The 81,781-nt window shown below is 67.1% G+C and carries 77 protein-coding genes, 2 tRNA genes, 1 other RNA gene and 2 pseudogenes; 38 read left to right on the top strand and 44 right to left on the bottom strand.

The window, feature by feature from the left end; all coding sequences use genetic code 11:
* The 3 genes from A5678_RS02220 to ffs form a co-directional block, all read right to left on the bottom strand.
* Positions 1-1,302 (bottom strand): DNA polymerase III subunits gamma/tau (locus tag A5678_RS02220; protein WP_082945347.1); only part of this gene is annotated, 1,302 nt, incomplete at its 3' end.
* 55 nt (positions 1,303-1,357) lie between these two features.
* Positions 1,358-2,650, bottom strand: a complete 1,293-nt coding sequence (locus A5678_RS02215) for an aminotransferase class I/II-fold pyridoxal phosphate-dependent enzyme (protein ID WP_156746726.1) — start codon at positions 2,648-2,650, stop codon at positions 1,358-1,360.
* Between the two features lie 88 nt (positions 2,651-2,738).
* Positions 2,739-2,833: signal recognition particle sRNA small type (gene ffs, locus A5678_RS02210), an RNA gene on the bottom strand.
* Between the two features lie 74 nt (positions 2,834-2,907).
* Between ffs and A5678_RS02205 the strand changes: the two genes are divergently transcribed.
* Positions 2,908-2,993 (top strand) — tRNA-Ser (locus A5678_RS02205).
* 91 nt (positions 2,994-3,084) lie between these two features.
* A complete protein-coding gene (locus A5678_RS02200) occupies positions 3,085-3,882 on the top strand; it encodes a hypothetical protein (protein ID WP_068037743.1) in 798 nt (265 codons plus the stop codon).
* Here the strand turns inward: A5678_RS02200 and A5678_RS02195 are convergent, their stop codons facing one another.
* Positions 3,883-4,626 carry an enoyl-CoA hydratase/isomerase family protein gene (locus tag A5678_RS02195; protein ID WP_156746725.1) on the bottom strand — a complete coding sequence of 248 codons (744 nt, stop codon included), beginning with the start codon at positions 4,624-4,626 and terminating at the stop codon, positions 3,883-3,885.
* 14 nt (positions 4,627-4,640) lie between these two features.
* Positions 4,641-5,021, bottom strand: a complete 381-nt coding sequence (locus A5678_RS02190; protein ID WP_068037736.1) for a hypothetical protein — start codon at positions 5,019-5,021, stop codon at positions 4,641-4,643.
* Between the two features lie 167 nt (positions 5,022-5,188).
* Here A5678_RS02190 and A5678_RS02185 point away from each other — a divergent pair, with 167 nt between their 5' ends.
* The 3 genes from A5678_RS02185 to A5678_RS02175 all read left to right on the top strand — a co-directional run bounded on the left by A5678_RS02185 (position 5,189) and on the right by A5678_RS02175 (position 8,783).
* Positions 5,189-5,644: a lipoprotein LpqH gene (locus tag A5678_RS02185; RefSeq protein ID WP_197502012.1), complete on the top strand. Its 456-nt coding sequence runs from the start codon at positions 5,189-5,191 to the stop codon at positions 5,642-5,644.
* Positions 5,645-5,739: 95 nt separating this feature from the next.
* On the top strand, positions 5,740-7,431 hold the full coding sequence (locus A5678_RS02180) for a hypothetical protein (protein WP_068037732.1): 1,692 nt from the start codon (positions 5,740-5,742) through the stop codon (positions 7,429-7,431).
* A complete protein-coding gene (locus tag A5678_RS02175; RefSeq protein WP_068037777.1) occupies positions 7,428-8,783 on the top strand; it encodes a CHAT domain-containing protein in 1,356 nt (451 codons plus the stop codon). The genes A5678_RS02180 and A5678_RS02175 overlap by 4 nt, the downstream gene beginning before the upstream one ends.
* 4 nt (positions 8,784-8,787) lie before the next feature.
* Here the strand turns inward: A5678_RS02175 and A5678_RS02170 are convergent, their stop codons facing one another.
* The gene (locus A5678_RS02170) at positions 8,788-9,126 is read right to left on the bottom strand and encodes a hypothetical protein (protein WP_068037730.1); all 339 of its coding nucleotides are present in this window, start codon (positions 9,124-9,126) and stop codon (positions 8,788-8,790) included.
* A gap of 44 nt (positions 9,127-9,170) precedes the next feature.
* On the opposite strand from A5678_RS02170, the gene A5678_RS02165 reads away from it, so the two are divergent.
* From A5678_RS02165 to A5678_RS02150, 4 genes are read left to right on the top strand one after another with little or no spacing between them, the layout of a single operon-like run.
* Positions 9,171-10,484 (top strand): hypothetical protein, encoded by a 1,314-nt coding sequence (locus A5678_RS02165; protein ID WP_068037774.1) that lies wholly within the window; start codon positions 9,171-9,173, stop codon positions 10,482-10,484.
* Positions 10,481-11,611: a hypothetical protein gene (locus A5678_RS02160; RefSeq protein ID WP_068037727.1), complete on the top strand. Its 1,131-nt coding sequence runs from the start codon at positions 10,481-10,483 to the stop codon at positions 11,609-11,611. Before A5678_RS02165 ends, A5678_RS02160 begins: the two co-directional genes overlap by 4 nt.
* 29 nt (positions 11,612-11,640) lie before the next feature.
* A complete protein-coding gene (locus A5678_RS02155) occupies positions 11,641-12,708 on the top strand; it encodes a dihydrodipicolinate reductase (protein ID WP_068037724.1) in 1,068 nt (355 codons plus the stop codon).
* A gap of 47 nt (positions 12,709-12,755) precedes the next feature.
* Positions 12,756-13,343 carry a cutinase family protein gene (locus A5678_RS02150; RefSeq protein ID WP_082945348.1) on the top strand — a complete coding sequence of 196 codons (588 nt, stop codon included), beginning with the start codon at positions 12,756-12,758 and terminating at the stop codon, positions 13,341-13,343.
* On the opposite strand, the gene A5678_RS02145 is transcribed toward A5678_RS02150, so the two are convergent.
* Positions 13,338-14,612 (bottom strand): serine hydrolase domain-containing protein, encoded by a 1,275-nt coding sequence (locus A5678_RS02145; protein WP_068037769.1) that lies wholly within the window; start codon positions 14,610-14,612, stop codon positions 13,338-13,340. The genes A5678_RS02150 and A5678_RS02145 overlap by 6 nt on opposite strands.
* A 69-nt stretch (positions 14,613-14,681) precedes the next feature.
* Complete coding sequence (locus A5678_RS27420; protein ID WP_197502013.1) at positions 14,682-14,834, bottom strand: hypothetical protein; 153 nt, start codon at positions 14,832-14,834, stop codon at positions 14,682-14,684.
* A gap of 61 nt (positions 14,835-14,895) precedes the next feature.
* On the opposite strand from A5678_RS27420, the gene A5678_RS02140 reads away from it, so the two are divergent.
* The 5 genes from A5678_RS02140 (at position 14,896) to A5678_RS02120 (ending at position 19,508) form a co-directional block, all read left to right on the top strand.
* A complete protein-coding gene (locus A5678_RS02140) occupies positions 14,896-15,069 on the top strand; it encodes a CsbD family protein (RefSeq protein WP_066954818.1) in 174 nt (57 codons plus the stop codon).
* Positions 15,070-15,110: 41 nt separating this feature from the next.
* On the top strand, positions 15,111-15,773 hold the full coding sequence (locus tag A5678_RS02135) for a cutinase family protein (protein WP_068037766.1): 663 nt from the start codon (positions 15,111-15,113) through the stop codon (positions 15,771-15,773).
* Between the two features lie 27 nt (positions 15,774-15,800).
* On the top strand, positions 15,801-16,787 hold the full coding sequence (locus A5678_RS02130) for an NAD-dependent epimerase/dehydratase family protein (protein ID WP_068037721.1): 987 nt from the start codon (positions 15,801-15,803) through the stop codon (positions 16,785-16,787).
* A gap of 141 nt (positions 16,788-16,928) precedes the next feature.
* On the top strand, positions 16,929-18,332 hold the full coding sequence (locus tag A5678_RS02125) for a wax ester/triacylglycerol synthase family O-acyltransferase (RefSeq protein WP_068037718.1): 1,404 nt from the start codon (positions 16,929-16,931) through the stop codon (positions 18,330-18,332).
* Positions 18,333-18,344: 12 nt separating this feature from the next.
* The gene (locus A5678_RS02120; protein ID WP_068037715.1) at positions 18,345-19,508 is read left to right on the top strand and encodes a zinc-binding dehydrogenase; all 1,164 of its coding nucleotides are present in this window, start codon (positions 18,345-18,347) and stop codon (positions 19,506-19,508) included.
* Here A5678_RS02120 and A5678_RS02115 read toward each other — a convergent pair.
* On the bottom strand, positions 19,492-19,878 hold the full coding sequence (locus A5678_RS02115; RefSeq protein WP_068037711.1) for a PPOX class F420-dependent oxidoreductase: 387 nt from the start codon (positions 19,876-19,878) through the stop codon (positions 19,492-19,494). The two genes, A5678_RS02120 and A5678_RS02115, sit on opposite strands and share 17 nt — an antisense overlap.
* 132 nt (positions 19,879-20,010) lie before the next feature.
* Here A5678_RS02115 and A5678_RS02110 point away from each other — a divergent pair, with 132 nt between their 5' ends.
* Complete coding sequence (locus A5678_RS02110) at positions 20,011-20,574, top strand: TetR/AcrR family transcriptional regulator (RefSeq protein ID WP_231983552.1); 564 nt, start codon at positions 20,011-20,013, stop codon at positions 20,572-20,574.
* Positions 20,575-20,580: 6 nt separating this feature from the next.
* On the opposite strand, the gene A5678_RS02105 is transcribed toward A5678_RS02110, so the two are convergent.
* Both A5678_RS02105 and A5678_RS02100 read right to left on the bottom strand, forming a co-directional pair.
* Positions 20,581-21,789: a cytochrome P450 gene (locus A5678_RS02105; protein ID WP_068037762.1), complete on the bottom strand. Its 1,209-nt coding sequence runs from the start codon at positions 21,787-21,789 to the stop codon at positions 20,581-20,583.
* An 81-nt stretch (positions 21,790-21,870) separates the two neighbouring features.
* Complete coding sequence (locus tag A5678_RS02100) at positions 21,871-25,122, bottom strand: LuxR C-terminal-related transcriptional regulator (protein ID WP_068037759.1); 3,252 nt, start codon at positions 25,120-25,122, stop codon at positions 21,871-21,873.
* A gap of 137 nt (positions 25,123-25,259) precedes the next feature.
* Between A5678_RS02100 and A5678_RS02095 the strand changes: the two genes are divergently transcribed.
* Genes A5678_RS02095 through A5678_RS02085 form a run of 3 tightly spaced genes read left to right on the top strand, consistent with a single transcriptional unit; the run spans position 25,260 to position 28,026 of the window.
* Positions 25,260-25,967, top strand: coding sequence for a cysteine hydrolase family protein (locus A5678_RS02095; protein ID WP_197502010.1), 708 nt, complete (start codon positions 25,260-25,262; stop codon positions 25,965-25,967).
* On the top strand, positions 25,964-27,268 hold the full coding sequence (locus A5678_RS02090) for a diaminopimelate decarboxylase (protein ID WP_068037707.1): 1,305 nt from the start codon (positions 25,964-25,966) through the stop codon (positions 27,266-27,268). Before A5678_RS02095 ends, A5678_RS02090 begins: the two co-directional genes overlap by 4 nt.
* Positions 27,265-28,026, top strand: a complete 762-nt coding sequence (locus tag A5678_RS02085) for a rhomboid-like protein (protein ID WP_068037705.1) — start codon at positions 27,265-27,267, stop codon at positions 28,024-28,026. The genes A5678_RS02090 and A5678_RS02085 overlap by 4 nt, the downstream gene beginning before the upstream one ends.
* 4 nt (positions 28,027-28,030) lie before the next feature.
* Here A5678_RS02085 and A5678_RS02080 read toward each other — a convergent pair whose 3' ends face one another.
* Both A5678_RS02080 and ligD read right to left on the bottom strand, forming a co-directional pair.
* On the bottom strand, positions 28,031-30,061 hold the full coding sequence (locus tag A5678_RS02080; protein WP_082945342.1) for a glycoside hydrolase family 172 protein: 2,031 nt from the start codon (positions 30,059-30,061) through the stop codon (positions 28,031-28,033).
* A 1,514-nt stretch (positions 30,062-31,575) separates the two neighbouring features.
* Positions 31,576-32,622 (bottom strand): non-homologous end-joining DNA ligase, encoded by a 1,047-nt coding sequence (ligD, locus tag A5678_RS02075; RefSeq protein ID WP_068037701.1) that lies wholly within the window; start codon positions 32,620-32,622, stop codon positions 31,576-31,578.
* Positions 32,623-32,648: 26 nt separating this feature from the next.
* Here ligD and A5678_RS02070 point away from each other — a divergent pair, with 26 nt between their 5' ends.
* Complete coding sequence (locus A5678_RS02070; RefSeq protein WP_068037698.1) at positions 32,649-33,728, top strand: ATP-dependent DNA ligase; 1,080 nt, start codon at positions 32,649-32,651, stop codon at positions 33,726-33,728.
* Here the strand turns inward: A5678_RS02070 and A5678_RS02065 are convergent.
* Positions 33,725-35,260 carry an HNH endonuclease signature motif containing protein gene (locus A5678_RS02065; protein WP_068037696.1) on the bottom strand — a complete coding sequence of 512 codons (1,536 nt, stop codon included), beginning with the start codon at positions 35,258-35,260 and terminating at the stop codon, positions 33,725-33,727. The two genes, A5678_RS02070 and A5678_RS02065, sit on opposite strands and share 4 nt — an antisense overlap.
* Positions 35,261-35,388: 128 nt before the next feature.
* Here A5678_RS02065 and A5678_RS02060 point away from each other — a divergent pair, with 128 nt between their 5' ends.
* Positions 35,389-35,757: a hypothetical protein gene (locus tag A5678_RS02060; RefSeq protein WP_068037694.1), complete on the top strand. Its 369-nt coding sequence runs from the start codon at positions 35,389-35,391 to the stop codon at positions 35,755-35,757.
* Positions 35,758-35,770: 13 nt separating this feature from the next.
* Here A5678_RS02060 and A5678_RS02055 read toward each other — a convergent pair whose 3' ends face one another.
* From A5678_RS02055 to A5678_RS02030, 6 genes are all read right to left on the bottom strand, one after another.
* Positions 35,771-36,826: a hypothetical protein gene (locus tag A5678_RS02055; RefSeq protein WP_068037692.1), complete on the bottom strand. Its 1,056-nt coding sequence runs from the start codon at positions 36,824-36,826 to the stop codon at positions 35,771-35,773.
* A gap of 152 nt (positions 36,827-36,978) precedes the next feature.
* Entirely contained in the window at positions 36,979-38,205 is a 1,227-nt protein-coding gene (locus A5678_RS02050) for a cytochrome P450 (RefSeq protein ID WP_068037689.1), read from the bottom strand.
* A 29-nt stretch (positions 38,206-38,234) separates the two neighbouring features.
* Positions 38,235-39,140, bottom strand: coding sequence for a haloalkane dehalogenase (locus A5678_RS02045; protein WP_068037687.1), 906 nt, complete (start codon positions 39,138-39,140; stop codon positions 38,235-38,237).
* Position 39,141: 1 nt separating this feature from the next.
* Positions 39,142-39,627 (bottom strand): NUDIX domain-containing protein, encoded by a 486-nt coding sequence (locus tag A5678_RS02040; protein WP_068037684.1) that lies wholly within the window; start codon positions 39,625-39,627, stop codon positions 39,142-39,144.
* Positions 39,628-39,631: 4 nt separating this feature from the next.
* Complete coding sequence (locus A5678_RS02035) at positions 39,632-40,987, bottom strand: wax ester/triacylglycerol synthase family O-acyltransferase (protein WP_068037682.1); 1,356 nt, start codon at positions 40,985-40,987, stop codon at positions 39,632-39,634.
* A gap of 41 nt (positions 40,988-41,028) precedes the next feature.
* Entirely contained in the window at positions 41,029-42,105 is a 1,077-nt protein-coding gene (locus A5678_RS02030) for an SDR family oxidoreductase (RefSeq protein ID WP_068037679.1), read from the bottom strand.
* Positions 42,106-42,461: 356 nt separating this feature from the next.
* On the opposite strand from A5678_RS02030, the gene A5678_RS02025 reads away from it, so the two are divergent.
* Positions 42,462-43,268, top strand: coding sequence for a 1-acyl-sn-glycerol-3-phosphate acyltransferase (locus A5678_RS02025; RefSeq protein ID WP_068037674.1), 807 nt, complete (start codon positions 42,462-42,464; stop codon positions 43,266-43,268).
* 87 nt (positions 43,269-43,355) lie between these two features.
* On the top strand, positions 43,356-43,853 hold the full coding sequence (locus A5678_RS02020) for an adenosine-specific kinase (RefSeq protein ID WP_068037671.1): 498 nt from the start codon (positions 43,356-43,358) through the stop codon (positions 43,851-43,853).
* A 1-nt stretch (position 43,854) separates the two neighbouring features.
* On the opposite strand, the gene A5678_RS02015 is transcribed toward A5678_RS02020, so the two are convergent.
* Complete coding sequence (locus tag A5678_RS02015) at positions 43,855-44,241, bottom strand: DUF1330 domain-containing protein (protein ID WP_068037664.1); 387 nt, start codon at positions 44,239-44,241, stop codon at positions 43,855-43,857.
* 8 nt (positions 44,242-44,249) lie between these two features.
* Positions 44,250-45,107 (bottom strand): SDR family NAD(P)-dependent oxidoreductase, encoded by an 858-nt coding sequence (locus tag A5678_RS02010; protein WP_068037661.1) that lies wholly within the window; start codon positions 45,105-45,107, stop codon positions 44,250-44,252.
* Positions 45,108-45,213: 106 nt separating this feature from the next.
* Here A5678_RS02010 and A5678_RS02005 point away from each other — a divergent pair, with 106 nt between their 5' ends.
* The 3 genes from A5678_RS02005 to A5678_RS01995 are packed head-to-tail and all read left to right on the top strand — an operon-like array spanning position 45,214 to position 47,718.
* Complete coding sequence (locus tag A5678_RS02005; protein WP_068037757.1) at positions 45,214-46,293, top strand: dihydrodipicolinate reductase; 1,080 nt, start codon at positions 45,214-45,216, stop codon at positions 46,291-46,293.
* A 40-nt stretch (positions 46,294-46,333) separates the two neighbouring features.
* Entirely contained in the window at positions 46,334-47,107 is a 774-nt protein-coding gene (locus A5678_RS02000; RefSeq protein ID WP_068037658.1) for an SDR family NAD(P)-dependent oxidoreductase, read from the top strand.
* Positions 47,104-47,718 (top strand): TetR/AcrR family transcriptional regulator, encoded by a 615-nt coding sequence (locus tag A5678_RS01995; protein WP_068037655.1) that lies wholly within the window; start codon positions 47,104-47,106, stop codon positions 47,716-47,718. Before A5678_RS02000 ends, A5678_RS01995 begins: the two co-directional genes overlap by 4 nt.
* Here the strand turns inward: A5678_RS01995 and A5678_RS01990 are convergent, their stop codons facing one another.
* Positions 47,719-48,717, bottom strand: coding sequence for a D-2-hydroxyacid dehydrogenase family protein (locus A5678_RS01990; protein ID WP_068037652.1), 999 nt, complete (start codon positions 48,715-48,717; stop codon positions 47,719-47,721).
* Between the two features lie 170 nt (positions 48,718-48,887).
* Here A5678_RS01990 and A5678_RS01985 point away from each other — a divergent pair, with 170 nt between their 5' ends.
* Positions 48,888-49,772 carry a ribokinase gene (locus A5678_RS01985; RefSeq protein WP_068037650.1) on the top strand — a complete coding sequence of 295 codons (885 nt, stop codon included), beginning with the start codon at positions 48,888-48,890 and terminating at the stop codon, positions 49,770-49,772.
* Positions 49,773-50,101: 329 nt separating this feature from the next.
* On the opposite strand, the gene A5678_RS01980 is transcribed toward A5678_RS01985, so the two are convergent.
* The 6 genes and pseudogenes from A5678_RS01980 to A5678_RS01955 form a co-directional block, all read right to left on the bottom strand.
* Positions 50,102-51,073 carry an LLM class flavin-dependent oxidoreductase gene (locus tag A5678_RS01980; RefSeq protein WP_068037649.1) on the bottom strand — a complete coding sequence of 324 codons (972 nt, stop codon included), beginning with the start codon at positions 51,071-51,073 and terminating at the stop codon, positions 50,102-50,104.
* A gap of 1 nt (position 51,074) precedes the next feature.
* The gene (locus tag A5678_RS01975; RefSeq protein WP_068037647.1) at positions 51,075-51,554 is read right to left on the bottom strand and encodes a VOC family protein; all 480 of its coding nucleotides are present in this window, start codon (positions 51,552-51,554) and stop codon (positions 51,075-51,077) included.
* A 16-nt stretch (positions 51,555-51,570) separates the two neighbouring features.
* A complete protein-coding gene (locus tag A5678_RS01970) occupies positions 51,571-52,320 on the bottom strand; it encodes an SDR family NAD(P)-dependent oxidoreductase (RefSeq protein ID WP_068037644.1) in 750 nt (249 codons plus the stop codon).
* Entirely contained in the window at positions 52,317-53,558 is a 1,242-nt protein-coding gene (locus A5678_RS01965) for an MBL fold metallo-hydrolase (RefSeq protein ID WP_068037642.1), read from the bottom strand. Before A5678_RS01965 ends, A5678_RS01970 begins: the two co-directional genes overlap by 4 nt.
* A gap of 19 nt (positions 53,559-53,577) precedes the next feature.
* Positions 53,578-54,839: pseudogene (locus A5678_RS01960) on the bottom strand (sulfotransferase).
* A 69-nt stretch (positions 54,840-54,908) separates the two neighbouring features.
* A complete protein-coding gene (locus A5678_RS01955) occupies positions 54,909-55,295 on the bottom strand; it encodes a DUF2237 family protein (RefSeq protein ID WP_068037638.1) in 387 nt (128 codons plus the stop codon).
* Positions 55,296-55,517: 222 nt separating this feature from the next.
* On the opposite strand from A5678_RS01955, the gene A5678_RS01950 reads away from it, so the two are divergent.
* A complete protein-coding gene (locus A5678_RS01950) occupies positions 55,518-56,651 on the top strand; it encodes a 1,4-beta-xylanase (protein WP_068037635.1) in 1,134 nt (377 codons plus the stop codon).
* A gap of 63 nt (positions 56,652-56,714) precedes the next feature.
* On the opposite strand, the gene A5678_RS01945 is transcribed toward A5678_RS01950, so the two are convergent.
* The 4 genes from A5678_RS01945 to A5678_RS01930 form a co-directional block, all read right to left on the bottom strand.
* Positions 56,715-57,191, bottom strand: a complete 477-nt coding sequence (locus A5678_RS01945; protein ID WP_197502009.1) for a CAP domain-containing protein — start codon at positions 57,189-57,191, stop codon at positions 56,715-56,717.
* A gap of 631 nt (positions 57,192-57,822) precedes the next feature.
* Positions 57,823-57,912 (bottom strand) — tRNA-Ser (locus A5678_RS01940).
* 29 nt (positions 57,913-57,941) lie between these two features.
* Complete coding sequence (locus A5678_RS01935; protein WP_068037752.1) at positions 57,942-58,400, bottom strand: nucleoside deaminase; 459 nt, start codon at positions 58,398-58,400, stop codon at positions 57,942-57,944.
* 106 nt (positions 58,401-58,506) lie between these two features.
* A complete protein-coding gene (locus A5678_RS01930; protein WP_068037633.1) occupies positions 58,507-59,028 on the bottom strand; it encodes a tRNA adenosine deaminase-associated protein in 522 nt (173 codons plus the stop codon).
* A gap of 131 nt (positions 59,029-59,159) precedes the next feature.
* On the opposite strand from A5678_RS01930, the gene A5678_RS01925 reads away from it, so the two are divergent.
* Positions 59,160-60,104, top strand: coding sequence for a prephenate dehydrogenase (locus tag A5678_RS01925; RefSeq protein WP_082945339.1), 945 nt, complete (start codon positions 59,160-59,162; stop codon positions 60,102-60,104).
* On the opposite strand, the gene A5678_RS01920 is transcribed toward A5678_RS01925, so the two are convergent.
* The 5 genes and pseudogenes from A5678_RS01920 to A5678_RS01900 all read right to left on the bottom strand — a co-directional run bounded on the left by A5678_RS01920 (position 60,067) and on the right by A5678_RS01900 (position 64,102).
* Positions 60,067-60,621 carry a putative glycolipid-binding domain-containing protein gene (locus tag A5678_RS01920; protein WP_068037749.1) on the bottom strand — a complete coding sequence of 185 codons (555 nt, stop codon included), beginning with the start codon at positions 60,619-60,621 and terminating at the stop codon, positions 60,067-60,069. The genes A5678_RS01925 and A5678_RS01920 overlap by 38 nt on opposite strands.
* Positions 60,622-60,670: 49 nt before the next feature.
* Positions 60,671-61,380, bottom strand: a pseudogene (locus tag A5678_RS01915) (ABC transporter permease).
* Complete coding sequence (locus A5678_RS01910; RefSeq protein WP_068037625.1) at positions 61,377-62,063, bottom strand: ABC transporter permease; 687 nt, start codon at positions 62,061-62,063, stop codon at positions 61,377-61,379. The pseudogene A5678_RS01915 and the gene A5678_RS01910 overlap by 4 nt, the downstream one beginning before the upstream one ends.
* A gap of 3 nt (positions 62,064-62,066) precedes the next feature.
* On the bottom strand, positions 62,067-63,158 hold the full coding sequence (locus tag A5678_RS01905; RefSeq protein WP_068037622.1) for an ABC transporter ATP-binding protein: 1,092 nt from the start codon (positions 63,156-63,158) through the stop codon (positions 62,067-62,069).
* Complete coding sequence (locus A5678_RS01900) at positions 63,155-64,102, bottom strand: ABC transporter substrate-binding protein (protein ID WP_068037620.1); 948 nt, start codon at positions 64,100-64,102, stop codon at positions 63,155-63,157. The genes A5678_RS01905 and A5678_RS01900 overlap by 4 nt, the downstream gene beginning before the upstream one ends.
* Positions 64,103-64,202: 100 nt before the next feature.
* Between A5678_RS01900 and A5678_RS01895 the strand changes: the two genes are divergently transcribed.
* Complete coding sequence (locus tag A5678_RS01895; protein WP_068037618.1) at positions 64,203-64,550, top strand: lipopolysaccharide assembly LapA domain-containing protein; 348 nt, start codon at positions 64,203-64,205, stop codon at positions 64,548-64,550.
* A 3-nt stretch (positions 64,551-64,553) separates the two neighbouring features.
* Here A5678_RS01895 and A5678_RS01890 read toward each other — a convergent pair whose 3' ends face one another.
* Both A5678_RS01890 and A5678_RS01885 read right to left on the bottom strand, forming a co-directional pair.
* Positions 64,554-65,600: a phosphotransferase family protein gene (locus A5678_RS01890; protein WP_068037616.1), complete on the bottom strand. Its 1,047-nt coding sequence runs from the start codon at positions 65,598-65,600 to the stop codon at positions 64,554-64,556.
* Positions 65,601-65,609: 9 nt separating this feature from the next.
* Positions 65,610-66,218 (bottom strand): histidine phosphatase family protein, encoded by a 609-nt coding sequence (locus A5678_RS01885; RefSeq protein ID WP_068037614.1) that lies wholly within the window; start codon positions 66,216-66,218, stop codon positions 65,610-65,612.
* A 104-nt stretch (positions 66,219-66,322) separates the two neighbouring features.
* Between A5678_RS01885 and A5678_RS01880 the strand changes: the two genes are divergently transcribed.
* From A5678_RS01880 to A5678_RS01855, 6 genes are all read left to right on the top strand, one after another.
* Positions 66,323-66,979, top strand: a complete 657-nt coding sequence (locus A5678_RS01880) for a class I SAM-dependent methyltransferase (RefSeq protein ID WP_068037611.1) — start codon at positions 66,323-66,325, stop codon at positions 66,977-66,979.
* A gap of 62 nt (positions 66,980-67,041) precedes the next feature.
* Entirely contained in the window at positions 67,042-68,085 is a 1,044-nt protein-coding gene (locus A5678_RS01875; protein ID WP_068037607.1) for a phosphotransferase family protein, read from the top strand.
* A 1-nt stretch (position 68,086) separates the two neighbouring features.
* Positions 68,087-68,851: an SDR family NAD(P)-dependent oxidoreductase gene (locus tag A5678_RS01870; protein WP_068037596.1), complete on the top strand. Its 765-nt coding sequence runs from the start codon at positions 68,087-68,089 to the stop codon at positions 68,849-68,851.
* 27 nt (positions 68,852-68,878) lie between these two features.
* Positions 68,879-70,186, top strand: a complete 1,308-nt coding sequence (locus tag A5678_RS01865) for an acyl-CoA dehydrogenase family protein (protein ID WP_068037594.1) — start codon at positions 68,879-68,881, stop codon at positions 70,184-70,186.
* Entirely contained in the window at positions 70,183-70,794 is a 612-nt protein-coding gene (locus A5678_RS01860) for a TetR/AcrR family transcriptional regulator (protein ID WP_068037591.1), read from the top strand. The genes A5678_RS01865 and A5678_RS01860 overlap by 4 nt, the downstream gene beginning before the upstream one ends.
* Positions 70,794-71,771 carry an NADPH:quinone oxidoreductase family protein gene (locus A5678_RS01855; protein ID WP_068037588.1) on the top strand — a complete coding sequence of 326 codons (978 nt, stop codon included), beginning with the start codon at positions 70,794-70,796 and terminating at the stop codon, positions 71,769-71,771. Before A5678_RS01860 ends, A5678_RS01855 begins: the two co-directional genes overlap by 1 nt.
* 96 nt (positions 71,772-71,867) lie before the next feature.
* Here A5678_RS01855 and A5678_RS01850 read toward each other — a convergent pair whose 3' ends face one another.
* Entirely contained in the window at positions 71,868-74,564 is a 2,697-nt protein-coding gene (locus A5678_RS01850; protein ID WP_068037585.1) for a hypothetical protein, read from the bottom strand.
* 435 nt (positions 74,565-74,999) lie between these two features.
* On the opposite strand from A5678_RS01850, the gene A5678_RS01845 reads away from it, so the two are divergent.
* Together A5678_RS01845 and A5678_RS01840 are read left to right on the top strand one after the other, a co-directional pair.
* Positions 75,000-75,932, top strand: coding sequence for a hypothetical protein (locus A5678_RS01845; RefSeq protein WP_068037582.1), 933 nt, complete (start codon positions 75,000-75,002; stop codon positions 75,930-75,932).
* A gap of 22 nt (positions 75,933-75,954) precedes the next feature.
* Positions 75,955-76,740 (top strand): PIG-L deacetylase family protein, encoded by a 786-nt coding sequence (locus A5678_RS01840; RefSeq protein WP_197502008.1) that lies wholly within the window; start codon positions 75,955-75,957, stop codon positions 76,738-76,740.
* 35 nt (positions 76,741-76,775) lie between these two features.
* Here the strand turns inward: A5678_RS01840 and A5678_RS01835 are convergent, their stop codons facing one another.
* Positions 76,776-78,656, bottom strand: a complete 1,881-nt coding sequence (locus A5678_RS01835; protein ID WP_197502011.1) for an alkyl/aryl-sulfatase — start codon at positions 78,654-78,656, stop codon at positions 76,776-76,778.
* Positions 78,657-78,827: 171 nt separating this feature from the next.
* On the opposite strand from A5678_RS01835, the gene A5678_RS01830 reads away from it, so the two are divergent.
* Entirely contained in the window at positions 78,828-79,304 is a 477-nt protein-coding gene (locus A5678_RS01830; protein WP_068037573.1) for a lipoprotein LpqH, read from the top strand.
* Here A5678_RS01830 and A5678_RS01825 read toward each other — a convergent pair.
* Together A5678_RS01825 and A5678_RS01820 are read right to left on the bottom strand one after the other, a co-directional pair.
* Positions 79,297-80,799 (bottom strand): cell wall metabolism sensor histidine kinase WalK, encoded by a 1,503-nt coding sequence (locus A5678_RS01825; RefSeq protein WP_068037746.1) that lies wholly within the window; start codon positions 80,797-80,799, stop codon positions 79,297-79,299. The genes A5678_RS01830 and A5678_RS01825 overlap by 8 nt on opposite strands.
* A 154-nt stretch (positions 80,800-80,953) precedes the next feature.
* Positions 80,954-81,658, bottom strand: a complete 705-nt coding sequence (locus tag A5678_RS01820; protein WP_066954966.1) for a response regulator transcription factor — start codon at positions 81,656-81,658, stop codon at positions 80,954-80,956.
* Positions 81,659-81,781 lie beyond the last annotated feature (123 nt).

The raw sequence follows: 81,781 nt of genomic DNA, 5'->3' as shown, positions 1-81,781 counted from the left end.
GCCCCACCCACCACTACCCGTTCCGGCTGCTGCCGCCGAAGACCATGCGGGCTCCTGGGGCGGGGCCTTGCGGGTCCGCGCGGGCGCGGCCGCCGCCGGCGGGTGCGCGGCGGCCGTCTCGGAGGCGGGAATGGACAGGTCCAGCCGCGTCTCGATCCGCTCGACGCGCTGCAGCAGCGCCGACTCCGTGTCGCTGGCCGAGGGCAGCAGCAGCCGCGCGCAAACCACCTCGAGCAGCAGGCGCGGCGCCGTCGCGCCGCGCATCTCGCCCAGCCCCGCCTGCACGACCTCGGCGTAGCGGGTCAGGGTGGCCGACCCGAGGCGGACGGCCTGGTCGCGCATGCGGTCGAGCACGTCCTCCGGGGCGTCCACCACGCCGCGGCTGACCGCGTCCGGAACCGCCTGCAGCACGATGAGGTCGCGGAACCGCTCCAGCAGGTCGGTGGCGAAGCGCCGCGGGTCGTGGCCCGCATCGATCACCGACTCCACCGCGCCGAACAACGCCTCGGCGTCCGACGCGGCGAGGGCGTCCACCGCGTCGTCGATCAGCGCGACGTCGGTGGCGCCCAACAGCCCGAGGGCCCGCGGATAGGTGACATGGGGCCCCTCGGGACCGGTCTCAGAACCCGCCAGCAGCTGGTCGAGCACCGACAGCGTGTCGCGGGGTGAGCCGCCGCCCGCGCGGATCACCAACGGGACAACCGCGTCGTCGACGACGACGCCCTCCTGCTCGCAGATCCGCCCGATCAACGCCCGCATGGTCTTCGGCGGCAGCAGCCGGAACGGGTAGTGGTGGGTGCGCGACCGGATCGTCGGCAGCACCTTCTCCGGTTCGGTGGTGGCGAAGATGAAGATCAGGTGCTCGGGCGGCTCCTCCACGATCTTGAGCAGCGCGTTGAACCCCGCGGTGGTCACCATGTGCGCCTCGTCGATGATGAACACCCGGTAGCGGGACTGCGCCGGCGCGTAGAACGCGCGGTCCCGCAGCTCGCGGGTGTCGTCCACGCCGCCGTGGCTGGCAGCATCCAGTTCCACCACGTCGATGCTGCCCGGGGCGTTCGGAGCCAGCGCCGTGCACGACTCGCACACCCCGCACGGATTGGCCGTCGGCCCCTGCACGCAGTTCAGCGAGCGCGCCAGGATGCGCGCCGACGAGGTTTTCCCGCAGCCGCGCGGCCCCGAGAACAGATAGGCGTGGTTGATCCGGCCCGCTTCCAAAGCGATCGACAGCGGCTCGGTGACGTGCTCCTGCCCCACCACCTCGGCGAAGGTTGCCGGTCGGTACTTGCGGTAGAGGGCCACGGTCAGCAGGCTACCGGCGTCGTCCGACTAGAGCGCGGCTGGCGTGTGCTCGCCGTCAGCTCACACTTGACGCGGCGGAGACGAGCAGCGACTCCGAGGCCGCCAGCAGCGCACAAGTGGCCAGCCCGTCGACCGCATCGCGCAGGTCCGGCAGCGACGGGAACGTGGGTGCGATCCGGATGTTCTTGTCGTCCGGGTCTTTTCGGTACGGGAACGACGCGCCCGCATCGGTCACAGCGATGCCCGCGTCCTTGGCCAGCGCCACGGTCCGGCGCGCCGTACCAGGCAACACGTCGAGGCTGATGAAGTAACCGCCCTGGGGTTCGGTCCACGAGGCGATCTTGGAGTCGCTCAGCCGCTTGTCCAGAATTTCCAGCGCCAACTCGAATTTCGGCGCCAGGATCCGCTGGTGGCGCAGCATGTGCAGGCGGACCCCGTCGGCGTCGCGGAAGAAGCGCAGGTGCCGCAGCTGGTTGACCTTGTCCGGGCCGATCGACTTCTTCGCCGCGTACTGCAGGTACCACGCGATATTGCCCAGCGATCCGCCCAGGAAGCTCACGCCCGCGCCGGCGAAGGTGATCTTCGAGGTGGACGCGAAGACGTAGGGCCGGTTCGGGTTGCCGGCCGCGGCGGCCAGCCCCAGCACGTCGATCTGGTGAGCGAAGTCATGCGTCAACGTGTGCACGGCGTACGCGTTGTCCCAGAACAGGCGGAAATCGGGCGCCGCCGTCCGCATCTGAACCAGCCGGCGCACCGCCTCCCATGAGTAGGTGATTCCGGTGGGGTTACCGAACACCGGCACCGTCCACATGCCCTTGATCGCCGGGTCGACCGCGACCAGCTCCTCGATCAGGTCGACGTCGGGACCGTCGGCCAGCATCGGGACGGGGATCATCTCGATGCCCATCGTCTCGGTGATGTTGAAGTGCCGGTCGTAGCCGGGAACGGGGCACAGGAATTTGACGCTCGCCTCGTCCTTCCAGGGGCGCTGGGAGTCGACGCCGCCATACAGCATCGAGAAGGCGACGAGGTCGTGCATCAGTTCAAGGCTGGAGTTGTTGCCGGCGATCAGGTTGGGCACTGCGATGCCGAGCAGTTCCCCGAAGATGGCCCGCAGCTCGGGCAGGCCGTGCAGGCCGCCGTAGTTGCGGGTGTCGGTGCCCTCGCCGTCGCGGTAGTCGTCACCGGGCAGGCTCAGCAACTGGTTGGACAGGTCGAGCTGCTCGGGCGCCGGTTTGCCGCGGGTCAGATCGAGGGACAGCTTCTTGGCCTGCAGATCCGCGTAATCCTGCTGGTTGCGCGCATGCAGAGCCGCTAACTCTTCAGGGCTGAGGGAATCGAAAGACACCATGGGCCCTTTCGCCTTGAACGCTGGAATCATCAGTGGCGATCGCAAGCGCGGCGGAGCCGGGCGAAGCGGGTCGCCACTCATCGGACATAGGGGACCCCGCGCACCCGACAGAGCCCATTGACCCTTGCTGCCTTCCGGCCCTGGGGGAGTTCACAGGATAGACGCCGCGCGGGGTCCACGGCGAGTCTAATACCTCGGATGAAGTAGCCGACGTGCGACTCCAGGGCCGTGGGGGCCTCGGTTACCATGGCCACGGAGGATTCGCCTAGTGGCCTATGGCGCTCGCCTGGAACGCGGGTTGGGTTAACAGCCCTCGCGGGTTCAAATCCCGCATCCTCCGCAATTGGTCCGCCATGCGGACAGCACGAATTGGTCTGGAATTGGGTCGGCCGCCTTTAGGCTGGCGTGGACTCACCAGCACGAGGAGGGGTATGGGGCGCAAGATCGCCGTGCCGTGGCACCTGCTGTTCTCCATCGCCGCCGGCGTCCTCTACTTCTTTTTCGTGTTGCCCCGTTGGCCGGAGCTGATGGGTGACACGACGCATTCGTTGGGGACGGGGCTTCGGATCGCGACGGGCGCGCTGGTCGCTCTGGCCGCGCTGCCGGTGGTGTTCAACCTGTTGCGGGTGCGCAAGCCGGAGTTGGGGACGCCGCAGCTGGCCCTCACTCTCAGGGTCGCCTCGATCGTGGCCCATGTGCTGGCCGGCGTGCTCATCATCGGCACGGCGATCAGCGAAATCTGGCTGAGCCTGGACGCCGCCGGGCGGTATCTGTTCGCGATCTACGGCGCCGCCGCCGCGATCGGATTGCTCGGGTTCTTCGCGTTCTACCTGTCGTTCCTCGCCGAGTTGCCGCCGCCCCCGCCGAAACCGATCAAGGCGAAGAAACCCAAGAAGCGTCGGTTGCGCCGCAAGGCGGGCGAGGAGGCCGACGGCGAGGAAGACGGCGAACCCACCGACGAGGCTGAGGCCGAGGAGACAGAGGCCGAAGAGGCCGAGGCCGACGAGTCGGAGGAAACCGAGGCGGTCACGGCCGAGCGCTCCGAAGAGACGGCCGAGGTGGCCGCGGCTTCCGAGCCGACAGAAGAGCCCGCCGAGGCGGAAGAGCCCACCGAGGCCAGCGAGGCCAAGTTGCGCAACCGCCGCCCGACCGGCAAGGGGTCGCATCGGATGCGGCGCCGGCGCACCAGGGGCGGCGTCGCCGTCGAAGAAGCCCTCGACGAGGAATAGTCAGTCGCGCCGCCGCAGGCGCTCCACGTAGGCGGCGATGCGTTGCAGGGTCCCGTCCGAGCCCCACATCTGGCGGACCTCGTCGTCGACACTCCGGCCGTCGTGGATGCGCGCCATCGTCGGGGCCCGCAGCTGGGTCTTGGTCTGCCGATAGGCGTCGGCCGGGACGCCACCGAGGTCGGATGCCTCCGCCACGGCCGCCTCGAGGAGATCGTCTTCGACCACCCGGTGGGCGAGCCCGCGGGCCACGGCTTCCGCACCGCGATAGGTGCGCCCGCCCAGCAGCACCTCCTCGGCGCGATCGCCGCAGGCGTAGCGCATGACCTCCAGCGCGGCGACCGGGAACGGCACCCCGACGCGCACCTCCGCCGCCCCGATCTGCGCTTCGGGGCCGATGAGCCGGCGGTCGCAGGCGCACGCGAGCACACATCCGCCCGCGATGGCCGCGCCGTTGATGGCGGCGACGGTCGGGCCCGGATAGGCGAACATCGCCTCGAACGCCGCCGACAGCGCCGGGACCAGCCGGTCGGTGTAGCCGGCGCCGCCCTGCACCACGCGGTTCAGGTCGACCCCGGCGCTGAACGCCCGGCCGGCCCCGGTGACGACCAGCGCGCCGGCGTCCGAGCGACCCAGATCGTGGACGGCCAGGGTCAGCTCGTCGAGCAGCTCGACGTCCTGGGCGTTGACCGGACCCGCCGACAGGGTCAGCACCTGCACGGTTCCCACGGTCTTGATGTCGATCATCGTCACGTCCCCGGTCAGCGGTTCACGGCCGCGATGACGACCGGAATGTCGGTGTTCTCGTCGGTGTGATAGCTCGCGCACACGCGGTGGTAGCCGTCGGCGATCTGTAACGGCACACCGGTCGGGAAGTCGCCGCGGACCAGCAGGATGGGCGACAGCGGTTGGCCCTTCTCGATCTTGGTCAGGTCCGCGGCGACGTGCGGATTGTCGACCGGCAACAGGCCCAGCCGCGCCGCCCGCAGGATGTCCTTGGCCTTGCGGTGTGTGACCGTGCCGGCCTTCAGCTTCTTGATCACCTTTTTGACGGTCGCCGAGTCCGCGACCATCGTCAGGTAGTCCGCCGCCGCCGGAAAGTCATGGGCCTCAGGCTTTTCCAGCCACTTCACGCTCAGCATTGAGTGCCTCCTTCGCCCGCGCCGACCTCGACGCAGCCTACCGGTTCGACGCCACGAAATTTGGGATCGGTAGCGAATCGGGCGATCTGTACTTGCGGCATGGCGACGCCAGCGGGGCGGCGCACGGAGGAAGGGAACCGCAAGTGAAACGTCTTCTCGCGGCTGCGATTGGGACACTGGGCGCCGCATCGGTGCTGGTGGGGTGCTCCAGCGGCGGCCACTCGGCCAGCCCGGCATCGAGCACGGCACCCAGCGTCGCCAATGGCGGCGGGGCGCAGGTCAAGGTTGGCGGCACCGACCTGGCGGGCCTGGACCCGGCCTCGGTGACCTGCGTCAGGACCGGCGGCAAGATCGACATCGGCAGCGGCTCCAGCGGCGGACGGCAGGCGCTCGCCGTCGTGATGACCGACGAGTCCACGCCGAAGGTCGAGTCGCTGGCGATGGTGGTCGACGGCAACGCCCTGTCGGTCAGCAACAACATGGGCGCGAAGGTCGGTTCGGCCAACGTGGCGGTGGACGGCAAGACCTACACCATCACGGGGCAGGCGCAGGGTGCCGACCTGAAGAACCCGATGGCCGGCATGATCAGCAAGGACTTCAACATCAAGGTGACCTGCGGCTGATCGGTTGCGACCGAGCGGCGGATGTGCCTGGATCGCGCGTCCGCCGCTCGCCGCTTTCCCTGCCCGGGCGACACCCGCGGACTTATGATGCAGCCGTGTCGATCCCCGGCGAGTTGGACAACGCGCGCCGCCTGGCGTTCGCGGCCGACGAAGCCGGGGCGCGTGATCTGCTGCTTTCCCTGATACCGCGCATCGAGCGGGAAGACCGGGACGATCTGATGCTGGAAGTCCTCGCCCAGCTCGGCGAGATCTACCTCGAGCGCGGCGCGAATGACGGCGTGCGCGAATCCATCCGGCGCATCCAGGACTGCGTGGCGATCTACGCGAGCATGCCCGCCGACGCAGGCATCACACACATGATCCACCGGTACTCGCGGCGGGCTCAGTTTCTGCAAACCGGCCTGGCCGGGGCCAGCGGCGATCACGAGGGAGCGGCGGCGGCGCTGGCCGCGTTGGACGACGACGCGGATGTTCCCGGCCTGGCCGACGAACATGCTCGCCTGCGCATTCACGCGCTCGTATTGTGCGCGACCGCGCTGTGCGACGACGACCTGCACGCCCGGTCGGCCCCGTTGTGGGAGAAGGTGGTTCGCGGCCTGGTCGACTACCGCGAGAGCGGCGAGGCCGCCGACCACCTCCGGGTCGTCGCCGGCATCGGGTACGGCAGGTTCTGCGTCCAAACGGGCCGGCTCCCCGAAGCCGATCCGTGGCTGCGTCGCGCGGAAGCCCGGGCGCAGGCCAACGGCTGGGAATTGGCCACGGCGCAAGCACGATTGGAGCGGGCGGCGGCGCGCTGGGCGGCCAACGACCACGCCGGCACCGAACAGCTGGTGTCGGAGGCCTACCCCGTCATCGCCCGCCATGCCCGGGCACACGACGTCGCCCGGTGCTGGCTGTATATGGGGCTCACCCGGCTGGGGGCCGGCGCCCTGGAAGCCGCCGACGAGTGCTGGGAACACGCCGAGCGGCACTGGCGCGAACTGGGTAAGCCGCTGCATCTGCACCGTATCCTGTTGCAGCGCAGCTGGATAGCGATCTTCTGGAGCCGCTTCGCCGAGGCGGTCGAGCTGATCGCCCAGGCGCGCGAACTGCTCGACTCGTCGCCACGCAGCAGCTGGCTGCAGTACGCACTCCTCGACAATCATCTCGGCACGGTGTGGCGCGCGGACGCATTGGCGGACCTCGGTTTCGACAGCTCGGGCGATCCCGACGAGACGCTGCAGGAAACCGAGGCGCGGCAGGCGGAGGGGCTCGGCATCCTCCACGGGGAAGTCGGCACCGACGAATACCGGCGCGGCATGACGAAGCTTCAGCAGGCCGCCGAGCTGAAGGTGCCGGCAGCCCTGGCGGTCGACTCGGTGCGGTATTCGATGGCCGACACCGACGCGCGATCGCGCTGGGCCACCAGCATTTCGGCCCCCGTCCTGGCCGGTGCTTTCGCCGTCGCCTGGGAATGGGAGAACACCGAACTGATCAGTGAGCTGGTCGAATATCACAGCGCGCGAGGGACTTTCGGTACGGGCCCGCAGCGGCCGCCAACCGGCGAATGGGCGTCGACGGCCACCGCCCCGGTTGCCCTGGACGCCGACCTGGAGCCGGCCCCCGCGCTGGCCGCGGCCGGCTCGCCGGCCCCCGGTGGCGCATCGCTGACCCGGCTGGGACCGTTGCCGCCGTTGCGGATGCAGCCGGACACCGAGCCGATCCTGAGTCGCTATCGGACGTTGGCTTTCCAGCGCTACGGCCGCGACGTCACCGCGACCGAGCCCGCGTGGTCGACCTGGCCATGACCGACGCCGGCCGGGCCACCCTGATCCTGCGGTACGCCGACGTCGGGATCGCCACCTACGCCAGCTTGCGGGTCGTCGGCGAGCCGTCGCGCACCGTCAACTGGGTCATCGAAGAGCCGCTGCTGCTGGCGGCGCTGGAAGAACTGGCGAACGCCCTGCCCGAGCCGCACGGCGCCGAGAGCAGGCGGGACGCCATCAAACGCGCGCTCACCACCGGGCCGTTCGCGACGACGGAGAGCGAGTTGACGCTCGCCTACATCCTCGGGGTGCTGCTGATCGGCTCCGCCGGCTGGCAACTGCTGGCCGAGTCCGTGGCCACGCCGCGCGCCGTCCTGTTCGTCTCGCCCAGCGCGCGGCTGGCGCGCGTCCCGTGGGGGCTGCTGGCGGTGCCGAAATCGGGTCCAAACAAGGAAGAACTGGTGCGCGCCCGCCAGGAGGCCATCACCGCCAGCGGCCGGGCAGCGGCGCGAATCCCCTGGCAGCTCGCCGACATCGGGAAGCACACGGACGGCCACCGGCTGATGGAACTGGTCGACGTCCTGATGGCGGTGCCGCCGAACATCGTCCACTCACCGCGGGCGCCGGCCGGATGGGACGCCAGGAAGGACGGTCCGCCGCTGCTGGTCCTCGACCCCAGGGTGCCGGGGCAGCGCCCGGACTCCGCGCTGGGGTCGGTGCTGGGCAGGCCCGCGCCGGAAACACCGCTGGCGCGGCACTTCTCCGACGTGCTGGAGCACCGGCCGGTCCTGCCGGGCATTGAATCTCCGGCCACCGCGGTCGAACTGTTCCGTCGGCAGGACGCCGATCGCACATGGCTGGCCAAGCTGCTGGCTCAGGCCCCGAGCAGGCTGCTCTACGTCGGCCACGCGAGTTCGGCGGACGGCCAGGCCGATCGGGCCGCGCTGCACCTGGCCGATACCGCCGAGGTGCCCGGCGACGCCGACGCGATCGGTGATCACCGCCCGCTGACCGCGTCGGACCTGATAGCCCTGCAACTGCCGATGCCGCCCCGGGTGGCCCTGCTCGCGTGCGGGTCGGGCGGCGACTATCAATTCGACGAGGCGACCGGACTGGTGGCGGCGATGATCCTGGGCGGCGCACAGTTGGTGACGGCTACCCTGTGGTCGCTGCCCACCACGGCGGCGTATCGGCAGTTCGCCACGGCGGCCGCCGATCCGATGGCCGACGTCGTGGCCGCCGTGGATCGCGCGCATGGCGCGGAAGGAGACGCCGGGTGCGCGGTGAACCGTTGGCAGCGTGAGCAGATGCGGCGCTGGCGCGACGGCGAGGTGACGGCCTGCCCGTTGTATTGGGCCGCGGTTGCCACGTTCGCGGTGGACGGCGCACGGTAGCGACTCACGGCGAGGCGACGAAGGCCGCCTGCACCGCCAGCACGTCGTCCGGCAGCGAAAGTTCGTCGCGCGCAGCGGGATCAAACGCCACCAGAACGACCAGGCCGGGTCGCAGCATCGACAGGTCGACGTCGCCGCCGCAGCGCGCCAACTTTCCGATGAAGGTTTCCCCGGAGACGGCGACCACCTCGATGAAAACCTGCCGCTCGACGGTGCGCACGGTGCCAACCCCGACGGCGCGCTCCCCGCGGCCGCGACGGCGGGCGTGCCTGATCCGGTCAACCAGCACCCACAGCTTGTTCATGCGACCAGGGTGAGGCCACCGACCGGCTACCGAACCCAAGTTTTCGGCTGCCGCGTTTCGCGCGGTGGCCCTATTCTGTGCTGATGAGCCCGGATTCGCAGCTGGCCGTCGCGGTCGGCCACCCACGCCGGTCGGTGATCGACGGAGCATGGCGGGCGATCGGTCCCGGCGTGGAGGTGCTCAGCAGCGACGACGGCGGCCCATTGAGCCGCACCGTCAAACGCATCATCGACCCGTTGGTGCTCCGGTTGCGGTCGAACCCGCAATATTCGGCTCCCGTCGTCGCCCCCGAGACGGCCGCGGCGATGTACGACCTGATCGTCGGCAACGGCGCCGAATTGCGCTCGGCCGCAGCGTGGTTCGAGGTCCTCAAATTGGAGCGCCGCCGGCAGCGCATCCGCACCGGAAACGCGCAGGAACTGTACTTCCCGGTGTGCTACGAGCTCGCGGTGACGAAAGGCCCACCGGCACCGCAGGATCGCGAGACGGCCGCCACCGTGCTGGGCGACATCCACCAGGGCCGTGACCGCACCGCGATCGAGGTGCTGCACCAATACCTGGCCGATCCCGAAGCGGTCGCCAAGCTGGCCGACCAGCTCGACCGCAGCTGGCGCGACGTGCGGGCCGGCAACACCGTCACCGCCCCCTTCCTGGCCGAGCTCACCACCGTGCTCGGACCGGCCAACAGCCACCGCAGCGCGACGGCCCGGCAGCGCGTCTGGTCGGCGATGATCGCCGACGCGACGCCGTACAACCTGGGGGCGTTGGCGCGCGTCGATGGGGCGGAACTACCGTGGTCGATCGTCGAACTCGGCCTGAGTTCGGTTGCCCCGCAACGACCTCCACAAGTTGCCGGCGAATCCGACAGCGACCGGCCGCTGGACCGCAGCGTGGTCGACCGGGTGCGCGCGACACTGCGCCGCGCCCTGGACCGCGACGCGCTGCCCGACATCCCCCTGCTCTGCGAGGAGGAGGTCGACCGGGCCTGCGCGCCCTGGGGGCTGATGGCCGAGGACAAACAGGCCACGCTCGTCGCTGGGGTCGAGGTCGCGGTGGAGCTGGCCCCGCTGGACCCATCGGTCGCCAGCCGCTACGCCCTGGCGGCACAGATTCAGGCGCGGCTGCGCAAGGAGGCCTACGTGCTGCACGCCAGGCGCTACCTCGCCGAGGGCGGCCCAATCCATCCCCGCCAGCGGCAGGTGGTCGACGACCTCGCCGCGTACCCGCAGCCCTACCTGAGCCGGCTGTGGGCGCGGCTGCACGGCCGCGACGTGTGGCAGGAGCCGTGCGACGACGTGGACGACGTGCGGTCGCTGCTCGAGGGCGTCGCGCGGTCGGTGAGCCTGGACCACCGGCAGCGGATCAAGGCGATGCTGGAATTGCAGGTGGCCGGATGAGATTGGTTGCCGATTCCGGCCTGTGGAGCACCGGCCCCGCCAGCGAGGCGACACCGCTGGCGGCGGTGCTGGAGGTCAGCGGCGCGGTGCTGTCGTGGACCCTGGACGACCACGACGACGCGGCGGCCCACATCACGTTCACCGATCGCGGCCGCGCCGACTGGCTTTGGCGGATCCTCGGCGAATCCGGACACGTCGCCCTGGCTTCGGCGGTGGGGTCGGCGAACGACCCACACGGCATCGACCTCGCCGGCGTGGACATCCTGCCGGGCTCGGTCGCCCCGCTCCGCAGGCTGGCCGTGGGCCACTGGTTGCGGCGCTGGTGGCCCGCCAGCCGGCGCGACGGCATCGCCGGGCTCGACCGCGCGCTGCTGGACCTCGAAGTCGCGTTGCTGACCGCGGGCGCGCAGGGCTTCTTCGCCGACGACACCTTCGATTCCGATGTCGCGGGATTGCTGGCGCCGCACGGCGTCGCGCTGGCCGCGCACGTCGCAGACGGTGATCCGCGCGCGCTCGATCTGGTGCGGGCCGGCGTCGACCTGGCCGACGAACTGGGGGCGGACGGCCCAGGCTGGGCCGAACTCTATGCCGCCCTAGATGATTCGGACATATCCTTGAGCGTGCCGAGCGGCCGCCGCGACGACTACGCGCTGGCCGCCGGCGCGGGCGCGGGCCCGCGCACCGCGGCCCCGATCGCCCGCGGTGTCGCGTCGGTCAACTGGGGTGGAGTTCCGCCCGGCATCTTCGACGCGGGTGAGAACACCGTCGACTGGACGATCGAGGCGGCCGGGACGGCCATCGTGGCCCTGGTGCGGGCAGCGGTCATCGGACCGGACGCGCCCACCGGCGTCGAGGTGCGACTGCGCTCCGGCGTGATTTCCGGCGCCGGCGCCCTCGATGCCGCCGGCCGCGCGACCGTCCCGCTGGTCGACGGCGCGCACCGTGGGCTCACGGAATCGGCGGCGTGGGACCACGATTGGTCGGCGACGTCGGTGCAAGTCGGCGCCGACACCACGGAGTCGCCCGAAACCCGGCAACGCGTGCGACGGTGGGCACGGGCGCGGCTGGACCGGCCGGCCGACGACGCGTTCCTCGCCGAGATTCTGGCGGCCGAATCCGCCTACTAACACCGGCGCCCATTCCCTATGCTGAGCGAGTGCCAAACAACTATCGAGTGGTTCAGTGGAACACCGGCAATGTCGGCAAGAGCTCGCTGAAGTCGATCGTGGCCAACCCCACCTATGAACTGGTGGGCTGCTACGCCTGGTCGGCGGAAAAGGTCGGCCGCGACGCCGGGGAACTCGTCGGCATCCCGCCGCTGGGCGTGGCGGCCACCAACGACGTCGACGCGCTGCTCGCGCTGAAGCCGGACTGTGTGGTCTACAACCCGATGTGGATCGACGTCGACGAGCTGGTCCGCATTTTGTCCGCGGGCGTCAACGTGGTGACCACGGCGTCGTTCATCACCGGGGGGAACCTAGGGAACGGCCGCGAGAAGTTGGCGGAGGCCTGCGAGAAGGGCGGTGCCACGATCTTCGGGTCGGGGGTGAGCCCCGGTTTCGCCGAGCTGCTGGCCATCGTGTCGGCGATGGTGTGCAACCGGATCGACAAGGTCACGGTGAACGAGGCCGCCGACACCACGTTCTACGACTCACCGGAGACCGAGAAGCCGGTAGGCTTCGGCCAGCCGATCGACCACCCGGAGCTGCCGGCGATGGCGGCGAAGGGGACGGCCATCTTCGGCGAGGCCGTCCGGCTTGTGGGCGACGCGCTCGGCGTCGAGCTCGACGAGGTGAAGTGCGTGGCCGAGTTCGCCCAGACCACGGCGGATCTCGAAATGGCGTCCTGGACCATCCCCGCCGGGTGCGTGGCGGGCGTGTACATCAGCTGGCAGGGCATCGTCGGCGGCGCCACCCTGATCGACCTGAATGTGCGGTGGCGCAAGGGGCAGACGCTCGAACCCGACTGGAAAATCGAACAGGACGGCTGGGTCATCCAGATCGACGGGCAACCAACCGTGACCACCAAGGTCGGCTTCCTGCCGCCGCCGTACTTCGAGGCCACCACCATCGAGGAGTTCATGGACCTCGGGCACATCATGACCGCGATGCCGGCGATCAACGCGATCCCCGCCGTCGTCGCGGCGGCGCCGGGCATCGTCAGCTACACCGATCTTCCGCTGACACTGCCGCGTGGGAACGCCCATGTCAGCATGAAGCGGTGACCGCGAAGCGCATCGTCGTTGCCGTTGCGGCCGTGGCGAGTTGGGCGATGCTGAGCGGGCCGCTCGACTCCCCCGCCGCTCATGCCGACCCGTGCCCGGCCGTCGAGGTGGCGTTCGCCCGCGGAACCGGCCAGCCCGCGGGTGTCGGCAGCGTGGGCCAGGCGTTCATCGACTCGCTCGGCGCCCAAATTTCCGGGCGGTCAATGGGCGTCTACCCGGTCAACTACCCCGCGACCGAGGCCTTCGCGGCGAGCGCGCAGAGCGGTGCCGACGACTTGGTCGCCCACGTGCAGGACATGATGGGTCGCTGCCCCATCACCCGGTTGGTGCTCGGCGGATTCTCGCAGGGCGCGGGGGTGATCGACTTGGCCACGCCGGCCATGCCGCCCCAGGCGCCCGAGCACGTCGCGGCGATCGCCGTCTTCGGCAATCCGACGAGCGCACTCGCGAATCGGGTGTCGGGCACCGTGTTTCCCCCGATCGGCCCGCCGTACGCCGCAAAGACCATCGACATGTGCGCCGCCGGCGACCCGGCGTGCTCCGACGACTCCACCATCAACGTCTATGCGCACGCCTCGTATGTGCGGTCCGGGATGACGGCGCAGGCCGCCAGCTTGGTCGCCGCCCGGTTATAGGGTCGCCTTGCGCCGCCCGGACTTGGCGTAGGTGGCGCCGAGCTGCGGCACCCGCAGCGGGCCCTGATCGCGGGCCGCCAGGACGGCGTTGCGTAGCGGGCGGGCCAGGCCCGCAAAGGATCCCATGTCGAACAGCAACGGCGTCAGCAACCGGTTGTGGACGAAACCGAACGAACTGCCGGCCTCCGGGTCGGCCCAACCGAGCGTTCCGCCGAGACCGACGTGGCCGAAACCGCGGAGCAATCCGGGCACCGGTGATTCGTGGTAACCGAGGTGAAATGGCATGGGCACCACCATGTTCGCGTCCGGCCACTTCCGGCGCGCCTGGCCCGCCAGGCCGCGCGCCAGCTCCTCGGAGAGGTACTTCTTGCCGTCGATGCGGCCGTCGTTGGCCAGCACGGCATACATCTTCGCCAGCCCGCGGCCGGTCACCACCCCGTTGGCGGCGGGGACCTCCCCGTCGAGGAAGGGGGTGTCCCCCTTGATCAGGGAGACGACGCCGGGGAAGTACATCGCGCCCAGCGCGCCGGAGAACGGCAGGCCGGCCATCTTGGGTGCGAGGAAGTTGAACACCGGGGCGCGCAACCTGCCCTGCGGTATCAGGATCTCCGCCGGCTTGGTTGGCGAGCCTGCCGGAGGGCGGCCGAGGTGCAGGCCGTCGGTGTTGAGGGGACGCGCGACCTCCTGGCGAATCAGTTCCCGCATGCCCTTGCCCGTCACCGCCCTGGCCAGACCGGACAGCAGCCATCCGTAGGTCAGCGCGTGATAGGCCTGCACGCCACGCAAGTGGTCGACCGGCGCGGCGGCGAGGCGCTCCTCCATCAGGACGTGGTCCATCAGCTGCGCCTTGGTCACTCCGCGCAGGTGCGACAACCCGGAGCGGTGCCGCAAGACGTCACGGACCGTGATTTCGGCCTTGCCGTTGGCCGCGAACTCCGGCCAGTATTCGGCGACGGGCTCGTCGTAGGACAGCAGGCCGCGGTCGGCCAGCCGATGGATCACCGTCGATGCGACACCCTTCGTCGCGGAGAAGACCATCGCGCCGGTGTCGGCGGTCCAGAGCTGGGTGCCGGCCCGGTCCGACCACCCCGTCCACACGTCGACCACGGGCACGCCGTCGATGTAGACGGCCAACGCTCCGCCGCCGAACCGGCGCCCGGGAAACAGCTGCGCGAACAGCTTGACGACATTGCCGAAATGGGGGTCGGCCGCACCGGAGACTCCACGTGGCAGACCATCGTCGGCGACCAGAAGAGCCGACGGTTTCACGGTGCCCCGATGCCCCGCTACCACGAGGAAGAAGCTATCAGTCGGCCCGGCCGAATTCGCTCGATTCGGCTAGGTGGGCGGCTCCGGGGGCTCCGGCGTGGGGGGTGGCCCGGCCGGCGAGTCCCTCAAATACCTGCGCAGCCGAAGCAGCTGGTTGACCACCATGCCGATGCCGAGCAGCATCAACCCCACCACTATTGCGACCACGATTGCGGCGCTCACGACCTCCATGATGGCAGGGCGGGGGTTTCAACATCTCCCATTGCGGGGTAGCCACACCGGCATGAGTAACGAGGACAAGCTGAAGAACAAGATCGAGGACCTGGGCGGCCGTGCCAAGGAGGCCGTCGGCAAGGCGACCGGGGACCACGACACCAGGGACGAGGGCCGGGCGGATCAGGCGAAGTCCAGCCTCAAGGATGCGGGCGAAAAGGTGAAAGACGCGTTCAAGAAGTGAGCGGGCTCGCGGCGCTTCGCCGGCTTCCGGGGTTCGTCGGACTGGCGGCGCTGATCGCCGGTGTGCTGGTATCCAGTGCGCCGAGCCCGTCGGCGTCGGCGGAGCCATGTCCCGATGTCGAGGTGGTGTTCGCCCGCGGGTCGGGCGAGCCGCCCGGCGTCGGCGGCATCGGCGGGTCGTTCGTCGACGCGCTGCGCTCGCAGATCGGCTCCAGGTCCCTCGGGGTGTATGCCGTCAATTACCCAGCCAGCACGGACTTTTCGAGCCCCGACTTCCCACAGACCGTTGTCGACGGCATTCGTGACGCCAGCGCGCACGTCGAAGCCACGGCCAAGAACTGCCCCAACACCCGCGAGGTGCTCGGCGGGTACTCGCAGGGCGCGGCGCTCGCAGGGTACGTCACCTCGGCGGCCGTTCCCCCGGGCGTGCCCGCGTCCGCGGTGCCACCGCCCATGCCACCGGAAATAGCGAACCACGTCGCCGCGGTCACCTTGTTCGGGACGCCGTCGGGCGACTTCCTGCAGAAGTACCACGCACCGCCGCTCACCATCGGTCCGCTGTATCAGCCTAAGACCATCGAGTTGTGCGCCCAGGGCGATCCGGTGTGCGGCACCGGCAACGGTAACGATTTCGCCGCGCACGTCTCCTACGGGGCGAACGGCATGACGAACCAGGCCGCCAACTTCGCCTCCAGTCACCTGTAGGTCGGACGGCCCTGCAAGGATCGCAGCATGCGCGTTCTGATCACAGGCGGTACGGGATTCGTCGGCGGCTGGACGGCCAAGGCCATCGCCGACGCGGGGCACTCCATCCGATTTCTGGTGCGCAATCCCGGCAAGCTGGAGACTTCGGTGGCCAAGCTGGGCGTCGATGTCTCCGACTTCGCCGTCGCCGACATCACCGATCGCATGGCGGTGCGCCGGGCGCTGGACGGATGCGAAGCCGTGGTGCACAGCGCCGCCCTGGTCGCCACCGATCCGCGCCAGACGACGGAAATGCTCATGACCAACATGCAGGGCGCGCAGAACGTCCTCGGCCAGTCGGTCGAGCTGGGCTTGGACCCGATCATTCACGTATCCAGCTTCACCGCGCTCTTCCATCCGAGCCTGGAGACGTTGTCCGCGGACCTGCCGGTCGTCGGCGGCGCCGACGGATACGGCACGTCCAAGGCGCAGGTCGAGATCTATGCCCGCGGTCTGCAGGATGCCGGCGCGCCGGTGAACATCACCTACCCCGGCATGGTGCTCGGGCCGCCGGTCGGCGACCAGTTCGGCGAGGCCGGCGAGGGCGTCAGGGCGGCGGTGCAGATGCACGCGATTCCGGGGCGGAGCGCGGCGTGGTTGATCGTCGACGTCCGCGATCTGGCGACCTTGCATGCGACGCTGCTGGAGCCCGGACGCGGGCCGCGGCGCTACACCGCGGGCGGCCACCGGGTGCCGGCGGCCGAGCTCGCGGCCATGCTCGGCGAGGTCGCCGGGACGCCCATGGTCTCCGTCCCGATCCCCGACACCGCGTTGCGCGTGGCGGGGGCGGTGCTGGATCGGGCCGGTCGCTTCCTGCCTTTCGAAACACCGTTCACGTGGGCCGGAATGCAGTACTACACGCAGATGCCGGCATCCGACGATTCGCCCAGCGAACGCGAGCTCGGCATCAAGTACCGGGATCCGCAGGAAACGGTGGCCGACACACTGGCGGCGTACCGCAGCGCCGGCAGCTGAACCCTGCACCGAGGGACCAACGACTGCCGTAACGGGGCCCTAATGCCCTCGTTGGCCGTGGTCGGCGGAGAGAACATCGCCGTAACGTTCGGCTCCTGTGCACCCGGCTCGGGTGGCAGGAGTTCGCCTAGGAGATCCGCCATGACCAAACCGATTCCGCCCCTGGACCTTTCATGGCTGCTGATCGAGTCGCCGGCCGGCACGACGCACGTCGGCGCCATGCTGTTGTTCAAGAAGCCGGCCGGCCGCGCGCCCATCGTGCGCGAGATCGTGGAGGCGTATCGGGCGTGCGCGCCGGCGCCGCCCTTCAACTACGTTCCGGAGCTGCTCGGCCGGGGAGCGCCCCACTTCCGCGAGGTGACGCAGTGGGACCCCCACTACCACGTCGGGCACCTGGCCCTCCCCGCTCGGTCCTCCTACGAGGACCTGCTGCGGCTCGTCGCGGATCTGCACGAGCCACAACTCGACCGCGATCGGCCGCTTTTTCGGTGCTGGGTGATCGACGGGGTGCCGGACGGTATGTTCGCGATCTACACGAAGACCCATCATTCGATCATCGACGGTGAATCCGGCCTCAAGCTTCTCTACGCCGGGTTGAGCACGACCGCGGAGCGCACCATCCCGACACCCGCCTTCGCGCTGGGCGCGCCGGAACCCACGCCGCATCCGCCGACGCCCCTAACGTCGCGGATCGCCGACTCGATTCGCGGGACCATCACTCAGGTCCAGGCGCTCAACCAGATTTCGATCGGCACGCTGCGCAAGATGCTCGCGAGTATCGCCCGATCGCATCTGGAGGGCAGCCTGCCGTTTGGGGCGCAACACGCCCCGACCAACGCTCCGCTGCAGATCGGGCGAAGCTTCGCAACGCTTTCCTTGCCGCTCGAAGAGATGCATGAGGTCGGGCGGCGCCTCGGGGCGACCCTGAACGACGTGGCCGTCACCGTCGTCGACGCCGGGCTGCACGCCTACCTACGCGAGACGGGCCGGGCGTTCGCGCACCCTTTCATTGCGATGTGTCCGGTCTCGCTGCGCGCCGGCGGGGACACGACGATCGGCACGCGGGTGTCGGCGGTGTTCCCGCGACTCGGAGAGCCCGGAGCGAGCGTGGCAGAACGGATCCACCAGGTGGTGGACTCGGTCGCCGCCTGCAAGAAGGAGCTCAGCCGCATGTCCAGCGAGGCGGCACTCACCTATGCGGCCGGGCTCGTGGCGCTCGCCGGCCTGGGTTCTTCTACGCACCTGGACCGCGTCGCGCACCCGGCTTGCAACCTCGTCATTTCGAACGTGGCGGGCGCGGCGGAGGTCAAATACCTCAACGGTGCCCGCCTCCTCGGCATCTACCCGGTTTCCGCCCTCGCTGCCTCGATCGGACTGAACGCCACCTTCGCGTCCTACCACGACAGCATGGACTTCGGCTTCATCGCCAACGCCGCGGCGCTCGGTGACCTGACGCGCCTGGCCCGGTGCACCCGTCGCGCCTACGCAGAGCTGAGAGAGGCGGCGGGACTGCAACCGGAGGGTTCCGAGTCGGCCACCGTGTAGGAGGATCGACGGATGAAGAGCGTAACTTGCACCAACGCGAAGCTCGAAGTGGTCGACCTGCCCACGCCGGCGCCGGCCAAAGGCCAGTTGCTACTCGACGTCCTCCGGTGTGGCATCTGCGGATCGGATCTGCACGCGCGCCGGCACTGCGACGAACTCGCCGGCGTGATGGCCGAGTCGGGATACGACGCGTTCATGCGATCGGACCAGCAGGTGGTGTTCGGGCACGAATTCTGCGGCGAGGTGGTCGATTACGGTCCCGGCACGCGCAAGGCCCCGCGGTCCGGCACGCGCGTCGTCGCCCTGCCGCTGCTGCGGCGGGGCAAGAAGGTGCACGGGATCGGGCTGTCCACCATGGCGCCGGGCGCCTACGCCGAGCGGCTCCTGGTCGAGCAGTCGCTGACCTTCGCCGTTCCGAATGGGCTGGCCCCCGACGTCGCCGCGCTGACCGAGCCGATGGCCGTCGGGTGGCACGCGGTTCGGCGCGGCGAGGTGGGCAAGGGTGACGTCGCCATCGTCATCGGCTGCGGGCCAATCGGTCTCGCGGTGATTTGCATGCTCAAGTCGCACGGGGTGCGCACCGTCGTCGCGAGCGACTTCTCGGCGGGCCGCCGGGCGCTCGCGACGGCGTGCGGGGCCGATATCGTCGTCGACCCAGCGCAGGACTCCCCGTACGCGACCGAGGCGGGACACAAGCATCTGCAAGGCATCCTCGAGGCGTTCGACCTCGCCGTCGGGACGATTGAGAAGCTGCAGCGGCTGCGGCTGCCGTGGTGGCACGTGTGGCGCGCCGCCGAGGCCGCCGGCGCGGCAAAGCCCAAGCATCCCGTCATCTTCGAATGCGTCGGCGTCCCGGGCATCATCGACGGCATCATCGCCAGCGCGCCACTGTTCTCGCGCGTCGTCGTCGTCGGCGTCTGCATGGGCGCCGATCACATTCGACCGGCCATGGCGATCAACAAAGAAATCGACCTGCGGTTCGTGCTCGGCTACACGCCGCTCGAGTTCCGCGACACCCTGCGCATGCTCGCGGACGGCAAGGTCGACGTGACACCGCTGATGACGGGGACCGTCGGATTGTCCGGCGTCGAAGCCGCGTTCGATGCACTCGGTGACCCCGAGGCGCACGCGAAGATCCTGATCGACCCCAAGAGCGACGCTACGCTGCCGGTTTGATCTCCAAACCCACGTGCACCTTGTCGACCCCCCCGCGCACGATCGAGTGCGCATAGAACCACCACGCGTGATACCAGTACCGCTTGAGCACGGCGTTGTACACGCGCCGCGTCTCCGACTTCGGCAGCACGCGCGCGACCCCTTCGACCGGCTCGCTCTTCGGCTTGCCCAGGGATCCGCTCCTCGCGATCGTCACCCGCGGCGTGTTGTTGATCCGCTTCACCTTCCACGACCCGTCGTCGGTGATGACCAGGAGCTTGTCGCCGTCGGGCACGCCCCAGATCGCCGTCGGTTTCGGGCGGCCGTCCTTGGTGAATGTGGTCAGCAGCAGGTACTTGGACGCAATGACGTCTTTGAAGCTTGGAGCCACGGTTTTTCCTTCACTTTCTGAACTGTCCGGATGACAATTCCCCGGTCGCCGATTCCCTAATCATCGAGCTGGCCTGCGCCTGACCCAGCGGCCGTGTTGATATTTAGCGATCGCCCAAATTAGGGTCCGTTGATGGCCAGGGATCCGAGCACTCGCGACATGCTGATCGACGCGACGATCCAGATCATGGTCGACGAGGGCTACGCCGCGGCGACGTCGCGCCGGGTGGCGGCCGAAGCCGGCGTGAAACCCGCCTTGGTGCACTATTACTTCCCCACCATGGACGAGCTCTACCTGAACGTCTTCCGGCGCGGCGCGGCCGCCTACCTGGAGCGTCAACAGCGGGCGTTGACATCCGACCGCCCGCTGCATGCCTTCTGGGACACGCTCGTCGAGCCGAAGGACACCCGCCTGCTGCTGGAGTTCATGGGGCTGGCCAACCACCGCAAGGAGATCAGGGCGGAGATCGCGGCCTGGTCCGAGCGGTGGCGCGACATGCAGATCACTGCGCTCAATTCCATCGTGCGCGAACACGATTTGGACACAGGTGATTTCCCGCCTGCCGGCATCGCGGTCATCATCGCCGCGGTCGGTCGCATGCTGATCCTGGAGCAGGCACTGGGCGCGACGACCGGCCATTCGGAGGCCGTCGCGCTGGTTAGCCGGATCATCGACCGATTCGAGATGCCCAGTTAACCCGTTTCAGGGCAACACGACTCGCAACCGCTCCCAGCCACGCACGGTCGATGTCGAGGCCAATTGGGCCGTGTCGTAGTCGATGCCCCATTCGGGCCAGCGGTTGAGGATCTCGTCCAGCGCGACCCGGCCCTCGAGGCGGGCCAGGTTGGCGCCGAGGCAGTAGTGCACACCCTTGCCGAACGTGATGTGCGAGATGTTGTCGCGGCGGACGTTGTAGGTGTCGGGATCTGCATAGCGACGGTGGTCGCGGTTTGCGGCGCCGAACAACAGCAGCATGGCGCTGCCGGCCGGAACCGTCGTGCCGTAACACTCGAAATCCCTTGCCATCCAACGGGCGACGTGTGGCCCCGTCGGTTCGAATCGCAGCGTCTCGTCGACAGTACGGGTCAACAGTGACCGGTCCTCATAAACGGCGCGCCGCTGGTCGGGATGCTCGGCGAGCACCTTGGCCAGCCACCCGATCAGCCGGCCGGTCGTCTCGTTGCCGGCCCCGGCGACCACCTGCGTGTAGTGCAGCACCTCCTTGCGGGTCAGCTTCCGGTGCACCCCGTGCTCGTCGTCGAACTCGACGTTGAGCAGCGTCGTCATCAGGTCGTCGGAGGGATTCTTGGACCGCCATTCCACGTAGTCGGCGTAGATCCGGCCGTCGGCGATGGAGTCGGCGTCCACCACCTTCATCGGTGTGCCCGGCTTGGTGCGCAGGTTGGCGTCGTTGGCGTCACGGACCGAGACTTGTTCGGACTCCGGGATTCCCAGCAGCATCCCGATCACCCGCATCGGCATCATCGAGGCCAGCTCCGCGATGATGTCGAAGCTCCCGGAGCCGACCAGCGGGTCCAGGCACCGCACGCAGTAGCGCCGGATCTGGTCCTCGAGCTCGGCCATCCGGCGCGGCGTGAACACGCGCGACATCAGGCCGCGCAGCCTCGTGTGCTCCGGCGGATCCTGGAACATCATCACGCCGCCGGGCATCTCGAATTTCGACTGGATGAGCTCGAGGATGTCGCTGCGCTTGTTGGAGAACGTCTCCCAACTGGCCAGCGCCCGTTCGACGTCGGAATGCCTTGAGAGCGCCCAGAAGTCGTAACGCTCGTTGTAGTAGATCGGGGCCTCTTCGCGCAGCCGCGCGTAGGTCGGGTATGGATCGGCGATGATGCCGGTGTCGTAAGGGTCGTAGTAGACCGAAGTCTCGCTCCTGACAGTCTGGCCCATCGCCACCTCCACGTCCCGCCGTTTTGGGCGATCGCCCAAATACCCGGCGTACCCATGTCTAGCAAGGTGGCGATGCGCCCGTCAAGAGGCGCCGTGGCGAGCGGCCTCCTTAAGGAGCTGCACGCGGGAGGCCAGCCCCAACTTCGTGTAGACGTGGGTGAGATGCGATTGCACCGTGCGCGGCGAGACGAAAAGCCGGGTCGCGATGTCGTTGTTGCCTAGGCCTTCGGTGACCAGCCTCACGACATCAAGTTCGGTCGGTGTGAGCGAGCCCCATCCGCTGCTCGGGCGTTTGCGTTGGCCGCGGCCGCGTTGGGCGTAGGCGATCGCCTCCTCGGTGGACAATGCCGCTCCTTCGGCCCAAGCGGAGTCGAAGTCCTTCTCGCACATCGCCTCTCGTAGCGCCGTCACTGAAACCTGGTAGTCAGCGTCGAAGATCTTGAATCGGACCGTGCCGGTGCGTAGCCTCACGATCTCCGCCGCGCCCAAGAGGCGGGCGGCTTCACCGTGACTGCCAGCACCGCCGGCCAGAATGGCGAGGCACTCGAAGATGTCCGGAATGAACAGCCGAGACTCGAGTCGCGCGCTGAGCGCGAGCGCGTCGTGCGCGTCGCGGTCGGCCTGGTCAAAGTCGGTTTGCGCAATCGCCACACGCGCGCGCGCTGCCAACGCCGCGGCCAGATACCAGCCGGTGGTAGTCGAGACTGCTTGGTCGGCAAGGTGGCGCGCCGCGACAAGATCCTCATCCCCAAACGCGGCAAGCGCACTGAAAGTGCGCTGTGCCGCCGCAATGGCCAAGAAACCACCCATTAGCGGCGCGGCCGCCTCGCACGCGGTCCGAGCCGCGGGGGCGTTGCCGGCGGCCAACGCCGCGGCCGCCAACGCAGAGTACGCGAGACCGGCGGGGGTGCCCCCCAAGTCGGCGGCGACCTCGAGGGCCGCATCGGCGGCGGCTTGGGCTGCAACGACCTCACCACGCCACGCCAGCGCGCTGCCTCGCATCGCGAGGCTGTTCGCCTCAATCACTGCGTCATGGGCAACTTTCGCCTCGGCCACCAGCTCGGCGAATCGGGTGGTGGCACCTTCCAGGTCACCCTGATGTAGGTGCGCCACCCCGAGAGACCAGCGGCACACGCGCGAGACGAATCGGTCGCCGATGGCCTCGGCCAGCTCGCGCCCCTCTTCGGCGGCCGCACGCACGGCGAGCGGATCAACCGGGAGAGACGCAGCGGCCTGCCAGGCGAGGATTTGGCTCAGCCTCCAGCGATCGCCGATAGCACGAGCGAGCTCGGTCGCCTCGGTGAAACATGCCCGCGCCAGCTCGATGCCAGAGCTGTAGCCGGCGATCGAGCCGCAGGCGGTCAGTGCCCTCGCGAGCAGTCTCGGCTCGTCAACCTTTCGCGCGATCGCCAGGGCCTGCTGAGCCTGCTCGAGGCTCTCGGCAGAGCCCACCCGGATTGCGAGGCTGGCTTCATCGGCCAGCGCACGCGCCAGCACCGCGGGCGCCACCTCACTCTCGCCGGTCAGGGCGGTGTCGAACCAGGCCAAGCCTTCCCGGACGCGGCCTCGCGCGAGCCACAACGGCTGTAATGACGACGCCAGCGTCAACGCCAGCTCGATGTCCGAGTTTTCGCAACTCCACGCGAACGCGGCGCGCAAATTGTCGATCTCGGTCTCCGCCTGCTCGAGACGCTGCTCATAGTCGCGGCCTGCCGGCGCGTCGAGCAGGGTCGCAAGCGCTGTGTAGTACTCGCGGTGATGTGAGCGCACGGCATCTGCCTCGCCGGACTCCGCGAGCTTTTCGAGCGCGTACTGCCGCACCGTTTCCAGCAGGCGGTACCGTGTTCGCCCCCGGCTCTCGTCGGCGATGACCAGGGACTTGTCGACCAACAGGGTCAGCTGATCGATGACTTGATAGCGCTCCATCCCAGCAGAACCTGCGACCGCCTGTGCAGCTCCGAGGTCGAAGCCACCCAGGAAGGCAGCCAGCCGCCGGAACAACACCCGCTCGGGCTCCGTCAGCAGGTTATGAGACCAATCCACCGAAGCCCGCAGAGTCTGCTGGCGGCGCACCGCCGTGCGCGAACCGCCGGTCAACAAGCGGAACTGATCATGCAGGCTGTCGAGGATTTCGGCCAGCGACAATGCCCGGACCCGGGCCGCGGCCAGTTCGATGGCCAGCGGTATCCCGTCCAGACGCCGGCAGATCTCGACCACCGCAGCGGCATTGGCGTCGGTTACCACGAACCCGTTGTGCATTAAGTGCGCCCTGTCAGCGAACAATTCGACGGCTTCATCGTCAGGAGACAACGAGGGCACCCGGCACGTCGCCTCGCCCGGCACGCCGATCGGCTCACGGCTGGTCGTCAGCAGCGTTAGCCCCGGTGCCACACCCAGAACAGCGAGTGCCAGCTCCGCGCACGCGGTGAGCAGGTGCTCACAGTTGTCCAAGACCACAAGCAGTTGACGGTCACGAACAAACCGCAGCAGCGTGTCCGTCGTCGACCGCGCGGGGTGGTCGGGCAGTCCCATCGCCCGGGCCACGACCACGGGCAAGACATCGCTGTCGGTGATCGGTGCCAGGTCCACGTACCAGACACCCTCGGCGTATTCACTTGCCAGCTGGTTGGCGACTTCCACAGCCAGGCGCGTCTTACCTACCCCGCCAGCACCGGTCAGAGTCACAATTCGATTGTGGGTTAGGAGCTTCCGCACCTCCAAGAGTTGTGGCGCACGGCCGACAAGAGTGGTCAGCTGCGACGGAAGATTATGTACACCAACGTCTTTAGCGGTGCGCAAGGGGGGGAATTCGTTGCGCAGATCCGGGTGGCACAGCTGCACTACCCGTTCGGGACGAGGCACGCCACGCAACGCGTGACTGCCCAAATCCGTCAGCCATGCATCAACCGGCAGCGCGTCGACCACTAAGGACTCGGTCACCCCCGACAGCACTGTCTGCCCGCCATGCGCCAAATCACGCAACCGCGCCGCCCGATTGATGGTCGGGCCGATGTAGTTACCCTCGTCGCGCAGCTGTACCTCGCCGGTGTGCACCCCGATCCGCAAGCTGATCGGGGCCAACGGCGCCAGCTGCAGCCCGAGTGCACATGCGACCGCGTCGCTGGCCCGCGCGAACGCCAGGACGAAGCTGTCGCCCTCGCCCTGCTCCACCGGGCGCACGCCGCCGTGAGCGCCAACCAAATCCGAGAGTTCTCGATCCAGCCGCTCGAAAGCCGCGGTCATTTGCGCGGCCTGGGTCTCCCACAGCCCCGTTGAACCCTCGACGTCTGCCAACAGCAGCGTCACCGTGCCTGTTGGCAACAGCCCGCTCACGCCAAGATCGCTCCAGTCCACCCCCGGTAGGTCAGCACGTGGATCAATTTCGCTCATGCTAGCGAGCATGCGACGCATACGCGGAGCAAAACATCGGCGAAAACGCGGAGATTGCCGGTCTGGTAGACGATGGCCGCGTGACGTATAGCAAGGACACGACCGGGCTGGTGTTGATCGATCCATACAACGACTTCATCTCCCCCGGCGGCAAGGTGTGGGATCGCCTCAAAGACGTCATCGAGAGCAGCGACTGCGTCACCCACTTGAAACAGGTGCTCGACGCCGCACGGGTCGCCGATATCCGCGTGTTCTACGCGCTGCATCGTCGATACCGCCCCGGCGATTACGAGACATGGAAATACATTGCCCCCGTTCAAAAGGCGGCGTGGTCGCGCAGAACCTTCGAGTTGGGCACTTGTTGCGGGGAGCTTCGCGACGGGTTCGAACCGCAGCACGGCGATGTCGTCGCCCATGAGCATTGGTGTTCAAGTGGTTTCGCCAACACCGACTTGGACCTGCAACTCAAACGGCACGGCATTCATCGGCTCATCGTCATGGGACTGATCGCCCACACCTGCCTCGAGGCCACGGTTCGCTACGGCGCGGAGCTTGGTTACGAGGTCACCGTGGTGCGCGACGCAACGGCGGACTACTCGGATGTGGAAATGCGCGCCGCGCTGGAGGTGAACATCCCGAACTACGCCACCGCGTTCGTGCCGCCGGACGAGCTGGATCGCCTCGATCGCGGCCGGCGTTCCGAATCTGTGAAGATTTACCGCCCGGGTGTGAAGGCTTCGTTAAGAAGGCGGCACGCCCGCGGCCGGACCGGCACCGTGGAGGCATGACGCTCTTCGAGCTGCTTCCCTCGCTGAGGCACGGGTTGAACCCGCACCTCGATCGCGCGGTCTGGCCGCTGAGCGCCTACGTCGACGACCTCGGCCGATTGTGCGTCGGGGACGTCGCCGCCAGCGATATCGCCGCCGAGTACGGCACCCCCACCTACGTGGTGGACGAGCAGGATTTCCGCGCCCGGATCCGCTGCTATCGCGCGACGCTCCCCGATGCCGAGCTGATTTACGGCGGCAAGGCGCTGTTGAGCGTCGACGTGGCCCGCTGGGCCGCGGACGAAGGGGCCGGCCTGAAGGTCTGCTCGGCCGGCGAACTGGCCACCGCGCTGGCCGCCGACGTCGCGCCCTCGACGATCATCCTGGACGGCGCGAAAACCGCGACTGAGGTCGGTGACGCAATCGCGGCCGGCGTCCGGCGGATCGTGATCGACTCACCCAGCGAGATCTCGCTGCTCGCCTGCCGGGTGCGCCACCGTCAGCGCGTCCTGGTGCGAGTCATTCCCGACGTCGGGACTCCCGAACGAAAATTCGGCTTCGCGTTGTCCGGAGGCCGGGCGGCACTCAGGCGTGTCTTGGACCAGCCGACGCTCGACCCGGTCGGGCTGCACTGCCAGCTCGGGTCGCACCTAACCGACACCTCACGCTACGGTGCCGCGATCCGGCAGATGATCGGCGTCATGGCCGAGGTCCGCGACCACCATCAGGTCGTGCTCACCGAGCTCAATCTCGGCGGGGGACACGCGGTCCCATACCGATCGGGGGACCCGGAACTCAACCTGCGCTCGCTCGGGGCCACTGTGGATGCCGCGCTGGAATCCGCTTGTGCCGAGCACGGATTCCCGCGACCGAAGGTCGTAATCGAACCGGGCCGGGCGATCGCCGCACGCGCCGGGGTGACCCTGTGCCGGGTCACCGCTGTCAAGCGCCAGCCGGGCGGGCATACCTTCGTCGCGGTGGACGGCGCCCCGGGCGACGATCCGGCGAGCCCGGGCGCGAAATACACGGTGGCACTGGCGAACCGCCACCGGCCGACCGCGAGCACACCCGTCACCGTGGTGGGACGGAATGGAAACGGTGATGAGATCGCCCGGGACGTCGAGCTGCCCTCGGACATCCACCCGGGCGATCTGCTGGCGGTGGCCTGCACCGGCGCCTATCAGCACTCGACCGTGTCGAGCCTGGGCCTGGGGGGCCGACCGCCGCTGGTCGCGGTCTCCGGCGGGGAGCACCGAGAATTGGTGCGCCGGGAGACGGTGGCCGACCTGCTGGCCCGCGACTGCGGTTGGAATGGCCAATGACGGCTTCCGGCACGAACGTTCGCGCGCGCGCCGACCGTTTGCGCGTCACGGTGGCGTACGGGGGCCTGCTGCTCGCGGTCTCCGTCACCCTGACGGTGATGGGTGCGCGCACCCGCGCCTCGGTCGTCAGCGAAATGAGCACCAACCTGCACAACCTGGCTCACGGTCACCTCGGCACCTTGATCGGTAGCGCGTTCGTCAGCGACGGGGGCGACGTCTATCTCTGGTTGCCCGGGCTGGTGTGCCTGCTGGCGCTGGGCGAACTCATCTGGCGGGGCTGGGGTTTGCTGATCACCTTTGCCGTCGGCCACATCGGGGCCACCTTGATCCTCGCGGTGGGGCTGGTCGCCGCGGTGGAGACGGGATGGCTGCCCTTCTCGGTTGCGCGCGCCACCGACGTCGGGATCAGCTACGGCGCGATGTGCGTGCTGGGCGCCCTGACCGCGTCGATTCCGTTGCGCTGGCGTCCGGCCTGGATCGGCTGGTGGCTCGGCATCGCTTTGGTGGCAACGTTTGACGCGGACTTCACCGCGTTCGGTCACGTTCTGGCGCTACTGCTGGGCATGGGCTTGTCGTTTCGGTTGCCGTCGATCGTGCAGTGGACCCCCGTGCACGCGGCGTTGCTCACCGTCGGTGCCGCCTTCGGCTTTTTCGTGCTGTCGGGATGGTCGTCGCTGGCGGCACCCGCCGGTGGGTTCACGGGCGTGGTGGTCGCGGCCCTCCTCGCCAGTCGGGTGATGCGCTATTCCGCTGTCTGAGCGGTTAACCCGTCAGCGTTTCGATCTGGTAGCGGCTCGCCGTCCAGGGTGGGGAGTCGCGCGCAGGCGTGAGGGTGATTGTCAGCTGCGCCTTCCCCGCGGTTACCGATTGCGGCAAGAGATAGGAGTCATCGAGCCAGCGGTGAAAAACGTTGCTGCGCGGCTGCAACCAGTTCCCCACGGGGACGCCGTCGATGGTGACGTCGGCCGATTGGAAGCCGTCCGCTTGATCCGATGTGCGGCGCAGCAGGATGCCGCGGTTGCCCGGGTCGATTTCGAGGTGGAAAGTGATCGCGGCGTTGGTGGCGCGGACCGACCCGATTACCGGATGCATGTCGTCGGCGCCTTCATACTCGCTGACCAGCAGCTGATCCGAGGCATCGGCGTCGCCGTAGCCGTGCAGGAGTCGGCTGACCGGATCGCCGGGGCGGACGTCGTCACCCGGCGTGAGGATGTCGTCGGGTTGCGTGTAGAGGAAAGCGGTTGAGCTGTAGTCCGGCTGAACCATATTCCGTTTACCGTGCTCGATGCCGAATCGAATCGCCGAGTGGTAATCGATTGCGTCGGCGAGCATGAGCCGATAGACGGCGACGCAATAGTCGGAGCAGCCGCCGGTGGCCGTGCGCCGGTCCGGCTGTCCGGTGAGCGGGTCGCTGAAGCGGGTGCCGTCCTTGAAATACCAGCCGCCCTCGTACAAATCCTCGGTCCCGGTGCCATACCACTGGGGCGACGCGGCGCCGTCCGTGTACACGCGCTCGGCTCCTTCGAGAAAGTAAGGGGCGCCGTCACTGAACGCGGTTTTGATGCGAGAACCGCGGATGGTGTGGCTGACACCGACGAACTTCCCGTTGCCCTGTTCGTCGGCGAACAGCCAGTCCTGGCCCGGGATTGTCGGCCCGGCATGCGAGCGAGCCGTGAAGTAGCCGGCGCGACCGCTGGCCAGCGCGGGCGCCCAGTGGGCGTCGGGGGCGATCATCACGTCGCTCTCGATTCCCGGGACGGGGTCGTCGGTGGTGTTCACGAGCGTGATGCGAGCTTCGTGGGCGAAAGGCATGGGCCACCATGCGGACAACGTCAACGGTCCCCCGGGCTGAGGGATCGCGGCGAACATCAGGGATCGCACGGTGCTTGTGCCAAGCCCGGCGCCGAAGAACTCCCCGAGTGGGGAGTCGACCATGGTTCGGCCGTCGAAGTCCATCCGCAGCCGCAAGCCGCTCAGAAGTTCGTCCGTTGGGTCGGGCAGCTGCAGTCGCAACGCCGAGATGCTGCCCGGGCCGGTCGATTCCGCGATGGCGATCCCGGTGCCGGCCGGGACGTCGACAACCCGGCTGTCGTGAACCGCCCCAGGCGCCGGCGGTTTGGGGTCGGCGGTGCCGGCGCCACGCAGCGTGGCGAGCACGTCGAGCGCCGGGTCGGAGGGCGAGAAAGTGGTGACGCCCATGCCACTCGAGAATTGGCGATAGTCGACGTGGTAATACTCGAGATTCGAAGCGACGCTGATCCGCATCGACTCGCGGTAGGGCATCGGCACTTTGATGTACACCCCGCCGGGTGACTGCGCCGCATTGGCCACGAGCGGCCATTCGAACGGCGCACCCAACGCACCATCGACCACCGATTGCAAGGGCGCGTCTAGCACCGTTTGACCGTCCAATTCGACGCGGATGTTCCCGATCCGAATCACCTTGCCACCGTCGCGGGTGAACCAGATCGAATCCACCTCGCCGGCACCGTGATCCTCCGCGATGACGCAGCCGGCACCCCCCGAGATCAAACATCCCCCGGTGCCGTTGCGATTTCCGGTCGAGAGGTCGAAATCACCGCCGCTGCGATCGAAGCTGGAGAGCTGCAGGGCCTGGGTGTCGTTCCGCAGATACGGCAGCAGGTCCAGTCGCCGATAGGTGTCCCAGCCGACCAGCCTGTCGCCGGCGTTGCCGATCGGCTCCGCGAGCGCAGTGGTCGCGGCGGTAATACCGGCCGCCACCGCGAGCGCTAAGGCTAATGTTGCGCACCACGCACGAATAGCCATCGGCATAACCACAAAGCCTACTTTTCCCGATCGGGTTGACCGGATTTGGAATCTAACGACGGTCCGGCCCCGCAGGACGCAAACGAGCCGCGTGCATGAAATGCATTCATAGTGCTGACAGTTCAGGAACGAGTGGACCGGATTCTGGCACGAGGAGATACGCCGGCGCGGTCAGTGTGGTCGTGCAGACAGCCTACCCAGTTCAACGGCAGGATTGCAATGGGCACGACAACGCCCGGTGGAGCCGCCGGTAGCCGTATCTCGCTTCCCCCGAACACGTTTGACATCGCCCTGCATTGTTGCAATGTAGGTCGGATCGTGCGCTGTGCATCATATTATTCCGCCATCCGCCGTCGTGGAAGATTTTGGGAAATGAATGCAAATCGGGCTCCGGGTGCCCACCAGGGCCGGATTAACCGCGACATGGGTCGGTCCAGCGGGGGGTTGCGCCAGGCTTTCAATCAGTTGAGAAAGGTCGCCGCAAATTTGGTGATTTCCATAGCATTCCGCATTGCACTCACGTAACATAACTCCCCTCGGGCGTACATCTCTCCTCTAAAGGATGGAGTGGTCCATGTCTCGTATGAAGTACAAGATTGTTCTCGGCCTGATACTTGCCGCCACCGCGTTGACCTCTTCAGGGTGCACGGTGCCGCTAGTCATCGACTGCAGCACTGCGGCCACGGGAATAACCTGCACGCCATAGGGTCCCCTTCAGCCCTCGAGGGGTTGCGCTGCTGGCACGCCTCGCTTGGTAAGACTCGCTTTTGGGTCTACCTAGCGCACCGCTGGGTTACCTGGGCGTGCCAGCCAGCGCACCGGGCTTCTTTTCGCGCGGGTTACGGAAGTGCTTGCTCATCAGGCAACTTCGGGCGTCAGGCGCTTCGCGCTGATTCGCGCTGTCTTAGATTACAACAGGGTGCCGCCCAACGCTCCGGCGCTGCATGGGCGCGCGTGTGCTGAAAACCGTTGACACGGAATAGCACAAGTTCGGTGCGGAAATCTCTGTGGTCCTGCCGCGCCCAATCTTGCTGACCCAGCTGTCCTGGTGGATCTCTCAACCCATGTGGCACAACGGAATGCGTCCGGACCGGCAATACCCCTTTTTCGATCATCGGCATAGAACATCTCAAATACGTTTAATCCCTTGGCATTCCGGATTGTACTCACGTAACATAACTCGCCTCGGGCTTAACATTTCTCCTCGGATGGATGGAGTGGTTCATGTCTCGTATGAAGTACAAGGTTGTTCTCGGCCTGGTCCTGGGCTTCACCGCATTGACAAGCTCCGGGTGCACCTTGCCAGCTATCTCGTGCACCAGTGGGGCCACCGGAATCACCTGCACGCCATAGGGCGGCTTCGGGTTGCGCTGCTGGCGCGCTCTACTTCGTAGGCGTGGGCGCGCCGGTTAGCGTACCGACTCCTTGTTGCTCAGTTACCTGAAAGCGCTTGTTTATCAAGTGCTCTGGTGCAGGGGCGCACGGGCCAACCCGAAAGCCCGTGAGGGGTCGAGGCTTTGTCACTTCGTCTTGCTGCTCTTCTTCAAGGCCGTATCCCGACTGGGCTGAACGCGTTTCGGTTCTCCGGGCATCTTTGGGTAGTTCGGCGGATAGGGCATGTCGCCGAGGCCACGCTCTTCGTCGGCTTCGGCGATCGCCAGTAGGGGCGCGATCGACTGCGACACGTCATTCATTGCGGCCCAGGGATCTTGGCGCCCCTTCACCAGGTCGGGGACGGTCTCGATGGTGTAGTCGTCAGGTTCCGCGCTGGCCAGCTGGTCCCATGTCAGCGGCGTCGACACCGTCGCGATCGGGGTGGGGCGCACCGAGTACGCCGACGCCATGGTGCGGTCCCGGGCGTTCTGATTGAAGTCGATGAAGATGCGCTTGCCGCGTTGCTCTTTCCACCACGCAGTGGTGACGGCCTCGGGTGCGCGTCGCTCTACCTCGCGGGCCAGGGCGATGCCGGCGCGGCGTACCTCGATGAAGTCCCAATCGCTGGCGATCCGCAGGAAGACGTGGATCCCGCGCCCGCCGGAGGTTTTGGGGTATCCCACCAGACCGAGCTCGTCGAGCAATGGTCGCAACACGTCGACCGCGACCTCGCGCGCCTGCTCGAAGCCGACACCGGGCTGCGGATCCAGGTCGATGCGCAACTCGTCGGGATGGTCGGTATCCGGGCAGCGCACCTGCCACGGGTGCAAGGTGATGGTGCCCATCTGCGCCGCCCACACGATGGCGGAGGGGTGCGTCACCTTCAGCGCGTCGGCGGTGCGGCCGGACGGGAACGTCACCCGGCAGGTCTGCAGATAGTCGGGGTGGTGCTGCGGAACCCGCTTCTGGTAGATCTCCTCACCGTCGATGCCATCCGGGAACCGCTGCAGATGGGTGGGCCGATCGCGGAGCGCGTCGAGCAACGGGCTTCCGGCTTCAACGGCCACGGTTCGGTAGTACTCGACGAGCCGCCGCTTTGTGCCCTTCGCACCCAGCTTGGGGAAATAGACCTTGTCCGGACTGGTCAGGCGCACCGCAATACCGTCGACGTCGAGCTCTTCTGCAGCAGCCATACCAAAGATTCCAGCACAATCGGCTTATGGACTTACCCGTCATGCCCCCGGTGTCGCCGATGCTTGCCAAATCGGTGCCGTCGATCCCGCCCGAAGCGTCATACGAACCGAAATGGGACGGATTCAGGTCCATCTGTTTCCGTGACCGCGACGAAGTGGAGCTGGGCAGCCGCAACGAACGGCCCATGACGCGCTATTTCCCCGAGTTGGTGGCGGCGGTCCAAGCAGAGCTGCCCGCGCGTTGCGTGATCGACGGGGAGATCGTCATCGCCACCGACCACGGCCTGGATTTCGAGGCGCTACAACAGCGCATCCACCCGGCCGATTCGCGGGTGCGGATGCTCGCCGAGGCGACGCCGGCGTCCTTCATCGCATTCGACTTGCTCGCCCTGGGCGACGACGACTACATGGGGCGACCATTCAGCGAGCGGCGCGCCGCCCTCGTCGATGCCCTGGCGGACTCGGGACCGTCGATCCATGTCACGCCGGCCACCACCGACATCGATATTGCTCGGCGTTGGTTCGACGAGTTCGAGGGAGCCGGCCTCGACGGTGTCATCGCCAAGCCGCTGACCGTCACCTATCAGCCCGACAAGCGAGCCATGTTCAAGATCAAGCACGAGCGGACCGCCGACTGCGTGGTCGCCGGCTATCGCGTGCACAAGTCCGGCGGCCCAGAAGTTCAAGCCATAGGCTCGCTCCTGCTCGGGCTCTATCAGGACGATGGCCAGCTGGCGTCCGTCGGCGTGATCGGCGCCTTTCCCATGGCCGAGCGGCGACGCCTGTTCGCCGAGCTGCAGCCGCTCGTCACCGACTTCGAGGACCACCCATGGAATTGGGCCGCCCACGAGGCAGGCGAACGAACGCCGCGCAAGAACGAATTCTCGCGCTGGAATGCCGGAAAGGATCTTTCGTTCGTGCCGCTGCGTCCGGAGCGCGTCGTTGAGGTTCGCTACGACCACATGGAGGGCCGGCGCTTCCGTCATACCGCGCAGTTCAACCGGTGGCGTCCGGACCGCGAGCCCCGCTCGTGCACCTACGAACAGCTCGAACAGCCGGTGACATTCAGCCTCGGTGACATCGTGCCCGGCCTGGGATCGGCCTAGAAGGGTGGCGGCTCATTGCGTTCGGCGATGTGCGCGGCATTGAGTGCGCGTTCGGCGTTGATGCGGCGGGCCCGGTCCTGCTGTCGGGTCCGGCGGCGTTTGGGCATCATGACTCCGCGATCGCCGGGAGGTCGATTTTGACTTGAGGCGAATCGTAATTCGCCCGTCGTCACGCACAGCGCGGGAAACAACAGTCGGCTGCCCGGACGGGTGGTGTAGGTCTGCCCGGTCGGCGACGTCCACACCACGGTGCCGTCCGGCCGTTGCTCGTCACGCCAACCCGTCCAGAACGTTTTCAAAAGATGGTGTTTTCTGCATAGGCATTTGAGGTTGGACGCGTGGGTGGGGCCGAGCGGGTAGGGCACCGTGTGGTCGATGTCGGCGAACTCGGCCGGTCGATCGCAACCGGGGAACCGGCATGTCATGTCGCGGCACCGGATAAAACGCTCCAGCTCGGCCGAGGGGCGATACCCCGGTTCGGGCTTCGCGTCGGCGGGGTGACTCAGCGGCCGGACCTTGGCGCCGCCGCGGATCAGCTCGGCGACTACGCCAGGCGATAGCACCCCGCCGCCGGTGATCAGCGCGGGCGGCCGGGTTTGCGGCACATCGGGCTCGGGATCGGGCGCCAGCGCCTCGGCGAGTGTCGTCTGGTCCGTAACGGGCCTGCGCGCCGGCTGGCCTGCCATGTGCGGGTCGGGATCGGCGTTCAGCGCCGACGCGTCGGCGACAACGTTAATAACCACGCTGGCCGCTCGCTCGTCCTTAGCGCCGCCGGCCAGACAGGCCGCGTCGCCGCAACTGCACGCGAGCCGGTCCGCGCCGGCGGCCAGCGCGCCCAACGCGTCGGCGCGGCGCTGGGCAACGGTGCGCGGGTCGTCATCACACACACCGTGAGCCATCTGCAGCAGGCGCCGCTCCAGCACGGCCGCATCATGCGCATAGAGTCGGCCCCATATAGCCGCGGTGCCCGACTCGTCGTCGGATTGATCGATGACGACGTCGCGGCTGCGGGCCGCGGCGCGAGTGCGGCGCAGGGCGCCCGGATCGTATTGGTCCACCACCGCGTCGATTGCTTGCGCGGTCTTGCTTGCGGACATCGGCCCGAACCGTGCCGCGTCGTCGGCCAACGTCGTGTCGATCAATTCCAATGTCTCACGGTCTTTTACGAGGTCGGTATGCCAGACAATGGTCGCCGCCAGCCGGGCGCTGATCGTGCCCTCGGCGAACAGCGTCCCCACTCGCGGAAGCCGGTTGCGCAGCGCCGCGGCCAGATACATCTGGCCAGAGGCCATGGCGTGGCTGATGTTCTGTGCGGCAGCGACTTCGGCCGCCATGGCATCCCAGTTGTCGCATGACCAGTGGGCGGAAATCGTCGGACCGTCGGCGTGGCGGTGCACGAGCTCCGCGACCGCCGCCAGCTTGCGCGCCGCCGCCTTCGCCTCAATCCGTGCGCACTCCGCGATCGCGGCCGACACCTCCGCGTCATCGGCGCGCGCCAGCGCCTCAATGGTCGGCAACACATCATCGAACATACGTCCGAATATATCGCCTGCGCCGCAGCGCGAACACCGCCCAAAATCCAGGCTGTGGATGAACTTGTAGCTGTGGATAACTCCGAAGAAAGCGTTTAATCTCCGCCAGGGCGGGCAAGTGAACTCACATGTCTGTGACAGCGTTTCAGGATTTGCCGTTGGCCGATCGCGATCGCAAGTGGGACGGAGACGCCGCCGAAAAGCGGGTCCGCAACTGGGCCGGGGCGAAAGACGCGCCCAATCAGAAGTACCGCGACGCCCACGTCTGGTACGACAACGCGAAGAAGGACAACTTCACGGCGTACAAACTCTTGATCGCCGATGTCATCGGTGGCGACCTCAAGGCCGTTCCCCGCGGGGTGATGGCGGCCGGCGCGATCATGGACGGCGCGCGCGGCGGCATCGACCTCCCGAAGACCGACGTCGACCGGGTCAAGAGCCACCTGGCCAAGTACTACAAGAAGATGGGCGAGAGCCCACCGTGGGAGCGCGGGTGATCTAGACGGCGAGTCACAGGAATGGCAGCAACCGATCGGCCGCACCTGGCTTCGTCACATCGGCCAGCCCGGACTTGAATCCGTCCAGCCCACCCTTTGTCCTCGCATCGGCGATCCGCCGCTGGGCATCGTCAGGAAGGTGCTCCATTCGGTCAGGCTTGTCCCACAGCTCGATGGTCTGCACCACCCAATATATGGCGAACTCGATGATCAGCAGCGCCTCGACCAGCAAGACCCACAACTCCCAGCCGCGGTGCACGAGATGTGCTGTGACAATAGCGATTAACGTCACCAGCATCACCACGGCCATTGCCCGGTAGAACCGTCGATACGCGCGGGGATGAGATGATTTCGACTCATCCTCTCGCTTGACGAGGTATCCGGTGCAAAACACGGTGGCGATGAATGTCGAGAGGAGCAGGAACCCGGCTGCGCCGTGTGCCTGCGCTAAGAAGAACTTGTGATCGAAGATGAAGGTAAGCAGGCCGACCGCCATGATCAGCCAGAACAAACCCAGCGCCAGTATGCCGCCCGGGCTTCTTGTCTGCTCGGTCCGGTTGTGCGGGGATTGCCACAAAACAATGCCCCAACCCAAAAGCAGTCCGATGACCACCGCCCAGACGTTGGGCCGAGTGACTGCGTCGACGTTGTATTCGGGCGGCAGATCAGCTCGTCCGCACAGTGGCGACGGCCGACCCTGCGGCACGATCGCGGCTATCAACGCGGATACCCCGGCCAAACTCAACAGAGCATCTTCGGTGTCGCTGCTGCCCTTGTACATGATGAATAGAGCGCCGAGCGCCAGAAGCGCGGCGATGACGATGCTATGGGCGGAGGTGTAATAGTAAGCGCTGATGGCCAATTGCCAGCACGTTGCCGAAAGCCTTTCGATGAGCACGGCCGCGGCGAGCATCACCATGATGACCACCATGCCGACGCGCAAATCACGGTAGACGGCGAGCGTGATCGGAACCTGACGAGGACCCGGTGTCGCCGGTCCGTTTGATCTCTTCCCGCCCCCGGCTCCGGGATCGGGAGTGCCGTCGCTTTTTTCGTTGTCTTCGGTCATGTCCGGTACCTACTTATGGACTGCGTCGTGATACGGCTGACCAAGGGATTTTAGGACTATCGGTGTACCGCCGTGCCGATAATCGGCTTTTGGTCTAGGTGCCGCGGCGATGATCTGCCCGAAGCCCGAAGCTCGGCCCCGCGACGCGCCGGTCAGACCGCGATCATGAGCTGCGACAAACCACGCAGCGTGACGTTGGCCTTGTATTGCGGCTCACCGTCCAGCCGCGTGGCCGGAAAGCGTGCGGTCACCGCCGACAGCGCGACGCCGGCTTCCAGCCGGGCCAGCGGCGCGCCCAGGCAGTAGTGGGCTCCCCGGCCGAATCCCAGGTGACGCAACGCCTTCCGATCCGGGTCGAAGAGATCGGGCCGGTCGAATTCCGCAGGGTCACGGTGGGCCGCGGCCAGTAACAACATCATGACATCACCCGCAGGCACCTCGACTCCACCAATCATCATGTCGGCGAGAGCGATTCGCCCGACCAGTTGCACAGGCGGGTCGTACCGCAGGGTCTCTTCCACAATCGCCGGTGCGCGACCGGGGTCGGCACCCAGGGCGGTCCACTGCTCGGGATTGCGCAGCATCGCCAAGATGGCGTTCCCGATCAGGTTCACCGTGGTCTCATGTCCGGCGATCAAGAGGAGATTGCAGGTAGAGACAATCTCCTCTTCGGTCAGTTGATCTCCGGACTCCTCCACCGCGATCAGCCCCGACAGCAGGTCGTCACCGGGTTTCGAACGGCGGCGGTCGATCAGACCGTGGAAGTACGCCCGCAGCCACGTCGCGGCCTGTTGGCGTTGTTTCGCAACTTCCGGCGGCACGCCGGTGATCGTCGAAAACGGGTCCAGCGCCTGAGCGAGCAACGCCGACGCGTGGCTGAATTGGGGCTCGTCATCCAGGGGAACGCCGAGCAGCCGGCAGATCACCGCGACCGGCAGCGGATAGGCGAAATCTTCGACGACGTTGAAGTGGCCCTTTTCGGCGACCCGATCGAGCATTCCGTCGACCAGCGAGCGAATATCGGGTTTCAGCGCGTTCACCACCTTGGGCGCAAATGCCTTGCTGACCAGCTTGCGCAACCGGGTGTGATCGGGTGGGTCGAGAAAGAGGAAGCCCGGTGGGCCCTGCCTGCGCGGCGCCGTGCCGGCCTCGGCCTGCCGCTTGGCGACCGTCGAATTGACGTTGTCGCTGCTTGACATTGGATGCCGCAATACCTCGTCACAATCTCGGTAGCTCGAGAAGACGGTCAGGTTCGCGCCGGGTAGCTGCAGCGCTCCGCCGTCACGAAACTGCGCACAGAGTCGGTACGGGTCGGGCCGGTTGGCCGGGTCCAGCAGTTGCAGCAGCAACCCCTCGGAATCGGTCCGCGCGGTCGTCATGCGGTCATTCTGCCCGGAGCGGCGCAGTCTCAGCGACGGAGGAACTCGACGATGTGGCCCGCGAGCTCCTCGCCCGCGTCCTCTTGCAAGAAGTGTCCGGCGCCGCGGATCAAGGGGTGATCGATTCCCTGCGCGCCGCGCATCTCGCGTCGGAAGATCGCGCCCATCGGGCCGGTGATCGGGTCGCTGTCGCTGAAGGCAACCAGCATGGGAGTGGGGCTCGCGGAGAGTTTCGCCCACGCCGCTTTGTTGGCCGCCGCCGCGGGATCGTCCGGCGAGGTCGGCACCAGGCCCGGCATGGCGCGCGGGCCCGCGCAGTACTCGTCGCTGGGGAACGGCGCGTCATAGCTTGCTCGCACGTCGTCGCTCATCGGTTGGCGACAGCCGCCCTGCACGAACGCGCCGACGTTTAGCTCCGGCGCGGTGGTGATCGCCTCGCGGAAGCGCCACCAGACGTCGGGCATCGGCTGCTCGCCCGTCGGCAGGCCGGTGTTGGCGACGACCAGCTTGGCGAATCGATCGGGGTGTTCGGCGGCGAGGCGCAAACCGATCAGCCCGCCCCAGTCCTGGCCGACCAGGGTCACGTTTCGAAGATCGAGGACGTCGAAGGCCACCGCGCGCATCCACTCGACGTGGCGCGCGTAGCTGTGATCCTCGCGGCGGGTCGGCTTGTCCGAGCGACCGAACCCGACCAGGTCGGGGCAGATGACCCGGTGCCCGGCGCCGACAAGTGCCGGAATCATCTTGCGGTACAGGAAGGACCACGACGGTTCGCCGTGCAGCATGAGGATCGGGTCGGCTCGTTCGGGGCCGTCTTGCACCCACGCGACCCGCAGCGTGTCGCCTTCGCCGTCGGATATTTCGCAGTACCTGGGCGCGTACGGAAAGTCGGGTACGCGGTCGAACGACTCGTCGGGTGTGCGCAACGTCTGCATGTCAGGTCCCTTCGGGTAACCCCGCCAGCTCAGGATGTGCCATCAACCGGTCCAGAAAGCCGAGCTGGCCCTTCAGCAGCTTGACTCGCGCCTGCGCCACCGAAAACCAGCCCACCCGATCGACTTCCGGAAACTCGCGCAGTTTGCCGGAGCCCTTCGGCCATTCCAATTCGAAGGTGTTGCTGCGCGCTTCGGTCACGTCGAGGTCGCCGCAGACAGCGAAGGCGGTGACCACCTTGCCGCCGGACTGCTTCAGTTGACCGAGGTCCAGCCGGGTCCCGGCCGGGGCCGAAAGCCCAAGCTCTTCGAAGAACTCGCGTTGGGCGGCGGTCCACGGGTCGTCACCCTCGGCGTACTCGCCTTTGGGAATCGACCAGGCGCCGTTGTCCTTTCGCGCCCAGAACGGGCCACCCGGGTGCGCGATCAGGACTTCTACGGCGCCGTCGCGGGTCCGGTAGAGCAGCACACCCGCACTGAGCTTCGGCATTCGCTCAGGACCCGACCGACCGTTCCAGGTCCTTGAGCGAGGACTCCAGGTGCGCGAGCAGACGCTGCAGATGCGGCACGCTGCGCCGGCAACCCACCAGACCGAAGTCCAGGTTTCCGGCGTTGTTGGCCAGCGTGATGTTCAGCGCCTGTCCGTCCAGCGCGATGGACAGCGGATAGTTGCCGTCGAGCCGAGCGCCCCCGTAGTAGATCGGCTGGGTGGGCCCCGGCACGTTCGAGATGATGATGTTGAACGGCGGCGACGTCGACGCCACCCAGCCCGGGACCGCCGCCAGCGCCAGCGCTGACGTATTGGCGGCGGACAGCGCCAGCGCCTGGAATCGGGGCAACTGCGAGAACACCTTCTTGTTGCTGCGCATCGAATCGCTGATGGTCTGCAATCGCTGTGCGGGATCGTCGGTATCGGTGGCGAGGTTGCACAGGATGGCGCCTACGAGGTTTCCCCCGGCATCGGCCTCGTCTTCGGTGCGCAGGCTCACCGGGACCATCGCGATGAGCGGTGTGTCCGGCAGCGCGTTCTGCTCGAGCAGGTAGGAGCGCAGGGCGCCGGAACACATCGCCAGGACAACATCGTTGACGGTCACGCCGGCGGCCTTCTTGACGCTCTTGATGCGGTCCAACGACCAGGACTGCGCGGCGCAGCGGCGGGCGCCGCCGATCTTGACGTTCAGCATTGTGCGCGGGGCCCCGAAAGGAAGCGTCAGCTGCTGCTCGAACAGCGCCGACCGGGCCAGCGAAAGTGTCGACGGAGCAAGTGACGCGAGGGATCCCGCCGCATGCAGTGCCGACGTCAGCGGGCTCACCGGGTTGCGCTTGCGCTTGCTTTTGGGCAGGCTCCACGGTGCGCGGATCTCGGGATCGTCGGGGTCGGTGGACAACGCGCGCTGCATCAGTTTCTGCGCGGAGACACCGTCGATCAGTGCGTGGTGGATCTTCGTGTAGACGGCGAACCGGCCATCCTTGAGCCCCTCGATGATGTGCGTTTCCCACAGCGGACGATGACGGTCCAGCAGGCTGCTGTGCCACCGCGAGGTCAGCTCGAGCAGTTCACGGATCCGCCCGGGCGACGGCACTGCCGAGCGTCGGACGTGGTAGTCGATGTCGACGTCTTTGTCGTACGACCAGCCCAGGTTGGCGATTCCGCCGACGAACGTCGCGGGATGCTTGCGGAACGTGGGCTGAAAATCATCCTGCGCGACCAATCGGTCGTAGAGCTCACGTACGAAGCCGCGGCCGGCGCCCTTGGGCACCTCGAACAACTGCAAACCGCCGACATGCATGGGATGTTCCCGCGACTCTCCCAGCAGAAATATCGCGTCGGTGGGCATCATCAGTTCCATGCACCAATTAGACCTCGACTGACGCCGGGGCGAAGGCCCTCTTAGAACATCGCCGCCGAGCCGGTGTCGGGATGGCTGCGCATGTAGGCCACGAGCCTATCGACGTAGCTGCGGAAGGCGGGCGGCTCGATGCCACTGCCGGCGAGATCGGCTCGACAATGATCGGTCAAGTAGAAGGTGGGTTGGGCGAAGTAATCGACCGCTTCCGGAGGGATCCGCATGAAGCGGTAGAGCCCCGGAACGTGTGCTAGTGATGCTTTCGTCAATTTCAGGGGCAGCGCGACCTTGAGGAGTTTGCGCCCCGTCGCCTCGGCGAGCGTATCCGACATCTCATCGACCGTGAGCGGACGCGGATCGGCCAGCTGATAGGTGCGTCCCTCGGAAACGGAGAGGCCGCTCAGATATCCGACCGCGTCAACGACGAAGTCGCGTGGGACCACGTTGACGCGCGTCATATCGGGGTCACCCACCATCGGGAGGATCGCGTACCGGGGCTGTCGCAGTAGCCACTGCATCACGAAGTAGGGCCCGTCGAATTTTTGCGTCTGCCCAGTGCGGCTGTCGCCGACGACGATCGAGGGGCGATAGATCGTCACGGGCATGCCTGCGGACATTCGCGAGCGCACGTCCTGCTCGGCGAGGCTTTTGGTCTCTTCGTAATGGTTGTTGAACGGCGCACCTACTTCGAGGTCGTCCTCGCTGAATGGGCCCGCATACCGGCCGCTGACATAACAGGTGCTGAAGTAGTGCAAGCGCGTCAGACGGGCAGAGCGCTCGAGCGCGTCCAGAACGTTGCGGGTGCCGTTGACGTTGATTCGAACCGCTACGTCGCGGGGAACCGCCAAGTCGTATGCGGCGGCCAGGTGCCATGCCTCGGTGACGTCGGTGAGGGTGTCTGCAAGGACGCCGAGACCCGGTTCGGTGATGTCGCCCTCGACCAGCTCGATCCGCCCCTCGAGGAACGGTTCCGCAGAGCTCAGTTCCTGCACGCGTCGCTGTGCCAGCGCGCCGAATTTAGGCTGCACCAGGCAGATCGCCGAATCTCCTGTGCGTTTGAGAATGCCCGGTAGCAACGCGCTACCGAGAAAGCCGGGAAATCCGGTCATCAGGACGGTCATCGCTGCACTCCCTAGCCGGTCGAATAATTACCAAAGTGGTGGCGGCGGGCAAAGTCTGAACCTCGCGGCGCTACCTGAGGCGGGCTCTCTGGATACCGTGCCCATCACCAATGGGCGGGCGCTGAGCGTCTTTCCCCGGTGAGATAGTGGTGAGATAGTAAGGCGTTCATCGCTCTTTCCCTTACCAAAGGGTGCCCTCGACGAGCGATGCTATCGAATACGGGCGGTGTTAGGGCGGGTCTTTTGACCCTGCACAACGGCCATTGGTCCTCAGTTGAGTCCGCTGACACTGAGGCGGCGCACGATCGCAGATACTGCTGAATGGATGTCCCACCTGAAGACAGCGCAGGGAAGTCATGAACGGCAACGAGGCAGAGCATCCCGAGATCGCCAAATGGGATCCCGTCTTCACCGAGCTGATGATCAACGCGGTCACGCCTGTCATCAGGAGATGGTTCCGACCACAGGTGAGGGGCTTGGAGACCGTCCCACCGAAGGGCGGCGCCTTGCTGGTGTCCAACCACTCCGGAGGTGTACTGACGCCTGATTGGAACATTCTCGCCCCTGCGATCTACGGCAGGTTCGGCTATGACCGCCCGTTATTCACCCTCGCCCACTACGGTGTGTTCTTCACGCCGTTTCGCGCGTCACTGAGCCGGCTCGGCGTCATTCATGCCAACCGGGAAAACGCTGCCGCGGCGTTACGTTCAGGCGCGATCGTGCTGGCGTTTCCCGGCGGGGATTATGACGCTTTCCGGCCAACCCTGAGGCAGACCGTCATCGATTTCGGCGGTCGTACCGGATACGTCAGCACCGCTATGGAGGCCGGCGTGCCGATCGTGCCCGCCGTCTCAATCGGGGGGCAAGAAACCCAACTCTTCGTCACTCGGGGTAACTTGCTCGCAAAACGTTTAGGCCTCAAGCGTTTCCGCATGGAAATTTTGCCGGTTACTGTCGGCATCCCCTTCGGTTTGACGATGTTCTTCCCCGCCAACATCCCTTTACCCGTCAAGGTCGTCTTCCAGATTCTGCAGCCGATCGACGTCGCCGCGCAGTTCGGCAAGAATGCCGATGTCCACGAGGTCGACGCCCATGTGCGTTCGGTGATGCAAACCGCGCTGGACCGGCTGGGCCACGAGCGCCGGTTACCCCTATTGGGCTGAAGAATGGGGCAAGGCCCATGGTCAATCCGCCGAAGAATCTTCCGTTAAGGATGTCTTTCGGCAACGCATAGGTGGCAGCATGGATTCGTGACGACACCTTCGTTGACCTGGGATGTGGTGCCCGTTGACAAGCCAGGGGATGTCAACGTGATCATCGGCCAGGCGCATTTCATCAAAACGGTCGAAGACCTGCACGAGGCACTGGCCGGCGTGAGCCCGTCGCTGCGGTTCGGCGTGGCCTTCTGCGAGGCGTCCGGACCGCGGTTGGTCCGCCGCAGCGGCAACGACGCGGACTTGGTCGGACTGGCGACACGCGCCGCGCTGGCCATCGCGGCCGGACACAGCTTCGTGATCTTCCTGCGTGAGGGCTTTCCGGTCAATGTCCTCAATCCCGTGAAAGCGGTGCCCGAGGTATGCGGGATCTACTGCGCCACAGCTAATTCAGTTGACGTCATTGTCGCGGTGTCTCCGCGCGGTCGCGGCATCGTGGGCGTCATCGACGGACAGACGCCTGTTGGAGTGGAAGGCGATCGCGAGGTGGCCGAGCGCCACGATCTGCTGCGCGCTATCGGTTACAAGCTCTGAGTCAGTCTGCCGCGACGGACCATACCGACGTCGCGATCAGATCACCGCGCTCCAACCCCGCGGCGCGATGCTCGTGCACTGTAGCGTACTCAGCGGTAGTCACCATGTCGACGAACGCCTGCGGTGTCGGGTATTCAACGATGAGAATGGCGTCCCACCAAGGTCTTTCGCCATCACCGATCACGAAGGCCGGCGCCGTCCCCGCATAGCGGACGGTGGCACCCGCTCGCTGCAGGTGCGGTACGACCTCCTGCCCGTAGCGCCGGTAGGACTCCAGACCACCCGGGGTCTTGAACTTCAACAGGTTGACCATCACCACCGGTGCGTCGGCTGGCCGGGCGGCCAGGGCCTTGAACTGCTCGGCGGTGGGCTCCAAGGTACTGCTCATGGTGACGATTAGAGCAGATCGGTGATGGTCTTCAGGCCCGCTTCGTACAGCACGCCGGGCAGCATGCCGCCGTCATGCTCGATGGTGGTGCCGTTGACGAAGTCGGCCTCCCCACCGGCCAGGAACACGCAGACCCGGCCCACCTCCGCGGGGTCGCCCGCACGCCGCAGCGGAACCGCGGCGAAATATTTTGCGCCCGTTGGATCGTCCTTGGGCAGCACGAAAGACCGGAAGTTCTCGGTCATCGTCGGTCCCAGCGCTATGCAATTGACCCGCACCTTGGGTCCCCACTCCTCGGCCAGGGACCGGGTGAGATGGTTGAGCCCGCTCTTGGCCGCGCCGTAGGAAACCAACGTCGGCGATCCCGCCGGATGCCCGGCGCCGCTGGAGATGTTGATGATGCAGCCGACCCCGTCCTGGGTGCGCATCTGCCGGTAGGTGCGGATGGCGAACCAGAGCGGGCTGATGAGGTTCATCTGTACCGCGTACGCGTGGAACAGCGCCGTGCGCTCGTATTCGTCGTCGCCGGGCGGCGCCCCCTGAATGCGTTGCACCAGTTCGGGAATGCTTTCGACGTGCGGCGCCGGAACGGTCCCACCGGCGTTGTTCACCAGGATGTCGATCCGGCCGTGCTCGGCGACGACGTCGGCGACGAAGGAGTCGATCGCGCGGTAGTCCCCTTGGTCGCAGACCTTCTGAGAAGCTCGGGAGGCCCAGTCGGTCTCGCAGCCGGGGATGGCGTCCAACGGTGAACGCGAGCAGCCGATGACGGTGGCGCCGGCGCGCAGCAGCTCGTGGGCGATGCCAACACCCACGCCACGGCTGGTTCCGGTGACGATCGCGACCTTGCCGTCCAGCACGCTCATGACAGGCCTTCCCACTCGCAGTCGATGTTGACAGTCACTGTCAGCCGGTCATACTGTGCCAGTCCGGTCGTGGGCGTGTAAAGGCATGCAATTCGGAGGTCAGCAGATGAGTGGTCCGTCCAAGCTTCGTGTCATTCAGTGGGCGACCGGAGGCGTCGGCAAGGCGGCCATCGCGTGCGTCGTGAACCATCCGCAGTTGGAGTTGGCGGGCTGCTGGGTGCACAGCGCCGAAAAGAACGGGGTCGACGTCGGTCGGATCCTCGGAACTGAGGACCTCGGTATCACCGCCACATCTAGCATCGACGACATTCTGGCGCTGGATGCCGACTGCGTCATGTACAGCCCGCTGGTGCCCGACGACGACGAGGTGATCGCGATCCTGCGATCCGGCAAGAACGTCGTCACCCCCGTCGGCTGGGTTTATCCCGATCCGGGCAACCGCCGGCACCAGGCCGTCGCCGACGCGGCGGTCGAAGCCGGGGTGACGCTGCACGGTTCGGGGATCCATCCCGGGGGCATCACGGAACGATTCCCGCTGATGCTGTCGTCGCTCTCGTCGGCCGTCACCCACATCCGGGCCGAGGAATTCTCCGACATCCGCACCTACAACGCCCCGGACGTCGTGCGCCACATCATGGGCTTCGGCGGCACCCCCGAGCAAGCCATGCAAGGACCCATGGCCGGCCTGCTCGAGGCCGGCTTCAAGCAGTCGGTGCGAATGATTGCCGACCACATGGGATTTCGCATCGAACCGAACATCAGGACGATCCAGGACGTCGCCGTGGCAACCGCCGACATCGACTACGCCCCGTTCCCGATCACCACTGGGACCGTGGCCGCGCGCCGGTTCCGCTGGCAGGCCCTGGTAGACGGCGAGCCGGTCATCTCGGCGGCGGTCAACTGGCTGATGGGTGAGGAAAATTTGGAGCCCGCCTGGGATTTCGGCGGCCGGGGCGAACGCTTCGAGGTCGAGATCACCGGCGACCCCACCGTGAACCTCACCTTCAAGGGCCTGCAACCCGAGACGATCGCCGAAGGGCTGGTGAAGAATCCGGGCGTGGTGGCGACGGCCAACCACTGCGTCAACGCCATCCCCGAGGTCTGCGCCGCCGAACCCGGCATCAAGACTTACCTCGACCTGCCGATGTTCGCGGGCCGCCCGGCGCCCGGCCTCGCCGCGTCATGACCGGGATCCACAACGTCTCCCTGTCGGATGTACCGGCCGCATGACCTACAGCCACCCTTCCTCGATGCGCGACCATGTCGCGATCGTCACCGGCGCCGCGCAAGGCGTGGGCAAGGGCACCGCCGCCGCGCTGCTGGAACGCGGGGCGGCGGTGCTGCTGGTCGACATCCAGGACGAGTTGCTCGGCACGACGACCGTCGAACTGTCTTCGTTGGGACGCGTCGAGAAACTGACCGCCGACCTGCGCGACCCGAACAGCGCCCAACGGATTGTGGCGGCCGCGGTCGACGCCTTCGGCACCGTGCACGGCCTGGTCAACAATGCGATAGCCACCAACGAGCCCAAGGCGTTCGTCGACATCACCACGGAGGACTTCGCGCTCGGTCACGACGTCGGCCCGCGGGCGACGTTCCTGCTCATGCAGGCCGTGCACCCCGTCATGGTCGAGGCGGGCGGCGGGTCGATCGTCAATCTCGGGTCCGGGACCGGCACCGGCGGCGAACCGAACTGGGGCGGATACGCCGCCGCCAAGGAGGCCATCCGCGGCCTGTCGAAGGTCGCCGCTTTGGAGTGGGGACGCGACAACATCCGGGTCAACGTCATCTGCCCGTTCGCCGAATCCGACGGCGTCAAGTTCTGGAAGTCGTTCGCACCCAAGGAGTACGAGAAAGCCGTGGGTCGGGTGCCGATGAAGCGGATCGGGGATGTCCGCACCGACGTGGGCGCGCTGGTGGCCTTCCTGCTGGGCGGCGACGCGACGTTCATCACCGGGCAGACCATTCACGTCGACGGTGGAATCGGCTGCTTCCGGTGACCATCCCCGCCAGAGGAGAGTCGCTGCGCGATCGGCAGCGAGCGCAGATCCGGGCCGACATCCGGCGCGCGGCGTTCCGGCTCTTCGTCGAGCGTGGATACGACGCCGTGACGACGGAGGAGATCGCGGCTGCCGCAGGCGTATCGCCGCGGACCTTCTTCCGGCACGTGCCGACGAAGGAAGAGTTGCTGCTCGCGCCCGTTCGCCACGGCGGCGCGGCGATCGTCAACCTGCTCGAGCAGCGGCCCGCCAACGAGCCACCCGATGTCGCGTTGATCAACGCCATCATCACGCGGACCCGATCGTTCGAGCAGACGGACACCGACGAGTGGCGGGAGGCGCTGCTGGTGGCCCCCGATCTGCTCCGTAAGGTGACCGTTCACACGCCCGCCGACAAGGAGCGGGCGGCCAAGCTCATCGCCGAGCGCATGGGCGTGAACCCCGACGTCGACCTCCGCCCCGGCCTGCTGGTCCAACTCGCTTTCGCGGCAGCCGATTTCGGTTTCCAGCAGTGGGTGCGTCAGTCCGGTCGCCCGTGGCCGCTGGATCGCTACGTCACCGAAGCGCTCGAGGCGGTCAAGAGCCCGCACTGGAAACCGGGGCGCTCCTGATCACCCGCGCGACGCCTCGGGGTTCGCGATCCGGATCGGGCACCCGTCCAGCCAGGCGGCCACCGCCTCCACGGTGTCGGAGTAGAAGGCGCCGAGCATCTCGCGGGTGACATACCCGAGGTGGGGCGACAGTGTCACGTTGGGGAGCAGCCTCAACGGGTGATCCGACGGCAGCGGTTCGACGTCATAGACGTCGAGCCCGGCACCGGCGATGCGCCCGGCTTCGAGGGCGGCGATCATCGCTGCCTCGTCGACGATCGGGCCCCGCGACGTGTTGATCAGATATGCGTGCGGCTTCATCAGCGCCAGCTCCGGTTCGCCGACGAGCCCGCGGGTGCGTTCCGACAACACGACGTGTACGGAGACCACGTCGGACTCCTCGAACAGCGTCGCCTTCTCGACCCGACGCGCGCCGGCCGCCGCAGCGGTGTCCGCGGTGAGGTTCTGGCTCCAGGCAATGATCTCCATGCCAAAGGCTTTCGCGTATTCGGCCATCCGCTTTCCGACGCGGCCGAGGCCGATCAACCCGAGCGTCTTACCGGACAGCGTGAGTCCCGTCGTCACCTGCCAGCCGCCGCCTCGCATGCGTCGGTGTTCTTCCGCCAGGTTGCGTACCGTGGCGATGAGCAGTCCCCAGGCGAATTCCGGAGTGGCGTCGTGCACGGAGCGGAATCGCGGATGGGCGAAGTCGGTGTGGGCGACGAGCACGCCACGTTCGGTGGCCGCTGCCATGTCCAGGTTGGGCAGGCTTGCGCCGACGATCGTGATCAGCTTCAGGTTCGGCAACCGCTCGAGCAGCGTCCGCGGCAGCGCCATCCGCTCCCGCAGGGTGCAGACCACGTCGAACGGGCGCAGCGTCTCCGCCGCTTCATCCTCGGAAAGATGGCGGTTGAAAACCGTTACCCGCGAGCGGTTTTGCACCGGTGACCAGTCGGTAAGCCGCAGGGCGGCGCCGGCGTAGTCGTCCAGTATCGCCACTTGGGGCGTGGGGTCACCCATCTCCACATTGAAGCACCGACCGCGTCCGGCACCCGAAGCGCGAGGCCGATCGTGCTCCCGGCCGGTTCCTGGACCATCTGTCGCCTCCCGCCCGCCATCACTTACGGCAGGGTTGCCGTCGGCGGCCGCCCGAAACGGTGGGGCGCTCAAAAATGGGCACTCTAGTATCCATGGGTGTTGTGGTCATCGGCCAGATCGCGCGAGACCTGGTACTGCGTACCGACGGGCCGCCGGCGCCCGGCAAATCCACCACGATCCTGCAACGCACCGAGGTGCTCGGTGGCAAGGGCGCCAATCAGGCCGTCGGGCTGGCCCAGCTCGGAGTGCCGGTCGCGCTCATCGGCGTGGTCGGTGACGACCATGCGGGGACGTCGGTGCTGCGGCAGGCTCAACGGGACGGCATCGACATCGGAGGTGTCGTCCGCCGTGGCACGACAGCGCTTTTGATCGATGTGGTGGGGCGACCGTCAGAGCGGCTGCTGCTGGAGGACGTGCCGGAAAGCTCGCTGGTTCGGGTGGCGGACCTGGACCATGCGGCTGCTTCATGGGACAGCGCCGACACCGTCTCGGTTCAGTTGCAGCAACCCCCGGCCACCGCACTGGAGGCGGCTGAGCGCGCGCGGGAGCGGGGACTGCGCGTGGTGGCCGATGGCGTCCCGGCTCCACAGATTCGGGCCGAACTGCTTGCGTCGGTGGACGTGATACGTGCCGACGCCACCGAGGCCGCGCTGATCGCGGGCGAGGAGGTCGCCTCCGTCGAGCAGGCGTTTGCGTTGGCCGACAACCTGCTGACGTGCGGGCCCGAGCTGGTTGCCCTGGCGGTACCCGAGGTCGGCGATCTGTTGGCCTGGCACGGCGGTAGCGAGCTGTTCGAATTCTCAGACATCGAGGTGGTGGATCCCACCGGCGCCGGCGACGCCTTCGTGGCCGGGCTCATCTCCGCGCTGCGCGACGGCGCCTCACCAGCCCAAGCGGGTAGGCGCGCGTCGGCGACCGCCAGCGCCACAGTGCAGCGCCTCGGCGGGCGGCCGGACCTCAGCGAGCTCAGGGCCTGAGCGAGACGGTTCAGCCCCCGCCCCCACCGGCGCCTCCGCCAGCACCCCCGGCGGCGCCTCCACCCGTTCCCGTGCTGCCGGTGCCGCCGCCACCGTAGGTTCCGCCGGGAACGGGGGGTGGCGGTGGTGGTGCCGGGCTGGACGACGTGGGCACCGGCGGCGCCGCGGGCGGGTTGCTTGCCAATGTGTTCGTGCCCACACCGCCACTGAAGGCGGCCGCAAAACCGATCGTGGCGGCGCCACCGACAAGCGCCAGCATCCTTTTAGCCTCAACATTCATGACTGGCCGCGTACCCCTTATCCGCATGCGCAATCGGGAGTCTCGCGAGTTAGCTGAGCGCGGGCAGGACCTTGTCGGTGAGCAACTGGATCGACTTCCACGCTTCGTCGACGGGCATCCCACCGACCAGTGGGTGCATGACGAGCGGGCCGTAGTTGTCGGCGTCGCGCACCTCCGCGATCAACTCGTCGGGAGTCAGGAAGCGGTACCGGCCCGACGCCTTGACCTCGTCAAGCGTTTGCACGCCCGGCAAATGCATCAGTGAGCGTTGATCGGCAGACCATCCGCCGTAAGTGACCGCCTCCCAGAGGATGTGGTCGCCGAGTTCGGCCCATGCCCGGTCCGGGTCCTCGTGTAGAAAGATCATTCCGCGGTTGACCGGCCCCGGCATGAGAATGAGCGGCGTCATGCCCGCGTCGGCGCACAGCTTGCGGTAGTAGGCGGCGATCTCGGGAAGGTGGTCGGCCAGGCTGAGGGGCAGCCGGAATCGCGCCGCGCGTCGCGCCGTTGCGCGGGAGCCGCCGCCGACGTAAAGCGCTGGATGCGGCCGGGTCCACGTGCCGGTACAGATTTCCGCTTCGGCGTCGGATCCGGACCACACCGACAGCATCCGCTCCAGGAGGTCGTCCATCAGAGCGCCGCGCTGCGCGAATTCGACTCCCATGGCAGCATATTCGACCGTGCGGTAGCCGAGGCCGACCGTGGTGTGCAGCCGGCCGCGGCTCATGTTGTCGACGAGCGCGATGTCCTCGGCTAGCCGCACCGGATTCCACAGCGGGCCGAGCGCACAGTCCACACTGGCGATCAGCGTCGACGTTCGGGCCAAGAACATCGCGGCCGCCATGATGGGATTGCAGCTCCAGCCCTGGCCGGTCGCGTGGTGCTCGTCGACGCTGATCGAGGTGATGCCGTGCGACTCCCCCCACTGCGCCAGTTCAAGGGCGGCGGACAACAGTCCGCTCTGCGTGCGTGGTTCGCCGTGCGGGGAGGCGAAATTGAACCGCAGCACCGTCAGCAACACGTCATGCCTCCCCCGGGCCGGCCATCGACCGCAAAAACGCGGGGAAGTCGGGAAACAGCGCACGGTCGACGATTTCGATGCGGGTGCCGAAAGCGTCTGTGTAGTAAGCAAATAACGCGAGGTCGGAGCCGGCGACGTCGGCGGTCATCTCGAGCGTGAAGCCGTTGGCTTCCAGCGCACGCGCACTCTCGGCCAGGTCGTCACTGAAGTAGCCGAGGTGGTGTACCGCGTTGTCCGGCGCGGCCGTCCACGGGCTCCCCGGCACCTCCTGCACAAGCTCGAGGTGCGGACTCTGCAAGGAGTAGACGATCGTCGAGGTCAATTCGCGGACGCCGGCCGGGGTGCGGAACGGCAAGGTATAGCTCATCGGGGTGATCCAGCGATAGCCGGCCAGGGCGCTCAGGCGGGCCATGGCCGTATCGAGGTCGGGCACGATGATGCCGGCGTGGTAGAAGTCCTCGGGCCGCAACGCAATTGCCATGTTTTTCCCTCGTTTTTCAGACGCAGTCGGACGCGGCGTCCACGACAAACACCGCGCCACTGGTGTAGCTGCTCTGTTCAGTGCACAGGAAGGCGATGGTCGGGGCGATCTCCGCGACGGACCCGAAGCGGCGCAACGGGATGTGCGCCAGCTCGGACTCCACCAATTCGGCCGAGCCGTGCATGGGCGCAGTCATCGGGGTGTCGACAGCACCCGGCGCCACCGCGTTCACCCGGATCCCCTTGTCGGCCCATTTGACGGCGAGGTTCCTTGTGATGCAGACGATCCCGGCCTTCGCCGCGCCGTATCCGGGCACCAGGGGTACCGCCCGAAGCGCGGACATCGACGCGAGGTTGACCACGCTGGCGCCGCCGGTCGCGGTCGACGCCTTCAGGGCGCGGTAGAGCCGGACCGTCAACCGGTACGGCCCGGTGAGGTTCAGCGCGACCGACGCCTCAAACCCGTCGGGCTTCGATTCATCAAGGCCATTAGGGAAATTGGCGCCGGCGTTGTTGACCAGTACGTCGAGCCGGGTGAATTTCCCCGCCAGCGCGTCCACCGAATCCGGGTCGCTGATCTGGAGCTGGTGATAATCCATGCCGGCCAGGTCGACTGCGTAGTCGTTCGCCGCCGGTTTGGTCCCGGTGACCGCGACGCGGGCCCCGGCGTCACGGAACAGCACCGCGGTCGCGTGCCCGATCCCGCTGGTGCCGCCCGTGATCAGGGCCGCGGTTCCGGTGAAGTCGAAGCTGACGCGTGCCGTCATGAGTTCCTCGCGATCTGGTTTTTGAGCCAGGCGGTTTCCCAGAAGTTGGTGTTGCCGGCGAGAAGTTTTTCATGGGCTTCCCGCAGCACGTGCCGCGCCCCCGCATGGTCCGCCCCAACGAGTTCGGCAAGGTGGATGGCCTGCAGCGGGCGGTCGTCGGCGAGATGCTTGCGCGCCCTGTCCACCAGCGCGTCGGCCCCCGCCAACTCGACCACGTCGGCGGCCACGGCGCCGAAGCCGACCGGATAAAGCTCGGTGGTCGACTCGTGGTGAAACCAGCCGGAGTAGTTCTCCCAGATGGCCCGCACGTCCCAGGCCACCTTTCCATAGCCTTGTCCCACTTCGTATTCCGCGGGCAAGTTGATCTCACGCATCAGGGTCCGGACGTCCTTGCCGGCGTTCATCCCCTCGACGGTCCGATCGTGGACGTACTGGATGGCGTCGCGCAGCCGGGTCAGTTCGGCGTGGATGAGCTCGGCGCCCGCTATCGGTTCGAAATGACCGGTCACCAGGAGGTCAGGCCGCAGGTCGCGCACTCGCTCTATGGACGCGATGGCCGTCAGCGCGTCGCGGTACCGGTCGCCACGCATGGTCACCAGGTTGGGAATGTGTCCAAACAGCGGCCCGAAGACATTCCCGCACAGGCAGATACACTCATCCGGTAGCCAAACCACCAGTGAGTCGGTGGTTTCGCCGCCGGGAACGGAGATCAGCTCCATCCGCCGGCCGCCGACCTCCAGGGTCAGGGTGTCTTCGAAATCGAGGTCGACGGCCGGCACGCTCTGGCCGGCCAACCGGCTGCTACCCAGGCGTCGCTGGATGGCTTGGATACCGCTGGTCAGGGTTTCCTTGAACGCGAAGGCGCTGCGGCTGGCGCGATACGGGATGAGGCGTTCGTTGTCGTCGCGCCACAGCGTCCAATTCGCCTGCGCGACCACGGTTGTCCCCGGGTCGCGCACGCTGTCCAAACCGCCGACGTGGTCGACATGGCCCTGTGTGAAGACGATGTAGCGCACCGGCGAGGGGTCGACGGCATCGAAGTTCGCGCGATGCACCGGGCCCTCGAACCCCATCCCGGTGTTCACGATCACCCGCCCCTCACCCGTGGTGAGCAGGTAGGAATTCGACAGCCCCGGTGACACCCACAGCCCGGGCGCGATCTCGCCGGCCCGTTCGGCGGCCGCGGGACGCATGGCCTCGGCCCCGGGCCTGCTGCGGTAGACGGGTTCGAAACTCATCGATGTGTCTGCCTTCCGGCTAGCTCTCGGCATGGACGTCGAACCTGTCGAAGTAGAAGCCGAACCGGCTGCGCAGCTCGTCGGCTGTGACGCCGAAATGCCGACGCAGGTCATAGTGGATGCGGCCATGCTTGCCGCGCGGATTGCCGTCCAGATATTTCTGGAAGCGCGTCCGCACCTTCGGCGTCAGTTCGACACCGCCGCATTGGTAAAGCCGTTCGAGCACCGGCATTTCGTTGCCGTTCAGCTGGTGGAAGCTGACGTCGATGCTGCGTTCGGGCGGGAGGAGATCGCGGTCTCGCACGCACGCGGCGAGCAGTCGGTGCACCCGGTCGCTCCAATAGTCCAGCAGCCAGCCCGGCTCGATGCTGGTGCGGCGCAGCCGATCGGAGTAAGCCATCATCGTGATCGCCGACTGGATGACCGCGACGGGGTCGCGGTGGGTGAAAGCTACTGTGGCGTCGGAAACGTCGCCAGGAGCGGGCCGAGCTGTTCACAGTGCTGCGGGCTTTTCAGGACCCAGGTCCGCGGACCGCGCAGGAAGGTCAACGCCTGCAGCACCTTTCTCAGGTATGCGTAGTGCCGGGTTTGGTCCAGGCTGAGGTAGTAGTCGCGCCAAGCGGGCACGCGCGCATGCCATTCCAGGACGTAGGCGGCCAAGTCGAGGTCGAGTAGTTCGACCTCTTCCTCGATCGCCTCGGGGAATCGGTCGTGCATGGCGGCGACCACCGGGGCGCTGGCCATCAGCGCATCGTGTTCGGATTTGGCGCGCGTGTAGCGGGGGTCGACCCCGAAGATGTCGGGGCCCTGCCCGGGGGCGGGAATGGGTTCCTGACTCTCCCAGTACGGTAGGGCCCGCCGGCGGGGGTCGGCGGCAATGAGATTCACCAGATGGGTGGTGCCCGAGCGGGGCATCCCCACGACAATGAACGGGCGCTCGATCGGGATGGTCTCGATCTCGGGATACCTCTTGAGGAGCTCGGTCAGGGACAACCTGTTGCGCAGCAACCGTACGACGCGTTGCCGCAACGACGATCGCGCGAGCTGACGCAGACCGTCGTCGGCTTCGATCGCTCCGACGTGCGCGGCGAGCCGATCGCCGAAGCCGTCGACGTCGTCGAGGTCATCGATCCCCGCCTGCTCGACCGCCTCCGCGAGCATCTGGTCGATATCGAAGTCGACGAGTTTGGATTCGGTGAAGGCCAGGATCTGGCGTTGGACGTCGGTCAGCTTGGGCGCGGTCAGGTCGCCGAAGTCGATCTCGTCAACGGCAGAGCCCACCGGATCCTCTTTTCGACGTGTCGTCGTGAGAAATATGACACAGACGCTAGACGTCGATCTGTCGTGGTCCTACAGGTTCGCCAAGTCGTCGGGCACGTCGACCTTGTGTTCCTGCAGCGCCTCAAGGGGCACCACTTCGAGGGTGCGCTCGTGCGTGGAGGCCAGGACCACGGGTGCGGCGCAGCCGTCCTGGTGCGCCCGAAGCCAGTTCAGTGCCGTGACGCACCAGCGATCACCGGGCAGCAGGCCGGGGAACCGGTATTCGGGAACCGGTGTCAGAAGGTCATTGCCGATGGAACGCTGGTGCTCGAGGAACTCAGCGGTCATGACCGCACAGATCGTGTGCCGGCCGAGGTCCTCGGGTCCGGTGGAGCAACAGCCGTCTCGGTAATATCCGGTCACGGGTTCTGCGCCGCACGGTTCGAGCGGACCGCCTAACACGTTTCGATCGGGCACGGATTCAGTATCGCCCTCTCGGGGGTGAAGTTTGAAGTAACTTTGCCATCTCCATCGAGGCAAATTTGTCCGGCTGCAGTGCGGGCGCTGTCGCGCCATCCGGTAGGTGGCCGGCCGGCCGACGTTGGGTGGGTGACGAGCCGATAACAATTCCCACGTCAAGCTGGCGCGACGCGCTGAGCAAATCCCGGGGAAATCGCCGGGAAAATTTATCGTCACATCGTGCACCGAAGAACGGCCCTCAAGCTGCCACTTTTGCTGGCAGCCGGCACCGCGCTGGCGCGAGCGCCACGCGCCTCCGCGGAGGAAGCGGGCCGATGGCCCGCCGACCGCGCCAACCGCTGGTATCAGGCGCAAGGCTTCCTCGTCGGATCGAACTACATCACCTCAAACGCCATCAACCAGCTCGAGATGTTTCAGCCGGACACCTTCGACCCTCGGCGCATCGACGCCGAGCTCGGCTGGGCCAGGTTCTACGGGCACAACACGGCCCGGGTCTTCCTCCATGATCAGCTGTGGGCGCAGGACCAGCGTGGCTTCCAAACGCGGCTGGCACAGTTCGTCAACATCGCCGCGCGCCATCGCATCAAACCGCTGTTCGTCTTCTTCGACTCATGCTGGGATCCGGCACCCAGGGCGGGGCGCCAACGCGCACCGAGGCCGGGCGTGCACAACTCGGGGTGGGTGCAGAGCCCGGGCGCCGAACGGCTCGGCGACCCCCGCTACGCCGGCGTCATGCACGACTACGTCACCGCAGTATTGACCCAGTTCCGCAGCGACGAGCGGATTCTCGGTTGGGATTTGTGGAACGAGCCGGACAACCCCGCGCGGCAGTATAAGAACGTCGAGCGCAGCGACAAGGATCAGTTGGTCGCCAACCTGCTCCCCCAGGTGTTCCGCTGGGCGCGCGCGGTCGATCCGAGTCAGCCACTCACGAGCGGCGTGTGGCGCGGCGATTGGGGACAACCCCAGGGGCGCAGCGCGATCAGCGATATCCAACTCGCCAACGCCGATGTGATCACGTTCCATTCCTACGCGGACCCCGCGGGCTTCGAGTCCCGGATCGGCGAGCTTGCCCCGCTGGGAAGGCCGATCCTCTGCACGGAGTACATGGCCCGGCCGCGGGGCAGCACCGTGGAGGGAATCCTGCCGGTGGCCAAGCGCCACAACGTCGGAGCGATCAACTGGGGTCTGGTCGCCGGAAAAACCCAGACCTACTTTCCCTGGGAATCGTGGGACCACCCGTACACCACGATCCCGAAAGTCTGGTTCCACGACCTGCTCCGGCCCGACGGCCGGCCCTTCCAGGACATCGAAGCGCTCACCACCCGGAAGCTGGCCGGGAGCCAGGCCTGAGCCAGCCGCGTGGCTCAAGGAAGCGGCAGAAGTGAGCAACCAAAAAGCTTCATAAACAAGGCCTTAGGGAGCCGCGAAGTCACCCACCGCGGTCATTTTGTGGCCGTCCGAGGCGGTGGCGAAGCCAGCGGCGGTGAAAGCGCAGTTCACGATGAGCCCCCGGTGGGGAGGGCTTTGCATCCATGAGTCGAGGGCCTGGGTGGGATTCGCGGCTGATCCGGTGCCCCAGTAGACGATCTCACCGGTGGCATGGGTCCTGACATAGCCCGCTTCTGCGATGCGCGTCTGAGGCGAAGAGCCGTCCGAACCGATATGGCCGCTCAGGCCGGTGTGCAGCAAATCGTCGGCGTGCCACTGCGCCGCCAGCCGCAGAAGGGGGTCGTCCGTGAGTGGTCCGCATGGCTGACGAAGCCCGTTGACGCCGTTGTACAGTACCGCAGCGAAATCGTCTGCGCGCGCGACAGATTCGGCAATTGTGCCGGGCGCCGTGAGGACACAACAACACGAGAAGATGGCGACGATCTCGACTTTCTTCGTCATGTGGACCTCTTGCCGCGCGCATTGCAGTTGTCCGTGAAATGAATGCTATCCACGTTCGACCGAGATTGGCCAACAAAATCGACTCCGAAACTGCGATTGGTGGCGGCTCTTCGCCACGCCCGTTCCGGCCGCGTGACCTAGCTATGGCCTGATCGCTGTTGCGCCGTACTCAGCCACAAACTTGGCCGACCTGTCCGTGATTAGGGCTCGCCTCGCACGCCCGTCTCTCGTATTTCCAGAAATCACGAACTCTGTCGACGCAAGCCTGGTGGGCGGCGGGATCGGTGATGCCGGCACAGGGATCGCCGGTGTGTGCTTGCGCTGGTGGAATGCCGAGGGTCAGTGCTACGGCTGCTGCCGCTGACACGCCCGCTATCGCCTTCCGCATCAGCTCTTCCTTCAATCTTCTGCGCTCTTTACCAAAACTACGGCCGACTGCCGGCCCCAGCTAGTGCCAAAAGCCCCCGCGCAGTGGCCGATGGTCCGTTCAGTTGCTGACGAGGATGCCGCTGGACGCGGCTACGGCGTGGCCCCCTGCGCCGGGTGCAATTCAGCGAGGTGATCGAGCGTACGCAGCGTCAGGAGAAGACGGCGAAGCCGACCTTTGGCTGGCCTCATGCCCGGGAAGCTTTGGCGGTGGCGGAGGGATTTGAACCCTCGGACGGTGTTAGCCGTCACACGCTTTCGAGGCGTGCTCCTTAGGCCGCTCGGACACGCCACCGCCGAGCAGCTTACCGAACCGTGGGCCCCTCACCCCAATCGCTGGCGGGCGAAGAACTCCTCCAGCGGAGCGGCGCACTCTTCGGCGAGCACGCCGCCGCGCACTTCCGGGCGGTGGTTGAGCCGCCGATCGCGGACCACATCCCACAGCGATCCGACCGCCCCGGTCTTCGGTTCCCACGCGCCGAACACCAGCCGGCCGACGCGGGCCAGGACCAGCGCGCCGGCGCACATGGTGCAGGGTTCGACGGTGACCGCGAGCGTTGCGCCCTCCAGCCGCCAGCCATCGCCCAGCACGCCGGCCGCCGCCCGCAGGGCCAGGATCTCGGCGTGTGCGGTGGGATCGCCCAGGGCTTCGCGGGCATTGACCGCGCGCGCCAGTTCGGTTCCGTCGGCCCCGACGACCACCGCGCCGATCGGCACATCGCGGGGGCCCGCCGTCGCGGCGACCGACAACGCGGTGCGGATCAGGTCTTCGTCGGCGATCACCGAGCGGGTCTGATGGCGGCGACCCGCATCGCCCGGCTCGGTCATCCGTGGCGACCCGCTGCGCCCGGCTCCACCGCGCTTGCGATCGCTACGGCCGCGCTCGCGATCACCGACCGATGCGGTCGATCACGGCCGACAGCTGGTCAGCGAAGCCCATCTCCCGGGCGATACGGCCGAGCTGCTCGTCCGCGTACAGGTCGGCCTCGTCGAGGATGACGCCCAACACCGCCTCGGGCAGCCCGATATCGGAGAGCAATCCGAGGTCGCCCTCCTCGAACGGGTCGGAATCCTCCAGATCCTCGGGATCGATGTCGGCGTCCAGCTTGTCCAGCACCTCGGCAGCGATGTCGTAGTCCAGCGCGGCGGTGGCATCCGAGAGCAGCAGCCGGGTCCCCGACGGCGCGGGGCGCACGATCACGAAGAACTCGTCATCCACGTCGAGCAGCCCGAACACGGCGCCGGCGCTGCGCAATTCCCGCAGCTCGGTCTCGGCGGCCTTGAGGCTCATCAGCGATTTACGGGCCATCGGGGAACACCGCCACTGACCCTCTTCGCGCACGACCGCCACGCCGAAACCGTCCGGAGTATCGGCGGACAGGCCTGGGGCTGGGGCCCGTTGTGCTCCCATGGCCGCTTACGGTAGTCGCAGACCAGGCCCCCTGACCAGATTGAAGCGAAACCGCCGCAGCATCTTGACGCACCCCGGCCGCCGGATTGTGCCAACCTAGGTCTGTGGCTAGCCCTGTTTCTCAAACACCGGTGTGTGTGCTCGGGCTAGGGCTGATCGGGGGTTCGATAATGCGGGCCGCCAGGGCGGCAGGCCGGGAAGTGTTCGGCTACAACCGGTCGGTGGAGGGCGCGCAGGGAGCCGCCGCCGACGGTTTCGACGCGACCACCGACCTGACGGCGACGCTGAGCCGTGCCGCCGACACCGGCGCGCTGATCGTCCTGGCGGTGCCCATGCCGGCGTTGGCCGGCATGCTAGCCCACATCGCCGAACTGGCCCCGGCATGCCCGTTGACCGACGTGACCAGCGTCAAGCGTGCGGTGCTGAACGAAGTCGTCGCGGCCGGCCTGCAGGAACGTTTCGTCGGCGGTCACCCGATGGCCGGCACCGCCCATTCGGGCTGGGCCGCCGGCCACCCGGGCCTGTTCACCGCGGCCCCGTGGGTGATCAGCGTGGACGACCACGTCGACCCGGTGGTGTGGTCGATGGTGATGACGCTGGCCCTCGAGTGCGGCGCGGTGGTAGTGCCGGCCAAGTCCGATGAGCACGACGCCGCGGCGGCCGTGATCTCGCACCTACCACACCTGCTGGCCGAGGCGCTGGCGGTCATCGCCGGGGAAGTGCCGCTGGCCTTTGCGCTGGCCGCCGGATCGTTCCGGGACGGGACGCGGGTCGCCGCCACCGCCCCGGACCTGGTGCGGGCGATGTGTGAGGGCAACTCCGACCAGCTGCTGCCGGCGGCCGACCGCGTGATCGAGTTGCTGAGCCGGGCCCGCGAGTCGCTGGTCGCGAACAATTCGGTGGCCGAACTCGTCGAGGCCGGCCACGCTGCCCGCACGCGTTACGACAGCTTCCCGCGTTCCGACATCTTCCACGTCGTCATCGGCGACGAAAACTGGCGCGAGGAGTTGGCCGCCGCCGGCCGGGCGGGCGGGGTGATCAGATCCGCTCTGCCAAGCCTGGATAGTCGACGATGAATCCCTCGTCGTCGACGCTCACGACGGTGTCGGCGACCGGGGAGTGCAGCTTGATGCCGTCGTGGCCGCCCGTGCTGGTGTAGCTCACAAGGTCCGCAGTGATGGCCATGTCGGGCAGGTTGATGTAGACCACCGGCAACGTGACCGAGTCCGCCCGCTCGTGTAGGCCGAGCCGGCGGATGGGCAACGCGTTGAAGAACGGGCTGAACACCACGTCGCAGTCGAGCGCGCCGTTGTACGCCGCCCGGCGCTCGCCCTGATGGTCGGTGACCAGCCACATGTTCTCTTCGTCACGCGCGATGGACAACACCCGTTCCCGTTCGGCAAGCGTGACCGTCATCCCCAGCCGCTTGGTGGCGCCAGTCTCGTCGGTCTGCAGGTCGTAGTACGCACCGAACGCCGGGTTGCTCGCGGTGGCGGCGGCCACAATTCGCCCGTTGGCCCGGATCCTCTTGCCGGACACCTGGATTCGTACCGATTCCATCCGGGAGACGTCCTGGGCACGCCAGGTCAGCATTTCCTGCCACACGCGCCGGGCGGAATCCGAAGGATCTGCGTTCACTCACCTACCGTAAAGCGTGCGCGCGAACCGCGGCAGCCCTGTCCGGTAAGTGTGGCGAAGTCGTCCGGTGCCCGGCACCGACGCCCACACCACCATTGCAAGCAGCCCGTCCAGCGCCAGCGCCAACGCGGCCACCATCAACGCGCCGACCAGGGCCAGGTGGAACTCGCGCTCTTTGATTCCGTCGATCAGGTATCGGCCCAGCCCGCCGAGGCTCGCGTAAGCCGCCACCGTGGCGGTGGCGACCACCTGCAGCGTCGCGCTGCGCAAGCCGCCCAGGATCAACGGCAGCGCGTTGCGCGCCTCCACCCACAGCACCTGCGCCTCCGTCATGCCCATCGCCCGGGCGGAGTCGACCACGGTCGGCTCGACGCTGGCGATCCCGGCATAGGTGCCGGCCAGCAGCGCCGGGACACCCAGCAGCATCAGGGCGACCAGCGGGGGCCCCATGCCCAGCCCGAACAGCAGCGTCCCGAGCAGCAGCACGCCCAGCGTCGGCAGCGCGCGCAACCCGTTGACCGCGCCCACCACCAGCAAGGTGCCACGTCCGGTGTGCCCGATGATGAGCCCGGCGGGAACGGCGATCAGGGCCGAGGCGCCCACCGCGATGGCCGTGTACTCGAGATGCTCCAGGACGCGCGCCGCGAGCCCGACCGGGCCGGTCCAGTTGTCGGCGGTGAAGAGGTAGGCGATGGCCCCCTGCACGAAGTTCATCGCGCGCCACCCACGATCGGGGCTACCACCGACCGTCGACGCGGCGCGCGCCCGGCGCGTTCCCACGGCGTGACCAGCCGACCTGCCACCAGGATCACCGCGTCGATGACGACAGCCAGCATGAAGAGCGCGACGATGCCGGCGAAGATCTGGTCGCTCTTGTTTGTCTGATAGCCCTCGGTGAACCAGGTGCCCAGGCCGCCGATGCCGATCACCGAACCGACCGAGACCATCGCGATGTTGGTGACGACCACCACCCGCAACCCGGCAACCAGGACCGGAATGGCGAGCGGCAGTTCGACTTTCAGCATGCGGGTGATCGGCGGGTAGCCGACGGCGGTGGCGGCGTCGCGCACCTGGGCCGGCACCGCGTCCAGCGCCTCGAGCACCGCCCGCACCAACAGGGCCGCGGTGTAGGCCGTCAGGGCGACCATGACGTTGGCCTCGTCGAGGATGCGGGTACCGATGACCATCGGCAGGACCACGAACAGCGCCAGCGACGGGATGGTGAACACGACACTCGCCGTCGCCGTGGTCAGCCGGCGGGCGACCGGCGCGCGTTGCACCGCCGCGCCCAGCGGGACGGCGAGGACCAACCCGATCAGCACCGGCACCAACGACAGCCGGAGATGGACGACGGTCAGCGCCCAGGCGTCGTCGAGGTGGGTGAACAGGTAGTGCATCCGTCACTCCGACCGTCTGGATTCCACCGCGGCCAACACGTCGCCGGCGAGCACACCGCCGATGACTTTGCCGCCGTCGTCGACGGCGATGCCCACTCCCGACGGCGACGACAGCGCCGCGTCCAGCGCCTGGCTGAGGTTCCCGCGGGGACGGAACAACGAGCCGACGCCACTCATGCTGTCCGACAAGGACGCACCCGCGCGATGCCGGCGCAGGCCTTCGGAATCGATCCACCCCATCGGCGCGCCCGTGCCGTCCACGACGACCGCCCAGCCGTCGGCGGGGCCGGTCTCGGAGAGGCCGTCCGCCGGGATGCGCTCGACGTCGTGCAGCGGCAGGCCGGCGGCGTCGATGAGTTGCAACCATCGATAGCCGCGGCCGAGACCGATGAACCTCGAGACGAAATCGCTGGCCGGTCGCGACAGCAGCCGCGCGGGTTCGTCGTACTGCTGCAAGGCGCCGGCCCGGAAGACCGCAACCTTGTCCGCGAGTTTGAGCGCCTCGTCGATGTCATGGGTGACGAACACGATCGTCTTGTGCAATTCGCTTTGCAGACGCAGGATTTCGTTCTGCAGGTCAAGCCGTACCACCGGGTCGACGGCCGAGAACGGCTCGTCCATCAACAAGATGGGCGGGTCGGCGGCCAGGGCGCGCGCCACGCCGACGCGTTGTTGCTCGCCGCCGGACAGCTGCGCGGGGTAGCGGGTGGCCAGCTTGGCATCCAGGCCCACGCGTTCGAGCACCCCGTAGGCAGCGGTGCGGGCGGCCCGGCGGGACTGCCCCTTCAGCACCGGAACCGTTGCGACGTTGTCGATCACCCGCAGGTGCGGCATCAGGCCGGCATGCTGGATGACGTAGCCGATCCCCAGGCGCAGCCGCACCGGGTCCAGGGTGGACACGTCCACCCCGTCGACGGTGATGGTGCCGGACGTGGGCTCGATCATGCGATTGACCATCCGCAGCGCCGTGGTCTTCCCGCTGCCCGACGAACCGACGAATACGGTCAACTTCCCGTTCGGGATCACCAGGCTCAACCGGTCCACCGCGGTCGTGCCGTCGGCGAAGGCCTTGTTGACTTTATCGAAGACGATCATGGGCCGACGGGGTGGTTGAAGCCGTTGTCGCGCAACCAGTTCCGGGCGGCCTGGTCGGGATCAATGCCGGAGTTTCCCGTCACCGCGGCGTTGAGTCCGGCCACCCCGGCGGTGGTCAACTTCGCGGACACGGCGTCCAGCACCTCCTTGAGCCGGTCCGACTTCTTCTGCGAATTGACCAGGGGCACGATGTTGCCGGCCAGAAAGTTATGCTCCGGATCTTCGAGCACGACCAAGTGGTTCTGGGGAATGGCGGGCGAGGTGGTGAAAACGTTTGCGGCGTTGACTCTTCCCTCCACCAGGGCGCGCACCGTCACCGCGCCGCCGCCGTCGTTGATGGCGACGAAGTTGCCCGGCCTGATGTCGAGCCCGTACTTCTGCCGCAGCCCGGGCAGGCCGGCCGGCCGGTTCGCGAACGCCGAGGGCGCCCCGAACCTCACGTCCGCCGAATGCTCCGCCAGGTCGGTGATTGTCTTCAGCCTCCACGAATTAGCGGTCGCTCCGGTCACCGTCACGGTGTCGGTATCGGTGGCCGGCGAGGGCATCAGGACCGCCAGGTCGCGGGGCATCCGCCGGTCGAGCTCCGCTTCGACAGCGTCGAGCATGGTGACCGTCGACTCGGGTGCGAAGTAGAGCAGCAGGTTGCCGATGTACTCCGGCACCAGGTCGATGGAGTGGTCTTTGAGCGCGGGGATATAGGTCTCCCGGCTGCCGATCCCCATCCGTCGGCCCACCTCGAACCCGTTGGCCTGCAATGCTTGTGCATATATCTCGGCGATGATCTGTGATTCGGGGAAGTCGCCGGACCCCACGACGATGGATTTGGGGCTGCGGACCTGGGCGCCCAGCGGGTCGGAGCTGCTGCACCCCGCGAGAACACCGATCGCCGTGAGGCACACGGCCGCTTGGATGATCGCGCGGTGCGCGCGCGACGACATCCCCATACCGCCGACACTAACGTCAGAGTCGCGCGCGCGCCGGAACCGAACGCGCCGGTTGCCCGGTTTGGTTTCATTCTGTGCCGGATGGGACAAAGATGACCCTATGAGCAGCCATCCCCCTGCCTCGCCCAGCCAGCCGCCCCCCAAGCCCGCCGCGGCGCCCAAGACGGGCGCGGCGCCCAAGGAACCGGCCATCGGGTTCACCCGCGCCGGTGCGCTGTGGTCGTCCCTGATCGCCGGCTTCCTGATCCTGATTCTGCTGCTGATCTTCATCACCCAGAACACGGCGGAGACGCCCTTTACGTTCTTGGGCTGGCACTGGCGCCTGCCGCTGGGCGTGGCCATTCTGCTGGCTGCGGTGGTCGGCGGCCTGATCACGGTGGCCGTCGGGACCGCGCGGATCCTGCAACTGCGCCGCGCGGCCAAGAAGCATCACGCAGCGCCGCGCTAGGGGCTAACCGGGGAGCTTGCCCAGCTCGGCCAGCCCTCGGGAGATCAGCGGGGCCACGACCTCCGGCATGTGGTCGGAGTCCATCCCGCGAGCCTGGTCCGACATCCGCCGGCGGAAGTCGATGCCGGCGGCGATGATGGCCAGCTTGAAGTAGGCCAGCGCCATGTAGAACTCCCAATGCGCCAACGGCAAGCCGGCGACGAGCGAATACCGGTCGGCCAGTTCGTCGGCCGTCGGCAACAGCGGTGACGTCCAGGCGGCCTGCGCGTTGACGATCAAGTCCAGCGCGGGGTCGCGGTACACGCACATCAGGGCCGCGTCGGACAGCGGGTCCCCGAGGGTGGACAGCTCCCAGTCGACGACGGCGCGCACCTTCGTCGGGTCGTCGGCGTCCAGGATGGTGTTGTCGATCCGGTAGTCGCCGTGCACGATCGACGTGCGGCTCTGCTGGGGAATGGCCTCCTGCAGACCTGAATGCAGGCGCTCGACGTCGGCGTCGCGGCGGTCGTCGGGCAGCCGCACCAACGCCCACTGCGAACCCCACCGCCGCACCTGCCGCTCCAGGTAACCGCTGGGCTTGCCGAAATCGGCCAGGCCCACGGCCCCGGGGTCGACGTTGTGCAGGTCGACGAGGACCCGGATCAGCGAGTCGACGCAGCCCTCGATGACCGTGTGGCTGAAGGCTTCGAGCTGGGCGCGACGGCGCACCACCTGGCCGGCGACGAATTCGACGATCTGGAACGGCGCGCCCAGCACCGAGTCGTCCTCGCACAGCGCGATCGCGCGCGCCACCGGAACGGGCGTGTCCCGCAGCGCGGCGACCACCCGGTACTCGCGGGCCATGTCGTGCGCCGACGGGGTCAGGCCGTGCAGCGGCGGGCGCCGCACCAGCCAGCTCGTCGCGTCGTCGTAGACGCGGAACGTCAGGTTGGAACGGCCACCGGAGATGAAGTCCGCGCGCAGCTCACCGTCGCGTCCGATGCCGAGTGAACGCAGGTACCCATCCAGCGAGGCCAGGTCGAGGCCCTCGAGTTGGTCAGCTGAAGTCACCGGACTTGTCTACCACCTCTGATTTCGCGGCAGCAGGTCCCACACGTGCTCGACTCCGTTGACGCCCGCCACGGTCGCCTGACCAGATCGCGAGAACAGCAACCGGGTGACCGACGCGTAGTCGACGGGAAACGACAACAGCCGGGACGTCCCCAGAATCTGGTGCAGCAGGACATTGATCACGCCGCCGTGGCTGAACACGGCGACGGTGTCGTCGGGATCGACGGAGGCGACGAGGTCGTCGACCGCCGCGCGCACCCGGGCGAGAAACGCGTCCTCGTCGACGGCGCTGGGCAGGTGGCCCTGGGCCAGACGCGCCCACTCCTCGGGCATTTCCTCGCGGATCTGCTCGACCGGGATGTAGAGCGGAAGGTCGCGGTCGTATTCCGCGAATCGGTCGTCGATCTCGACGGTGAGCTCCCGCGCCGCCGCGACCGGTTCGGCGGTCTGGATGGCGCGCCGCTGGGGGCTGCTCACCACCCGGGAGATGGGAAACCGGTCCAGCGCCTTGGGAAGTCGCTCGATCTGTGCCAAGCCCTCGTCCGACAGGTCCGGGTCGGAGCCCTCGCCGTGTTCGCTGCGCAGCGGCAGCGCGTGCCGGACCAGAAGCAATTGCATGGGTTTTGTTCCTGTCTGTGGACGAGCGCGACGTGTTCATTCAAAGCATGCGGACCGGCCCACGCAAAATGGGGCTCAGAAGAAGCCGACCGCGAGGAGGACGAATGGCCGAGCCGAGCAGGGATTGGGACGTCGCGTACCGGCAGGAGACTCCGCCGCCGTGGAGCATAGGCCGGCCGCAGCCCGAGCTGGCGGCGCTGGTCGACGCAGGCAATGTCCGCAGTGATGTGCTGGACGCCGGCTGCGGCCATGCCGCGCTCGCGCTCGCGCTCGCCGCACGGGGGCACACCGTGGTGGGCCTGGACAGCAGCGCGACCGCGATCCAGGCGGCCGCCATGGCGGCCGCGGAACAAGGACTGACCACGGCGACTTTCGCGCAGGCCGACGTCACAAACTTCCACGGCTATGACGGCCGCTTCTCCACGATCATGGACAGCGGGCTGTTCCACTCGCTGCCGCCCGAGAAGCAACAGAACTATTTGCAGTCGATCTTCCGGGCGGCCGCCCCGGGGGCGGCGCTGTACATCCTGGCCTTCGCCGCCGGCGCCCTGGGCGACGGCGATCAAGGGCCACGCGGCTGCACCGAAACCGAGTTGCGCGACGCCGTCTCGACGCTCTGGCGGGTCGACGATCTGCGCGCGGCCAAGGTCTATGGCAACGCGGGCCCGTCTTCCGACGGGCCGCTGGCACACCTGGAACGCGACGACGAAGGACACTTCATGGCGCCCGGGTTTCTGCTCACCGCGCACAAGCCGGCCTGAGCCGAACGCCCCACCCGGGGCGCGGAGAATGCTATTCTCCGCACAGAGAGCGGGGTGTGCGGATGACGACGGTGGGTCAGGCTCGACTGGACGCGGGTGTGCTTGCCCGCTGGCTGGATGCGAACGGTGCGCCGGGCGACGGTGAGGAGCCGCGGCTGGAGCCGCTGAAGGGCGGTTCGCAGAACACGCTCTATCTACTCGACCGCGGCGGCGAGCGGATGGTGCTGCGGATGCCCGGCGTCCGAGCCGATGCGGCGCGCATCGACGGCTTGCTGCGCGAGATCCGGCTGGTGCGTGCTTTGTCCGGCACCGACGTCCCGCACGCGGCGCTGATCGCCGCCGACGACACCGGCGCGGTGCTCGGCATGCCGTTCTACGTCATGCAGGCCATCGACGGGTGGAGCCCGATGGACGGCGGGTGGCAACCACCGTTCGACACCGACCTGAACGCCCGGCGCGGGCTGGCCTTCCAGCTCGTCGAGGGCGCGGCGAAGCTGGGGCGGGTGGACTGGCGGGCTCAAGGCCTCGACGGCTTCGGCCGCCCGGACGGATTTCACGAGCGGCAGGTCGACCGCTGGCTGTCCTTCCTCGACGCCTACAAGGTGCGCGACCTGCCCGGCCTCGACGAGGCCTCCGAGTGGCTGCGCAACAATCGGCCCGCGCATTACCAACCGGGCATCATGCACGGCGACTACCAATTCGCCAACGTGATGTTCGCTCACGGCGAGCCGGCGCGGCTGGCCGCGATCGTGGACTGGGAGATGACGACGGTCGGCGACCCGCTCTTGGACCTGGCCTGGTGCCTGCTGGGCTACGACGGCGAGGAGCCGCGCGCCGACGGGTTCTATCTGGACATGGCCGGCATGCCCACCCGCAGCGAACTGCTGCGGCACTACGAGGCGGTCAGCGGCCTGTCCACCGAAAACATCGACTACTACCTGGTGCTGGCCAATTGGAAGCTCGGCATCGTGCTGGAAAAGACCTACGCTGCGGGGGTGAAGTCCGGGAAGGTCGACCCCAAGATCCAGGATGCGTTCGGGATCATGATCCCGCAGCTCATCGCCACCGCGGCCGAGCTCGCCCGATCGCTGCCCACGGGACGCTGAAATGGGTTATGCGGACCGGCTTTTCGATCTGACCGACCGGGTCGTGCTGATCACCGGCGGCAGTCGGGGACTGGGGCGCGAGATGGCGTTCGCCGCCGCGCGCTGCGGCGCCGACGTGGTGATCGCCAGCCGCAACATGGACAACTGCGTGAGCACGGCCAAAGAAATCGAGGCCGAAAGCGGGCGCTCCGCCATGCCGTATCAGGTGCACGTCGGGCGCTGGGATCAGCTCGACGGATTGGTCGACGCGACCTACGAGCGGTTCGGCAAGGTGGACACGCTGATCAACAACGCCGGCATGTCCCCGCTATACGACAAGCTGACGGACGTCACCGAGAAACTTTTCGACGCGGTTGTCAACCTCAACCTCAAGGGGCCGTTCCGGTTGTCGGCGTTGGTGGGTGAGCGGATGGTGGCGGCCGGCCGCGGGTCCATCATCAACGTCAGCACCGCCGGGTCGCTGCGCCCCACGCCCGACATCATTCCCTACGCCGCCGCCAAGGCCGGCCTCAATGCCATGACCGAGGCGCTGGCGAAGGCGTTCGGCCCGTCGGTGCGCGTCAACACGCTGATGGCCGGCCCATTCCTGACCGACGTGAGCAAGGCGTGGAACCTAGAGGCGGCCCACGGCAAGCCGTTCGGACACCTGGCGCTGCAGCGCGCCGGAGACCCAGCCGAAATTGTCGGGGCCGCACTGTTTCTGGCGTCGGACGCCTCCAGTTTCACCACCGGTTCGATCCTGCGCGCCGACGGTGGAATTCCCTAACGCGGCGAACGAGTAGGAGCATTCGAAATGTCTTGGGACTTCTCCACCGAACCGGAATTTCAGCAGAAAATCGACTGGGTCCGCGACTTCGTCCGCGAGGAGGTCGAACCCCTCGAGGTGCTGTTCCCGGGCTGCGAGTTCCTGCCGCTGAACGACGAGCGCCGCCGGATCGTCGATCCGCTCAAGCAGCAGGTTCGCGACCGAGGCTTGTGGGCACCGCATCTGGGTCCCGAACTGGGCGGCCAGGGCTTCGGCGCGGTCAAGCTGACGCTGATCAACGAGATTCTGGGGCGCAGCCCGTGGGCGCCAATCGTGTTCGGCACGCAGGCGCCCGACACCGGCAACGCCGAGATCATCGCCCGCTTCGGAACGCAGGAGCAGAAGGACCGCTACCTCGCCGGGCTGCTGTCCGGGGAGATCTTCTCGTGTTTTTCGATGACGGAGCCGCAGGGCGGCGCCGACCCGCGGGTCTTCCGGACGCGCGCCTTCCGCGACGGCGACGACTGGGTGATCACCGGGCGAAAGTACTTCTCCTCCAACGCCTCCGTCGCCTCGTTCTTCATCGTCGTCGCGATCACCGACCCGGACGTACCCGTCCACCGCGGCGCCTCGACGTTCCTGGTGCCCGCCGGTACCGACGGGTTGACCATCGAGGCCACCCACCACCTGGTCGGCGCGCTGCCGCACGAACCCGGGCATTCCCTGGTGCACTACGAGGGCGTCCGGGTGCCGTCGGACGCACTGTTGGGTGAGCCCGGCCAAGGCTTCATGATCTTGCAGACCCGGCTGGCCGGCGGGCGGCTGCACCACGCGATGCGGTCGATCGGGGTGGCCCAGCGCGCGGTGGAGATGATGGCGCGCCGCGCGAAAAGCCGTTTCACGCAGGGCAGCTCGCTCGCCGACAAGCAGCTGGTGCAGGCGTTCATCGCCGACTCCTACACCGAGCTGATGCCGTTCCGGCTGGCGGTGCTGCACGCGGCGTGGCTGATCGACACCGCCGGGGAGCATGCCGCCCGCGCCGAGATCGGCGCCTGCAAGATCCTGGCGTCGCAGGTGCTCAAATCGATCGGGCTGCGCGCTATCCAGGTGCACGGCGCGCTGGGCACCACCGACCAGCTGCCGCTGGTCAACGTGCTGCTCGGCGGGGTGGCGCTCGGCCTGGCCGACGGGCCGACGGAGGCGCACAAGGTCAACCTGGCCCGGCTGCTGCTGAAACACTACGAGGCCGAAGACGCCGAGTGGCCGAGCGAACTGCTGGACATCCGCCGGGAGGCCGCACGCACCAAGTACGGCGACCTCGTCAACCATGTTCCGGCGCTGCCCGATTCGCCGTGAGCAGCAGGGTGAGCGCGGCGGTCGAGCGAGCGCTCGACGACCGCCAGCGTGAGGCTACCGAAGAGGTGGAGCGCATCCTCGCCGCCGCGGTCCGCGTCATGGAACGCGTCGCGCCGCAACCGCCACGGGTGAGCGACATCGTCGCCGAGGCCGGTTCGTCGAACAAGGCCTTCTACCGGTACTTCGCCGGCAAGGACGATCTCATCCTGGCCGTCATGGAACGTGGCGTGGCCATCGTCGTGTCCTACCTCGAGCATCAGATGGCCAAGGAACGGGAGCCGCGCGACCAGATCGCCCGCTGGATCGAGGGCACGCTTGCACAAGTGGCCGATCCGCACCTGAGCAGCCTGAGCCGGGCGGCCGCCGGGCAGATGTCGGCCGGCGCGAATTCGCGCGCGGCGGATCAGGAGATGATGCGCCCGCTGCGCGACCTGCTCGTCGAACCCGTTGCGGCGCTGGGAAGTAGCGATGTCGCGCGCGACGTCGAGGCCGTGTTCAGTTGCACCGCCGCTAACATGCGCCGATACGTGGGGTCGGCCGACCGGCCCAAGCCCGACGACATCGCACACCTGGTGGGCTTTTGCCTACGCGGTCTGGGGGTTGGTTGATGCGCGCCGTTGTCTGCCGTTCGTACGGCACCCCGGAAGACCTGGTTCTCGAGGACGTCGACGACCCCGTCCCGGCGCCGGGACAGCTGCTGGTGCGGGTCCACGCGGCCGCGGTCAACTTTCCCGACGTGCTGTTCATCGCCGGCAAGTACCAGGTGAAGATTCCGCCGCCGTTCATACCGGGCAACGAGATCGCCGGCGAGGTGATCGCCGCCGGCACCGGCGCCCCCTTCGAGCCGGGGCAGCGGGTTTCGGGAACCACCTTCGGCGCGTTCGCCGAACTGGCGCTGCTGGACGCGAGCCAGGCGGCGCTCGTGCCCGACGACGCCGACTTCGCGTCGGCCGCCGCCTTCGGCGTGACCTACCGCACCGCGTACCACGCGTTGCGATCGACTGCCGCAGTGGCACAAGGTGATTGGGTCGTGGTGCTGGGCGCCGCCGGCGGTGTCGGGCTGGCCGCGGTCGACCTGGCCGTCGCCATGAAGGCGCGGGTGCTGGCGGCCGCCTCGAGCCCGGAAAAGCTCGCGCTGTGCCGGCAACGCGGTGCCGAGGCGACCGTCGACTACGACCGCGAAGACTTGAAGTCGCGCATCCGCGAGCTCACCGGCGACGCCGCCCGCGTGATCATCGACCCGGTCGGTGGGCCTTATGCTGAGCCGGCGCTGCGTGGGCTGGCGCGCGGCGGCACCTTCGTCACCCTGGGCTATGCCGCCGGCACGATACCGGCCATTCCGCTCAACCTCGTTCTGCTCAAAGACATCTGCGTGCGCGGCATGGAGATCCGGACCTTCATGACCGACCATCCCGACGACGCCGTCCGCGACCTGCGCGAATTGTCGGAGATGTTCGCCGCGGGCACGGTCCGGCCCTATATCGGCGCGCGCTTCCCGTTGACCGAAACCGCCGCGGCGCTGCGACATGTGGCCGACCGGAAGGTGTTGGGCAAGGTTGTCATCGAATTGTCCCGGCCAAACTGACGAGCACGCGGTCATGAAATCCCAGCCCGGTATCAGCCGGCGTTGATAGCAGTCGTCACTTCTGCGGCCTGATCATGGAGTCCTGCATGCTCTCGACTAGCGCTTCATACCCGTTAGTCGACGCAGATGAGTTTTGATCGCACGGTCTGCTTTCGCATCGTCCACCGAACCATCGCTGGCCGAGGCTGCCAGGCACCGGTAAGCGAAGGCGCGGGAGAATGGCCGCCTGACCGTCTCCGGATCGTCGTTTCTGATATCCGGGCCGCAGAGTTTGAATTCGCATCTGCCGTCACGCTGGCAGGCGCTCTTGGTCGACCTGCGTGCCCCGGCAGCTGTCGAGAGGCACGGCGGCAACTCGGACTTTGTCAGTCCGAGCTGACGCGCCCAACGTCCGTTTTGCTCGTCATCGGTTCCGATGCCCAACTTTTCTCGTGCACCGCTGAAGTTCAAAAGCATTGCGAACGAGGCGAGGATCAGCGCGGCATCGTGTCCTAACTCTCCACCCGCCTCGGACAGGGCTTCGATGTCGTCCGCCCAGACATATTCGCTGACCTTTACCTGCGTGTCAGGCTGCGTGAATTGGTTGAGGGGACCGGTCAGCAACCGCGCGTAACGCTTGACCAGCGGATGCTCACTAGGGTCGTTTTCTCGGTCTTCGCATTCGTGCAAGATGCATTTGGCCAGCTTGGGTTTCAGCGCGCAGGCCACAAAACGACCCTGCAGCGCTATTAGTCGTGAAGCCCAGGAGCGGCCCCCAAGCAGTAACGTCCGCAATGGGTCCATCACGCGGTCAGGCACAGGGGTGCCTTCCGCGAAGCACAAAAAGCAGGCATCCTTGAATCCTTCTGCCAGCGAGATTTCCAAGCCGGGATCCGGCGGCGACGCACCGTGCGATTCCAAGACGTCGTCGGGCGGGACCGCGAGCGCGGTCAACTTCTCTAACAGAGACACGGCGCAGGGTTCGCCCGGGGCCGTTACCACGACGCTTGGCAGAACCCAGCACAACGACCCGAGAAAGTTTACCTGCCCCCGCTCATCGAGTGGTCGCCCTGAGGCGGTCATGGATTCACCCAATACGTCCCCTTGTGGGACGAGTTGCCGCCATGCCGACCCGAGCGCGTTCCAGCTCTCCAGTCCGTTGTAACCGAGCACGCGACAAATTGAGCGGCGCAGCATGTGCGGGCTCTTCGCATACTCCTCATCAACAACACGCGACCATAAGAACGGCGCCGTACTCGATATCTGGTTGGACGCGATCTGGTTGACGAATTCACAGCGGTGCTGTAAGTCGGATGCGTCCCAGGCTGGGCTAAGCCATCCCACGTCATGCCCCACCTCCAATACACCGTCAGCCAGAATCGCGCCGAACGCGAGGTTGCATATCGTGAGTACCCGGGCTCGTGCCGACTTGTGTCCCGCCATCCTGTTCAAAGCCGCGGACCAACGGGCTAGCCGCTCCGCGGGATCGGCATCAGCGTCGACCGTGCGCTGATAGATCTCAGCGGCCACGCAGAGGTCAGTCCTCTTGGCTGACAAGACATACTGTTCCCTCTGTTTGGCGAGCCACCAGCCGATCGCGATTTCTCCGATTCCCGGATCGATGAAGCCAATCATCGTCTTGCCGTCGATGTGCCAGCGCCTCAAAACTTTTCGCTCCTCGAGACGCTCGACCGCCAGCACGACGTCGAATAGGCCGTCGTTTCTGACATCCGCGTAAAGGTCAAGCAAGTCAGCGACCTCGCCCCCGCTGATCAGAAGACGCGCGATGAGGAGACGAAGGATCCTGACCTCACAGTCGCTCGGCGCGCCAATACCGGCACCGGGCAGCGCTGTCGTGAGTAGGGCACAGCCGAAGTGCACCACGCCGTTTTCGATCAACCGCTCGGTCGCACCCTTGATTTGCGCCCTGCTGGGATCCGAAAAAATGATGTCACGTTGCAAACCACTGCGCTGCAGCGCCATGGCCGCTTTGCGCACCATCGGCTCATCAGCACCGCCGGTGGCGTCGGGTTCGAAATCGATATCGACATATTCCACGGGTGTGATGGAGACTCGTTCGTACGGTCCATCCTCGGATAGCGAGGCCGGGTTGATCACCGCGATGAAGGGATAACCCGAGGAAGCCAGCTCATCTGCTCGGCGCCGCAACAGGGACCGCGTCTGTTCATGCCCCCCGATCTGCGGAGCGCTGTCAAGCCTCTTGATAACGACCGCGATCTTCCGACGGGCGGCTAACCTTTTCAACGTCCGCTCAAACGACACGTTGGAAATACCCGCGCGACGCAACAGTCCCTCAAACTCACGACTCACGGCGGTGCGGAAGTCCCCGCTAACCAATTCTGGCGGAATGACGAGCGCCACGATCTCGGCTGCAACGAGCTGATGAAGCAGATCCGCGATAAATGACTCCCCCGCGTCAACGGTCGGTGCATCCAGAAAAACAGAGCCCGCTTGCCGGTCATCCTGCAGTCGGGCCACAATCGCACGGGCCTGGTTTGGCCGCTTTCCCGTTAGGCGGCCCAACGGCTTCAGTGTCGCGGATTGGTAAGCGTTCAACCGGCGAAACACATCAAACCGTGTGAGACCTATGAAAAGGGCCAGCGCCGCAACGGCGACGATGGCGGCGGCCAGCACATTGAGCAAGACGTTCTCGACCGTAGAGACAAGGCCCGATTCCGCAACCGACCACCAAAAACCTGCCAGCAGGAGCGCGGCCACGAACGAGATCGCCGCGCGTCGCTGCCAATCCAGTCGAGTGCTGGCGATGGCGGCCCGAAGTCGATCGCCAGGCATCAGCCATGACCGCGGCCGACGGCGCGCCCGAGTGCGCTCAAAAAGGGGCACGGCACCAAATGCCAATCGTCGCCATCGGTGGCTTCCGGTGGACCGTCCTCGTTTTTCAGCAGTTCGCCTTGGCAAGCCACACCCCCGTCGATCTGTAGGCGGCCGGTCGGCGAACCGTCTTGCCGAGCAAAGGCCACCTTTGTGTAAGGCCGCCGCAACATCCTGCTAGGGGTCGCCTTGGCGGCGCGAATCAGCAGCAGCGCGCAATTCGCTAAACCGGTTATGCCCTCTCGTCGTAGGCTTCAATCGGGGAAAGGTCGCACGGGCGTGTAGGGAGGAACACCGATGCCGCGCCACACGAAAACAGACAAGCCGTCAACGTCAACCAGGAGCACACGAGCCGGCCAGCTCCCGGCGTCTCTGACGGATCAGCTTGACACCAGGGTGGAATTCGCGCGCCGTGCGGCCGTTGCTGCGTCTAAAGCCGCGCAGCACACGATCGTATTGGCGTTGTTGGCCGTGTTCGACCAAGACGAATTTGCTGACCGCCCGACATATCCTGCTGTGAACAAAGACTCCGCTCATCCGGGCGACCCGGCCATACCGCTGGACCTGTACGCGCGGGACGCCGCAATTGGCTCATTGCGCCACGAGCTCGCCCGGAATTTGGGAGTCAACGAGGATAAACTGACCTTCTGCGGTGAAGAGGCGTCAGCGACCACCATCCTGCTGGAGAACGACCGCTATCTTCTTCGACTGGACGCCCTGGACGGGACCAGTAACTCTGTAGCGTTCTGGACGGGATACTCCTCGGTGGTCTGCATTGACCAGGTGCGCAGGGCAGAGTGGGGTCTCCGGGCACACCACCTTGCCGGGGCGATCGCAACGCCGCAAGGCATCATCAGCTGGACGAACAACAGCAGGTTCGATCACACACTGCGCGCTTACCCGCTAGTCCAAGGCCACGTATTTTTCGAATACCCCCAATATATGGCGGAAAGGAAAGTGCACAAGCGGACGTGGTCTCGCTCGGCGGACGTCATCGCTGCCGTGGCCCACACCGAGGAGCGTTACAAGCAGGTTCTCGAGGTCGCGAAGGAACGCGGGATTGGCACGTTTCGCAGGTTCTACACCGCCGGCGGCACTCCGTTGGCCCCTGCGTTGGTGGGTGGCGAAGTCGGGGCACTCATCGAACCTCGTAACGTCACGCTGCATGACTCAGCGCTTTTGATACCCCACCAACTGCTTGGCGGCGTCACTACCGATCTCACGGGTGAGCCGATGAATTATCTGGCACTGTATGAAGCCAACGGTCTCGAACTCAACCCAAACTACAAACCGGTCCCTGGCTACATCGCGTGGGGAGGACTCCACTAGTGAGCGACGTCAGCGAGGCGCCGTGACAGACATCGGAAAGGTGAGCATCGTACATGTGGGTGCGCATCCCGATGATGAAGCCGTAGGCTGCCCGGCGGCTCTGATGGCGCTTCGCCAGCAAGGCTTTCGCGTGACCAACGTCGTGGCCTCCCTTGGTACTGCGAAGGCCGACAGGTCGAGAAGAAGAGCAGAAGCGGTGGCAGCCGGCGAGTTCGCCGGGTTCCGTGTTGTCGTATTGGACCACCTCGTCGACGCCGACCCCACCGTGTTAGAGGCCGGAGTCGCGGCCGCGTTGACCGATGTGGCTCGCGAAGTGCGCGGGCCGCTACTGCTGATATCGGCCTCGCCGCACGACAAACATCCGCGACATGAGGCTGTGGGGCGGGCAACCGCCGCGGCGGCGGCCAAGTTCGGCGACGATGCGGTGTGGTGGATGTACGCGATCTGGGGGCCCCTGGCACTGCCGACCGCCTGTCTGCCCTTCGATGCGGAATTGATGGAAGCTGCTCAGAAGCTGGTGTCGTATTATGACGGCGAATGCACCCGCAACGACTACCGCCGGCTGGTACGCGGACGTTCCATGGCGGCCGCCGTTCTCGGTGCCGAGCAGATCTTCGGCTTCGGCAGCGCCAACAGCTTCACCGAAGAGTTCATGGAACTATTCACCGAGACCGGATACCGCCGCGGGCGATGGCTCGCCGGCCGACCTCGCCGCATATGTCCAGCCCAACCTTTTACCGACCTGTCCGACCGCGACATCACCGCCTGGCTTACGTCGCCTAGCGCCAGCAGTCTCGTCGGCTGGTGATCGGCCGGCCTCGGAGAGGGAGCCGGCGAAAGGCCTCACGGCGTGACGATGTCGAAGCTCGGGTCCGGCTGATCCAGCACGCCCAGGAACGCCCGCAGCGCCGCCTGGTCACCGGATATCTGCAGCCCGGCCGAGGCGAAGTCGCCCAACGCCGCCGTCAGTAGCCGGGACTTGCTCTCCAGCTCGACCGTGACGGTCACCGTCGCGGGCTCGGCCGCCGCCTTGCGGTACACGAGCACCCCGTTGCGCAGGGTGAGCCGGTAATTGGCGGCCAGATCGGCGAAGGCGATGTCGATGGCGATGTCGAGATCCCAGCTGCGCGGCCCGTCGACCCGGATGGCGAGGCTGTCGAAGATCTGCTCCGGGGTCAGCTGCGAGAGCATGGTGGGCGAGGCGACCTGAGCGGCGGTGCCGAAGTTCCCCTCACGCAATTCGGTTGCGCCACTGAGGAAGAAGTTGCGCCACGTGGCGTTCTCGGCGCCGTAGGCCAGCTGCTCGAGCGTGTCGGCGCACAGCGCTCGGGCACCGGCATGCCCGCTGTCGGTGAAGATGACGTGATCCAGCAGCGTTGCCGCCCAACGGAAGTCACCGGCGTCGAACGCCTTCTGGGCCAGCTCGACCACCCGGTCGATTCCGCCCATCGCCTCGACGTAACGCGGCGCGAGGGCCTCGGGCGGATGCGGCCACAACCGGGCCGGGTTGCCGTCGAACCAGCCCATGTAGCGCTGGTAGATGGCCTTCACGTTGTGGCTGACCGACCCGTAATACCCGTGGGTGTGCCAGGCCCGCTCGAGCGCCGGCGGCATCTGGAACATCTCCGCGATCTCGACCCCGGTGTAGCCCCGGTTGAGCAGTCGCAGCGTCTGGTCGTGCAGGTAGGCATACATGTCGCGCTGCAGCGACAGGAATTCGACGATGCTCTCCCGTCCCCAGGTCGGCCAGTGATGGGAGGCGAACACCACGTCGGCACGGTCGGCGAAGGTGTCGATCGCCTCGGTGAGGTAGCCGGACCAGGCGTGCGGGTCGCGGACCAGGGCGCCGCGCAGGGTCAGCAGGTTGTGCAGGTTGTGGGTGGCGTTCTCGGCCATGCACAGCGCGCGGAAACGCGGGAAGTAGAAGTGCATTTCGGCGGGCGCCTCGGTGCCCGGCGCCATCTGGAACTCGATCTCCACGCCGTCGATGGTGTGCTTCTCGCCGGTCTCGCGGACATCGACGGTGGGGACGATGATCGCCACCTCACCCGTGGACGGTGCCTGGCCCAGCCCGCACCCCACCTGGTCGCGGGGCCCGCGCGGCAGCAGGGTGCCGTACATGTACGTCGCCCGGCGCGTCATGGCCGGACCGGCGTAGACGTTCTCCCGGACCGCATGCTCGACGAAGCCTTCCGGCGCCAGCACGACCACCGCGCCGGCGTCCACGTCCGCCTGTGAGGTGACGCCCAGCACGCCGCCGAAGTGGTCGACGTGGCTGTGGGTGTAGATGACCGCGACAACGGGACGGTCGCCCCCGCGGTGCCCGCGATACAGCTCCAGCGCCGCCGCCGCGACCTCCGTGGACACCAGTGGGTCGATGACGATGATGCCGGTGTCGGTCTCGACGAACGTGACGTTGGAGATGTCGAGGCCACGGACCTGGTAGATGCCCGGAACCACTTCGTAGAGGCCCTGTTTGGCGGCCAGGGTGGACTGCCGCCAGAGGCTGGGATGCACCGACACCGGGGCCGAACCACCGAGGAACGAGTAGGCGTCGTTGTCCCAGACCACGCGTCCGTCGGCCGCCTTGATGACGCACGGGGACAAGGCGGCGATGAATCCGCGATCGGCGTCATGAAAATCCGTGTCGTCGTGGAATGGCAGTGAGTGCGCGCGATGCGCCGCCTCGATGACTGCGGTGGGGGGTGTGCGTTCCACGCCAATACAGTGCCACCAACACACCATTCCGCGAAGCGTTGTGGCTCATCTTGTCAAGTGACCAACGAAGACGGAAACAATTAACCGGAACCGTGGGTGCTCAGCTGAGTTAACCCGCATACTGCCCCAGACGGCCCTCAATGCCGAGGGTCGCAACTTTCGGGCAAAGGAGAACATGTGAAGCGTGGACTGATGGTCGCGGTGGCTGGAGCGGCAGTTCTGGCCGCCGGTATTTCCGGCTGTTCCAGCAATAAGTCGAGTTCGGGCGGTTCGGGCACCAGCTCCGCGGTGAACACCTCGGCGGGCGCTGCCAGCGGAACAAAGGTCATCATCGACGGCAAGGACCAGAACGTGAGCGGCTCCGTCGTCTGCACCACGGCGGGCGGCAACACCAACATCGCGATCGGTGGCGCAGCGACCGGCATCGCCGCCGTGCTGACCGACGCCAACCCGCCCCAGGTGAAGTCGGTGGGGCTGGGCAACGTCAACGGCGTGACGCTGGGCTACACCTCCGGGACCGGCCAGGGCAACGCCTCCGCCGAGAAGAACGGCAACAGCTACAAGATCACCGGGACGGCCACCGGGGTCGACATGGCCAACCCGATGCAACCGGTGAACAAGCCTTTCGAAATCGACGTCAATTGCTCTAGCTAGCCGAGGACGCGGGCGGTTGCCACCCGTTGAGTGGCAACCGCACCGTGAACTCGGTATGGCCGGGTGAACTGTTCACCGCAATAGTCCCGTTGTGGGCCTTGACGACCGCGGAGACGATCGCCAGGCCCAGCCCGGTGCTCCCGCCCTTTCGGGAACGCGAGGTATCCCCGCGGGCGAACCGCTCGAACACTTCCGACTGAAGCGCCGCCGGGATGCCGGGGCCGTTGTCGATGACCTGCAACACGGTGCCCGCCGGCTCGGTGCTCAACCGGGTGGTCACGACCGTGCCCGCGCCGGTGTGCAGGCGGGCGTTGGCGAGCAGATTGCTCAGCACCTGGTGCAGCCGGGCCGCATCGCCGGTGACGATCACGGGTTCCTCGGGCAGGTCGAGCTCCCACTGATGGTCCGGCCCGGCGACATGCGCGTCGTTGACCGCGTCGACCGCCACCCGGGACAAATCGACCGGCTCGCGTTCCAGCGGCCGGCCGGAGTCGAGCCGGGCGAGCAGTAGCAGGTCCTCGACCAGGCGCGTCATCCGTTCGGTCTCGGAGGCCACCCGGCTCATCGCGTGCTCGACCGCCTCCCGGTCGTCACCCATGCGCTGGGTGAGTTCGGTGTATCCGCGGATAGCGGCCAGCGGCGTGCGCAGTTCGTGACTGGCGTCGGCGACGAACTGGCGGACGCGCGTCTCGCTGGCCTGCCGCGCCGACAGCGCGGCCGCGATGTGGTCGAGCATCCGGTTGAGGGCCGACCCGAGCTGGCCGACCTCGGTGGCGGGGTTGGCGTCGGATTCACGCACCCGGAGCGGGAGCTCGACCTCACCACGATCCAGCGGCAGGTCGGCCACCCGGCTCGCGGTCTGCGCGACGCGGCGCAGCGGTGCGAGCGCCCGCCGGATGATGACGACGCCGGCTATCGTCGCGGCCGCCAGCGCTATCACGGTGACGATGCCGAAGATGATCAGCATCCGGATGAGGGTGGCGTCGACGTTGGCCATGGAGAGCCCGGTGACGATGGTGTCGCCCCCGTTTCGGCTCGGGGCCGCGACCACCCGATATCGGCCGAGGCCGTCCAGGTTCAGGGTGACCGGCGTGCGGCTGTCGGCCATCTGCTCCAGTTGGGCCTGGGCGGTTTGGGTCAGCGCGGCCCGCGCGCCGCTGCTGGTCAGGTAGCCGGCGTCCACCGTTTTGCCATGGTTGACCACCGCGGCCACCATGCCCGCCGGCTGACCGGGGGCGTCCAGGAATCGCGGGCCCGGGCCCGGCCGCGGATTGTAGGAGTGCTCGCGCCGCCATCCCGGACGGTTCGGTTCGGGGTACATCAGCGCCGATCGGAACGACGTGCCGGCGAGTTGCCCGTCGAGCTGCTTCACCAGGTGGTGGTTCAGCGCCAGCTCGGTCACCGCGGTGATGCCGACGCACACGATGGCCAGCACGACGATCTGCCCGACCAGCAACCGCAGCCGCAGGGACCAGGCCCGTCGCGCGCCGGCCAACGGTCGCGACCCGCTGCGCCCGGCTTCGCCGCGCTTGCGATCGCTCCTACCCATCGTTCGCGACCCGCTGCGCCCGGCTTCGCCGCGCTTGCGATCGCTCCTACCCATCGGTCGCGACCCGCTGCGCCCGGCTTCGCCGCGCTTGCGATCGCTCCTAGCGAGCCGGCTTGAGGACATAACCCGCGCCACGCAGCGTGTGGATCATGGGGTCGCGACCGTTGTCGATCTTCTTGCGCAGATAGGAGATGTAGAGCTCGACGATGTTGGACCTGCCGCCGAAGTCGTAGCTCCACACCCGGTCGAGGATCTGGGCCTTGCTCAGCACCCGCTTGGAGTTGCGCATCATGAATCGAAGTAACTCGAACTCGGTAGAGGTCAACGCAATTGGCTCACCGGCCCGGGTGACCTCGTGACTGTCTTCGTCGAGCACCAGATCACCGACCACCAGCTGTGCGCCGCTGTCCACCGTCGTCACTCCGGTGCGTCGCAACAGCGCCCGCAGCCGCAGCACCACCTCTTCGATGCTGAACGGTTTGGTGACGTAGTCGTCACCGCCCGCGGTCAACCCGGCGATGCGGTCTTCCACGGCATCCTTGGCCGTCAACAGGAGCACGGGCAGCTGCGGGGTCTCTTCGCGCAGCTTGTGCAAGACGTCGAGCCCGCTCATATCGGGCAGCATCACATCCAGGACGACCACGTCGGGGCGTTGAGCGCGGGCGGCGGCGATAGCCGACGCTCCGTCGCTCGCGGTGGCGATGTTCCAGCCCTCGTAGCGCAGCGCCATCGACACCATTTCGGCCAGGACCGACTCGTCGTCCACGACCAATACGTTGATCGGATTCCCGTCGGCACGACACATGACCACCCGCTCGACGGAGGATCGGGGTTGTGTCACAAGGTCCAGTATGCGCACGGCGCTGAGCCGCCGCTATGGCTTACCTTTGCGCCCCCTGTGAACGGGATCGCGCGACTGCTGAGCAGT

The organism is Mycobacterium sp. E2733 (genome assembly GCF_001667585.1).
Lineage (GTDB): Bacteria > Actinomycetota > Actinomycetes > Mycobacteriales > Mycobacteriaceae > Mycobacterium.
This window is presented reverse-complemented; position numbering and strand designations above follow the sequence as displayed.

Bases quoted from the DNA above. Each gene is read 5' to 3' on its own strand.
- A5678_RS01875 (WP_068037607.1), top strand. From the start codon at position 67,042: ATGACGACGGTGGGTCAGGCTCGACTGGACGCGGGTGTGCTTGCCCGC.
- A5678_RS01900 (WP_068037620.1), bottom strand. From the start codon at position 64,102: ATGGGGATGTCGTCGCGCGCGCACCGCGCGATCATCCAAGCGGCCGTG.
- A5678_RS02150 (WP_082945348.1), top strand. From the start codon at position 12,756: ATGCTGAGCGGGCCGCTCGACTCCCCCGCCGCTCATGCCGACCCGTGC.
- A5678_RS02105 (WP_068037762.1), bottom strand. From the start codon at position 21,789: ATGGGCCAGACTGTCAGGAGCGAGACTTCGGTCTACTACGACCCTTAC.
- A5678_RS02035 (WP_068037682.1), bottom strand. From the start codon at position 40,987: ATGGAACTGATGATGCCCACCGACGCGATATTTCTGCTGGGAGAGTCG.
- A5678_RS02000 (WP_068037658.1), top strand. From the start codon at position 46,334: ATGACCTACAGCCACCCTTCCTCGATGCGCGACCATGTCGCGATCGTC.
- A5678_RS01920 (WP_068037749.1), bottom strand. From the start codon at position 60,621: ATGCTGACCTGGCGTGCCCAGGACGTCTCCCGGATGGAATCGGTACGA.
- A5678_RS02200 (WP_068037743.1), top strand. From the start codon at position 3,085: ATGGGGCGCAAGATCGCCGTGCCGTGGCACCTGCTGTTCTCCATCGCC.
- A5678_RS02040 (WP_068037684.1), bottom strand. From the start codon at position 39,627: ATGCCGAAGCTCAGTGCGGGTGTGCTGCTCTACCGGACCCGCGACGGC.
- A5678_RS02015 (WP_068037664.1), bottom strand. From the start codon at position 44,241: ATGAGCAGTACCTTGGAGCCCACCGCCGAGCAGTTCAAGGCCCTGGCC.
- A5678_RS01855 (WP_068037588.1), top strand. From the start codon at position 70,794: ATGCGCGCCGTTGTCTGCCGTTCGTACGGCACCCCGGAAGACCTGGTT.
- A5678_RS02045 (WP_068037687.1), bottom strand. From the start codon at position 39,140: ATGCAGACGTTGCGCACACCCGACGAGTCGTTCGACCGCGTACCCGAC.
- A5678_RS02195 (WP_156746725.1), bottom strand. From the start codon at position 4,626: ATGATCGACATCAAGACCGTGGGAACCGTGCAGGTGCTGACCCTGTCG.
- A5678_RS02165 (WP_068037774.1), top strand. From the start codon at position 9,171: ATGAGCCCGGATTCGCAGCTGGCCGTCGCGGTCGGCCACCCACGCCGG.
- A5678_RS02055 (WP_068037692.1), bottom strand. From the start codon at position 36,826: ATGACCGAAGACAACGAAAAAAGCGACGGCACTCCCGATCCCGGAGCC.
- A5678_RS02125 (WP_068037718.1), top strand. From the start codon at position 16,929: ATGACCAAACCGATTCCGCCCCTGGACCTTTCATGGCTGCTGATCGAG.
- A5678_RS02070 (WP_068037698.1), top strand. From the start codon at position 32,649: ATGGACTTACCCGTCATGCCCCCGGTGTCGCCGATGCTTGCCAAATCG.
- A5678_RS01910 (WP_068037625.1), bottom strand. From the start codon at position 62,063: ATGCACTACCTGTTCACCCACCTCGACGACGCCTGGGCGCTGACCGTC.
- A5678_RS01885 (WP_068037614.1), bottom strand. From the start codon at position 66,218: ATGCAATTGCTTCTGGTCCGGCACGCGCTGCCGCTGCGCAGCGAACAC.
- A5678_RS02060 (WP_068037694.1), top strand. From the start codon at position 35,389: ATGTCTGTGACAGCGTTTCAGGATTTGCCGTTGGCCGATCGCGATCGC.
- A5678_RS02090 (WP_068037707.1), top strand. From the start codon at position 25,964: ATGACGCTCTTCGAGCTGCTTCCCTCGCTGAGGCACGGGTTGAACCCG.
- ligD (WP_068037701.1), bottom strand. From the start codon at position 32,622: ATGGCTGCTGCAGAAGAGCTCGACGTCGACGGTATTGCGGTGCGCCTG.
- A5678_RS02175 (WP_068037777.1), top strand. From the start codon at position 7,428: ATGACCGACGCCGGCCGGGCCACCCTGATCCTGCGGTACGCCGACGTC.
- A5678_RS01870 (WP_068037596.1), top strand. From the start codon at position 68,087: ATGGGTTATGCGGACCGGCTTTTCGATCTGACCGACCGGGTCGTGCTG.
- A5678_RS02120 (WP_068037715.1), top strand. From the start codon at position 18,345: ATGAAGAGCGTAACTTGCACCAACGCGAAGCTCGAAGTGGTCGACCTG.
- A5678_RS01975 (WP_068037647.1), bottom strand. From the start codon at position 51,554: ATGGCAATTGCGTTGCGGCCCGAGGACTTCTACCACGCCGGCATCATC.
- A5678_RS01880 (WP_068037611.1), top strand. From the start codon at position 66,323: ATGGCCGAGCCGAGCAGGGATTGGGACGTCGCGTACCGGCAGGAGACT.
- A5678_RS01820 (WP_066954966.1), bottom strand. From the start codon at position 81,658: ATGTGTCGTGCCGACGGGAATCCGATCAACGTATTGGTCGTGGACGAC.
- A5678_RS01985 (WP_068037650.1), top strand. From the start codon at position 48,888: ATGGGTGTTGTGGTCATCGGCCAGATCGCGCGAGACCTGGTACTGCGT.
- A5678_RS02005 (WP_068037757.1), top strand. From the start codon at position 45,214: ATGAGTGGTCCGTCCAAGCTTCGTGTCATTCAGTGGGCGACCGGAGGC.
- A5678_RS01945 (WP_197502009.1), bottom strand. From the start codon at position 57,191: ATGACGAAGAAAGTCGAGATCGTCGCCATCTTCTCGTGTTGTTGTGTC.
- A5678_RS01965 (WP_068037642.1), bottom strand. From the start codon at position 53,558: ATGAGTTTCGAACCCGTCTACCGCAGCAGGCCCGGGGCCGAGGCCATG.
- A5678_RS02030 (WP_068037679.1), bottom strand. From the start codon at position 42,105: ATGACCGTCCTGATGACCGGATTTCCCGGCTTTCTCGGTAGCGCGTTG.
- A5678_RS01990 (WP_068037652.1), bottom strand. From the start codon at position 48,717: ATGGGTGACCCCACGCCCCAAGTGGCGATACTGGACGACTACGCCGGC.
- A5678_RS01930 (WP_068037633.1), bottom strand. From the start codon at position 59,028: ATGGGAGCACAACGGGCCCCAGCCCCAGGCCTGTCCGCCGATACTCCG.
- A5678_RS02085 (WP_068037705.1), top strand. From the start codon at position 27,265: ATGACGGCTTCCGGCACGAACGTTCGCGCGCGCGCCGACCGTTTGCGC.
- A5678_RS02010 (WP_068037661.1), bottom strand. From the start codon at position 45,107: ATGAGCGTGCTGGACGGCAAGGTCGCGATCGTCACCGGAACCAGCCGT.
- A5678_RS02130 (WP_068037721.1), top strand. From the start codon at position 15,801: ATGCGCGTTCTGATCACAGGCGGTACGGGATTCGTCGGCGGCTGGACG.
- A5678_RS01850 (WP_068037585.1), bottom strand. From the start codon at position 74,564: ATGCCTGGCGATCGACTTCGGGCCGCCATCGCCAGCACTCGACTGGAT.
- A5678_RS02050 (WP_068037689.1), bottom strand. From the start codon at position 38,205: ATGACGACCGCGCGGACCGATTCCGAGGGGTTGCTGCTGCAACTGCTG.
- A5678_RS02110 (WP_231983552.1), top strand. From the start codon at position 20,011: ATGGCCAGGGATCCGAGCACTCGCGACATGCTGATCGACGCGACGATC.
- A5678_RS02065 (WP_068037696.1), bottom strand. From the start codon at position 35,260: ATGTTCGATGATGTGTTGCCGACCATTGAGGCGCTGGCGCGCGCCGAT.
- A5678_RS02160 (WP_068037727.1), top strand. From the start codon at position 10,481: ATGAGATTGGTTGCCGATTCCGGCCTGTGGAGCACCGGCCCCGCCAGC.
- A5678_RS01895 (WP_068037618.1), top strand. From the start codon at position 64,203: ATGAGCAGCCATCCCCCTGCCTCGCCCAGCCAGCCGCCCCCCAAGCCC.
- A5678_RS01970 (WP_068037644.1), bottom strand. From the start codon at position 52,320: ATGACGGCACGCGTCAGCTTCGACTTCACCGGAACCGCGGCCCTGATC.
- A5678_RS01905 (WP_068037622.1), bottom strand. From the start codon at position 63,158: ATGATCGTCTTCGATAAAGTCAACAAGGCCTTCGCCGACGGCACGACC.
- A5678_RS02140 (WP_066954818.1), top strand. From the start codon at position 14,896: ATGAGTAACGAGGACAAGCTGAAGAACAAGATCGAGGACCTGGGCGGC.
- A5678_RS01865 (WP_068037594.1), top strand. From the start codon at position 68,879: ATGTCTTGGGACTTCTCCACCGAACCGGAATTTCAGCAGAAAATCGAC.
- A5678_RS02080 (WP_082945342.1), bottom strand. From the start codon at position 30,061: ATGCCGATGGCTATTCGTGCGTGGTGCGCAACATTAGCCTTAGCGCTC.
- A5678_RS02190 (WP_068037736.1), bottom strand. From the start codon at position 5,021: ATGCTGAGCGTGAAGTGGCTGGAAAAGCCTGAGGCCCATGACTTTCCG.
- A5678_RS02025 (WP_068037674.1), top strand. From the start codon at position 42,462: ATGAACGGCAACGAGGCAGAGCATCCCGAGATCGCCAAATGGGATCCC.